Origin of the sequence: Mesorhizobium sp. M8A.F.Ca.ET.218.01.1.1 (genome assembly GCF_004791165.1) — a bacterium.
Lineage (GTDB): Bacteria > Pseudomonadota > Alphaproteobacteria > Rhizobiales > Rhizobiaceae > Mesorhizobium.
Genome location: NZ_SRUZ01000011.1, coordinates 1 through 111646 on the forward strand (window position 1 = coordinate 1; position 111646 = coordinate 111646).

Annotated in this window: 111 protein-coding genes (1 of these 111 cut by a window edge); 56 read left to right on the top strand and 55 right to left on the bottom strand. The window is 63.7% G+C overall.

Translation table 11 applies throughout. The annotated features are described in order from the left end of the window. Positions 1-357 precede the first annotated feature (357 nt). The gene (carB, locus tag EN861_RS30625; protein WP_127278035.1) at positions 358-3861 is read left to right on the top strand and encodes a carbamoyl-phosphate synthase large subunit; all 3504 of its coding nucleotides are present in this window, start codon (positions 358-360) and stop codon (positions 3859-3861) included. Between the two features lie 95 nt (positions 3862-3956). Here carB and EN861_RS30630 read toward each other — a convergent pair whose 3' ends face one another. The 6 genes from EN861_RS30630 to EN861_RS30660 form a co-directional block, all read right to left on the bottom strand. Continuing rightward, a complete protein-coding gene (locus EN861_RS30630) occupies positions 3957-4997 on the bottom strand; it encodes a branched-chain amino acid ABC transporter substrate-binding protein (RefSeq protein ID WP_189343779.1) in 1041 nt (346 codons plus the stop codon). A 223-nt stretch (positions 4998-5220) separates the two neighbouring features. Then, positions 5221-5613, bottom strand: a complete 393-nt coding sequence (locus tag EN861_RS30635) for a RidA family protein (protein ID WP_127278037.1) — start codon at positions 5611-5613, stop codon at positions 5221-5223. A gap of 287 nt (positions 5614-5900) precedes the next feature. Then, positions 5901-6362 (bottom strand): cupin domain-containing protein, encoded by a 462-nt coding sequence (locus EN861_RS30640; protein WP_127278038.1) that lies wholly within the window; start codon positions 6360-6362, stop codon positions 5901-5903. A gap of 352 nt (positions 6363-6714) precedes the next feature. Continuing rightward, positions 6715-7260 carry a DUF4142 domain-containing protein gene (locus tag EN861_RS30650; RefSeq protein ID WP_135867424.1) on the bottom strand — a complete coding sequence of 182 codons (546 nt, stop codon included), beginning with the start codon at positions 7258-7260 and terminating at the stop codon, positions 6715-6717. Positions 7261-7362: 102 nt separating this feature from the next. Continuing rightward, on the bottom strand, positions 7363-8361 hold the full coding sequence (locus tag EN861_RS30655; RefSeq protein WP_135867425.1) for a YihY/virulence factor BrkB family protein: 999 nt from the start codon (positions 8359-8361) through the stop codon (positions 7363-7365). 103 nt (positions 8362-8464) lie between these two features. Beyond that, on the bottom strand, positions 8465-9208 hold the full coding sequence (locus EN861_RS30660; RefSeq protein ID WP_135867426.1) for a DUF899 family protein: 744 nt from the start codon (positions 9206-9208) through the stop codon (positions 8465-8467). 155 nt (positions 9209-9363) lie between these two features. On the opposite strand from EN861_RS30660, the gene EN861_RS30665 reads away from it, so the two are divergent. Further along, positions 9364-9702, top strand: a complete 339-nt coding sequence (locus tag EN861_RS30665; RefSeq protein WP_135867427.1) for a hypothetical protein — start codon at positions 9364-9366, stop codon at positions 9700-9702. Between the two features lie 16 nt (positions 9703-9718). Here the strand turns inward: EN861_RS30665 and EN861_RS30670 are convergent, their stop codons facing one another. The 5 genes from EN861_RS30670 to EN861_RS30690 form a co-directional block, all read right to left on the bottom strand. Next, positions 9719-10543, bottom strand: coding sequence for a carbohydrate ABC transporter permease (locus EN861_RS30670; RefSeq protein ID WP_135867428.1), 825 nt, complete (start codon positions 10541-10543; stop codon positions 9719-9721). Position 10544: 1 nt separating this feature from the next. Then, a complete protein-coding gene (locus EN861_RS30675) occupies positions 10545-11459 on the bottom strand; it encodes a sugar ABC transporter permease (protein ID WP_135867505.1) in 915 nt (304 codons plus the stop codon). Between the two features lie 47 nt (positions 11460-11506). Beyond that, a complete protein-coding gene (locus EN861_RS30680; RefSeq protein WP_135867429.1) occupies positions 11507-12775 on the bottom strand; it encodes an ABC transporter substrate-binding protein in 1269 nt (422 codons plus the stop codon). A 154-nt stretch (positions 12776-12929) separates the two neighbouring features. After that, positions 12930-13418: a GNAT family N-acetyltransferase gene (locus EN861_RS30685; protein ID WP_135867430.1), complete on the bottom strand. Its 489-nt coding sequence runs from the start codon at positions 13416-13418 to the stop codon at positions 12930-12932. A gap of 5 nt (positions 13419-13423) precedes the next feature. Next, on the bottom strand, positions 13424-14362 hold the full coding sequence (locus EN861_RS30690) for a lytic transglycosylase domain-containing protein (RefSeq protein ID WP_135867431.1): 939 nt from the start codon (positions 14360-14362) through the stop codon (positions 13424-13426). A gap of 182 nt (positions 14363-14544) precedes the next feature. Between EN861_RS30690 and EN861_RS30695 the strand changes: the two genes are divergently transcribed. Beyond that, a complete protein-coding gene (locus EN861_RS30695; RefSeq protein ID WP_135867432.1) occupies positions 14545-15114 on the top strand; it encodes a methylated-DNA--[protein]-cysteine S-methyltransferase in 570 nt (189 codons plus the stop codon). Between the two features lie 11 nt (positions 15115-15125). Here the strand turns inward: EN861_RS30695 and EN861_RS30700 are convergent, their stop codons facing one another. Continuing rightward, complete coding sequence (locus EN861_RS30700) at positions 15126-15452, bottom strand: hypothetical protein (protein ID WP_135867433.1); 327 nt, start codon at positions 15450-15452, stop codon at positions 15126-15128. A 276-nt stretch (positions 15453-15728) separates the two neighbouring features. On the opposite strand from EN861_RS30700, the gene EN861_RS30705 reads away from it, so the two are divergent. Beyond that, entirely contained in the window at positions 15729-15941 is a 213-nt protein-coding gene (locus EN861_RS30705; RefSeq protein ID WP_015316174.1) for a cold-shock protein, read from the top strand. 224 nt (positions 15942-16165) lie between these two features. Here the strand turns inward: EN861_RS30705 and EN861_RS30710 are convergent, their stop codons facing one another. The 3 genes from EN861_RS30710 to EN861_RS30720 form a co-directional block, all read right to left on the bottom strand. Then, positions 16166-16774 (bottom strand): glutathione S-transferase family protein, encoded by a 609-nt coding sequence (locus tag EN861_RS30710; protein ID WP_135867434.1) that lies wholly within the window; start codon positions 16772-16774, stop codon positions 16166-16168. 83 nt (positions 16775-16857) lie between these two features. Next, a complete protein-coding gene (locus EN861_RS30715) occupies positions 16858-17712 on the bottom strand; it encodes an EAL domain-containing protein (protein ID WP_135867435.1) in 855 nt (284 codons plus the stop codon). After that, the gene (locus EN861_RS30720) at positions 17709-18605 is read right to left on the bottom strand and encodes an EAL domain-containing protein (RefSeq protein ID WP_135867436.1); all 897 of its coding nucleotides are present in this window, start codon (positions 18603-18605) and stop codon (positions 17709-17711) included. The genes EN861_RS30715 and EN861_RS30720 overlap by 4 nt, the downstream gene beginning before the upstream one ends. A gap of 216 nt (positions 18606-18821) precedes the next feature. On the opposite strand from EN861_RS30720, the gene EN861_RS30725 reads away from it, so the two are divergent. Next, complete coding sequence (locus EN861_RS30725) at positions 18822-20024, top strand: pyridoxal phosphate-dependent aminotransferase (RefSeq protein ID WP_127279114.1); 1203 nt, start codon at positions 18822-18824, stop codon at positions 20022-20024. A gap of 75 nt (positions 20025-20099) precedes the next feature. Here the strand turns inward: EN861_RS30725 and EN861_RS30730 are convergent, their stop codons facing one another. Beyond that, the gene (locus EN861_RS30730) at positions 20100-20495 is read right to left on the bottom strand and encodes a cupin domain-containing protein (RefSeq protein ID WP_127279112.1); all 396 of its coding nucleotides are present in this window, start codon (positions 20493-20495) and stop codon (positions 20100-20102) included. 396 nt (positions 20496-20891) lie between these two features. Between EN861_RS30730 and EN861_RS30735 the strand changes: the two genes are divergently transcribed. Further along, positions 20892-22943 carry an elongation factor G gene (locus tag EN861_RS30735; protein ID WP_135867438.1) on the top strand — a complete coding sequence of 684 codons (2052 nt, stop codon included), beginning with the start codon at positions 20892-20894 and terminating at the stop codon, positions 22941-22943. A gap of 727 nt (positions 22944-23670) precedes the next feature. Then, positions 23671-24168 carry an isoprenylcysteine carboxylmethyltransferase family protein gene (locus EN861_RS30740; RefSeq protein WP_135867439.1) on the top strand — a complete coding sequence of 166 codons (498 nt, stop codon included), beginning with the start codon at positions 23671-23673 and terminating at the stop codon, positions 24166-24168. A gap of 21 nt (positions 24169-24189) precedes the next feature. Here the strand turns inward: EN861_RS30740 and EN861_RS30745 are convergent, their stop codons facing one another. Next, positions 24190-25086 (bottom strand): LysR family transcriptional regulator, encoded by an 897-nt coding sequence (locus tag EN861_RS30745; RefSeq protein WP_127873461.1) that lies wholly within the window; start codon positions 25084-25086, stop codon positions 24190-24192. Positions 25087-25177: 91 nt separating this feature from the next. Beyond that, on the bottom strand, positions 25178-26152 hold the full coding sequence (trxB, locus tag EN861_RS30750) for a thioredoxin-disulfide reductase (RefSeq protein ID WP_135867440.1): 975 nt from the start codon (positions 26150-26152) through the stop codon (positions 25178-25180). 262 nt (positions 26153-26414) lie between these two features. On the opposite strand from trxB, the gene EN861_RS30755 reads away from it, so the two are divergent. Together EN861_RS30755 and EN861_RS30760 are read left to right on the top strand one after the other, a co-directional pair. Continuing rightward, positions 26415-26894, top strand: coding sequence for an Lrp/AsnC family transcriptional regulator (locus EN861_RS30755; RefSeq protein WP_127873463.1), 480 nt, complete (start codon positions 26415-26417; stop codon positions 26892-26894). A 245-nt stretch (positions 26895-27139) separates the two neighbouring features. After that, positions 27140-27934: a glycosyltransferase family 2 protein gene (locus EN861_RS30760; RefSeq protein ID WP_127278287.1), complete on the top strand. Its 795-nt coding sequence runs from the start codon at positions 27140-27142 to the stop codon at positions 27932-27934. Here the strand turns inward: EN861_RS30760 and gmhB are convergent. The 4 genes from gmhB to EN861_RS30780 form a co-directional block, all read right to left on the bottom strand. After that, positions 27931-28590 carry a D-glycero-beta-D-manno-heptose 1,7-bisphosphate 7-phosphatase gene (gmhB, locus tag EN861_RS30765; protein WP_135867441.1) on the bottom strand — a complete coding sequence of 220 codons (660 nt, stop codon included), beginning with the start codon at positions 28588-28590 and terminating at the stop codon, positions 27931-27933. The two genes, EN861_RS30760 and gmhB, sit on opposite strands and share 4 nt — an antisense overlap. Beyond that, positions 28583-29155, bottom strand: coding sequence for an SIS domain-containing protein (locus EN861_RS30770; RefSeq protein WP_127278285.1), 573 nt, complete (start codon positions 29153-29155; stop codon positions 28583-28585). Before EN861_RS30770 ends, gmhB begins: the two co-directional genes overlap by 8 nt. Positions 29156-29163: 8 nt before the next feature. Next, on the bottom strand, positions 29164-30657 hold the full coding sequence (gene rfaE1, locus EN861_RS30775) for a D-glycero-beta-D-manno-heptose-7-phosphate kinase (protein WP_135867442.1): 1494 nt from the start codon (positions 30655-30657) through the stop codon (positions 29164-29166). 135 nt (positions 30658-30792) lie between these two features. Continuing rightward, the gene (locus EN861_RS30780) at positions 30793-31425 is read right to left on the bottom strand and encodes a LysE family translocator (RefSeq protein ID WP_127278283.1); all 633 of its coding nucleotides are present in this window, start codon (positions 31423-31425) and stop codon (positions 30793-30795) included. 448 nt (positions 31426-31873) lie between these two features. Between EN861_RS30780 and rfaD the strand changes: the two genes are divergently transcribed. The 3 genes from rfaD to waaC are packed head-to-tail and all read left to right on the top strand — an operon-like array spanning position 31874 to position 34781. Next, positions 31874-32824 (top strand): ADP-glyceromanno-heptose 6-epimerase, encoded by a 951-nt coding sequence (gene rfaD, locus EN861_RS30790; protein ID WP_135867443.1) that lies wholly within the window; start codon positions 31874-31876, stop codon positions 32822-32824. Further along, positions 32797-33804, top strand: coding sequence for a lipopolysaccharide heptosyltransferase II (gene waaF, locus EN861_RS30795; RefSeq protein WP_135867444.1), 1008 nt, complete (start codon positions 32797-32799; stop codon positions 33802-33804). Before rfaD ends, waaF begins: the two co-directional genes overlap by 28 nt. Next, a complete protein-coding gene (waaC, locus tag EN861_RS30800; RefSeq protein WP_135867445.1) occupies positions 33801-34781 on the top strand; it encodes a lipopolysaccharide heptosyltransferase I in 981 nt (326 codons plus the stop codon). Before waaF ends, waaC begins: the two co-directional genes overlap by 4 nt. A gap of 250 nt (positions 34782-35031) precedes the next feature. Here the strand turns inward: waaC and greA are convergent, their stop codons facing one another. Together greA and EN861_RS30815 are read right to left on the bottom strand one after the other, a co-directional pair. Then, positions 35032-35505 carry a transcription elongation factor GreA gene (greA, locus tag EN861_RS30810; protein ID WP_023671981.1) on the bottom strand — a complete coding sequence of 158 codons (474 nt, stop codon included), beginning with the start codon at positions 35503-35505 and terminating at the stop codon, positions 35032-35034. 267 nt (positions 35506-35772) lie between these two features. Then, positions 35773-36309 carry a tetratricopeptide repeat protein gene (locus EN861_RS30815; RefSeq protein ID WP_127873473.1) on the bottom strand — a complete coding sequence of 179 codons (537 nt, stop codon included), beginning with the start codon at positions 36307-36309 and terminating at the stop codon, positions 35773-35775. A gap of 142 nt (positions 36310-36451) precedes the next feature. On the opposite strand from EN861_RS30815, the gene EN861_RS30820 reads away from it, so the two are divergent. From EN861_RS30820 to EN861_RS30835, 4 genes are all read left to right on the top strand, one after another. Next, a complete protein-coding gene (locus EN861_RS30820) occupies positions 36452-36877 on the top strand; it encodes a DUF3775 domain-containing protein (RefSeq protein WP_135867506.1) in 426 nt (141 codons plus the stop codon). A 199-nt stretch (positions 36878-37076) separates the two neighbouring features. Then, complete coding sequence (locus EN861_RS30825) at positions 37077-38102, top strand: extensin family protein (protein ID WP_245512154.1); 1026 nt, start codon at positions 37077-37079, stop codon at positions 38100-38102. A gap of 113 nt (positions 38103-38215) precedes the next feature. Then, complete coding sequence (locus EN861_RS30830; protein WP_135867447.1) at positions 38216-39022, top strand: extensin family protein; 807 nt, start codon at positions 38216-38218, stop codon at positions 39020-39022. 303 nt (positions 39023-39325) lie between these two features. Then, positions 39326-40033: an LssY C-terminal domain-containing protein gene (locus EN861_RS30835; RefSeq protein WP_135867448.1), complete on the top strand. Its 708-nt coding sequence runs from the start codon at positions 39326-39328 to the stop codon at positions 40031-40033. Between the two features lie 7 nt (positions 40034-40040). Here the strand turns inward: EN861_RS30835 and EN861_RS30840 are convergent, their stop codons facing one another. Continuing rightward, positions 40041-41063, bottom strand: a complete 1023-nt coding sequence (locus EN861_RS30840) for an NAD(P)-dependent alcohol dehydrogenase (RefSeq protein WP_135867449.1) — start codon at positions 41061-41063, stop codon at positions 40041-40043. 124 nt (positions 41064-41187) lie between these two features. On the opposite strand from EN861_RS30840, the gene EN861_RS30845 reads away from it, so the two are divergent. Next, the gene (locus EN861_RS30845; RefSeq protein WP_135867450.1) at positions 41188-42102 is read left to right on the top strand and encodes a LysR family transcriptional regulator; all 915 of its coding nucleotides are present in this window, start codon (positions 41188-41190) and stop codon (positions 42100-42102) included. 79 nt (positions 42103-42181) lie between these two features. Next, a complete protein-coding gene (locus EN861_RS30850) occupies positions 42182-43492 on the top strand; it encodes a hemolysin family protein (RefSeq protein ID WP_127873480.1) in 1311 nt (436 codons plus the stop codon). 165 nt (positions 43493-43657) lie between these two features. On the opposite strand, the gene EN861_RS30855 is transcribed toward EN861_RS30850, so the two are convergent. The 4 genes from EN861_RS30855 to EN861_RS30870 all read right to left on the bottom strand — a co-directional run bounded on the left by EN861_RS30855 (position 43658) and on the right by EN861_RS30870 (position 48914). After that, positions 43658-44977: an HlyD family type I secretion periplasmic adaptor subunit gene (locus EN861_RS30855; protein WP_127873481.1), complete on the bottom strand. Its 1320-nt coding sequence runs from the start codon at positions 44975-44977 to the stop codon at positions 43658-43660. Position 44978: 1 nt separating this feature from the next. After that, positions 44979-46715: a type I secretion system permease/ATPase gene (locus EN861_RS30860; RefSeq protein ID WP_135867451.1), complete on the bottom strand. Its 1737-nt coding sequence runs from the start codon at positions 46713-46715 to the stop codon at positions 44979-44981. Between the two features lie 34 nt (positions 46716-46749). Further along, complete coding sequence (locus EN861_RS30865; protein WP_127279449.1) at positions 46750-48231, bottom strand: family 16 glycosylhydrolase; 1482 nt, start codon at positions 48229-48231, stop codon at positions 46750-46752. A 392-nt stretch (positions 48232-48623) separates the two neighbouring features. Beyond that, on the bottom strand, positions 48624-48914 hold the full coding sequence (locus EN861_RS30870) for a hypothetical protein (RefSeq protein ID WP_127279450.1): 291 nt from the start codon (positions 48912-48914) through the stop codon (positions 48624-48626). Positions 48915-49285: 371 nt separating this feature from the next. Here EN861_RS30870 and EN861_RS30875 point away from each other — a divergent pair, with 371 nt between their 5' ends. Beyond that, positions 49286-53599, top strand: coding sequence for an autotransporter outer membrane beta-barrel domain-containing protein (locus EN861_RS30875; protein WP_135867452.1), 4314 nt, complete (start codon positions 49286-49288; stop codon positions 53597-53599). 70 nt (positions 53600-53669) lie between these two features. Here the strand turns inward: EN861_RS30875 and EN861_RS30880 are convergent, their stop codons facing one another. Further along, a complete protein-coding gene (locus EN861_RS30880; protein WP_127280568.1) occupies positions 53670-54596 on the bottom strand; it encodes a DMT family transporter in 927 nt (308 codons plus the stop codon). A 176-nt stretch (positions 54597-54772) separates the two neighbouring features. On the opposite strand from EN861_RS30880, the gene EN861_RS30885 reads away from it, so the two are divergent. Together EN861_RS30885 and EN861_RS30890 are read left to right on the top strand one after the other, a co-directional pair. After that, positions 54773-55177 (top strand): YciI family protein, encoded by a 405-nt coding sequence (locus EN861_RS30885; protein ID WP_127280567.1) that lies wholly within the window; start codon positions 54773-54775, stop codon positions 55175-55177. Continuing rightward, entirely contained in the window at positions 55174-56445 is a 1272-nt protein-coding gene (locus EN861_RS30890) for an RNA polymerase sigma factor (protein WP_135867453.1), read from the top strand. The genes EN861_RS30885 and EN861_RS30890 overlap by 4 nt, the downstream gene beginning before the upstream one ends. Here EN861_RS30890 and EN861_RS30895 read toward each other — a convergent pair. The 4 genes from EN861_RS30895 to EN861_RS30910 form a co-directional block, all read right to left on the bottom strand. Then, complete coding sequence (locus tag EN861_RS30895) at positions 56411-57973, bottom strand: DHA2 family efflux MFS transporter permease subunit (RefSeq protein WP_135867454.1); 1563 nt, start codon at positions 57971-57973, stop codon at positions 56411-56413. The genes EN861_RS30890 and EN861_RS30895 overlap by 35 nt on opposite strands. 7 nt (positions 57974-57980) lie before the next feature. Then, on the bottom strand, positions 57981-59084 hold the full coding sequence (locus EN861_RS30900) for an HlyD family secretion protein (protein ID WP_127873487.1): 1104 nt from the start codon (positions 59082-59084) through the stop codon (positions 57981-57983). Continuing rightward, positions 59081-59635 (bottom strand): helix-turn-helix domain-containing protein, encoded by a 555-nt coding sequence (locus EN861_RS30905; RefSeq protein WP_127873488.1) that lies wholly within the window; start codon positions 59633-59635, stop codon positions 59081-59083. Before EN861_RS30905 ends, EN861_RS30900 begins: the two co-directional genes overlap by 4 nt. Before the next feature lie 198 nt (positions 59636-59833). Beyond that, positions 59834-60439, bottom strand: coding sequence for an NADPH-dependent FMN reductase (locus tag EN861_RS30910; RefSeq protein ID WP_127873489.1), 606 nt, complete (start codon positions 60437-60439; stop codon positions 59834-59836). Positions 60440-60529: 90 nt separating this feature from the next. Between EN861_RS30910 and EN861_RS30915 the strand changes: the two genes are divergently transcribed. Beyond that, positions 60530-60898, top strand: a complete 369-nt coding sequence (locus tag EN861_RS30915) for a helix-turn-helix domain-containing protein (RefSeq protein ID WP_127281183.1) — start codon at positions 60530-60532, stop codon at positions 60896-60898. Positions 60899-61402: 504 nt separating this feature from the next. On the opposite strand, the gene EN861_RS30925 is transcribed toward EN861_RS30915, so the two are convergent. Further along, complete coding sequence (locus tag EN861_RS30925) at positions 61403-61798, bottom strand: acyl-CoA thioesterase (RefSeq protein WP_127279779.1); 396 nt, start codon at positions 61796-61798, stop codon at positions 61403-61405. A gap of 352 nt (positions 61799-62150) precedes the next feature. Beyond that, positions 62151-63092 (bottom strand): phosphoribosylaminoimidazolesuccinocarboxamide synthase, encoded by a 942-nt coding sequence (locus EN861_RS30930; protein ID WP_127279780.1) that lies wholly within the window; start codon positions 63090-63092, stop codon positions 62151-62153. Between the two features lie 205 nt (positions 63093-63297). On the opposite strand from EN861_RS30930, the gene EN861_RS30935 reads away from it, so the two are divergent. The 3 genes from EN861_RS30935 to EN861_RS30945 are packed head-to-tail and all read left to right on the top strand — an operon-like array spanning position 63298 to position 67039. Next, positions 63298-64914 carry a GMC family oxidoreductase N-terminal domain-containing protein gene (locus EN861_RS30935; protein WP_127279781.1) on the top strand — a complete coding sequence of 539 codons (1617 nt, stop codon included), beginning with the start codon at positions 63298-63300 and terminating at the stop codon, positions 64912-64914. Next, on the top strand, positions 64911-66125 hold the full coding sequence (locus EN861_RS30940; protein WP_135867455.1) for a mandelate racemase/muconate lactonizing enzyme family protein: 1215 nt from the start codon (positions 64911-64913) through the stop codon (positions 66123-66125). The genes EN861_RS30935 and EN861_RS30940 overlap by 4 nt, the downstream gene beginning before the upstream one ends. After that, positions 66122-67039 carry an NAD(P)-dependent oxidoreductase gene (locus EN861_RS30945; protein ID WP_135867456.1) on the top strand — a complete coding sequence of 306 codons (918 nt, stop codon included), beginning with the start codon at positions 66122-66124 and terminating at the stop codon, positions 67037-67039. Before EN861_RS30940 ends, EN861_RS30945 begins: the two co-directional genes overlap by 4 nt. Positions 67040-67392: 353 nt before the next feature. On the opposite strand, the gene EN861_RS30950 is transcribed toward EN861_RS30945, so the two are convergent. Next, complete coding sequence (locus tag EN861_RS30950) at positions 67393-68331, bottom strand: diacylglycerol kinase family protein (protein WP_135867457.1); 939 nt, start codon at positions 68329-68331, stop codon at positions 67393-67395. Positions 68332-69082: 751 nt separating this feature from the next. Here EN861_RS30950 and EN861_RS30955 point away from each other — a divergent pair. The 4 genes from EN861_RS30955 to EN861_RS30970 all read left to right on the top strand — a co-directional run bounded on the left by EN861_RS30955 (position 69083) and on the right by EN861_RS30970 (position 72326). Further along, on the top strand, positions 69083-69517 hold the full coding sequence (locus EN861_RS30955; protein ID WP_127278524.1) for a DUF4383 domain-containing protein: 435 nt from the start codon (positions 69083-69085) through the stop codon (positions 69515-69517). Between the two features lie 6 nt (positions 69518-69523). Further along, positions 69524-70654 carry a hypothetical protein gene (locus EN861_RS30960; protein WP_135867458.1) on the top strand — a complete coding sequence of 377 codons (1131 nt, stop codon included), beginning with the start codon at positions 69524-69526 and terminating at the stop codon, positions 70652-70654. Between the two features lie 15 nt (positions 70655-70669). Beyond that, a complete protein-coding gene (locus EN861_RS30965; RefSeq protein WP_135867459.1) occupies positions 70670-71668 on the top strand; it encodes an alpha/beta hydrolase in 999 nt (332 codons plus the stop codon). Positions 71669-71804: 136 nt separating this feature from the next. After that, positions 71805-72326: a hypothetical protein gene (locus EN861_RS30970; RefSeq protein ID WP_127873621.1), complete on the top strand. Its 522-nt coding sequence runs from the start codon at positions 71805-71807 to the stop codon at positions 72324-72326. Between the two features lie 7 nt (positions 72327-72333). On the opposite strand, the gene EN861_RS30975 is transcribed toward EN861_RS30970, so the two are convergent. The 3 genes from EN861_RS30975 to EN861_RS30985 form a co-directional block, all read right to left on the bottom strand. Next, a complete protein-coding gene (locus EN861_RS30975; RefSeq protein ID WP_127873622.1) occupies positions 72334-72957 on the bottom strand; it encodes a hypothetical protein in 624 nt (207 codons plus the stop codon). A 73-nt stretch (positions 72958-73030) separates the two neighbouring features. Beyond that, positions 73031-74653: an FAD-binding oxidoreductase gene (locus EN861_RS30980; protein ID WP_135867460.1), complete on the bottom strand. Its 1623-nt coding sequence runs from the start codon at positions 74651-74653 to the stop codon at positions 73031-73033. Positions 74654-74833: 180 nt separating this feature from the next. After that, on the bottom strand, positions 74834-75076 hold the full coding sequence (locus EN861_RS30985) for a DUF1344 domain-containing protein (protein WP_015316128.1): 243 nt from the start codon (positions 75074-75076) through the stop codon (positions 74834-74836). 438 nt (positions 75077-75514) lie between these two features. On the opposite strand from EN861_RS30985, the gene EN861_RS30990 reads away from it, so the two are divergent. Continuing rightward, positions 75515-76006, top strand: coding sequence for a DUF2314 domain-containing protein (locus EN861_RS30990; RefSeq protein ID WP_135867461.1), 492 nt, complete (start codon positions 75515-75517; stop codon positions 76004-76006). Positions 76007-76020: 14 nt separating this feature from the next. Here the strand turns inward: EN861_RS30990 and EN861_RS30995 are convergent, their stop codons facing one another. After that, a complete protein-coding gene (locus EN861_RS30995; RefSeq protein WP_135867462.1) occupies positions 76021-76989 on the bottom strand; it encodes a DUF3137 domain-containing protein in 969 nt (322 codons plus the stop codon). Positions 76990-77080: 91 nt separating this feature from the next. Next, complete coding sequence (locus tag EN861_RS31000) at positions 77081-78130, bottom strand: CapA family protein (protein ID WP_135867463.1); 1050 nt, start codon at positions 78128-78130, stop codon at positions 77081-77083. Between the two features lie 143 nt (positions 78131-78273). Between EN861_RS31000 and EN861_RS31005 the strand changes: the two genes are divergently transcribed. Beyond that, complete coding sequence (locus EN861_RS31005; protein WP_135867464.1) at positions 78274-79530, top strand: hypothetical protein; 1257 nt, start codon at positions 78274-78276, stop codon at positions 79528-79530. Between the two features lie 29 nt (positions 79531-79559). Here EN861_RS31005 and EN861_RS31010 read toward each other — a convergent pair whose 3' ends face one another. The 4 genes from EN861_RS31010 to EN861_RS31025 form a co-directional block, all read right to left on the bottom strand. After that, positions 79560-79838, bottom strand: coding sequence for a hypothetical protein (locus EN861_RS31010; RefSeq protein WP_135867465.1), 279 nt, complete (start codon positions 79836-79838; stop codon positions 79560-79562). 93 nt (positions 79839-79931) lie between these two features. Beyond that, positions 79932-80864: a hypothetical protein gene (locus tag EN861_RS31015; RefSeq protein ID WP_135867466.1), complete on the bottom strand. Its 933-nt coding sequence runs from the start codon at positions 80862-80864 to the stop codon at positions 79932-79934. Next, positions 80864-83542: a hypothetical protein gene (locus EN861_RS31020; RefSeq protein ID WP_135867467.1), complete on the bottom strand. Its 2679-nt coding sequence runs from the start codon at positions 83540-83542 to the stop codon at positions 80864-80866. Before EN861_RS31020 ends, EN861_RS31015 begins: the two co-directional genes overlap by 1 nt. 50 nt (positions 83543-83592) lie before the next feature. After that, positions 83593-84462 carry a protein-L-isoaspartate O-methyltransferase gene (locus tag EN861_RS31025; RefSeq protein WP_135867468.1) on the bottom strand — a complete coding sequence of 290 codons (870 nt, stop codon included), beginning with the start codon at positions 84460-84462 and terminating at the stop codon, positions 83593-83595. Positions 84463-84989: 527 nt separating this feature from the next. Between EN861_RS31025 and EN861_RS31030 the strand changes: the two genes are divergently transcribed. The 8 genes from EN861_RS31030 (at position 84990) to EN861_RS31065 (ending at position 94342) form a co-directional block, all read left to right on the top strand. Then, on the top strand, positions 84990-86585 hold the full coding sequence (locus EN861_RS31030) for a DUF2778 domain-containing protein (protein ID WP_127869742.1): 1596 nt from the start codon (positions 84990-84992) through the stop codon (positions 86583-86585). Positions 86586-86702: 117 nt separating this feature from the next. Continuing rightward, on the top strand, positions 86703-89780 hold the full coding sequence (gene uvrB, locus EN861_RS31035; protein WP_135867469.1) for an excinuclease ABC subunit UvrB: 3078 nt from the start codon (positions 86703-86705) through the stop codon (positions 89778-89780). A 276-nt stretch (positions 89781-90056) separates the two neighbouring features. After that, positions 90057-90962, top strand: a complete 906-nt coding sequence (locus tag EN861_RS31040; protein WP_127279688.1) for a DMT family transporter — start codon at positions 90057-90059, stop codon at positions 90960-90962. A gap of 251 nt (positions 90963-91213) precedes the next feature. Then, positions 91214-92740, top strand: a complete 1527-nt coding sequence (locus EN861_RS31045; RefSeq protein WP_135867470.1) for an ABC-F family ATP-binding cassette domain-containing protein — start codon at positions 91214-91216, stop codon at positions 92738-92740. A 134-nt stretch (positions 92741-92874) separates the two neighbouring features. Then, positions 92875-93156, top strand: coding sequence for a type II toxin-antitoxin system RelE/ParE family toxin (locus tag EN861_RS31050; RefSeq protein WP_127278413.1), 282 nt, complete (start codon positions 92875-92877; stop codon positions 93154-93156). Positions 93157-93169: 13 nt separating this feature from the next. After that, positions 93170-93469: a HigA family addiction module antitoxin gene (locus EN861_RS31055; protein ID WP_127278412.1), complete on the top strand. Its 300-nt coding sequence runs from the start codon at positions 93170-93172 to the stop codon at positions 93467-93469. A gap of 120 nt (positions 93470-93589) precedes the next feature. Further along, complete coding sequence (locus EN861_RS31060) at positions 93590-93772, top strand: hypothetical protein (protein WP_127278411.1); 183 nt, start codon at positions 93590-93592, stop codon at positions 93770-93772. A 153-nt stretch (positions 93773-93925) separates the two neighbouring features. Next, a complete protein-coding gene (locus tag EN861_RS31065) occupies positions 93926-94342 on the top strand; it encodes a glyoxalase/bleomycin resistance/extradiol dioxygenase family protein (protein ID WP_127278410.1) in 417 nt (138 codons plus the stop codon). A gap of 251 nt (positions 94343-94593) precedes the next feature. Here EN861_RS31065 and EN861_RS31070 read toward each other — a convergent pair whose 3' ends face one another. Both EN861_RS31070 and EN861_RS31075 read right to left on the bottom strand, forming a co-directional pair. Further along, complete coding sequence (locus EN861_RS31070) at positions 94594-96228, bottom strand: sulfotransferase (RefSeq protein WP_127278409.1); 1635 nt, start codon at positions 96226-96228, stop codon at positions 94594-94596. Positions 96229-96429: 201 nt separating this feature from the next. Continuing rightward, positions 96430-96648 carry a hypothetical protein gene (locus EN861_RS31075; RefSeq protein ID WP_127869747.1) on the bottom strand — a complete coding sequence of 73 codons (219 nt, stop codon included), beginning with the start codon at positions 96646-96648 and terminating at the stop codon, positions 96430-96432. A gap of 366 nt (positions 96649-97014) precedes the next feature. On the opposite strand from EN861_RS31075, the gene EN861_RS31080 reads away from it, so the two are divergent. The 5 genes from EN861_RS31080 to EN861_RS31095 all read left to right on the top strand — a co-directional run bounded on the left by EN861_RS31080 (position 97015) and on the right by EN861_RS31095 (position 98730). Next, entirely contained in the window at positions 97015-97284 is a 270-nt protein-coding gene (locus tag EN861_RS31080) for a hypothetical protein (protein ID WP_135867471.1), read from the top strand. Next, positions 97281-97529 (top strand): hypothetical protein, encoded by a 249-nt coding sequence (locus EN861_RS31085; RefSeq protein ID WP_127278406.1) that lies wholly within the window; start codon positions 97281-97283, stop codon positions 97527-97529. The genes EN861_RS31080 and EN861_RS31085 overlap by 4 nt, the downstream gene beginning before the upstream one ends. 47 nt (positions 97530-97576) lie before the next feature. Further along, entirely contained in the window at positions 97577-97714 is a 138-nt protein-coding gene (locus EN861_RS35635) for a hypothetical protein (protein WP_167498789.1), read from the top strand. 94 nt (positions 97715-97808) lie between these two features. After that, the gene (locus EN861_RS31090; RefSeq protein WP_127278405.1) at positions 97809-98027 is read left to right on the top strand and encodes a hypothetical protein; all 219 of its coding nucleotides are present in this window, start codon (positions 97809-97811) and stop codon (positions 98025-98027) included. An 85-nt stretch (positions 98028-98112) separates the two neighbouring features. Further along, positions 98113-98730 carry an NAD(P)H-dependent oxidoreductase gene (locus tag EN861_RS31095; RefSeq protein ID WP_135867472.1) on the top strand — a complete coding sequence of 206 codons (618 nt, stop codon included), beginning with the start codon at positions 98113-98115 and terminating at the stop codon, positions 98728-98730. Positions 98731-98771: 41 nt separating this feature from the next. On the opposite strand, the gene EN861_RS31100 is transcribed toward EN861_RS31095, so the two are convergent. Then, positions 98772-99170 (bottom strand): Kazal-type serine protease inhibitor, encoded by a 399-nt coding sequence (locus tag EN861_RS31100; RefSeq protein ID WP_127278403.1) that lies wholly within the window; start codon positions 99168-99170, stop codon positions 98772-98774. 582 nt (positions 99171-99752) lie between these two features. Here EN861_RS31100 and EN861_RS31105 point away from each other — a divergent pair. The 3 genes from EN861_RS31105 to EN861_RS31115 all read left to right on the top strand — a co-directional run bounded on the left by EN861_RS31105 (position 99753) and on the right by EN861_RS31115 (position 101125). Then, entirely contained in the window at positions 99753-99965 is a 213-nt protein-coding gene (locus EN861_RS31105) for a cold-shock protein (protein ID WP_006202520.1), read from the top strand. Between the two features lie 320 nt (positions 99966-100285). Next, the gene (locus EN861_RS31110) at positions 100286-100498 is read left to right on the top strand and encodes a cold-shock protein (RefSeq protein ID WP_008877668.1); all 213 of its coding nucleotides are present in this window, start codon (positions 100286-100288) and stop codon (positions 100496-100498) included. Between the two features lie 192 nt (positions 100499-100690). Beyond that, positions 100691-101125, top strand: coding sequence for a BA14K family protein (locus EN861_RS31115; protein ID WP_127869750.1), 435 nt, complete (start codon positions 100691-100693; stop codon positions 101123-101125). Positions 101126-101227: 102 nt separating this feature from the next. On the opposite strand, the gene EN861_RS31120 is transcribed toward EN861_RS31115, so the two are convergent. From EN861_RS31120 to EN861_RS31130, 3 genes are all read right to left on the bottom strand, one after another. After that, entirely contained in the window at positions 101228-101866 is a 639-nt protein-coding gene (locus EN861_RS31120) for an MBL fold metallo-hydrolase (RefSeq protein ID WP_135867473.1), read from the bottom strand. Positions 101867-102003: 137 nt separating this feature from the next. Then, positions 102004-102321 carry a hypothetical protein gene (locus tag EN861_RS31125; RefSeq protein ID WP_127278400.1) on the bottom strand — a complete coding sequence of 106 codons (318 nt, stop codon included), beginning with the start codon at positions 102319-102321 and terminating at the stop codon, positions 102004-102006. 145 nt (positions 102322-102466) lie between these two features. Next, positions 102467-103360, bottom strand: coding sequence for a branched-chain amino acid aminotransferase (locus EN861_RS31130; protein WP_127869751.1), 894 nt, complete (start codon positions 103358-103360; stop codon positions 102467-102469). A gap of 261 nt (positions 103361-103621) precedes the next feature. On the opposite strand from EN861_RS31130, the gene EN861_RS31135 reads away from it, so the two are divergent. From EN861_RS31135 to EN861_RS31155, 5 genes are all read left to right on the top strand, one after another. Continuing rightward, positions 103622-104155, top strand: coding sequence for a MarR family transcriptional regulator (locus tag EN861_RS31135; RefSeq protein WP_167531318.1), 534 nt, complete (start codon positions 103622-103624; stop codon positions 104153-104155). Next, complete coding sequence (locus EN861_RS31140) at positions 104142-104861, top strand: response regulator transcription factor (protein ID WP_127869752.1); 720 nt, start codon at positions 104142-104144, stop codon at positions 104859-104861. The genes EN861_RS31135 and EN861_RS31140 overlap by 14 nt, the downstream gene beginning before the upstream one ends. Before the next feature lie 100 nt (positions 104862-104961). Continuing rightward, positions 104962-106377, top strand: coding sequence for an ATP-binding protein (locus tag EN861_RS31145; RefSeq protein WP_135867474.1), 1416 nt, complete (start codon positions 104962-104964; stop codon positions 106375-106377). Positions 106378-106636: 259 nt separating this feature from the next. Continuing rightward, positions 106637-107659, top strand: a complete 1023-nt coding sequence (locus EN861_RS31150; RefSeq protein ID WP_135867475.1) for a glycosyltransferase family 1 protein — start codon at positions 106637-106639, stop codon at positions 107657-107659. A 173-nt stretch (positions 107660-107832) separates the two neighbouring features. After that, a complete protein-coding gene (locus EN861_RS31155) occupies positions 107833-108723 on the top strand; it encodes a hypothetical protein (RefSeq protein WP_245512155.1) in 891 nt (296 codons plus the stop codon). 24 nt (positions 108724-108747) lie between these two features. Here the strand turns inward: EN861_RS31155 and EN861_RS31160 are convergent, their stop codons facing one another. The 3 genes from EN861_RS31160 to EN861_RS31170 all read right to left on the bottom strand — a co-directional run bounded on the left by EN861_RS31160 (position 108748) and on the right by EN861_RS31170 (position 110245). Then, positions 108748-109107 carry a tRNA-binding protein gene (locus tag EN861_RS31160; RefSeq protein ID WP_135867477.1) on the bottom strand — a complete coding sequence of 120 codons (360 nt, stop codon included), beginning with the start codon at positions 109105-109107 and terminating at the stop codon, positions 108748-108750. 16 nt (positions 109108-109123) lie between these two features. Then, positions 109124-109624 carry a YbjN domain-containing protein gene (locus tag EN861_RS31165; RefSeq protein ID WP_027143347.1) on the bottom strand — a complete coding sequence of 167 codons (501 nt, stop codon included), beginning with the start codon at positions 109622-109624 and terminating at the stop codon, positions 109124-109126. Between the two features lie 318 nt (positions 109625-109942). Then, on the bottom strand, positions 109943-110245 hold the full coding sequence (locus EN861_RS31170) for an accessory factor UbiK family protein (RefSeq protein ID WP_127280606.1): 303 nt from the start codon (positions 110243-110245) through the stop codon (positions 109943-109945). Between the two features lie 160 nt (positions 110246-110405). Between EN861_RS31170 and EN861_RS31175 the strand changes: the two genes are divergently transcribed. The 4 genes from EN861_RS31175 to lgt all read left to right on the top strand — a co-directional run. Then, positions 110406-110663: a type II toxin-antitoxin system ParD family antitoxin gene (locus tag EN861_RS31175; RefSeq protein WP_135867478.1), complete on the top strand. Its 258-nt coding sequence runs from the start codon at positions 110406-110408 to the stop codon at positions 110661-110663. Next, positions 110660-110962, top strand: coding sequence for a type II toxin-antitoxin system RelE/ParE family toxin (locus tag EN861_RS31180; protein ID WP_210235202.1), 303 nt, complete (start codon positions 110660-110662; stop codon positions 110960-110962). The genes EN861_RS31175 and EN861_RS31180 overlap by 4 nt, the downstream gene beginning before the upstream one ends. A gap of 130 nt (positions 110963-111092) precedes the next feature. Then, positions 111093-111335, top strand: a complete 243-nt coding sequence (locus tag EN861_RS31185) for a BrnA antitoxin family protein (RefSeq protein ID WP_135867479.1) — start codon at positions 111093-111095, stop codon at positions 111333-111335. A 126-nt stretch (positions 111336-111461) separates the two neighbouring features. Beyond that, positions 111462-111646 carry the start of a prolipoprotein diacylglyceryl transferase gene (lgt, locus tag EN861_RS31190; protein WP_135867480.1) on the top strand. The gene runs 676 nt beyond the window's last position, so 185 of the gene's 861 nt are visible here — the first part of the coding sequence; its start codon is at positions 111462-111464; the stop codon falls past the right edge of the window.

Here is a 111646-nt window from a genome sequence, read left to right on the forward strand (position 1 = left end):
GACGTATGAAGCTCGTCCGCCGCAGCGCCGCGCCAACCAAACCGCTTGGCGCTGCGGCGGATGCATAGGGGGAGAACTGTTACCTATGTATCCGGTTCAATCTGTTACCCATCTATCGGCTGGACACCGGCAGGCAGGTGAGGGGCAGCGCAAACGCCCCGCAAGGTACCAATTCAAACCCAACGCCTTTGCCCCGGCCGTAAAACCCCACACAAACCCGCATTTTCGGGGTTACATCGGGCAAAACTCTTCCCTATAAGGCCCTCCTAGCCTGATACCAGAATCGCGAGCACAACCGGCCGGGTCTTCCCGTCCCGGTTTTTTGTGCAAGCCCGCTGCCGAACGGAATTCACAGACATGCCCAGACGCACCGACATCAAGTCGATCCTGATCATCGGGGCCGGCCCCATCGTCATCGGCCAGGCCTGCGAGTTCGATTATTCCGGCACCCAGGCCTGCAAGGCGCTGAAGGAAGAAGGCTTCCGCGTCATCCTGGTCAATTCCAATCCGGCCACCATCATGACCGACCCGGAACTGGCCGACGCCACCTATATCGAGCCGATCACCCCCGAGGTCGTGGCCAAGATCATCGCCAAGGAACGGCCCGACGCGCTGCTGCCGACCATGGGCGGCCAGACCGCGCTCAACACCGCGCTGTCGCTGCGCCGCATGGGCGTGCTCGAGCGCTACAATGTCGAGATGATCGGCGCCGACGCCCATGCCATCGACAAGGCCGAGGACCGCGCTCTGTTTCGCGAGGCGATGAAGACGATCGGGCTCGAAACGCCGAAGTCGATGCTGGCCAACGCCACCGACGTCAAGAACGCCGACCGCAAGACGCACGAAGCCGAGCGCGCCGCGCTGAAGGCCGAAAAGCCCGACAATCTCGACGCCGCGCTCGATGCGCTGGAAACCCGCTGGAACCTCGGCGAAGGCGACCGCAAGCAGCGCTACATCAGCCATGGCATGGCGATCGCCGCCCAGGCGCTCGACCATGTCGGCCTTCCCGCCATCATCCGCCCCTCCTTCACCATGGGCGGCACCGGCGGCGGCATCGCCTACAACAGGGCCGAATTCTACGACATCGTCCAGTCCGGCCTCGATGCCTCGCCGACCACCGAAGTGCTGATCGAGGAAAGCGTGCTCGGCTGGAAGGAGTATGAGATGGAGGTCGTCCGCGACAGAGCGGACAATTGCATCATCGTCTGCTCGATCGAGAACATCGACCCGATGGGCGTGCATACGGGCGATTCCATCACCGTCGCCCCTGCCCTCACGCTCACTGACAAAGAATACCAGATGATGCGCAACGCCTCGATCGCGGTGCTGCGCGAGATCGGCGTCGAGACCGGCGGCTCCAACGTGCAGTTCGCCGTCAACCCGGCCGATGGCCGCCTCGTCGTCATCGAGATGAACCCGCGCGTCTCGCGCTCGTCCGCGCTTGCCTCCAAGGCGACCGGTTTCCCGATCGCCAAGATCGCCGCCAAGCTCGCCGTCGGCTACACGCTGGACGAGTTGGAGAACGACATCACCGGCGGCGCGACGCCGGCTTCGTTCGAGCCGTCGATCGATTATGTCGTGACGAAGATCCCGCGCTTTGCCTTCGAAAAGTTCCCCGGCGCAGAGCCGGTGCTGACCACCGCCATGAAGTCGGTCGGCGAAGTCATGGCCATCGGCCGCACTTTCCAGGAATCGCTGCAGAAGGCGCTGCGCGGACTGGAAACCGGCCTCACCGGCCTCGACGAGATCGAGATCCCCGGCCTCGGCCACGGCGCCGTGGCGGCCAACCACGCCGACGACCGCAACGCCATCCGCGCCGCATTGGGCACCCCGACGCCGGACCGGCTGCGCATGGTGGCGCAGGCGATCCGCATGGGCACCTCGCTGGAAGACGTGCACGCCATGTGCAAGATCGACCCGTGGTTCCTCGAACAGATCGCCGGCATTCTCGCCATGGAGGCCCGCATCCGCGAGCACGGCATTCCTGAGGACGCCGTCAATCTGCGCATGCTGAAAGCCATGGGCTTCTCCGACGCCCGCCTCGCGTCGCTGACGAAGACCGACGCCGAAGTCGTTCAGAAGATTCGTGAAAAGCTCGACGTTCATCCGGTTTATAAGCGCATCGACACTTGCGCCGCCGAGTTCGCCTCGCCGACCGCCTACATGTATTCGACCTATGAAGTGCCTTTCGCCGGCGCGCTCGCCAACGAGGCGCAGGTCTCTGCGCGCAAGAAGGTCGTCATCCTCGGCGGCGGGCCGAACCGCATCGGCCAGGGCATCGAGTTCGACTATTGCTGCTGCCACGCGGCCTTCGCGCTGCGCGACGCCGGCTATGAAGCGATCATGATCAACTGCAACCCCGAAACCGTCTCGACCGACTACGACACTTCGGACCGGCTCTATTTCGAGCCGCTCACGGCGGAGGACGTGCTGGAGATCCTGCGCGCCGAGCAGGCCTCGGGCGAACTGATCGGCGTCATCGTCCAGTTCGGCGGCCAGACGCCGCTGAAGCTGGCGGATGCGCTGGAGAAGGCGGGCATCCCGATCCTCGGCACCTCGCCCGACATGATCGATCTGGCCGAAGACCGGGACCGTTTCCAGAAACTCCTGCACAAGCTCAACCTCAGTCAGCCGAAGAACGGCATCGCCTATTCGGTCGAGCAGGCCCGCACCGTCGCCGGCGAGCTCGGCTTCCCCCTGGTGGTGCGCCCCTCCTATGTGCTTGGCGGCCGCGCCATGCAGATCATCTACAACGAAGGCATGCTGCAGACCTATCTGCTCGACACCGTGCCCGGCCTGGTGCCGGAGGATATCAAGCAGAAATACCCCAACGACAAGACCGGCCAGATCAACACGCTGCTCGGCAAGAACCCGCTGCTGTTCGACACCTATCTCTCGGGTGCCATCGAGGTCGACGTCGACTGTCTCTGCGACGGCAAGGCGACCTTCGTGTCGGGCATTCTCGAACACATCGAGGAAGCCGGCATCCATTCCGGCGACTCGGCGTGCTCGCTCCCCGTTCACTCGCTGCCTTCGGAATTGGTTGACGAGCTGGAGCGCCAGACGGCGGCGCTCGCCCGCGCGCTCAATGTCGGCGGGCTGATGAACGTGCAGTACGCGATCAAGGACGGCACGGTCTATGTGCTGGAGGTCAACCCGCGGGCATCGCGCACCGTGCCCTTCGTCGCCAAGACCATCGGCCGGCCCATCGCCAAGATCGCCGCCCGCATCATGGCCGGCGAGACGCTGGAAGACGCCTTCTCCCATTACGGCGCCATGCCCGACCCCAGGAATCCCGGCCACATCGCGGTCAAGGAAGCCGTCTTCCCCTTCGCCCGCTTCCCCGGCGTCGACATATTGCTCGGCCCGGAAATGCGCTCGACCGGCGAGGTCATGGGCCTCGACCGCGACTTCGCGCTCGCCTTCGCCAAGAGCCAGCTCGGCGCCGGCGTCGACCTGCCGCGCTCCGGCACGCTGTTCGTCTCGGTGCGCGACGAGGACAAGAAAGGCATATTGCCGGCGGTCAAGCGCCTGGCCGGCCTCGGCTTCAAGGTGCTGGCCACCTCGGGCACCGCCCGCTTCCTCGCCGAAAACGGCGTGGTCGCCGAAAAGATCAACAAGGTGCTCGAAGGCCGCCCCCACATCGAGGACGCCATCCGCAACCGCCAGGTCCAGATCGTCTTCAACACCACGGACGGCCAGAAGGCGGTGTCGGACTCGAAGTCGCTACGCAGGGCAACGCTGATGCAGAAGGTGCCGTATTACACGACGCTGTCGGGCGCAGCGGCCGTGGCGGAGGCGATCGCGGCGTTGAAGGCTGGGAGCCTGGAGGTCAGGCCGCTGCAGGAGTATTTTGCTTAGGCGATTAGCTCTCTTCTCCCCGTTCACGGGGAGAAGGTGCCGGCAGGCGGATGAGGGGCAGCGCTCACATCTCAAGTTGGGACTGCCAAGCGGCCCTATTTCATCGGCTCCAACGACAGGCCACCGTTCGCCTGTTTCGTCCAGACATACATCGCCACATCAGGCTGGCGCCGATCGCCTTTCGCGTCGAACGTCAGATCGCCCAATACGGTCGAAATCGGCTTGCCTGATTTTATGGCGGCGGCGACGAGCCTCGGCGCTTGGACTCCTGCCATCTCGATACCTCCGGCGATGACCTGGACGGCGGCATAGGACTTCAACGTATAAGCCTCGGGCTCGAACCCCTGAGAGCGAAAACGCGCAACCACATCCTTTGCAGCTGGATTGGACCGGTCCTCGGGGGAAAACACGATCAGGGTCCCCTGAACAGCCGGCCCGGCCAAGCCAGTCAGACCCTTGACCATGGCTCCGTCACCGGAGATGAATTGCAGGTGCATATCAGCCTCGTCACTTTGACGAATAAGCCGACCCAACTGGTCCCCCAACCCGGCAAAGAACGCAACGTCGATCTTCGCGGCTTTCATTTTGCCGATCAGGTCTCCAAAATTGGTCTGATCATATCTAACCTTGATAGCCAGCTTTTCAGGATGCCCCTTTGCTCGCAGCGCCTTCCGGGCCTTGTTCGCCAAGCCGTCTCCATAGGGCGTACCATCACTTACGATGGCCAGATTCCGAGCTGCGAAATGATCCGCCATGTATTCGCCGGCAAACGTCCCTTGAACATCGTCACGCCCCGCTGTGCGAACAACATTCCAGAGCTTGAATTCGGTAAGCCCGGGATTTGTGGATGCTGGACTGACCATCAAAGTATTGTTCTTGGCGTAAATTTGCGAAGCTGGAATTGAAGACCCTGAATTGTAGTGGCCAACAACAAAGCGAACTCTGTCCCTAGCAAATGCCTTGGCAATGCCGATGGCGGTATCCGGGGTGCCCTGATCATCAAGGACGACAAGCGCTATCTTGCATCCCCCAATCCCACCTTTGGCATTGATGTCGTCTGCTGCGAGTTGAGCGCCACGGCGCATTTCCTCGCCGTAAACGGCCCAATCTCCCGTCATGGGGCCGGCCACGGCCATGGGAATATCAGGGCAAGCCGCGGCCGCTGATTGAGGAGCCGTTGACGCCGCCAACAGGCCCAAGGCCAATATTGTAAAAAGCCGAGGAAGCCCAAGCCAAAAACTACGCATTTCCGCCCCAGAAAGGTATTTAGAAAGTAGCCTTCCAAAAGAGAAAGATAACATGCGCTTTCAGCAAATTGAAGGTCTCCGCCGCAGCGAACGGAATCTTGTAGTGCGCCCCTCACCCCACCGCCACGCACTCAATCTCGATATCGAACTCCATCGGCCATGACGCCACCGGCACGAAACTCCGTGCCGGCGGGTTCTCGCTGAAATACCGGGCATACACCCTGTTTATCACGTTGTAGAAGCCGGAATTGACGGCGTAGATGCGCACCATCACGACATTCTCCAGCGAGGTGCCGGCCGCTTCCAGGCAGTGTTTCAGCGCTTTCAGCGACGCCTCGGTCTGGACCTCGATGTCGCCGCGCACCATCTCGCCGGTCACCATGTCCACCGGCGGCGTCGCCGAGATGAACACGAAGCCGTTGGCCTTCACCGCCGTCGAACAAGGCAGGCCGAGTGAGCGTACCTTGTCCGACATGACGGGTACTTCGATGACTTGTTTCTTCATGGGTGTGCTCCCTGGGGTTTCGCGGGGAGCTTAGCGCGGCGACGACGGAACGCCAGCGCCGTTCTTCCTTCTCCCCTTGTGGGAGAAGGTGGATCGGCGCGAAGCGCCGAGACGGATGAGGGGTGCGTGAAGGAACGAGACGTTGCTGGTTTCGTCCGTTTTCACCCTGCCCGGCATGAACGTGGCGCCAAGCCGGAACACCCCTCATCCGTCTTGCCGCTTCGCGGCAATCCACCTTCTCCCACAAGGGGAGAAGGAAGGCCCGCGTCGCGCGCCGCCCCCGGGGTTCACCCCTGCCCCGGATACGGCGTTCCATCATTGTGCAAAAACCGCCCATCGGAACTCGGGCTCATCATGTCGATGTCGCAGGTGATGACGTCGTCCGGATTGCGCGAGCCGACCTCGAGGTAAACAGCCGTCGTCGCCGAGCGGTTGATCATATGGTGGCCGTTGCCGCTGTTTTTGGCGAAGGCAGCACTGTCGCCGGCCCTGAGCAGCGTCTCGCCGCCATCCTCGACCAGCACCAGTTCGCCCTCCAGCACATAGACGAGCTCGTCCTCATGGCTGTGCCAGTGGCGCTGGCTCGACCGGCCGCCTGGCGGCAAGGTCATCAGGTTGACGCCGAAATCGGTGAGCCCGCCGGCATCGCCGAGGCGCCGGCGCGTGCAGGTCGCGCAAGGGGCGTCGAAGGGCGCGGGGTAGCCGGAGCCTTTGCGGACGGGCACGGATGCGAGATCGATCTTGGGCATGGGGTGCTCCCGAGGGTGATGCCGGGCAGTTTAATTCATGGCGGGTGGGGGCACAGGGCTAGGTTGGGTGTGGGGTTTGCCAGGGGCTAGAGCGCCTGACACCCCCACCTTCGTCATCCTAGGGCGAAGCAGCCGCGGAGCGGCGTCGCGGAGACCCTAGGATCCATGCCGCGACATCAATCGAGGACGCAGCGGAACAGAATCCCGCACTGTAGCAACGCTTTGAAGTCCCGGCATGGATCCTCGGGTCTGCGCCGCGTCGCTGCGCTCCTTGCTCCGCCCGTGGATGACGAAATGAAGGGGGCTCCACCAGCCGGAAGGATGGCCTGCACTCGAACAACTCGCCCAGCCGCTAATGCACCGCCGCCACATCCCTCAGATGCATCTCGTGCATCTTCAGCACCTCCAGCGTCTTCTTGGCGAATTCCTTCAACGCCGGGTCGTCGCCGGAGCGGGCGTAGGTGGAAAACAGCGCCACAGCCTGCTTGTGCGCTTCGGTCTGCAAGGCGATGTACCTGGCCTGGAAGGCCTCGCCATCCAGCGTCTTGAGCTGGTCGAGCATTGCCTGGTCTGCCGGCAACAGCGGCGGGCCTTCGGGCTTGATGGATGCCGTGGTCTGGCTCTTTTCCAGCGCCGCCTTGAAATCCTGGCCGGCCTTGGTGTGGTCCTTGACCATCAACGCGGCGAAATCGGCGACATCAGCCGCGACGCCCTTTTTCTGCGCCAGCTTGCTGCTTTCGATCTCGAAGCGGCTGGCGCTGACCACCGTCTTGGTGAAGGTGTCGGTGTCGACCTTGGTCTCCGACACCGCCGGCAAGGTGCTGGCCGCCTGCTGTGAAAAGGCTGAAGGCGTTCCGGCCAGAAGGGCCAGCATGACAATGGCGAGATGCGGTTTCATCGAAACGCTCCGTGAAGGTGTCCTCGCAGACCCAACGCGGCAGATGCGGTGAGGTTGCCAGCCGCGTCCCTTCTCCTCGCGCGAGGAGCAGCGGCTCTCTCCCTACGGGCGACGAGGCCCCAGCAGAAAGGCTGTCATCGTTGCGCTCACGCACGCCACCGCCAACAACGCAACGGCGCCCGAAGAGCTGGGCCTTCGGCGCATTGAAACAAGATTTTGCGGAGCGGGAGCATTTTGAACCCACCCGTCCAGGTCGGACCTGCTCCCATGGCGAACGGAATAGGCGCGGGTCAACTCCGCGCCGAGCAGAAAGATTTCCGATGAATAATAGACCCAGAGCAGTATGACGAGCAGCCCTCCGGCCGCACCGTATGACGATGCGATCGCACTCGTGCCGATATACCAACCGATAAGCGACTTCCCCAATGTGAACAGAGCGGCGGTCACGACAGCACCGATCGCGACATCCCGCCACTCCAAGGCACGGTCCGGCAGGACCTTGTAGATCGCCGCAAACATCACGGAGATCAGGGAAAAGGAAATCAACGTGTTGATCGCGCTCAGAACAAATTCGCCGAACGGCAAATGAGCGCTGATCACATTGCCCAGGGCGGAGATCGCCGCACTCGCCACCAAGGACACCAGCAACATAAAGCCGAGGGCGGCGACCAGGCCGAGACTTGCCGCACGCGCCCGCAAGAGACGCGACAGCGAACTCCCTTTCGCTTCAACCTTCCATATTGCATTGAGGGCCTGCTGCATCTCGCCAAACACCGCGGAGGCGGTGACGAGCAAAGTGGCCACGCCGATGATGGCCGCCAGGGTCCCCGATGATTTGCTGGATGCCCCTTCGAGCGCTGCCTGAAGGAGCGCCGCACTTTCCGAACCCATCAGCCCCGATATCTGGGCAGATAAAGCCAACTGCGCCGCGTCATGGCCAAATGCGATGCCAGCTATCGCGACGACAATTATCAGAACCGGCGCCAGCGACGTGGCGGCATAAAAGGCCATCGCCGCGCCATGACTAAGCGCATTGTCGTCGACAAAGCCAACCGCGCTTTCTCGCACCAGGTCCCATACGTTTTTGAGTGTGGGTCGCACTTCGAATCCGTGAAAGGGGTCGCAAACCGTCTCCTATCAATGCAGCGGGTCTTCCGATGTTCCGGCCGACTTTAGCGAGAGTTTCAGCGAGGGCGCGCCTGCCTCAGTGGCAGCACGCCTTGCCATATTGCAGCTGCTCGTTCCAGTCCGGCCGGCCTTGCGGGGTAAAGTCCATCAGGTTCCACAGGATCTCGCAGGTGCCGATGGCGCGCGGGTCCTGGCCGGGCTCGGTCGGTGCAAAACCAAGCTCCGACGACCAGAAATGCCTGATGCCGTCACCATCCCTGTGAAACACCGACAGCAGCGGGATCTGCGCACCGTCGGCCGACTCGGCGTTGTAATCGCGCTTGAAGCTGTTGTTGGCCGAAGACACCAGCCGCATGTTGCGCCAGCCGCGATCGCTGCCCAGCGTGACCAGGTTTTCCAGCGCCGTCTTGGCCACGACGGCGAAGTTGAAGCCGGCCGCTTCGAGATGGCCGACCGCGCCGTCGAACTGGTCGAGCAGCGCGGTGCAGGACGGGCACGGCTGGTCGGGCCGCGCGAGCTTCGCCGTGCCGCCGCTGGTCGCCACGTCGCGCGTCTCTTGCGGGTGGCGCGGAAACATCATCTGGTAGAGGATCAGCGTGTCCTTGCCGGGCGCGAACAGCTCCGACAGTTTTATCCGCGTCGGCTTGCCGGCGATATCCAGCCCCTCGAACACATAATCCTTCGGCACCAGCCCGCCCGGCGGCAAGGTGCGCCGCGCCTCGGCCACGGCTTCCATGGCGCGGCGCAGCTCGATTTCCTTCTTCAGCAGCTTTTCGCGCGCGGTGCGGTATTTGGCGGATTCGTTGGGAAAGGTGATCATGATCTGCTCCTTGGTTCCGCGTGCCGGCGTCCCGGCAGGGTGCTCTACCCCCTAAGGACGCGACACGCCGGCCGGTTCCGACATTTTGCATCGGAACCGCTCCGGCTTTGCGACATTGCCTTCATCGGCTACAGCTTCCAGCACAGGGGGACGAAATGAGCGAGACCGACGAGATCGACCTGCGCTGTCCGCAAGTGGTGGCCGACAACGCCGCCAAGGGCTTGCGGCTGGGCAAGCAATTCGGGCGCGGCGGCACCGAGATCGGCATCGCGCGGGCCACCGAACTGAAGAACCGCGAGAAGCTGGCGCCGTCCACCATCCGCCGCATGGTCAGCTACTTTGCCCGCCACGAGATCGACAAGCGCGGCAAGAACTACGGCAATGAGGACAACCCCTCCGCCGGATACATCGCCTGGCTGCTGTGGGGCGGCGACGAGGGCCGCGCCTGGGCGCTGGAGCTCAAGCAGAAGATCGGCAACGCGCCGGATATCTGAGCGCAAGGTCCGCGCTTCACCCTTTCACCCCGCCGGCGGTGAGGCCGGAGACGATCTTGCGCTGGAAGATCAGCACCAGCACCACCAGCGGCACCGTGACGATCACCGAGGCGGCCATGATGTTGCCCCACGGGATTTCGAACTGCGAATTGCCCGAGAGCAGCGCGATCGCCACCGGCACCGTCCGCCGTGCATCGTTGGAGGTGAAGGTCAGGGCAAACAGGAACTCGTTCCACGCGCCGATGAAGGCCAGCAGTCCGGTGGTCGCCAGCGCCGGCCACATCAGCGGCAGGAAGATGCGGGTGATGATGATCCATGGCGTCGCGCCATCGAGGATCGCCGCCTCCTCGACCTCGACCGGCAGGTCGCGGACAAAGGCGGTGAGCACCCAGACGGTGAACGGCAAGGTGAAGATCATGTAGGAGAAGATCAGCGCGAAGAGCGAATTGTAGAGGCCGAACATCCGCACCAGTTCGAACAGCCCGGCCAGCACCGCCACTTGCGGAAACATCGAGACCGACAGGATGGCGAACAGCAATGCCGAGCGGCCGCGAAAACGGACACGCGCCAGTGCGTAAGCCGCGGTGACGCCAAGGAACAGCGAGAGTGCCACCACCGCGCCCGAGACGACCAGCGAATTCAGGAGATTGAGCATGAAGGCACCCTCGGCCAGCACGTTGCGATAATTGTCGAGGCTGGGTGCCTTCGGCCACGGATCGGCCTGGAACAGTTCGGTCCCCGATTTCAGGCTGGTGACGATGGCATAGTAGAACGGGAACACCGCGATGAGCACGATTGCCCCGACCAGCAGATAGAAGCCCGTGCGCTTCAGGAGCCACATCTCAGCGGCCTCCTTCCAGGCTTATCCGGCCGACGCGGATGGTGAGGATGGTGAGCAAGGCGAGGACGAGGAAGAGCAGGGTCGAGGCGGCCGAGCCATAGGCGAACTTGTCGAACTCGAACAGGTTCTCGCGGGCGAATACCGACATCGACTTGGTGTGCGCATTGTTGGGCGTCAGCACATAGATCAGGTCGAAGATGCGCAGCGCATCGAGCGCCCGGAAGATCACCGCCACCATCACCGCCGGGCGGATCAGCGGCAAGGTCACCCGCCAGAAGATCTGCCAGGGATTGGCGCCGTCGAGCCTGGCGACCTCGATGATCTCGCGCGGCAGCATCTGCAGCGCGGCCAGGATCAGCAGCGCCATGAAGGGCGTCGTCTTCCAGATGTCGACGATCAGCACCGCCGCCATCGCGGTGTCGGCACTGGCTGTCCAGGCGATCTTGGTGTCGATCAGCCCCAGATTGATCAGCACGACATTGATGATGCCGAACTGGTCGTTCAGCATCCACTGCCACATCTTGGCCGACACGATGGTCGGGATCGCCCAGGGGATGAGGATCGCCGCCCTGACGATGCCACGGCCGGGAAATTCGGCGTTGAGCACCAGGGCGACGACCATGCCGAGGATCGTCTCGCAGGTCACCGAAACCACCGCGAACCGCACGGTGTTCCAGACGGCGCCCCACCAGACCGGGTCGAGAAGCAGCCCATCGTAGATGACCTTGCCGCTGGGCATGCGCAGAACCGAGACATAATTGGCGATGCCGACCCATTGGCGGGCGTCGAGATCGGACAGCGAGGCATCGGTGAAGCTGAAATAGACCGTGCGGGCAAGCGGCCAGCCGGCAGCGGCGGCGAGCACCAGAAGCATGGGCGCCAGGAACAGCCACGCCGAGCGCACACGCTGGCGCATCAGCCGCGAGCCCTGGCGCCGGTCGGCGGCATCAGACGGTCGCGCGCTCACCAGCCCTTGCCTTTCAGCCGGGTCAGCGTCGCCTCGAGGTCAGCCAGATTGTCGGCGGCGCTGCCTTCGCCGGACAAGGTCTTGTGGACGGCGTTCCAGAACTGGCTCGACGCCTCGTTGTACTTATTCCTGGTCACCGCCGAGGGCCGCGGCCCGGCATTGAGGAAGACATCCTTCCAGTGCGGAATGATCGGCTGCTGGCTGGCGATGTCGGCGTCGTCATAGAGCGCCTGGATGGTCGGCAGGTTGGCGGTCTTCAGCGTGCGGTATTTCTGCATTGCCGGCGAGGCAATGAACTTGACCAGTTCGATCGCCGCATCCGGGTGCTTGGAATATTTCGAGACCGCGAGGTTCCAGCCGCCGAGCGTCGCCGCCGGGCGGGCGCCCTCGCCCGTGCCCGCCGGCAGCGGCGCGACGTCGAACTTGCCCTTGATCGGCGATCCCTGGCTGTTGCCCAGCGCATAGGCATAGGGCCAGTTGCGCATGAAGACCGCATTGCCGGTCTGCCAGACGCCGCGCGCCTCCTCTTCCTGATAGGCGAGCACACCCGGCGGCGCGATGGTGCCGATCCAGCCCTTGGCCATGTCGAGCGCGGCCGCCGCCTGGGCGTTGTTGATGGAAATCGCGCCATCCGGCTCGACGATATGGCCGCCGCCGTTCGACACGACCCATTCGAACGCGTCGCAGGTCAGCCCCTCATAGGCGTTGCCCTGGAAGACGAAGCCCCAGATATCCCTGTTGCCCGAGGCCCGCTCATTGTCCATCACCAGCCTGGCGGTGTCGCCCAGTTCCTTCCAGGTCGCCGGCACCTTGGCGCCGTATTTGTCGAGCAGATCCTTCCGGTAATAGAGCGCCGGCGCATCGGTGAAGATCGGCAGCGCCACCAGCCTGCCGTCGACGGTCTGCGACTGGATGATCGACGGGAAATGACTGGCCACGACATCCCTGGTCGCTTCAGTCAGGTCGACGAACTGGCTGGCGAGCTGCGGCGCCCAGATGACATCGGTCTGGTAGACGTCGACGTCGCTGTTGCCGGCCGCGAGCCACAGCCTGTACTGGCCGAACTGGTCGGTCCCGGACGACGGCATGGCGACGATGGTGACCTTGTCGCCGCTTACTTTCTCATAGCGGTCGAGGATCTCGCGCAGCACCTTGAGGCCGTTGCCGGTGTCGCCCGACACGATCGACAGCTCGACGGCCCGCGCCGAACCCCCAGCGAGCACGGCAGCGACGCTCAACGCCAGCAATGCGTGGAAAACCTTCATCGGTGGATCTCCTTGGCAGCCGGCGGCGCATAACACCGGCAACCGGTCAGACCCCACCGTTCATTGAATGCGGAGCAGCGCTTTGGGTTCCGAACAGGCCATCACCGGTGGTCGAACAGGCCATGACCGGTGACGGGTGGGTTAACGCCCCCGGTCAGCCTTCCCAGGCGACCGGCCGCATGCCCAGCCGCTCGTAGAGCCGCACGGCGGCCGCGTTCTCGACCGTATTGGTCTTGAGATCGACATGGGCGGCCCCCCGGTCGCGAAAAATGGCGAAGGCGTGCCACATCAGCGCTTCGCCGACACCCTTGCCGCGTGCCTCCGGATGAACGGCAAGGTCCTTGACGAATGCCGAGCTCCAGCACAGTGCGGCCGCGGCCAGCCGGCCCTTGGCATCGATGACGAGGAAACACAGCGCCGGGTCGAATTCGGGATCTTCGGATATGCGTGGCCACCATTCGTCGAAGGGGCCGTCTGTGCCATCGTCGAACACTTCGCCCAGCAACGCATGCAGCGGCAGCGCGTCGCCGCGCTCGAAGCCGCGCATGGCAAAGCCGTCAGGCCAGTGCGGCGCAACCAGCGTCTCGTCGAGGATCTTGCGCAGCCGGATGTCGTTTGGAGCCGGCGGACGCGGTTCGGGCATCGCGCTCAGGCGTCGGGCTGCAGGCGCCCGCGCTTGCGGTCGACACCGAGGCCGGTGGCCTCGAGCAGGCCCTTGCGCTTGGCGTCGAAATAGTAGCCGGTCTGGTAGAGCCAGTCGGCCTTCTTGGCGTTGCCGTTCGACACCAGCCAGGCGCCGCGGAGATATTTGACCGCGTATTTGAGATTGGTCTCGGCGTCGAACAGGCCCTTGGCCGGCCCGTCATAGCCCATGCCGCGCGCCGTCGCGTGCTTGATCTGCATCAGTCCCCAATGGCCGTTATTGTAGGCCTTGGGATTGTAGGTGCTTTCGCGGTTGACGACATGGCGCACCAGATCCACCGGCACCTGGTAGAAGGCGGCGTATTTGACGATCAGCCGGTCGACGTCGCCGCGCATGCCGGTCGCATGCTGTTCTTCCGCCGGCTCGACCGGCGCCGACGGGAACTGCACCAGGGCAGCCGGGTTCTGCGGCACGACATAGGCCACCTGCTGCACGCCGGGCATTTTCTGGCCGCCCTTGGCAACCGCCGGCACGATGAGCCCCGCGGTCGTGTAGGTCCCGGCGACCCCGACCGGCTGGCCGGCCTTGGACGGCGGCGGCGCCTGCCAGGCATTGGCGGTCATCACGGCGGGGACTGCCGGCGTTGTAGGCGTTGCCCCGGCAAAGGCGGCGGTCGCCGCGGCCGGCTGGGCGGCGGGATCGAGTGCCGGGGTGGCCGGGCCGGGGGTCAACTCGGCCGTCTGAACCGGCGTGATTCCAGAGGATTGAGGCAGCACCGAAACCGTGTCCGGCAGCGGCACGGTGAAGCCGGCATCGCTGCCTGCCATGGTCGCGGTTTCGGTCAGGGACGGCGCGGCCTTCATCTGCGAGGTCGAGGTGCAGCCGCTCATGCCGGCTGCCGCGACGATCACACCGATGGCGATAAGGGTTTGTTTTGCTGGCAAGCCGCGCTCGGAGTCCGGTTTGTCGGGTCGTTAAGATTTCCCTTACACCAGCGATTCTTGGGTAGCAATCGGGGCCATCTGGTGGTTTTCGGGTGGCGGGATGCAGGCGGCGATGCCATATTGTTCGTGATATGTACCGGCAGGAATCCCGGATTCCGCCGCTTTGCGGAAAGGAGCGCAGCATGGAAACGACCTCTTCGATCACAGCTGGCCACGCAGTGTTAGAAACAGTGATCGGTTTCATGGGCATCGCCTGGAGCGAAAAGGGCCTGATCCGGCTCTGCCTGCCCGAACGCAGCAGCGAAGCGGTGGAGCGGCGGCTGATGCGCCACGCCGGCGTTTCCGCCTCCACGGCCCAGCCGTCATGGGTGGTCGAGCTGATTGCCTCGATCAAGGCCTATGCCGCGGGCGAGGACGTCGATTTCACCGGCTTTCCCGTCGATCTCGACGGCATCGACGATTTCCGCCTCGCCATCTACGACGCGGCACGAAAACTCGGCTATGGCGAAACCACCACCTATGGCGAACTCGCCAAGCGCGCCGGCCATGCCGGCCTGCCGCGTGAAACCGGTGCCGCCCTTGGCGCCAATCCGGTGCCGCTGGTCATCCCGTGCCACCGCATCCTGGCCGCCGGCGGCAAGATCGGCGGCTTCTCGGCGCCCGGCGGCTCCGTCACCAAGGAAAAGATGCTGGCCATGGAAGGCGTGCGCGTCGGCCCGCCGCCGCCGGCGCAGGTGTCCTTCGGGTTTTGATGTCAGCCGCGCTAATGGCGGCGTATGAAGCGATGCCTGAAACGCTCATTGTCCGGCCGCTTGCAGATATAGACCGGGCAGGACTTGGTGTCGGCGCTGGGCACATAGGCCCGCGTCCTCACCTCGCTCGTGGTGCAGAACTGCTGGCTCTGCACGTAGCGGTCGTAGAGCGGCAGCCCCGGCACCCGTTTCGACTGATAGCGCAGGATGACCGCGCCTTGGCGCGCGATCGTCGACTGGACCTTGCCGCAGCTCATGCGCGTCGGGTCGTAGCGCGAGATCGCCTGCGCCTGGGCGGCCACCAGCGTGAGGCAGGCGGCAAGCAGGATGGTTTTCATGGTCCTCTCCCCCTCGATCCGCCGCCCGGGGACGGCGCGATCTTGCGCCACGGTTTCACCAGATTGGGGCGGCCGTTGGGCGGCCCCCGATCACGGCTTTTTCACGCAGTCTTGTTTTTTGTGCGAAAGCAGCCTATATCAGCCCCATTGATATTTCGGCCGATCGATCCGGGCCTCGCGATCTTCGCGTTTGCTGACGTCTATCTCCAAAATCTCGATGCACACCGGCTGGATTTCGGTCCGGTCATACCAAAGCAAATGTGAAGGACTATTTTTATGGCAACTGGAACGGTCAAGTGGTTCAACGCCACCAAGGGTTTCGGCTTCATCCAGCCTGACAGCGGCGGCGCGGACGTTTTCGTCCACATCTCGGCTGTCGAGCGCGCTGGCCTGTCGACCCTGGTCGAAGGCCAGAAGATCAACTTCGAGATCGAGCAGGACCGCCGCACTGGCAAGTCGTCCGCTGGTTCTCTGAGCAAGGCAGCCTGATTTTGAAAATGGCGCGCGCCGGACGAGAGTTCGGGGCGCGCGGCAAGTCACGGATGTACTGACGGTCGCGCGAGAAGCGCGCCGGAGTGGAAAGACCCGACAAGCTGGAACAGCAGATAGCTGCCAGCCCGGACCGGACGCTCCCGATCAGGCTACCGAAATGGGAAGGCGGGATTTATCCCGCCTTTTTATTTGCCTGGATTTTGAATACTTTCGCCAGTCGCCTACCCCACCCACTCGACCGGCACATGCCCCGGATCCGCCTCCACGCGGCCGAGCCAGGCCACCACCTCGGGATAGGCGTCGAGCTGGAAGCCGCCCTGCTCCGCCGTGTGCGTGTAGGCATAAAGCGCGATGTCGGCGATGCTGAAGGCGCCACCGGCGAAGAAAGCGTTGTTTTCGAGATATGTGTTCATGACGCCGAGCGCCTTGTTGCCGCGCTCCAGCGTCGCCGCCAGCCGCTCGGGCGTCGCGTCCGCGGCCCGTTCGGGAAAAGTCAGCAGCGCCTTGCGCACGGCTATGTAAGGCTCGTGGCTGTACTGCTCGAAGAACAGCCACTGATAGGCGAGCCCGCGCTCGTATCTGTCCGTCGGCAGCAAGCGCGTGCCTTCCGCGAGATAGAGCAGGATGGCGTTGGATTCGGCCAGCCGCCGGCCATCGTCCAGTTCCAGCAGCGGCACCATGGCGTTCGGATTCTTGGCGACGAAATCGGCTTTGCGCGTGTCGCCGGTATGCGAACTCACCTCGACGGTGGTGAACGCGAGGCCGAGCTTGGCCATCAGCAGCCTGGGCTTGTAGCAATTGCCGCTGTCGATCATGCTGTAAAGTATCATTGCCGGTCCCCGGAGCGCTGCTTCTGCGGGCCGATTATCGCAACGGCGGCATCCTCAACCAATGATTTGTTTTGGCGCGACCATCAGCGCCGCTTATGCAACGGCACGACCTTGTTGTCGAAGCCCAGCAGCGCATCGACCGCAAGCGGCTCTTCGTTGAAAATGGTGCCGGCAAGCGCCGGACGCCCGAGAAGAAAACCCTGCAGCAAATCGACCCCACCTTCGAGCGCGACGCGCAGGTGGGTGGGCTGCTCGATTCCCTCGACCAGCACCTTGGCGCCACGGTCGTGCAGGCTGGACACCAGCGGGCGGAAGAAGCGTTCCGCGGCGGCGTGGCGGCAGAATTCCGCGAACCAGCCGCCATCGATCTTGACGATGTCGGGCTGAAGCAGGCTCACCCGCTCCTCGGTCGAATGGCCGGTCCCGAAATCATCGATGGCGATGCGGATGCCGTCGCGCCGCATTTCACGCACCAGCCTGGCCAGCAGCGCATCGTCCGCCGCCTGTTCGGTGATTTCACAGACCAGCATGGCGGGCGCCAGGCCGAGTTCGTCGAGATGCCGGCTCATCAGCCGGATCTCGGCCAGCGCCCGGCCAGCATGGTCGTTGACCAGTGGATTGTAGTTGAAGAACAGGTCGAGCCTATCGACGCCGATATTGTGGAAATTCCTGAGATGCAGCATCCGGCACATGGTTTCGACGAACAGGCGGTCCGAGGCCGCGACGCTGTCGAAGAACATCCGCGGCGACCCCGGGCGGCCGGCCCGGTGCGGCTCGATCAGGCCTTCCACGGCCACCGGGTGCAAGCTGCCGCCGTGCGGGGCGTAGATCGGCTGGTAGGCGCTGCGCAGGCGGAAGTCGCCATGGATGCCATATTCGATGCCGATCTCATCGACGAAGATCGCATCGCCAATGGTGCGCCGGCGCTCGACACTCATGGCACGATCCTGCGCCCGAAAGCCTTTGCCCGCCGCCCCGTGCGCGGCGCAACCGCGGCGGGAGCGGTCGTATGGCTTGCGGCGGGGACAGGTTCGGGACTGCTCATCGCGAAAACACGGAAACTTGTCGGCGCGAGTTCTGGACGGGCCAGCACGTAGCCCTGGACCATCGAGGCGCCCGATCGCTCGGCCAGCTCCAGTTGCCAGCCTTCCTCGATGCCCTCGAACACGGTGCGGATGCCCTGGTCCTCGAAGCTCCTGACCATGGATGTCAGCAGCGCGAAACCAGCGCCCGATTCCATCAGTTGCGTGATCCAGTGCGCATCGAACTTGACGATGTCGGGGCGCAACTCCTTGACGCGGGTGATGTCGGAATCGTCGGCGCCATAGTCGTCGACGGCGATCCGGAAGCCGTTGGCTCTGAGCGCGGTGACGAAGCTGTGCAGGGTCTCCTGCGATTCCGATCTCTGCTCCGTCACCTCGCACACGACGCGGCCCGGATCGATACCGGCTTCGTGCAGGACCAGCCTCATGTCACGCAAGGCGTTGTCGACGATCGATCGCTCGGTGAACACCGAGGGATCGAAATTCACGAAGATCGATGCCTCCTGCGGCAGGCAGGCGCCGGCATTGAGCAGATGCAGTGTCCTGGTCAGCGCTTCGACATGCAGGCGGTCGGCCGCCGGACATGTCGAGAAGAAGGTCATCGGCGATTGCGGCTCGCCGTCGCGAAACGGGCGGATCAGCCCTTCGAACGCGGCGACCGACAGCTTGCCCTCGCTGAAGGCAAAGATCGGCTGGAAGGCGCTTTGCAGCGTATAAATGCCCCAGACACCGCTCGAGGTGCCGTCATCATGACGGATGATATGGGCAAGTCCGATGCTGCGTGACAAGGGTTCCTCGCTCCGCGACCTGGCGGAATTGAACCGCGATCCTGCCATGCAAGCCTCTACCGCCCGTTAATGAACTTTCTTTTGCCGATCACGCCTCATTGACCGCGCCACGCCACCTGGCCCAGCCGACAAGGCTTGCGCTGGGGGGAATGATGCGACATGAGAAGCGCCGCGGCCGCTCCTGGCCGCGCCTATCCTTTGGAGAGACAGAAGGTCATGGCCTTTCTTGCCGACACCCTTTCCCGCGTTAAGCCTTCCGCCACCATCGCGGTGACGCAGAAAGCCCGCGAGCTGAAAAATGCCGGCCGGGATATCATTGGCCTTGGCGCCGGCGAGCCCGATTTCGATACGCCCGACAACATCAAGAATGCGGCGATCGAAGCCATTCGCCGTGGCGAGACCAAGTATCCGCCGGTTTCGGGCATCGTGCCGCTGCGCGAGGCGATCGCGAAAAAGTTCAAGCGCGAGAACAATCTCGACTACAAGCCCGAGCAGACCATCGTCGGCACCGGCGGCAAGCAGATCCTGTTCAACGCCTTCATGGCGACACTGAACCCCGGCGACGAGGTCATCATCCCCCGCCCCTACTGGGTCAGCTATCCCGAAATGGTGGCGATCTGTGGCGGCACGTCGGTGTTTGCCGACACTTCGATCGACAACGGCTTCAAGCTGACCCCGGCGGTGCTGGAAAAGGCGATCACGCCGAAGACCAAATGGCTCTTGATGAACTCGCCGTCCAACCCGTCGGGCGCGGCCTATACCCACGCCGAACTGCGCGCGCTGGCCGATGTCCTCCTGAAGCATCCGCATGTCTGGACGCTGACCGACGACATGTACGAGCACCTGACCTATGGCGACTTCGTCTTCAAGACCATCGCCGAGGTCGAGCCGAAGCTCTACGACCGCACCCTGACCATGAACGGCGTCTCGAAAGCCTATGCCATGACCGGCTGGCGCATCGGCTACGCGGCCGGTCCGGTTCAGCTGATCAAGGCGATGGACATGATCCAGGGCCAGCAGACGTCGGGGGCCTGCACCATCGCGCAATGGGCTTCGGTCGAGGCGTTGAACGGCCCTCAGGACTTCATCGCCAAGAACAAGGCGATCTTTCAAGGCAGGCGCGACCTCGTCGTCTCGATGCTCAACCAGGCGCGCGGTATCACCTGCCCGTCGCCGGAAGGCGCCTTCTATGTCTATCCGTCCTGCGCCCAGCTGATTGGCAGGAAGACCAAGGCCGGCAAGGTGATCGACACCGACGAGACCTTCTGCTCGGAACTGCTCGAGGCCGAGGGCGTCGCGGTGGTGTTCGGCTCGGCCTTCGGCCTCGGCCCCAACTTCCGCATCTCCTACGCCACCTCGGAGACGCTGCTGGAGGAAGCCTGCACCCGCATCCAGCGCTTCACGGCATCCCTGACCTGATCTGGTAAGTCCAAAACAAAACCCGGCGTCAACGCTCAGGCGTTACCGCCGGGTTCGTCAATCCAGGCTCAGCACTCAGCCGCCATATTGCGCCGGCGTCACTGCTTCCAGCCAGTCGGCATGGATGCCGTCGAGCGCCTCCTGCATGGCGATATGCGTCATCGCCGATTTCGGCGCCGCGCCATGCCAATGCTTTTCGCCGGGCGCGAAGGAGATGACGTCACCGGCCCTGATCTCCCGGATTGGCCCGTCCCATGTCTGGGCCAGGCCGGCGCCCGCGGTGACATAAAGCGTCTGCCCAAGCGGATGCGTGTGCCAGTGGGTGCGCGCGCCGGGTTCGAAACTGACCAGCGTGGCCCTGAGCCGCGCCGGCGCCTCGGTCTCGATGATCGGCGTCTGCAGAACCCGGCCGGTGAAGTATTTGTCCGGCGCTATGATGGTCGGCACGCTGCCGCAAGCAATTATTTTCATCGTCTGTTCCTGGAACTGGTCGGAGCTGGCGAGGCGCCGGCCCCTTGAAGTCAAATGCATTCTCGGCCCGGATTGGCCCGGACGCAACCGGCCGGGTCGCCCGCTCGGCCTGATTTTTCTTGACTACGAACCTTGCCCGCATGGGACGGCCGCGCTGTTTGCCGGGCGCTCGGTCGAACCGCTCGCGCTCAGCGCCTGAGCCGGCCAGCCGCGCCGGCTTCCTATTTTTCTTGCCCTGCCGGCAAACAAGTGGGACGATGCATCAGGGCAGGTGGACATGAAAAGAACCCCGCCCGCGACGGTCGAACAGGCCGGCCGCCGCTCAGGACCGATTGACCACGCCTGAACCATGCATGCCAGTCGGTCCTACGGGAAACGCCTGAGTGGAGGTCAGCCATGGGTACTCGCGCCGGAGGACGACGCACGGGACCGAAATGCATTGCCATAGTCGGTCCCTTCGCAAGCGGTAAGACGACACTTCTCGAAGCCATATTGGCCCGTACGGGCGCCATCCCCCGCCAGAATCCGGTTTCATCGGGCAACACCGTTTCAGATCATTCGCTCGAGGCCCGCGCCCACGCCATGAGCGTCGAGGCGTCGATCGCCACCACAGAATTCATGGGCGAGCAATTCACCTTCGTCGACTGCCCCGGGTCGATCGAATTCTCCTTCGAGGCCGAACCGGTACTGGCGGCCTGCGATGTCGCGGTGGTCGTGGCCGAGGCCGACGAAAAAAAGATTCCAGCCCTGCAGCTCATCATGCGCAAGCTTGACGATCTCGGCGTGCCACGCATCCTGTTCCTCAACAAGGTCGACAAGGCGATCGCGGGCGTGCGCGACACGCTGAAGATGCTGCAGCCGACAAGCGCGGCGCCGCTGCTTCTGCGCCAGATTCCGCTGCGCAAGGACGGCGTCGTCATCGGCTCGATCGATCTGGCGCTGGAGCGCGCCTACATCTACCGCGAGTACGCCGAGAGCGAGGTGGCCGAGATACCCGGCGACGACAAGGCGCGCGAACTGGAGGCGCGCTTCTCCATGCTGGAGACGCTGGCCGACCATGACGACCAGCTGATGGAGCAGTTGCTCGAGGAGATCGAGCCGCCCAGGGACGCGATCTTCGACGATCTCGCCGCCGATCTGCGCGACGGCGCGGTGACACCGGTGCTGATCGGCACCGCCGAGAAAGGCAATGGCGTGCTGCGCCTGTTGAAGACGATCCGCCACGACGCGCCCGACATCGAGGCGACCCGCAAGCGGCTCGGTGCCCCGGACGGCAACGCGACGGTGGTCCAGGTGATGAAGACCATCCACACGCCGCATGGCGGCAAGCTGTCGGTGTCGCGCATTCTGTCGGGCCAGGTCGCCGACGGCTTGGAACTGTGGCTGCCCGGCGGCGACACCGCCAAGGTTTCCGGCATCTACAGGATGCTGGGCAAGGACCAGGTCAAGCTGACCGCCGCCAGAACCGGCGACACCGTGGCGCTCGGCAAGCTGGACGCGGTCAAGACGGGCCAGACGCTCAGCTCCGCCAAGGGAGGCATCAAACAGCTCTTCGATGTCGAGCCGCCGCAGCCGGTCTTCGCCTTCGCGCTGCGCCCCAAGGAGCGCAAGGACGAGGTCAAGATGTCGGCGGCCATCCAGCGCCTGGCCGAGGAAGACCCCTCGCTCAGCCTGCGCCAAAACCAGGACTCGGCCGAGACCGTGCTGTCGGGTCACGGAGAGATGCATCTGCGCGTGGTGCGCGAGCGGCTGGAGGGCAAGAACCAGATACCGGTCGAAGGCCATGCGCCGGCGGTGCCCTATCGCGAGACGATCCGCAAACCGGTGCAGCAGCGCGGCCGTCACAAGAAACAGTCGGGCGGCCACGGCCAGTTCGGCGATGTGGTGATCGAGATCAAGCCGCTGCCGCGCGGCTCCGGCTTCCAGTTCACCGACACCATCACCGGCGGCGTCGTGCCCAAGACCTACATCCAGTCGGTCGAGACCGGCATACGCGACTATCTGAAGACCGGCCCGCTCGGCTTCCCCGTGGTTGACGTCGCGGTCAACCTGTCGGACGGCTCCTACCATGCGGTCGATTCCTCCGACATGGCGTTCCAGATGGCGGCAAAGCTCGCCATGAAGGAAGGCATGGCCGCCTGCTCGCCGGTGCTTCTGGAGCCGGTGATGAAGATCGAGATCGTCACGCCGTCGGACGCGACATCGAAGATCATCGCGCTGATCCCGCAGCGGCGCGGCCAGATCCTCGGCTATGACGCGCGGCCCGATTGGCCCGGATGGGATGTCGTCGAGGCGACCATGCCGCAGGCCGAGATCGGTGATCTGATCATCGAGTTGCGGTCGGCCACTTCAGGCGTTGCCAGCTACCGCGCCGCCTTCGACCATATGGCCGAGCTGACTGGCCGTCTCGCCGACGAGGCGATGAACGCCAACGGCAAGGCCGCCTGATTTCACTCGTTTCATGAGAAGCCCCCTCGAAGGATCGAGGGGGCAAAAACCAAAAACGGCGCCCGGGGGGCCGGACGCCGTTTTGTTGTGCGGACCGTTTTCTTGGGAGGAGAAACGGCAGGTCCGCCGCATGTAGGTCGCCGAACTTCGGCGGAAAAGGTTCGGACGCGGTAGCCGCCTGAGCCCGGGCCGTACGAGTGATGCCCCCATCTCCCGTCCGAACCACACCGCGTCCTAGCATCTACATAGCAGCGGAAGGCATCGTTGTCATGTTACCAGAGGTTACATGACACTGTTACGTGGCAATTCTGATGAAATTTTCGCTCGTCCCGCCCGGGTCCGGGCAACAAAAAAGCCGGATCAACGAAGATCCGGCTGAGTTTGATTGGAAGTGCCTGTTAAGGCTAACCTCCAGAGGGGAACACTCGAGGGCGCTAATGGGAGGAGAACGCGCCCAGGAGATGACCTATATATGTGCTCATCATGCCCAAGAAACAAGCATCTATTTTGCAACACACGCATGCAAAAAGGCACAGGCTGTGGTCCAACCCATTTGGGGAGCCAATAGGACCAGCAGAATCGTGAAAATGAAGCGTACTTTCGGGTCATTCTCGTCTCGAAAACGCCAATCCCAACCGATTTTGTTCCCAAAATGCCGAAAAACACTGATGATGTGGAATGAGGCACCGGCGGTTCAATTCCAAGGCAGTCAAGCGGAGATCAACCAATGCGTAGGTTTTCGGCGATTGCCGGCAGCGGCATTTTCCTGATTGCTGCCCCCGGCGTGGTCGCCGGGCTGATTCCCTGGCTGCTCAGCGAGCGCTGGAGCCTGCCATGGTCGCCCCTGCCCGGCCTTGTCGTCGCCGGCGGCGTCCTCATTGTCGCCGCGGCCGCCGTGCTGCTACATGCCTTCGCCCGCTTCGCACTGGAGGGGCTGGGCACGCCGGCCCCCGTCGCACCAACCGAAAGACTGGTGATCGGCGGCATCTACCGCCATGTCCGCAATCCCATGTATGTCGCCGTGCTGTCGATCATTATCGGCCAGGCGCTGTTGTTCTCGAGCTGGTCGATCGCCACCTACGCGGCGATCGCGGCGGCTGAAATGGTGACCTTCGTCAAGCTCTATGAGGAGCCGACGCTCGCCGGCCGCCATGGCGCCGAATACAAAGCCTACCGCCACAACGTACCGGGGTGGCTGCCGCGGATTACGCCCTGGAAAGGATAGGCTCGCGGAGCTGACCCTGGATCAGAAGGACCAGCTTCTGGCCTTGGCGATGATGAAGTCGCGGAACACGTGCAGCTTGGCCTGGTTCTTCATCGCGTCGGGATAGGCGAAATAGGTGTCGAAGGACGGCACCTCGGTTTCCGGCAAAAGCTGCACCAGGCCGGAATCCTTGCTGATCACATAGTCCGGCAGCATGGCGATGCCGGCGCCGCCCTGCACGGCGCGCTTGATCGACAGGATGTCGTTGATCTGCAGTGTCGGCACGCGCCGGCCGCTCTCGAAATCACCGACCGTCTCCAGCCAGTTCAACTCCGACAGATGCGACGGCACAGGCAGGCCGAAGGTGACGATGCGATGGCTTCTCAACTCTGCGATCGAGCCCGGCTTGCCGTATTTGGCGACATAGGACGGTGCCGCGTAGAGATGGAAATGCACGGTGAACAGGCGGCGCTGGATCAGGTCCGGCTGTTGCGGCTGGCGCAGCCGGATGGCGCAATCGGCCTGGCGCATGGTGAGGTCGAGCTCCTCGTTGGCGAGGATCAGCTGCAGGCTGATTTCGGGGTAGAGTTCGATGAACTCCTGCACCCGCTCGGTCAGCCAGCCGGCGCCGAGGCCGACGGTCGTCGTCACCCTGAGCACACCGGACGGGCGGTCCTTGGTCTCGGTCAGCCGCGACTTGATGGTTTCCAGCTTCATCAGCACGTCATGCGCCGTGCGGAACAGCATCTCGCCCTGTTCGGTCAGCACAAGGCCGCGTGCATGACGATTGAACAGCGGCACGCCGACATCATGTTCGAGCGCGCTCACCTGTCTCGATATCGCCGATTGCGACAGATGCAGCGTCTCGGCCGCATGCGTAAACGACCCCGCTTCCGCCGCAGCGTGAAACACGCGTAGCTTGTCCCAGTCCAACGCCATGATTTCCCCTCGTTCCGGTTGGCGTTTGAATGAAAAATCAGGCTTTTACACGGCGCTTCTAAGCCGTTTTTTTAACAGTTTTGCGAGCCGCCTATTCCGCTGCCTCGCGATGCACCTCGATGCCGGCCAGATACTTTTCCGCTTCGAGCGCGGCCATGCAGCCGAGCCCCGCCGCCGTCACTGCCTGACGGTAGATATCGTCGGTCACGTCGCCGGCCGCGAACACGCCAGGCACGTCGGTGCGCGTCGAATCCGGCGCTGTCCACAGATAGCCGTTCGGCTTCTGCTTCAGCTTGCCGGCGAACAGCTCGACCGCGGGCGCATGGCCGATGGCCACGAAGACGCCGTCGACCTTGAGGTGGCTCTCGGCACCGGTCACGGCATGCCTGAGCTTCAGCCCCTCCACCGAAGGCGGCAGCGGTGCCTTGCCGGGGCGGCCGGTGATCTCGTCGACGATCGTGTCCCAGATGACGCGGACATTGTCCTTCTTCAACAGCCGCTCGCGCAGGATGCGCTCGGCACGGAAGTCCGAGCGCCTGTGAATGACGGTGACGCTCTTGGCGAGGTTGGACAGATAGAGCGCCTCTTCCACCGCCGAATTGCCGCCGCCGACCACCGCGACATCCTTGCCGCGATAGAAGAAGCCGTCGCAGGTGGCGCAGGCCGAAACGCCGAAGCCCATGAAGTCCTGCTCGGTGGGAATGCCCAGCCACTTGGCTTGTGCGCCGGTGGCGATGATCAACGCGTCGGCCGTGTAGGTCGTGCCGGAATCGCCCTTGGCGCGGAACGGCCGCACATTGAGGTCGACCTCGGTGATGATGTCGTTGATGATGTCAGTGCCGACATGCTCGGCCTGCTTGAGCATCTGCTCCATCAGCCACGGCCCCTGGATCGGGTCGGCGAAGCCGGGATAGTTTTCGACGTCCGTGGTGATCATCAGCTGACCGCCCTGCTGCAGGCCGGCGACGAGCATCGGCTTCAGCATGGCGCGCGCGGCATAGACCGCCGCCGTATAGCCGGCCGGACCGGAACCGATGATGAGAACGGGCGCATGCTTGGTGGTCATTTGGAGCCTCTGCGGGGCGGACACGAGTGTGCCTTGGAAAAAGACGTGGAATGTAGCGCTTAATGTAAGGGCTGCCAGCCACGCCAGCAAGACGAGCGAACCGTCGTCCCCGGAAAGCTTCGGCCCGTGTGGATATTCGCGCGATCAGCGCTTTTCGTTACCTGTCCAAAATCGCGTCGACGAGGGCTGGCTTCGACACAAAAGTCGTTTAATTACAAAATCGCGAAAGATTCTTGCGCCACACTGATCATCGAGAACCCTAATGCCCCTCAAGGCCGATCTTGACGCCATCGACTGGAAGATCCTGCGCGAGCTTCAGTCGGACGGGCGCATGACCAATGTCGAGCTCTCGAACCGCGTCGGCATTTCGGCCCCGCCCTGCCTGCGCCGGGTCAAGCGGCTAGAGGAAGCCGGTATCATCCGTGGCTATCGCGCGCTGCTCAACGCCCCGGCGCTCGGCCTCGATGTCGTCGCCTTTTGCCTGGTCGGGCTGCATCACCAGGCCGATGCCGAACTGCGCATCTTCGCCGACCGCACGCGCGGCTGGCCGATCGTGCGCGATGCCTGGATGGTGTCGGGCGAGTCCGATTTCCTGCTGCATTGCGTGGCAAGCGACCTCGGCAGCTTCCAGACCTTCGTCATCGAGGAACTGACCTCGACGCCGAACGTCGACACGGTGCGCACCGCGCTCACCATTCGTCGCGTCAAGGATGAGGGTTTGGTGTCGTTCGAACGACCCTGAGGCCAGCCGACGCCCGCGCGATAGGCGAATTCCTGACCTTCGCCACACCGGCGCCGCGTTGGTATTCGAAAGACGTTGATATACAAGGCTGAACGGCTCTGCCGGACTTCACTGCTTGACTGGGCGCTTGACTGGTTTCTCAAGCCATTCCAGAAAAAATGTGTAACGGTTTTCCGCCCGGAATTGCTTGAGAACAGATGGCGCGAGCACGTGAAATCCGGAAGAATCCGCATGAGAAGGGGACCATGACCCGTTTTGCAAGCCCGGTCTCGGCGCTCATCATCTGCGTGAACGAGGCCGATATGATCGGCCCGTGCCTGGAAAGCATCGATTTCTGCGCCGAGATCATCATCGTCGATTCCGGCTCGACGGACGGCACCGTCGAATGCGTGAAAAGCTATATCGCCAAGGGCTATCCGATAACGCTGCTGCACAATGACTGGCCGGGGTTCCCCCGCCAGCGGCAATTCGCGCTCGACCATGCCAACCAGCCCTGGTGCCTTTCGATCGACCCGGACGAGCGCGTCGACGGCCGGCTGCGGCAGTCGATCGTGGCCATCACCCAGGCGGCCGGCGGCAAGGCCAGCGGATGGTACATGCGCCGCCGCGACTGGCTGAAGGGCTACGGCTATGCCCATCGCTGGGTCCTGCACAACAGGCTGCTCAGGCTTTTCCGCAGGGAAGGCGCCACCATGGATCTCACCGCGCGGGTGCATGAATCCGTTCGCGTGCCGGGCGAGACCGACACGATCGAGGACGGTGTCTTGCTGCATCGCCGTGAAATATCGGTCGAGGAGGATCTTGCCCGGGCCAACGCCTATTCCAGCCTCAAGGCGGTCACGCTGGTCGAGAAAGGCAAGAAGCCCGGCCTGGTGCGGCTGGTGCTGTCACCGTTCGGCAACTTCCTGAAATTCTACCTGGCCAAGCGCTACTTCCTGTGCGGCCGCCACGGCTTCGTCTACTCGATGTCGGTGATGATCTATTCCTTCGCCACCGAGGCCAAGCTCTACGAAGCCTCGCAGCGCGACGATAAGGCCTAGGCCGGCAGGCCGCGGTCCCGACCGAGCGTCTCCACGGCCGCGAGCAGGCCGCCGAGATCGCGGTCGTCATGCAAGCGCCTGATGGCGAAGCCAGGCTGAAGTGCCCCCTCACCGTCGACCAGCCAGCCCTGCGCCAGGCCCGCGCGTTGGCCCGCCTGCATGTCGGCCAGCTTGTCGCCGACCATCAGGGAGCGCTGGAGATCGAGATCAAGGCGCCTGCCCGCCTCGATCAGCATGCCCGGATTGGGCTTGCGCATCGGATGATCGGCAACAGCGAGAAGCCCGACGCCAGCCTCGTGATAGGCGCAGGCCAGCACCATGTCGACGAACACACCCTGCCCGTTCAGCAACTCGACCACGCGGGCGTTCACCTTGGCGAAAACGTCCCAGCCGAAATAGCCGCGCGCGATGCCGGACTGGTTGGTGACGACGATCACCGGTATCCCCCTCCGGTTGGCGGCGGCGATCGCCGGCAGCATCCGTCGCCTGAGCTCGATCTCGGCCGGATCGCTGGGATAGTCGGTGTCGACATTGATGGTGCCGTCGCGGTCGAGGAACAGCGCCGGCGAGCGTACCGGGAAAACCCGGCCGCCGATCCGCTCCACCCAGAGCCCCGGTTCGGTCAGCGGGTGCGGCGTCCCGATCCCGTCAGCCATTCGACAGGCGCGCTTCGACCACCTCGCACAGATAGTGATAGAGGCACAAATGGCCTTGCTGGATGATCGGCGTCGAGGTCGAAGGTACGTTGAGCAGGATGTCGGTGAGCGGCTTCAGCTTGCCACCGGTGTCGCCGGTCAGGCTGATCACCGTCATGTCCATCATGCGCGCCTGTTCGGCGGCGGCAAGGATGCTCGGCGAATTGCCGCTGGTCGAGATCGCCAGAAGCACGCCGCCTGCGGCCCCATGCGCTTCGACCTGGCGTGAAAACACCGTGTCGAATCCGTAATCATTGCCCCAGGCGGTCAGCATCCCGGCATTGGCCGGCAGCGCAATCACATTGTAGGCCTTGCGCTCCTTCAGGAAGCGGCCGACCAGTTCGGTGGCGATATGGATGGCGTCGCTGGCCGAGCCGCCATTGCCGCAGACCAGCAAGGCCTTTCCGGAGGAAAGCGCCGACACGACGGCACTCGCCGCACGCTCCATCTCGCTGGTCAGATCTCGCTCGACCGTGGCAGTGATGGCGGCCGCCGAGCGGACCAGATAGTCGTTCAATTCGGACATGAGATCCCTCAGTTGGTGGCGCCGCCGGCGCGCAGTTTGCCGATCGTGCCGGTGGTGCTCTTGCCGGCGACGAGGTCGACCAGCACGACGCGGCCGCCCGCCTTCTGCACCACATCGGCGCCGACCACGGTGTCGATCGTGTAGTCGGCGCCCTTGACCAGTATGTCGGGCAGAAGCGCTTCGATCAGCGCCAGCGGCGTATCCTCCTCGAACACCACCACGGCATCGACGGAAGCGAGCGCGGCGAGCACGCAGGCGCGGTCATGCTGGTCGTTGACCGGGCGGCCCGGCCCTTTCAGCCGGCGCACGGAAGCATCGCTGTTGAGGCCGAGCACCAGCCGGTCGCACTGGCTGCGCGCCGCGTGCAGCAGGCTGACATGGCCGGCATGCAGGATGTCGAAGCAGCCATTGGTGAAGCCGACGCTCAGCCCCTCCGCCTTCCATGCCGTCACCATGCGCGCGGCCGAGGCGGCGTCGAGGATAGCGTCCTTGTGGGCGGTCGGACCATGCGAGCGGAACAGGGCGCCGGTGAGTTCCTCGACGCTCAGCCGCGCGGTGCCGCGCTTGCCGACCACGACGCCGCCGGCGGCGTTGGCGATGGAGGCCGCGGCGACAGGATCGGCGCCGGCTGCAAGCGCCAGCGCGAAGGTCGCGATCACCGTATCGCCGGCGCCCGAGACGTCGAACACCTCGCGCGCCTGGGTGGCGATGTGGCGCGCCTCCTCGGGGCCGACCACGCTCATGCCCTTTTCGCTGCGGGTGGCGACGACGAAGTCGAAGCCGTGCGCCGAAATCAGTTCCCGCGCAGCCGCCACGATCTCGTCATCGGCGAACACCGCATGGCCGACGGCCTCGCCGAGTTCCTTGCGGTTGGGGGTGACGGCGGTCGCGCCGGCATAGCGCGCATAGTCGCGGCCCTTCGGGTCGACAAGCACCGGCTTGCCCGCCTCCCGGCAGATGGCGATCAGTTCGGCGGCGACGCCGTCCAGCAAGATGCCCTTGCCGTAATCGGACAGGATGACGATGTCCGCCTGTTGCAGCGCGTCCCGGAAACGGCGGATCAGCTCAGCCCGTTCCGCCTCGCCGAGCGGCCTGATCTCTTCTTCGTCGAAGCGCAGCACCTGCTGGTTGAGCGCGCTGAAGCGGCTCTTCGACGAGGTCATGCGGCCGCGCTGCTGTGAAAGGCCAGCTGTCTCTGCGCCAAGCTCGCCCAGCATCCGCGCCAGGCTGTCGCCGGCGGGATCAGTGCCGATCACCGAGACCGGAATGGCGCGCGCGCCAAGCGAGACGATGTTGGCCACGACATTGCCGGCGCCACCCATGGCCGAGCTTTCGCCGCGCCCGTGCAGCACTGGGATCGGCGCTTCCGGCGAAATCCGCTCGATGACGCCATTGACGAAGCGGTCGAGGATGAAGTCGCCGACCACCAGCACGGCGATGTCGCCGAAGCGCGCGATGGCGCGGTGCAGGGGCTCGGGAGAAGGCGGATTGTGCTTGATCATGTCATCTGCCACGCGCGGGAAACGCCGATCTCAGATAGGTCGAAACACCAGATTTGCGAGGCCGGTCGGTCATGCCTGCCGATATACCGCAATTCGGCGCAGCGCAACGCCGGGGCGGAGGCAAACCCGGACCGGTCAGGTTTTCTGCAGGGCGACGTGGACGCCGAGCCCGACCAGCACCGCGCCGCCGGCCCGCTGCATCAGCCGCTGCGCCCGGCTCGAACGGCGCAGCCGGCCGATCACCAGGCCGGCCAGGAACACGCACACGACATCGGCCGAGGAGAACATCAGGTTGACGATGGTGCCCAGCACGACGAACTGCAGCCACACCGGCAAGGCCGCGGAGGCATCGATGAACTGCGGCAGGAACGCCATGAAGAATATCGCGGTCTTGGGATTGAGCACCTCGACGGCGATGCTCTCGAAGAACGCTCGGCATGCCGATTTGCGCTCGATCGCCGGCAGCGCCACGTCGCCCTCCACGCGCTTGCGAAACAGCGAGATGCCGAGCCAGATCAGGTACAGCGCGCCGACCAGCTTGACCGCCATGTAGAGCGGCGGAACGGCATGGAACAGCACCGACAGGCCGGCGGCGGCGGCAAAGACATGCACATAGCCGCCGAGGTGAATGCCGAGTGCCGCCGTCAGCCCCGACCAGCGTCCGCGCGCCATGGTCTGCGCGGCGGCGTAGAGCATGGCCGGACCCGGAATATAGGCGAAGATCGCCGTGGTGGCGAAAAACGCGATCAGCAGTTCGGTCGACGGCATTTTTTGTTCCTTTGTCGTTGGGTCTATGACAGGCAGCGCTTACTAACTTCAGCCCTTCGTCTCGTTTTGGCGATACCACAAATGTTGGGTGTCTTCGAATTCGACCTATGACCTTTTTCTGGCGTTGGCGCTGCCCCTCACCTGCCTGCCGGCATCCTCTCCCCGTATAGAGACGGGGAGAGGGACGCTGTCATCGATGGTTTCGCCAATTTTCAACGTTGCAAGAGAAGGCGGCGAGGTTGCGTCCAGTTTCTTCTCCCCGTCACTATACGGGGAGAAGGTGCCGGCAGGCGGATGAGGGGCGGCGCTGCCCTGACGTGATTGTCAGCAAGAATCCTATGGCGACTCGCTAGACAGCAGCTTTGGGCCTAATCACGGATCCTGCTTTGTCGACAGCCCGGCCAGCCTCCCTTATAAGGACCGGAATCGCACGCAACCAGAGGCCTTCATGATCATCGTCACGGGCGGCGCCGGCATGATCGGCTCCAACATCGTCGCCGCGCTCAATGCGGAAGGTCATGACGACATCCTGGTCGTCGACGACCTCACCGACGGCCACAAGATCGCCAACTTGGCCGATCTCAGCATTGCCGACTATCTCGACAAGGACGACCTCCTGGCCCACATGGAAGCCGGCTCGCTCGGCCGCATCGAGGCAGTCTTTCATCAGGGGGCTTGCTCGACCACCACCGAATGGAACGGCAAGTTCATGATGGACGTGAACTACGCCTATTCGAAACAGCTGCTGCATGCCTGCCAGGCGCTGCGCGTGCCCTTTCTCTACGCTTCCTCGGCTTCGGTCTATGGCGGCGGATCCGAATTTCGTGAGGAGCCGGCGTTTGAACGGCCACTCAACGTCTATGCCTATTCCAAGAAACTCTTCGACGACTATGTCAGGCGCACGGTGTTCGACAGCGATCATTCGCAGGTCGCGGGGCTGCGCTACTTCAATGTCTATGGCCCGCGCGAGGCGCATAAGGGCGCCATGGCCTCGGTCGCCTTCCATCTGTTCAACCAGGTCGAGCGCGGCGAAAATCCGAAGCTGTTCGGCGCCCATGACGGCTTCGGACCGGGCGAGCAAAGCCGCGATTTCATCCATGTCGGCGATGTCGCCGACGTCAATCTGTGGCTATGGAAGCGTGGCGCGAGCGGCATCTTCAACTGCGGCACCGGCCGCGCCCAGCCGTTCCGCGCCATCGCCGAAACGGTCATCGACGCGCTGGGCAAGGGCGAGATCGAGTTCATAGAATTCCCCGACCATCTCAAGGGCAGCTACCAGAGTTTTACCCAGGCTGATATGTCCCGCTTGCGCGCGGCCGGCTATAACGGGCAATTCCGCACAGTGGAAACCGGCGTCAGAGACTATGTCGAATGGCTGAAAGCCCAACGATCCTCGTGATCGGCCCACGCTGGGTGGGCGATATGGTGATGGCGCAGTGCCTGTTCTCGGCGCTGAAGGAGCTCCATCCCAACGCCGCGATCGATGTGCTGGCGCCCGCCTGGGCGGCACCTCTGGTCAAGCGCATGCCGGAGATCCGCCAGCAGATCGACTTTCCGCTGAAGCCCGGCACGCTCGAATTCAGCCATCGCCGCCGCTTCGGCCGCCTGCTGCGCGGCCGCTACGACTTGGCCTATGTGCTGCCAGGCAGCTGGAAGTCGGCGCTGATCCCGTTCTTTGCCCGCATTCCGCGCCGTTTCGGCAATCTGCGCGAAATGCGCTATGGCCTTTTGACCGACATCGTACCATTGCCCGACGCCGTGAAACGGCGCACCGCGCAGGCCTATTTCGGCCTCGCCCAGGGCGGCAGTTTCCGCGCACCCCGGCTGACCGTGGACGCGAAAAACCAGGCCGCCCTGCTCGACCGCTTCGGTCTGGCGCCGCAAAAATTCGTGGCCCTGATGCCCGGTGCCGAGTTCGGCCCGGCCAAGCGCTGGCCAAGCGAAAGCTATGCCGGCCTTGCCCGCGAATTCATGGGCAAGGGACTGAAGGTCGCCCTGTTCGGCTCGAAGAACGACCGCGACGTGACGGCCGAAATCGCCGCATTGGCCCCCGGCGTCGTCGACCTCGCCGGCCAGACGCGGCTGGAGGACGCCATCGACCTGATCGCGGCCGCCCGGCTCGCGGTCTCCAACGACAGCGGGCTCATGCATGTCGCGGCCGCCGTCGGCACGCCGATCGTTGCCGTCTACGGCTCGACCTCGCCTGAAAATACGCCGCCACTGGCGGAACGGCGCGAACTGGTCTGGCTCGGCCTGTCCTGCTCGCCTTGCCACCAGAAAATCTGTCCGCTCGGCCACCTTAACTGCCTCAAGACATTGGAAGTCGGGCGGGTCGCCGCGGCGGCGGACCGGCTGCTGGAAGTTCCGGCCGCGGCATGAAGGTGCTGATCGTCAAGACATCGTCGATGGGCGATGTCATCCACACCTTTCCGGCACTCGAGGATGCCTGCCGCGCGCGGCCTGATATCGCTTTCGACTGGTGCGTGGAGGAGGCGTTTGCCGGCATCGTCGCGCTGCATCCGGCGATCGGCACCATCCACACGGTGGCGATAAGGCGCTGGCGAAAGAGCCTCTTCGACACGAACACCTGGCGCCAGGCGGCGGCCCTGCGCCGTGCCTTGCGCGCCTGCCGATATGATCTCGTCGTCGATGCGCAAGGCCTGCTGAAATCGGCCCTGGTGGCACGCCAGGCGCGTGCGCCGATCGCCGGCTTCGACCGGTCGAGCGCGCGCGAACCCTCGGCGACGCTGTTCTACGACGTCCCCTACGCCGTGCCGCGCGACCTGCACGCCATCGAGCGGACAAGGCGGCTGTTCGGGTTGGCGCTCGGCTACCGGCCCGATCTTTCGACGCTCGACTCCGGCATCGTCGCACCGATGGGCACGATCGCCGGCATCGACGGAAAAGCGGCCTTCCTGCTGCACGGCACCAGCCGCGAGGACAAGAAATGGCCTGCCGAGGACTGGATCGGAACCGCCCGCCTGCTGGTCGAGCGCGGCATGACGCCGGTCACCACCTGGTCGAACGAACGGGAGAAGGCCGTGGCCGAAGCGATCGCCAAGGCCGTGCCATCCACGGTCGTGCTGCCCAAATCGCCGCTGGCCGACATCGCAGCCATTCTCGGCCGCTCGACGCTCGTCATCGGCGCCGATACGGGATTGACCCACCTCGCCAGCGCCTTCGGCCTGCCGACGGTGGCGGTATTTTTGGCAACTGAACCGGGTTTGACCGGGCCGCGTGGGCAATATGCATCGACGCTGCTGGCAGCGTCCGGCGCGCGCGTGACGCCGGCGCAGGTGGTGGCGGAAGCGGAACGACTTTTAGAGCTTAGCCGGGCAAATACCCGGAAATACTGACTTTTCGACCGAACGATTGGAAAGGCCAGCGCCGCCCCTCATCTGCCTGCCGGCATCTTCTCCCCGTATAGTGACGGGGAGAAGGGGCTGAAATACGCGGTCGGTGCCAGCCACTTGGCGAAATCATCGATGACAGCGTCTTTCTCCCCGTCACTATACGGGGAGAAATGCCCGGCAGGGCAATGAGGGGCGGCGCAAACCTTCGCGCGGATAGCGCCTGTCAGCGCGGAGCCTCACCCAGCCGACGCCCTCAGATAAACTGCACCTGGACGATTTCGTACCCGCGTGCGCCACCAGGCGCATTGACCTCGATGGCGTCGCCGACTTCCTTGCCGATCAGCGCGCGCGCGATGGGCGAAGAGATCGAGATGCGGCCGGACTTCACGTCGGCTTCCTGGTCGCCGACGATCTGGTAGGTCTTCTTCTCCTCGGTGTCCTCGTCGACCAGCACCACGGTGGCGCCGAACTTGACCTTGTCGCCGCTGAGCTTGGTGACGTCGATCACCTCGGCGCGCGCGATATAATCCTCGAGCTCGTTGACGCGGCCCTCATTGAGGCTCTGCGCCTCTTTCGCGGCATGGTATTCGGCATTTTCGGACAGGTCGCCATGCGAGCGCGCCTCGGAGATCGCCTCGATGATGCGCGGCCGCTCTTCCTGCTGGCGCCAACGCAGTTCTTCCTTCAATGACGCGAACCCCTCGCCTGTCATCGGGACCTTGTTCATAGTGCCTGACCTTTCCTGCCGCCGCCCCCGCGTTTCGGGGGAAGCCTTGTCGTTGGGTACAAAAAGAAAACGGTCCGGCAGCCTCGGGCTAACGGAACCGTTTCACCGCAATTTCCCTGAATATAGCAATCTTTGCGGGCTTTTCACGCTCAAAAATCGGTTTTGCAAAAATCATCCCTTCTTTTGTCAGCGAAGGTGGCTATGGAATGGAGCGAACAAAAACGGCCGCGATCGCTCGCGGCCGCTTCGAGAAACCATGGTGCCCGATCAGCTCCTCATGAAATGTTCGATCTGCTCGGACAGCATGCCGTATTCGCGCGAACCCTTGCCGGTGCGCTTTTCGATCTCCGTCAGCTGCTGCTGGGCGCCGGCCAGGTCACCGATCTGCAGATGCGCCTCGCCGAGATATTCGCGCACCAGCGTGTAATTCGGGTCGATGCGCAGCGCTTCCTCGTAGTAGCCGAGGCCGACGGTAACGCGGCCGGAATGGCGGTGCGAATAGCCGAGATAGTTGAGGATGCGCGGATCCTGCTTGTTGGCGGCCAGAACGAGAACCGAGATCGCCTCGTCGTAGCGGCCGGCCATCGCCAGTGCATGGCCCGCATCATAAATGCTGTCGTCGTCCAGCATGCCTTCCTTGGGCGGCACGCATTTCTGCTTCTTCTTATCCCAGACCTCGCCCTTTTTGCATTGGGTGACAGTCTGGTCGCTGCCACCGCTGCTGCCGGCGGCAAACGCCGGAACGGCGAGGAACTGCAGAGCGACAAGCGCGCTCGCCGCCTGGATAAGCACTCTTTTATGCATGGAAACCTCCTGAGGCTGTGACAATGCCACACTAACGCCGAGCAGTCCGCGTTTCATCCCGGAAAAAAGCCCGCCTGGAGAACATGAGGTGACGGATGCCGCAAATCCGGTATCATCCGGCAAACGACTGACGGAGAGGCCCGTGCAGCGGCGGCGTGAAAAGACCTGGGATCTGACGATCGGACCCGACACCGTGCGGCTGTTCATTCTCAAGGCCAAGGCGCTGAGCGCGGCCGTCAACGAGGACTATGCCGACGGCGCCGAACACGAGGTCGAGTTCGACGGCGACAGGCATGACAACCATCACCACGACGGCCTTGCCGAGGAAAGCTCGGAAAACCTCACCGAGGAAGAGCTGCGCGAGCTGATCAACGACCTCAATATCGACGAGGCGGCCGAGCTGATCGCGCTGGCCTGGGTCGGCCGCGGCGACTACGACGCCTCGGAATGGGCCGAAGCGGTGGCGGCGGCGCGGGAGCGCGCCAACAAACGCACGGCGAAATACCTGCTCGGCATGCCGCTGCTCGCCGACTTGCTGGAAGAGGGGCTGGAAGCAATCGGCGCGTAACGCGGAGGTAACCGATTGTGATCGGGTCGAAGCGCCTGTCCAGGCAACTTCAGCCGACCGGCGCCGTTTCCGAGCGATGGCAACGCTGAGCTTTTCCCGATTCTGCACTCTGGCGCTGCTTTTGGCGGCGGCGGTTCTGCTGGTGACGCCGGCCGACGCCAGACATCGTCACAGACACCACGGGCCGCTAAGCCCGCGCGTGGATCAGCCGCTGACGCAGCGGGCCGACCAGCCGCTGCGGCCAAGAGGCAAGCGACAGTCGAGAGCGCGGGTCAGGCAGCATATCGCGCCAAAACCCGCACCGCAAAAAACGCAGGATGCCCAGCCGTCCGCCGATGTTCCGGTGCCCGAGCCACGTCCGGCGGACGCCCCAAAGGCAGACGCTCCAAAGACGCAGGACCGGAACACCGAAGGTCCGAAGAGCGGCGGAGCGCCCGATCTGCTCAAGGACGAAAAGTCCCATCGGAAAAGCCAGACACCGCCCGAACCACCAGCCGAAACGGAAAGCGAGCCGGAGCCGCCAGCCGTGGTGCCAACACCGACGCCTAAGCCCGACACCACGACGCCCGAGCCTCAGCCGCCGGCCGTCGCCCCCCAGCCGACGCCAAAACCGGCGGATGCGGGCGACGAGGAGAAGATGCTGCCCGATCCGCGCTCGGCCGATCTCCCCGCCGACAAGATGCCGGCTGAGGAAGTCGCCTGCCGCGAGCGCCTGAAGACGCTCGGCGTCGAATTCGAGGACCACAAAGCCGAGAGCAATCCCGAAATCGGCTGCTCGATCCCCTACCCGATCGTGCTGAAGTCGCTCGGCAAGTCGATCGCGATTGCCCCCGGCACCGAACTCAACTGCCCGATGGCGGAGGCGGCAGTGCGTTTTGCCGCCGACGTCATCCAGCCGGCCGCGAAAGCCGAATTCGGCGCGGACCTGAAATCGATCAGCCAGGCATCCGCCTTCGTCTGCCGGCCGCGCCACGGCACGCGCAAACTGTCGGAACATGCTTTCGGCAACGCGCTCGACATCGCCAGCTTTACGCTGTCCGACGGCAAGACGATCGAGGTCGGCCCGACACCGCCGGAAAAGGACGGCAAATTCCTCGACGCCGTGCGCAAGGCCGCCTGCGGACCATTCAAGACCGTGCTCGGCCCCGGCGCCGACGCCGACCACGCGCTGCACTTCCATCTCGATCTCGAACCGCGCCGGCATGGCGGCACGTTCTGCCAATAAATGCGGCTGTTACAGGCTCGCTGCCGCATTTCAGCCGCAGGCGTGAACGCGGGCGCTGAGTTTTCCTTTACCCTTGATCGTTAAAATGCCGGATATCCAACAGGATTCCGCCAATGGCCGGCACATTTCGCGCCGTTTTCCGCGCCGCCGCGCGGCAACTGAAACCTGCATCGCTGCTGGCCGCCGGTCTGGGGATGGCCGCGGTTTCGGCCTGCAACACCGGCAGCGTGCTGTCGTTGCAGCCCGCCGTCGATGTCGGCTCGCAGACCGCGGCCGTGCCTCAATATACGGGCATGCAGAGGCTTGTCCCGTCCAATCCCTACATGACGCAGGCCGCCTATCCACGCATGGATGAACCGATGTCGCCGGTGGAGCAAATCCCAGCCAGCGAAACCGATTGCCGCCAGCAGCTGAAGCGCCTCGATGTCGCCTACACCGACCTGGCGCCGATCCATGAAGGCCAGTGCGGCATCGACTATCCGGTCAAGGTCACCGCAATCGGCGGCATCCAGATGAAACCCGCCGCGACGCTGACCTGCGACATGGCCGCCACCTTCGCCGCCTGGACGAAGAACGAACTCGTTCCCTCCGCCCGCTGGCGCTATTTCTCCGGCGTCAGGACCATCCACCAGGGCTCGAGCTATTCCTGCCGCAACATTGCCGGTGAGGGCGTGCTGTCCGAGCACGGCAAGGGCAACGCGCTCGACGTCATGAGCATCGAACTCAACAATGGCGATGACATCGACGTGCGCAAGCCCGGCCTGTTCGCCTTCCGCACCCGGGGCTTCCTCAACAATGTGCGCGCCGACGGTTGCCAGTATTTCACCACCGTGCTCGGCCCCGGCTACAATTACGACCACCGCAACCATTTCCACTTCGACATCAAGAACCGCAAGAACGGTTATCGCGCCTGCCGGTAGAGCACCGCAATCAAGGACGATGGAATTTAGCCGGAGCCGGTACTTCGTCATCCTAGGGTGGAGCAGTCGCGAAGCGACGTCGCGGAGACCCTAGGATCCATGCCGTGACCCCTGAGCAGGTGCGACGGTGAGATGCTATCAGAAGAACGTGTGTCCACTCTCAGGCAGTTCCGCTCATTCTGAACCGCTGTATTCTTCGGCCGTTGTCGTGGCATGGATCCTAGGGTCTGCGCTGCGTCGCTTCGCTCCTTGCTCCGCCCTAGGATGACGAAGGCATGGTGGCAGCAACGAGACAGTGAGTAGATGATCCACGGAAGCCTTCGACGACGCGTAACGATCTGGCTGGTGGCAGGTCTGGCCGCCTATGTGGCGCTCGCCTATGTCGTCGCGCCGGAATTCTGGACATTCCGCGATCGCGGCTTTCGCAACCAGCGCTTCGAGATGGTCACCCACACGCCGCAAGGCATTCCCGGCGACCCGATCAATGTCGGCCTGGTCGGTACGGAGAAGGAGTTGGTGCACGCTTTCGCCGTCGCCGGCTGGGACACCGCCGACGCCGTCACCTTGAGGACCGCCATCGATATCGGCGAGAGTGTTCTGTTTTCCCGCCCCTATCCCGATGCCCCGGTGAGCCGCCTGCTGTTCGAGGGCCGCGCCCAGGAACTCGCTTTCGAAAAGCCGGTCGGCGACAGTGCTGACCGGCGCCACCACATCCGTTTTTGGCGGACGGATACGGTCGGCGACGATGGCAGGCCGCTCTGGCTGGGCGCCGCCAGCTTCGATCGCGGTGTCGGCTTGAGCCACGACACGGGCGCCATCACCCATCATATCGGTCCCGACATCGATGCCGAACGCGACTTTGTGATCGGCGATCTCAATGCCGCCGGCCTGTTGTCCTCGACCAGCGACCTGGCGGGCATCGGCGCCACCAAAACCGGCCGCAACGGTGGCGGCGACCCCTATTTCACCGATGGCAGGGCGATCGTCGGCGTGCTGAAGCAGTTGCGGTGATCACAGGTCAGGCCGTGGCGATGACGATCTTGCCGAACGGCCCCTTCTCCAGATGCTCGAAGGCCCGCGGCACCTCGTCGAAACCAAAGACCTTGTCGATGACCGGCTTGATCGCCAGCGCCTCGATCGCCTCGTTCATCCGTTCGAAGGCGCGGCGATGGCCGATCGAAATGCCTTGCACGACAATACGGTTGCGCAGGAAGGGCACGATCGGGAAGCTGAGTTCCATGCTGCCCAGCAGGCCGATGATCGACAGCCGCCCATCGGCGGCCAACGCGTCGAGCGATCGCCGCGCATTGTCGCCGCCGACCATTTCGAGGATATGGTTGACGCCGGCGCCACCCGTCAACTCACGCGCCACCTCGTCCCATGCCGGTTTGGCGCGATAGTTGATCACCTGCCAGGCGCCGAGCGTCTTTGCCCGCTCGAGCTTGCCGTCGCTGCTTGACGTGACGATGGCGCGCAGGCCGAAGGCGTGGGCGAATTGCAGCGCAAACAGGGAGACACCGCCGGTGCCCTGGATCAGGACGGTCTGGCCGGGCACCGGTCGTGTCGCCTCGGCCATGGCGAACCAGGCCGTCAGCGCCGCGATCGGCAGCGTCGAGGCCTCCGCGTCGTTGAGCGAGGGCGGCGCCAGCACGGCGGCGTCCTCATTCAGGAGCAGATAGTCGCTCAACGTGCCGGGCAGCGACGATCCCAGCGTGTGCTGGTGCAGCACCGGCGGCGCATCGCCATCCGGCCAGTCGGCGATCACCTGCCCCAGCACGCGCTGGCCGGTCCGGAAACGGCTGACACCGCCGCCGACCGCCACCACTTCGCCAACGGCATCGGAGGTCGGCACGAATGGAAAGGCAAGGTCGGGGATCAGCACGCCATCGACGATCATCCTGTCCTTGTAGTTCAGCGATATGGCCTTGATCCGCACCAGCAGTTCATGCGGCCCGGGCTCGGGAATCCTCCCTTCGGCCAATTCCAGCCTGGGCAGGCCGAAGCCGGTCATCCGCCAGGATCTGTTGATGTCGCTCTTCATTGCGTCTGCTCCCGATTGCATGGCTGGCGGGATATTTACGCCGTTTCACTGTGGAAAAAAGCGCTTCCATGATCCATAATCGGAAACGAGTTGGTGATCAGATTTCTACAATGGGAATAGATCGATGGAATCCGCGGATCTGCAAGGCATCGTCGCCTTTGTTCAAACGATCGAGGCCGGAAGCTTCACCGGCGCAGGCGAGCGGCTGCGCGTGACGAAATCGGCGGTCGGCAAATCGGTCGCGCAACTGGAACAGCGGCTTGGCATCCGCTTGCTCAACCGCACCACGCGCAGCCTCAGCCCGACCAGCGAAGGCCTGTGCTATTATGAAGCCTGCGTCAGGGCGCTGTCCGAGATCGAAGCCGCCCAGGCGCTGCTGGCCTCGCGCCGGCAGGTGCCCTCGGGCCGCCTTCGGGTCGACCTGCCCTCGGCCTTCGGCCACCGCTGCGTGGCGCCTGTGCTGTTCGACATTTCCAGGCGATTTCCCGATCTGGCCATGGAGATTTCCTTCAACGACCGCCGCGTCGACCTCATCGAGGAAGGCATCGACCTCGCGGTCCGCATGGGCGACCTCGACGACAGCCTGTCGCTCGCCGCACGCCGGCTCTATACCCAGCGCTCGGCCATATGCGCCGCCCCCGCCTATCTCGACAGAAACGGCAGGCCACGGACGATCGAGGACCTCGCCGGCCATGACCTGATCGGCTACACCCGCAACGGCGTCGCCCACGCCTGGAGCATCAGGCAAGCCGATGGCCATGTCGCGAAATTCACGCCGCGGGCAAGGCTGGTGCTCGACAATGGCGAGCCGATGCTGGGCGCTGTCCTTGCCGGCTGCGGCATCACCTTCCTGCCGACCTGGCTGGTGGCGGACAGCCTCAGGAGCGGCGCGCTGGAAATGGTGCTGGTGGACACGCTGGTCGAAAACATTTCCGTCCATGCCATCTGGCCGGCGACACGAGCCTTGACGCCCAAGGTGCGGGTCGTCGTCGACGCGCTGGTCGCGCACTTCTCGTCGCCACCCTGGGATGCCGCCTGATCGGCCCGTATCGCCGTCATCTTTTTAAAATGGTCGCCGACTATTTTCGAAAGCCGTGCGGCAATGCTATTGACCCCTCATGTTATACGTTGAAATCGCCACCGTGGTCGTCCTCATCTGCGTGAACGGCCTTCTGTCGATGTCCGAACTCGCCATCGTCTCGTCGCGGCCGGCTCGCCTGAAGGCGATGATCGACCGCAACGTCAAGGGTGCCGGCCGCGCTCTGGCGCTTGGCTCCAATCCGGGCAAATTCCTGTCCTCCGTGCAGATCGGCATCACGCTGGTCGGCGTGCTGTCGGGCGCCTTTTCCGGTGCCACGCTCGGCCAGAGGCTGGCGCAATATCTGGCCTCGACAGGCATCCGCGAGACCATCGCCGACCCGCTCGGCGTCGGCATCGTCGTGGCCATCATCACCTACGCCTCGCTGATCATCGGCGAACTCGTGCCCAAGCAGATCGCGCTGCGCGATCCCGAGCGCGTTGCCGTGAGAGCCGCGCCGGCGATGACCATCCTCGCCACCATCTCGGCGCCTCTGGTCTTCCTGCTCGATATTTCGGGCCGTGCCGTGCTCTGGCTGCTCGGCCAGCGCGGCGAAAGCGAGGAAAAGGTCACCGACGAGGAGATCAAGATGCTGGTCGCCGAGGCCGAGCATCACGGCACCATCGAATCCGACGAGCGGCGCATGATCGCCGGTGTCATGCGGCTCGGCGACCGCGCCGTGCGCGCCGTCATGTCGCCGCGCACCGATGTCGACTGGATCAACCTGCAGTCCGATGAACCCACCATCCGCAAGCTGCTGATGGACACCCAGCATTCGCGCCTGCCCGCCGGCGACGGCGGGGTGGACGCCATGATCGGCGTCATCCAGACGCGCGACGTGCTGGCAGCACTGCTCGGCGGCCGCGCGCTCGACCCCCGCAAATACGTGCGCGCGGCACCCATCGTGCACGACCAGGCCGACGCCCTTGACGTGCTGCAGAAGCTGAAGGAGAGCGACGTGCCGATGGCGCTTGTGCATGACGAATACGGCCACTTCGAAGGCATCGTCACGCCCGCCGACATTCTGGAAGCCATCACCGGCGTCTTCCGCTCGGACCTCGAGGCCGGCGAGGAAGAAAGCGCCGTCCAGCGCGACGACGGCTCATGGCTGCTCGCCGGTTATATGCAGGCCGACGAGATGGCCGAAGTGCTGGGCATCGACCTGCCGGAGAACCGCGATTACGAAACCGTCGCCGGCTATGTGCTGTCGCACATGCACCATCTGCCGGCGACCGGCGAATGCGTCGACGCCCAGGGCTGGCGCTTTGAGGTGGTCGATCTCGACGGCCGCCGCATCGACAAGCTGATCGCCACCCGCCTGCCCAGCGGCCACCGCGAAGTGGCGCGCTGACCGTTCAAATGTCCAAGGCCGACGGCGGTTATTAGAGCAATTCCAGGAAAAGAGTGAAACGGCTTCCGTTCGGAATTGCGTAAAAACAAAGAGTTGGAGCCGTTCGCGATTCCGTGAAACGCGGAACGGCTCTAGCGGCGCGCCGGTTCACTGCCGGTCGGCGGTCTACTGCTCAGCGAAAGCCCGCGCGAATGAATCGAGCAGCGGCCGCGCGAGATACTCCAGGAAAGTGCGATCGCCGGTGCTGATGAACGCCTCGACCGGCGTCCCGGGGTAAAGCTGCTCGCGCCTCACGCCGGGCGGCAGGTCGGCGGCAATCGTCAGCTTGGCGCGGAAATAGGGTTCACGCGTGGCTGGATCGATGAGCCGATCCGCCGAAATCTGTGTCACGGTGGCTGAGACCTCTGGCGTGAGCCGCGCGTTCAAGGCGGATAGTCGCAGTTTCGCCGGCTGGCCGACACGGACCTGATCGATGTCCTTCGGCCGCAGCTTCGCATCGACGACCAGGCCAGACGCGGTGGGCAGGATTTCCATGATCTTTTCGCCCGGAGCAATCACGCTGCCCTTGGAATTGTAGGTCGACGACACCACGATGCCTGCCGCCGGCGCCTTGATCGTCGTTCGCCGCAGCACCGCCTCCGCCGTCCTGATCTGTTCCTCGACATCGGCCAGGTTGGAGCGAACGTCGTCGAGTTTCGTCAGCGCCTCCTCGACGCGTTGCGTGGTCAGGCGCTCGGTCTGCTCCTGGGCCTCCACGATCTGGGTATTGGCCGTCGCCAGATTGGCCTCCAGCATCCCGGCTTGCCCGACGAGATCGGCCTCGCTGCGCAAAAGCTGGGAGTATTCGGTACGGTTGGTGAGGCCCCTGTCGAGCAGGCTGGTCTTGATGCCGAGTTCTTTCTTGACGACTTCGGCTTGTTGCTGAATGGCCTGTTTCTGGGCCTGCAATCCCACCACCGACTGCCGGTGCATGGCGACCCGTTGTGCCAGGATCGATTGTTCCGACCGGAACCGGGCGAGCCTGGCGTCGAATTCCTTTTGCTGTTCTCGAATCAGGATCTCGAAATCCGGCTGGAAAGGTTCCGGCGCCGCTTTGGCGATTGGCGCCAGCCTGTCCAACCCGTCGCGTTCCGCCTCCAGCCGCGCCGCACTTGCCCTGAGCGCGATCGACTGTCGCGTCAGCCGGTTGAGCTCGGCCTGCGCGGCCGTTGGATCCAGCACGACCAGATCCTGGGCCAGTTGCACGCGATCGCCTTCATGGACCAGCAGTGCCTGGACGATACCGCCCTCGCGATGCTGGATCTGGATGTTTCCGCCGGTTGCCGAGATCGTGCCTTGGGTGATCACCGCGCCCGACAAGGGGGCGCTGACGGCCCAGTAGCCGAAGCCGCCCGCCAGCAGCGCCATGGCTGCATAACCGGTAAGCGCCACGCGTCTTATGTCGGTGCGTGGCTGGCCGTCCAAGGCGATGCTCTGTGTCGTCATCTCACGATCCGGAACTGCCACCCGCGCGGATCGTCGGGACGAACGACCCGGTCACCACCGTGCTCTGCTGGACGCCCTTGCCGATGACCGAGCGCCGCAGCATCTCGCTGCTTGGGCCGAAGGCTTCGATCATGCCGCCGCGCAAAAGCATCACGCGATCGCAAGCAGCCGCGATCGAAGGCTGATGGGTGATCACGATGACCGTGACGCCCGCCGTCCGCGCGGCCGAAAGCGCCGCCTCTAGCGCGGCCTCGCCGCTACCATCGAGATGGGAACTGGGCTCGTCGAGCACCAGGAGCCGCGGATTGCCGTAGAAGGCGCGCGCCAACCCGATCCGCTGGCGCTCGCCGCCCGACAACGCCCTGTCCGACGGGCCGATCATGGTCTGGTAGCCGTCGCGCTGCGCCAGGATCAGCTCATGCACCTGGGCGCGCCTTGCCGCGTCCACGATGGCGGCATCGTGCGCCTCCGGGTCGAAGCGGGCGACGTTCTGCGCGATCGATCCCGGAAAGAGCTCGACCTCCTGCGCGAGGTAGCCGACATGCTTTCCGAGCTGGCTTTCGTCCCAGGTCCCGAGGTCGGCGCCGTCGATCCTGATTGAGCCGCCGGTCGGCCAGGCGGCACCCACGAGCAGCCGCGCCAGCGTCGATTTGCCGGCGCCGCTTGGGCCGACGATGGCCAACGCCTCGCCCGCGCCGATCGCGAAATTCAGCCGCTTGAGGATGGGCTCGGTGCCGGGCCGGGCATTCGGCGCCATGAAGAAAACATCCTGCGCGGAAATCGCGCCTGCCGGATCGGGCAGGATCAGTTTTCGCGGCTCGGCCGGACGCGCCGCAAGCGCCTTCTCCAGCCGCGTCCACGCGCGCCGGGCGTCGGCGATCTGCCGCCAGGCGCCGATCAGCTGGTCGAGCGGCTGCAGCGCGCGCGACGAGACCAGCGACGAGGCGAAGATCATGCCGGCCGTCATCTGCCCTTGAAGCACCAGCCATGCGCCGGCGCCGAGGATCGCCAGTTGCAGCATCATGCGCAACGCCCGCGAGGCGCCGCTGAAGATTGCATTGGCGCTCGAGGAGCGGTCATGGAAGGCGAGCGCCGCCGCTACGTGCCGTCCCCAGACCCGCGAGGCATTTTCCACCATGCCCATGGCGCGCAGCGTCTCGGCATTGCGGGCAAAGGCCTGTTCCGCCTGGCTGGCCAGAGCCGAGCGCTCCGTGGACAAGGCGTCGTTGCGGCCGATGGCGAGCTGGTTGGCCACGACCAGGAAAATCAGAAGCACCGCGCCGGCGACCGTCACCCAGAACAGCACCGGATGGATGAGATAGAGCAACGCAAGGAAGACAGGGGCAAAGGGCAGGTCGAACAGCACCGCCACGCCGCGCGACCTGATGAAGGCGCAGACCGAGGCGAGGTCGCGCAGCGGCGAAAGAACGCCGGCATATTTTGCGCCAAGCGAAACGGCGAAGGTGCTGGCACCCAGCTTGCGGTCGACGGTCGCCGCGACGCGCTGCGTGTAAACCGCCCGGATCGCGTCCAGCAGCCCGAGGAAGGCGAGCGCGAGAACCGCGATGCCCGAAAGATAGACAAGCGTCTCGACGCTGGAGGACGGCAGCACGCGGTCATAAACCTGCAGCAGGTAGAGTGGAATCACCAGCAGCAGGATGTTGATCAACAGCGAGAAGACGCCGACATCGGCGATGGCACGTATGAACACTGGGCGCAGGCCGGACGGTCCGGTCATTTGCGCATTTCCCGCCGCTGCATGACCCGGGACCTTACACGTGGCCCCCGAATTCGGAACCGCCGTGCAGCGTGCTGCTGGCGATGCTGTGCGTGGCGGTGCTGCTGGTGAGGTGCAGGGCGCTCGCCGGCGCATTGTCCAGCGTATAGGCGCGGATGTAGTCGATCTTCATCTCTGCAGGCGTCGCCAGATGATCGGGAGGCGCGCCGGCAAAGCCGCCGACCGCGAGATCGGCCAGCATGTACATGGGCTTGTTCATGTCGGACGGCGTCGCCGCTTCCGCAACCTGCACACCGTCATAGGTCCAGACGAGCTTGTCCGGTGTCCAGAGCAGGCCATAGGTGTGGAAGCCGGCGGTATCCATGGTATTCACCGTCGACGAGACCTTGGTGTGCGTTCCCGTTTCATTCGAGTGCGCCGTCATGATCAACGAGTTCGGGTCCTGCCCGCGCGTTTCCACGACATCCAGCTCCGGCGGCCACGAACCGTCTTCCGGCAGCAGCCAGAAGGCTGGCCAGGCGCCGGCGTTCTCGGGCAGGTCGGCCCGCATTTCGAAATAGCCGTAGGTTTGGGAGAAGGTGTCATGCGTGGTGATGATGCCTGACGTGTATTCGTAGTTGTTGATCAGCGGCTTGATGTCGGCCGGCGCCTGCGCGGCGGTGATGGTCAGCACGCCGTTGTTCACGCTGAACGGGTGGACGGAGCTCGTCGGCGCGTAATTGGCGTCGATGTACCATTGCAACTCGCCATTGTTGGTCAACGTGCTGCCGTTGGGCGCTCCCCACGAGAAATTGGTATCCCATGTGCCGCCCTGGTCGTTGTGAAGATTGAGCGAGTTGAACTCGTCGCTGAACGACAGCTTCATTGCCGACATGTCGATCGGCAGTTCGAACTGGCCGGGCTGCATCTTGTCGATGGTCGTGTCCTTGAACTCGAGAATCTCACCGGATCCCAAATTCAACAGCACGTTCGATCCCGCCTGGATCATGTTGGAATGGATGGCGTCGAACGACGTGAACCCATAGCCATTGAGGCGGACCGTGTCGGTGGCGGCAAAATTCGCGATCAGGTCGCTTCCATTGCCCTTCGAGACGATGAACGTGTCGTAACCGCCGCCGCCGTCGATCAGCACATCGTTTCCCGCGCCGCCGTCCAGGGTCTGGTGTCCGACCGTGGCGGTGATGATGTTGTCCAACCCATTTCCGAAGGCATAGTTGTTGGCGTGTGTGACGATGAGGTTCTCGACATTGTCGGGGAGCTTGTAGCTCATCCATGTGCTGATCGTGTCGATGCCTGCGCCAGCCGCCTCCGCCACCTTGTTGCCGGCCCCATAGAGGTAATAGATGTCGTCACCCGTGCCACCATGCATGGTGACGTTGACATTGCCTGCGCCATAGAAGGAGTCATTTCCGGTGCTGCCGTACAAGTCCGGCCCGGATCCCGCCGCCGAGTACCAATGGTTGGAAGCGCCGCTATAGGGAAGAGGAACGCCCACGGCGTTGACGAAGAAGCTCATCGGATAAACCCTTCTCGTGATGCCTGGCCAGTTCGCATCGTTCGATTCCCGCAGGCCGCATCCGGACCAACGTTGCCTTGCACGATATCGTTCCAGGAATTTGCCACATAGTCTGTCATAGCATCGACCATTCGGTGACATTTTCTGAGCGGACAGCACAACAGACCAACATAAAGTCTATGGACCGTAATCACGCGGGCGAAATATTTAATAAAAATTTCATGATGTGCAGAAGTCTACTTGCGGCCCGCCTGATTCAGGTCCGCGGATGAAGCTCTGCTTTTTGGCGAGCCCATACAATTGCCGCTCCGGGAACGAGGTCGAGCAAGGCTGGCGCTTCCACGTCGCCGATCTCGGCGACCGCCGCATCGATGGCGAACCACGCTTTTTGATTACCCGACTATCTCGGCATACTCGTCGATGACGAGAAACGCCTTGTGGACCCTCTCGGGATCCAGGCGCTCATCGACGACCAGATAATGGAAATCCCTGAAGATGCCGATGATGCTTTGCGCGCCGCGAATCTGGCGGCGTGCCTCGAAGGCCGCGCCGCCCGTGCTGGCATATCCCGCCGACCAGTCGACCTGGCCCTCGCCGACGATGAGGCCGACGGCGACGTGGCCACGCGTCGGGGACTGATCGTCCCATCCGCTCCAAGCTATCAACGCTTCATGCGCCTTCATGTCATCGCCTCGCGGCATAAGCATAGGACGCTGGCTTGATGGCTTCAAACGCAAATGAGGGATTTGCAAATTTCAGGCTGAGCACTGCCGGGAGCGGTCCACCGCCGGTCCTGGAAACCATGCCGCGCCCGTTGCGCCCGGCAGTTTCGCCGCCATCCAGCCACACAAGGAATTACTTATATATACTGCTTATATGCAGAAAATCTAATGTTGCGTTGAAGTAACGGCAGAAAAAAATCAGTAACGAACGCATCAACTGCGAGACAGGAATCAAACCCGGAGTTAACCTATTGCCGGTTTGGTTCGGCGCGAGCCACCCGAACCGCGACATTCGGCATGGCAGGCAGCAGAGTTTCGAGCGGGGCAGACTGATGAAGGCGAACGGCGGCGCGCTTCGGCGCATTTGGGACGGCACGCTCCTTGCGGGTGTGAACGGCGCGGCGGTCGCCTGCCTGTTTCCAGGGATGGCATCGGCGGCGCAATACGACGTCGCCAGCCTGGGCGAACTCAACAATGCCCTGGCCACGATCACTTCGACGGGTGACCCAACGCCCGTTATCGTCCTGAGGTCCGACATCACGACCAGCATCAACGTCCTGACTTCGACCAGCCCGCTGACGATCGACACGAATGGATACACGCTGACGGCTCCTCAATTCAGCGGTGGACAAGCGGTGATCGTGACCGGAACCGGCAATGTTGTCGGACTGAGTAACGTGGCCGGGCTTGTGGTTAATAATGGGGCTAACGTCACCAATGAGGTATCGGTTGAAGGCGCCTCATTCAGCACTCCGGGCACCACCGGACAAATTGGCGCGAGCGTCATGAACAATTCGACGCTTGCCAACAGCGGCAGCATCGTAGGCGGCAACGGCACCACGGCTGGCGGTCCAGGTGTGCAAGTGAGCTCCGGTGGCCAGTTGATAAACAACGCGGGCGGCACCATTCAGGGAGGTAGCGGTAGCCAAGGACCGGGAGGCATCGGCGTTGCGATTGGGAGTCCCGCCGGCGCGCAGACAAAGCTCACCAACAACGGTACCATCCTGGGTGGCGAGGGTACGACCAGCGGTGGCATCGGCGTAGTGGTGCGCACCAGTAATGTCGGGACGATTATCAACACCGGCAAAATCCAGGGCGGCACCGGGGCGGCCGCAATCATGACCAACAGCGTCGCGGGGTCGCTCAGCATCGTCAACAGCGGCACCGTTAGCGGCGGCGCGGGCGCCAATGCCATTTCTCTTATCGCAGGCTCGACAGGGAGCCTTAAGCTTGAACTTCAGGCCGGTTCGGTGATCGTCGGCAATGTCGTGGGCGGAAGTGGAGCCAATGACGTCCTCACCCTCGGCGGCGACAACTCCGCGGTCCTCGACGGCATGATCGGCGATACCGGCCAGTACCGGAACTTCGACGTACTCGAAAAGACCGGCGCCGGCACCTGGGCGCTGACCGCAGACAACACCGCCACGCAAGCCTGGACGATCTCGCAGGGAATGCTTCAGATCGGCAATGGCGGTACGACCGGCAGCATTCTTGGCAATGTCACCAACAACGGCACGCTGGCCTTCGACCGCTCCGACACCTACACCTATGCCGGCGTCATCTCCGGCAGCGGCGCGGTGAGCCAGATCGGCACCGGCACGACGGTGCTCACCGGTGCCAACACCTATAGCGGTGGAACCACGATCTCCGCCGGCCCGCTCTCGGTCTCCGCCGACAACAATCTCGGCGATGCTTCCGGCGGCCTGACCTTCAATGGCGGCGTGCTGCAGGTGACCGGAACCGCCTTCACCGGCACCGACCGCACCATCACCTTGGGGTTGCTGGGCGGCAGCTTCGACATCGCCGACGCCGGTAACGCTTTCACCGCCAGCCAGGCGGTCACCGGCAGCGGCGCGCTGACCAAGCTTGGCGCCGGCACGCTGATCCTGACCGGCGACAGCAACTACGGCGGCGGCACGACGATCTCGGCCGGCACGCTGCAGCTCGGCAATGGCGGCACATCAGGTTCAATCACCGGCAACGTCGCCAACAATGGAACCTTGGCCTTCGACCGCTCGGACACCTATACCTTTGCCGGCACGATTTCAGGCAACGGCGCAGCGATCCAGCAGGGTTCGGGCACAACGATCCTGACGGCCGACAGCAACTACACCGGCGGCACGACGATCTCCGCCGGCACGCTGCAGCTCGGCAATGGCGGCCTGTCGGGTTCGATAACTGGCAACATCACCAACAACGGCACCCTCGTCTTCGACCGCTCCAACGGCTTGGTTCTTGCCGGCGTCATCTCGGGCAGCGGCGGCGTGATCCAACAGGGTTCGAGCACCACCGCCCTGACCGGCGACAACACGTACAACGGCGGCACGACGATCTCGGCCGGCACCTTGCAACTCGGCAATCGCGGCACATCCGGTTCGATAACAGGCGACGTCACCAACAACGGCACGCTCGTCTTCTACCGCACGGATAGCTATACCTTTGCCGGCACCATTTCCGGCAGCGGAGCGGTGAACCAGTTGGGGTCCGGCACCACGATCCTGACCGCCGACAACACCTATGCCGGCGTCACGACGATCTCGGCCGGCACGCTGCAGCTCGGCAATGGCGGCACGTCAGGCTCGATAGCAGGTAATGTCATCGACAACGGGACGCTTGCCTTCGATCGTTCCGATGCAGTGACCTTTGCCGGCGTCATCTCCGGCAGCGGCGCGGTGAGCCAGATCGGCACCGGCACCACGATCCTGACCGCCGACAACACCTATGCCGGCGTGACGACGATCGCGGCCGGCACGCTGCAGCTTGGCAATGGCGGCACGTCAGGCTCGATAGCAGGCAACGTGACCAACAACGGCACCCTCATCATCGACCGCTCCAACGGCGTGACCCTCGCCGGCGCGATATCCGGCAGCGGCTCAGTTGTGCAGCAGGGCGCCGGCAGCACGACGCTCGCCGGTACGAACAGCTACGGCGGCGGCACGACGATCTCCGCCGGCACGCTGATCGGCCAGGCAACGAGCTTCGGCACCGGCAACATCCTGAACGACGCCGCGCTCGTCTTCGACCAGCCGGCGAACGCCACCTTTGCCTCCATCATCGAAGGCAGCGGCACGCTCACCAAGCGGGGCGCCGGCAATCTCGATCTCACCGGCATCAATACGCTGAACGGCGCGACCACGATCGAGGCCGGCAAGCTCTCGGTCAATGGCTCCCTTGCCAACTCGGCCGTCACCATTCTCGGGGGCGGAGCGCTTGGCGGTAACGGCACCGTGGGATCGACGACACTCCAGGCCGGCGGCGTCATCGCGCCCGGCAATTCCATCGGCCTGCTGACCATCCAGGGCAATTTCGTCGGCGCGGGCGGCACGGTCGAGATCGAGGCTATTCTCGATGGCGACGCCTCTTCCACCGACAAGCTCGTCATCACCGGCAACACCTCGGGCACCGCCAACGTCAAGGTGATTGGCCTCGGCGGTGGTGGCGCGCAGACCGTCGACGGCATCAAGATCATCGATGTCGGCGGCACGTCGGCCGGTACCTTCAACCTTTTGGGCGATTACGTCTTCCAGGGCGACCAGGCCGTGGTGGCCGGCGCCTATGCCTACCGCATGTATCAGAACGGCATTTCCACGCCGGCCGACGGCGACTGGTACCTGCGCTCCGCGCTGATCAATCCCGTCGATCCCGGCGGCCCGACGTCGCCGCTCTACGCTCCCAGCGTGCCGGTCTACGAGGCCTATGCCGGCGTGCTGCAGAGTTTCAACCAGCTCGGAACGCTGCAGCAGCGCGCAGGCAACCGCTCATGGACCGGAGCGGCGCAACCCGATGCGGACGACCGCGTCGAGGGTGGCAGTCCGATCTGGGGCCGCATCGAAGCCGCCCACAAAAAGTTCGACCCCGGCACGTCCACGACCGGCACCGACTACGACGCGGATCTGTGGAGAGTGCAGGCGGGCCTCGACGGCCAGCTCGCGCAAATGGCCTCCGGCGTCCTGATCGGTGGCGTGACCGTTCATTACGGTACGGTGAAGTCGGATATCTCCTCGGCTTTCGGCCTCGGCTCGATCGACACGACAGGCTACGGCTTCGGCGGCACGCTGACTTGGTACGGCAACAGCGGCTTCTATGTCGACGCGCAGGCCGAACTGACCTGGTTCGACAGCGACCTGTCCTCCGCCACGCTCGGCAAAAGGCTGGTCAAGGGTAATAACGGCTTCGGCTATGGCCTCGGTATCGAAGCCGGGCAGAAGATCGGTCTCCAGGGCAACTGGTCGCTGACGCCGCAGGCGCAGCTCAGCTATTCCTCGGTCGATTTCGACAGCTTTACCGACCCCTACGGCGCCGTCGTCGCCAATGGCGGCAGCGACAGCCTGATCGGCAGGCTCGGCCTGTCGGCGGACTATGAAAGCCGATGGAAGGACAAGACGGGCAAAACGAGCCGCTCGCATGTCTACGGCATCGGCAATCTTTATTACGACTTCCTCGACGGCTCCGATGTCGATGTCTCGGGCACCGTGTTCAGCAGCAAGTCGCGGCAGCTGTCGGGCGGGCTCGGTCTCGGCGGCTCGCTGAGCTGGGCCGATGACCGTTATTCCGTCAATGGCGAGGTCTTGGCACGCACCAGCCTGGAAGACTTCGGCGACAGCCGCTCCATCGGCGGCACGGTCGGCTTCAAGGTCAAGTGGTAAGTCGAGCCAGGCGCGCTTTCCCCGGGAGACGGGCAGCGCGCCTGGTGTGAGCCCGGCGGCAAACCTGCCCTCAGACCGCGGCTTCGATCGGCTCGGCAAGCCTTGGATTGGAACGCGCCGCGATCAGGCAACTGGCCACGATGAGGCCCGCTCCCGCCAGCGTGGTCCAGGTCACCGCCTCGTCGAAGAAGAACCAGCCAAGCGCGATCGCCCAGATGAAGGCCGAGTACTCCGTCGGGATCAGATATTGCGCTTCGGCACGCGCGTAGGCCCAGCTCATCAGGAACTGGCCGGCGAGCGACAGCGCCGTCACCCCGGCGAGCGGAAGCCAGAGCTCGCCCGGCAGGGCAATGGCGAGCCAGGGCGCCGCGAGACCGAGCATGACCGCCACGCACAGGTTCTGGAACAGCATGATCTCGATCGGCTTGGCCACCAGCGCCTGCTGCCGCGCAAGGATCAGATTGTAGGCGTAGAACACCGTCGATACCAGCACCGCCGCCGTGCCGAGCAAGGCATCCCTGGCATGGTTCGCCTGCCCGAACTGGCCGCTCACGATGATCGCGACGCCCGCTATGCCGGCCAGCGAGGCCCAGATCGCCTGCCGCTGTATGCGCTCGCCGAGCAGCAAGGCGGCAAGCAGCAAGGCAAACAGCGGCGCGACGAAACTGAGCCCGATCGCCTCCGCCAGTGGCAGGCGGGCGAGCCCCCAGAAGAAGGAGAGCAAGACAAAGCCGACGACCGCGGCACGCAGCGCATGCAGCCTGAGCACGGGAAGCGCGGGCAGCCTGCGTGGCCCCATCGACCAGCCTGTGCCCGCAACCACGGTTGCCAGCATGCTGCGCCACAGCACCGTGTTGTAGACGCCTACCGCGATGACCAGGACCTTCATGGCCGCGTCCATCCCCGACAGCAGGAAGATGCCTAGAGCGCAGACAAGCACCGGGACCATGGGAGAAACGGCGCCTGCCAGGCTAGATGACTTCACGAGGCCCCTCATGTGATGGATCGCAGCCGGATATATCAGGGCGGACCGGCGGGGCCAGATGGCAGCCTCGCCGATATGGCGGTCCAACACGCGTTCGAGATCCGGGATTCGAAGTTTCTCCCGCGCCTGTCGATTTCACCATGGCCCGTTCGTCATATGATTGAACCAACCCAACCAAGGAGAAGACCATGCGGTTCATGATGCTGATGATCCCCGGCGGCTACGCGGAGGCGGCGCCCGATGTCATGCCCAGCGCCGAGGCGGTGGAAGGGATGATGAAGTACAATCACGAGCTGAAGAAAGCCGGCGTGCTTCTGACGCTCGACGGCCTGCATCCGCCGTCCGCCGGGGCGCGGGTCAGCTACAAGGGTGGCAAGCCTCTGGTCGTCGACGGCCCCTTCGCCGAGGTCAAGGAAGTGCTGGGCGGCTATTGGGTGATCGACGTGCGCTCACGCGACGAGGCCATCGAATGGGCCCGCCGCTGCCCCGCTGGAGAAAATGACGTGATCGAAATCCGCCAGGTCTTTGAAATGAGCGAATTTCCCGAGGACGTCCAGAAGGTGGCGGATCGTCTCGGCAGGATCAAGGATTGATCGCCAACAGAACCATCGAGGCCGTCTGGCGGATCGAGCAGCCGAAGCTCACCGGCAGATTGGCACGCACCCTCAGGGATGTCGGGCTGGCCGAGGAAATCGCGCAGGACGCCTTCGTGCTGGCGCTGGAGCGCTGGCCTCGCGACGGCATCCCGCGCAATCCGGCCGCCTGGTTGACGCAGGTCGCCAGGAACCGGGCGCTCGACCGGCTGCGCCGCACCACCATGATCGACGGCAAGCATCGCACGCTCGCCATCGACCTCGCCGAGCTGGAGCGCGAGATGCCCGACATCGAGACGGCGCTCGACGAGGATATCGACGACGACCTCTTGCGGCTGATATTCACCGCTTGCCATCCCGTCCTGCCCGCCGAGCAGCGCGCCGCGCTGGCGCTGCGACTCCTTGGCGGGCTGTCGACGCCGGAGATCGCCCGCGCCTTCCTGGTGCCCGAAGCCACCGCTGCCCAGCGCATCGTGCGCGCCAAGCGAACCCTTCGCGATGCCGCCATCCCGTTCGAGACGCCGCGCGCGGAAGAGCGCCGCGAGCGCCTCGCCGCAGTGCTGGAGGTGGTCTATCTCATCTTCAACGAGGGCTATGTGGCGACCGCCGGACCGGACTGGCTGCGCGCCGATCTCTGCGCCGAGGCGCTGCGCCTCGGCCGCTCGCTGGCGGCGCTGATGCCCGACGAGCCCGAGGTGCGGGGGCTGGTGTCGCTGATGGAGCTCAACGCCTCCCGCTTCGCGGCCCGCACCGGCAAAGCGGGCGATCCGATCCTGCTGCTCGACCAGGACCGCGGCCGCTGGGACTGGTCGCTCATCCGGAGCGGCCTCGACGGCCTGAATCGCGCCATGGTCCTGACCTCGGCGCCCGGCCCCTATCTGCTGCAGGCGATGATCGCGGCCTGCCACGCCCGCGCGGTCACCGCCGCCGACACCGACTGGATCGCGATATCGGCCTATTACCAGGCGCTTGCCTTGGCGGCCCCCTCGCCCATCGTCGAGATCAACCGGGCCGTGGCCGTCGGCATGGCGTTCGGTCCGGCGCAAGGCCTCGCCATCGTCGAGGCGCTGAAGGACGAGCCGCGCCTGAAGGACTCGCATCTCCTGCCCACGGTGCGCGGCGATTTCCTGGAGAAGCTCGGCCATCGGGCGGAAGCCAGCGCCGCGTTCCGCCACGCCGCCCAATTGACCGGCAATGACAGAGAGCGCGCGCTGTTGCTGGCCCGTGCCACCCTCAATGAGCGTCCGGCGGCGGCGCCTTCGGCGTGACATTGCGCAGGAACGGAACCAGCGCCGTCGCGATGACGAAGGCGGCCATGATCGCCAGGAAGGCGTCGGCGTAGGCCATGGTGGATGCCTCGCGATAGGCGAGCGCCCATAGCTGCTTCAGCGAAGCGGTGTGACCGTCGGCGACGGCACCGGGCAACTGCCCGTAACGCAGCGCGACGTTGTCGACCAGACGCATCGCGGCTTCGTTCTGCGGCGTCAGATGCGAAGCGATCGTCAGGAAATGGAAATTGGTGCGGTCGTTGAGGATCGCGCCGCAAATGGCGATGCCGACCGCGCCGCCGAGATTGCGCATCGTGTTGAACAGGCCGCTGGCATATTTCAGCCGTTCGGGCGGCAGGCTGCCAAGGCCGAGATTGACGCTCGGCGCGACGGCGAACACCTGCGGGAAACCGCGAAACAGTTGCGGAATGAGCAGCTCGGCCGCACCCCACTGGCTGGTGATGGCGCTGAAACTCCACATCGAGGCGCCGAAGGAGGCCAGCCCGAACATCATCAGCCAGCGCGTGTCGAAGCGCTTGGCGAGGAAGATGTAGACGGGAACGCCGACCATCGAGGCGACGCCGGTGGAGAACACAGCGAGCCCGGTCTGCAAGGCGTCGTAGCCCCTGACATAGCCGAGGAACAGCGGCGTCAGATAGATCGTGGCGAAGATGCCGATACCGGTGACGAAGGAGAGAAAACAGCCGATGGCGAAATTGCGGTTGCCGAAGGCACGGAAATCGACCACCGGCTGCGCAAAGGTCAGGCTGCGGATGACGAACAGAACCATGGTGATCCCGGCGACGATGGCGCCATTGCGGATCGTGGCATCGTCGAACCAGTTCCAGCGCGAGCCTTCCTCAAGGACGTATTCCGCCGTGCCCAGGCTGACCGCCATCAGCACCATCCCGATATAGTCGGCCCCCCTGAGCAGCGACGGATCGGCCTTGTCGATCTTGACCAGCAGCGCAACGAGGATGGTGATGATGGTGCCCGGAATGACGTTGACATAGAACAGCCAGTGCCAGTTCAGCGTGTCGGTGATCCAGCCGCCGATGACAGGCCCGAGCGTCGGCGCAATCGAGGCGATGCTGCCGACCACCGCTGCGGCATAGACCCGCCTTGGCCCCTGGAAATAATGGAACGACGAGGTGAACACCGTCGGGATCATCGACGCGCCGAGCAGCCCCTGCAGCGCGCGGAACACGATCATGCTTTCGATGCTCCAGGCGAAGCCGCACAGCATGCTGGCGAGCGTGAAACCGGCCGCCGAAATGGTGAACAGCCAGCGTGTCGAGAACACCCGCGTGAGCCAGCCCGACAGCGGGATGACGATAATTTCCGCCACCAGATAGGATGTCTGCACCCAACCGATCTGGTCCTGCGCGGCCGACAGGCCGCCGCCGATGTCCTGCAGCGACGACGCCACGATCTGGATGTCGAGAAGCGCGATGAACATCCCGACGCACATCACCATGAATGGCAGAATGCTGGCGATGAAGGATTGCGGGACGGCGCGCTCAGACATGGCGTCCTCAGTGCGCGCCAGTATCGACCATGACCGTGGTCGACAAGCCTGGCCGCAACGCGACCTTTTGCGCCTGGTCCTGGTCGATGGCGATGCGAACGGGCACGCGCTGGACGATCTTGGTGAAATTGCCGGTCGCGTTCTGTGGCGGGATCACGCTGAAGATCGCTCCCGTCGCCGGCCCAAGGCTGGTGACATGACCCTTGAGCGGCGCGTCCGGCGCGATGTCGGTATAGACCGTCGCCGCCTGCCCGTCGGTCATGTCGCGCAACTGGTCTTCCTTGAAATTGGCATCGACCCACAGGCCTGAAGCCGGAACGATGGTCAGGAGATAACTGCCCGGCGACACATAGGTGCCGACCTGCGCCAGCCTGTTGCCGACGATACCGTCGATGGGCGAGCGGACCTCGGTAAAGCCGAGATCGAGCTGCGCTGTATCGACATCGGCCCTGGCGGCCGCGAGCGCGGCGGTCGCTTCCGAGATCTGGGTGTTGAGCACATCGAGCCGTTGCGTGGCGGCCGCGAGCCCGGCGCGGGAGGCGGTCACCGACGCCCTGGCCTGGCCATCGGCGGCAAGGCTTCTCTGCGCGTCCTGCTGCGTGCCGGCTTTGGTGCTGGCCAGCGCCTCATAGCGTTTGGCGTCCTGGGCGGTGAAGACGGCCGCCACGTTCTTGGCCTCGAGATCGGCTTGCGCCTGCTCGATCAGCGAATTCTGCAGCGAGACCTGGGCGCGAAGATTATCGAGGGCCGATTGCTGCTGCTGGACGGCGGCCCGCGCACGGTCCAACGCCGCCATGAACGGCCGGTCGTCGATGCGGATGACGAGCTGGCCCGCCGTGACATGCTGGTTGTCCTCGACGAGGATCTCGTCGATGTGCCCGGCAACGCGTGGCGCCAGCGGCGTGACGTTGCCGCCGACATAGGCATCGTCGGTCGAGACGAGGAAACGGCCTGCCTGCCACCATTGGAGGCCATACCATCCGGCGACGCTGACAGCGACCAGGGCGCCCAATACCAGCAACGGCTTGCGGCGCTTCCTTGCCGGCGCGGGAATTTCAACGGTCGAGGGCTGCACTGGCTGCAACTCGGCAGCGGAGAGAACCTTGTTCATTTGCTCCGCGCCTCTTCACGGCTTTGATCAACCAGCGCGTTGTCGACAAGCGGCAGGCCGGAGCCGTTGCTGGTGAAGCGATATCGCTGGCGCATGCGGTCGGTGGCCATCGGCCCCGTGGCCATGGTGAAATCATCGCTGTCGAGCTGCCTGCCGCTCTGGCGATCCACCAGAACCGGCTCGGCCCAGCGACCATCAGTCTTGTCCACGACCACCAGGCTCGGGCCCTCGGGCGCCAGATGCTTGTTTCCCCAGGCGAGCAAGGAAAGCAGGACCGGGCGGAAATCGCGCGCCTTGGCGGTCAGCACATATTCGTGACGAAGCGGCCGTTCGCAATAGACGCGCTTTTCGAACAGCCCGCGCTCGACCAGGCTGTTCAGCCGCCGCGTCAGGATGTTGGGCGCGATCGCCAGGCTCTTTTGAAACTGGTCGAAGCGCGTCAGCCCCTGGAATGCGTCCCGCAGAAGCAGGATGCTCCACCACTCGCCGACATCGTCGAGGCTGCGCGCGATCGGGCACGGGCGTGTTTCGAAGCTTGTTTTCGCAACCATGATCGACAGCCTCTTTCAAGATGAAAGTGACTTGTAGCCAAGTTAGTTGCATTATGCAAGTCACTCGGTCGTGATCATGCGAGTGGGCGCGAGAGACGCAATTGACTGCGGGCGCAGCCGCAACTTCTTTGCAAGAACCCCAATGAAAAAGGGCGGCGCAAGCGCCGCCCTTCGGGAGGATGATGATCTGCTACGAGATCAGGCCGCCTGGGCTTCCCCAACGACGGCATCGGCGGCACGAGCGGCTTTCAGTACCTTGGCCCACCAGGCGACGTCGTTGACCAGCGCGGTGGCGGCCTGGTTCAGGTGCTCGAGATCTTCGAGCTTCTTCTCGCCCTGGCGCACGGCAAGGAAATCGCCCCAGGCGATATGGACGGCGGACTTGACCGGCGCCATCTGCAATTCGACGGCGTGCAGACGAAGCTGCTCGACGGCGCGCGAGCCGCCGACACTGCCATAGCCGACAAAGCCTGCCGGCTTCTTGTTCCACTCGTTGGCGGCGTAGTCGATGGCGTTCTTCAGCACGGCCGTCGGGCCGTGATTATATTCGGCGGCGGTGAAGATGAAGCCGTCGAATCCGGCGACCTTCTTCTGCCAGCGCTGTGCGACTTCGTTCTGCGACGGCGCCCAGGCCGAAGACGCTACCTCATCGAAGAAGGGCAGCGGAAAGTCGCGCAGATCGACAATTTCGACATCGATATCGGCATGTGCCTTGGCGATCTTGGCGATCCACTGCGTCGGCACGTCGGCGAAGCGGGCGGCGCGCGTCGAACCGATGACAATGGCGATTTTGGGCTTGGACATAAGGGGCTCTCCTTGCGGGAATTTTTGGTATCGTTTGGATACCGGCGCTATATGTGATACTGACAAACAGGCGCGCAAGGAGGCACGTTTTTGTTACTGAGGCACCCGCATAACACCGAGGACTGCCGGGCCGTGTCGGAGATCCTGCAGCGCGTCGGCGACAAATGGACCGTGCTCGTGGTCGGCAAACTGGGCGGCGGACCGCTGCGTTTCAACGAGCTGCGCGCGGCCGTCGGCGGCATCTCGCAGAAGATGCTGACGACCACCTTGCGCGGCCTGGAGCGCGACGGCTTCGTCACGCGCAAGGTGTTTCCGACCATTCCGCCGCGCGTCGATTACGAGCTGACCGAACTCGGCCATGAGTTGCTGGTACCGGTCGGCGCGCTTGGCGAATGGGCGCGCAAGAACACCCAGCGCGTTCAGTCGGCGCGCGCCAGATTCGACGAGATGCAAGCCTGAAACCCTTGCACGGCAAGGGCTCCGGAATTCGCACCGAGCGACGCTGCGTGTTTGCAGGGAAGTCATGGTTCCCTGAAATAGACGCCTTGGTCCGCTGAAAAAGACCTGGGAGTTTGTCTGTGGCGCTCGAGGCTCGGCCTCACGCATGCTCGCGCCCCGCGACGGTGACCGCATTCCAAAGGCAGCCAATCAGGCTCTTGGCGCCATGGCCCCGCAAGGCATCGGGCTGCAGATCGCGCACGTCGCTCTCCGCTCCTTCACACCAGTCGTGTCATGCAAACAGGCGGTGCGCCCGAGGTCCTGTTTGACTTCGGCATAAGCAGTTATGCCGAGCAGGCAGGCCAGGGCGGCGAGAGCCGCCGCAAGCCAGCCGTTCAATAGGTGTTGACGCATTGTCTTCCTCCGACGCCAGCAGAATTGGCCGTGGAGGCAACGGCAGGATGTCGCTGAGCGCATCGCTCCGCTCGGGCGATGTTACAAATGTCGCGCGGTGGCGGTATCGAATCAATTCTCGGCTGGAACGGCTTTCGGCTTGCCCTCGCCGTCGAGCGCCACCATGACGAAATCGGCGTGGGTGACCTTTTCCATCAGGTCGGAGAGATAGCGCTGCGCCCAGGCCTCGACCTTGAGCGTCATCGAGGTGCGGCCGACGCGTTCGACATGAGTGTAGATGCACAGCGTGTCGCCGATCTTCATCGGCTTGGCGAAGGACATCTCCTTGACCGCCGCCGTCACCACGCGGCCCCTGGCGCGCTCGGCGGCGCGAATGCCGCAGGCAAGGTCCATCTGCGCCATCACCCAGCCGCCAAAAATGTCGCCGGCCGCATTGGCGTCCGAAGGCATGGCCAGCGTGCGCAGCGTCAGGTCTCCGATCGGCCGTCCATCCGCGTACTGCACCATGCGAGAAATCCCTCGATATAATGATCATCGGTATCGCCACGGCAGGAATAGGTCAACGCAAGGCAGCCCCCGCTTCCTCGCCTCCATGGGATCACAGGCTCGCCGGTGGTGCGGTTTTGGAGAGGGCTTCCCCCACTCCGTCGCTGCTTCGCAGCGCCACCTCTCCCCCCTCCGGAGGGAGAGGAAGGGAGCCCGGCCGGGCAAGCTCGCGCCTTTCCTCTCCCCGTCGATCGGGGGGTCCGAAGGACGGGCGAGACCCGCGGCTCGCCCCGGCAAGGTGTCGAGCGAAGCTCGACGGAGTGGGGGTCGACTGCGCGGCGTAAGACCAGGCGCTAGCTGAGAGACGCACCTCTCAAAAATAATCTGCAAGGTTAGCTCGGATACGATCGAGAACCGTATCCCCGGAAAGGTCGGGAACGAATGCCTTGCCCGTAATCGCCTCGAAGGCCTGGGCATAGACACGCGAAGCCTGTTCGACGACCTCGTCCGGGATCCTCGGGATCGGATCCTTGTAAGGATCGCAGCGCGCCGCCACCCACGAGCGGATGAAATCCTTGTCGAAGCTCTCCGGCCGCGTGCCATCAGCCAGCGCCTGTTCGTAGCTCGCCGCGATCCAGTAGCGGCTGCTGTCGGGCGTGTGGATTTCGTCGGCGAGAATGATCGTCCCGTCCTTGTCGGTGCCGAATTCGTATTTTGTGTCGGCCAGGATCAGGCCGCGCTCGGCGGCGCGCGCCTGGCCGCGGGCGAACAGCTGCAAGGCGTAGCTCGAAACGGTCTCCCACTGCGCCGGCATGAGCAGGCCCTGCCCCAGGATCTCGGCCCTGGACAGCGGCTCGTCATGGCCGCCATCGGCGGCCTTGCTCGTCGGCGTGATGACCGGTTCGGCCAGCTTCTCATAGTCGCGCAGGCCGTCCGGCAGGCGCATTCCGTACATCTCCCGTTCGCCGCGCTTGTACCGGGTCAGGATGGAGGTGCTGGTGGTCCCGGCCAGATAGCCGCGCACGACGATCTCGACCGGCAGGATCTCGAGCCTTGTGCCGACGACGACGTTGGGGTCGGGATATTCCAGCACATGGTTCGGACAGATGTCGGCGGTTTCCTCGAACCAGTAGCGCGCCGTCTGCGTCAGGATCTCTCCCTTGAACGGGATCGAGGTCAGGATGATGTCGAAGGCGCTGAGACGGTCGGTGGCGATGATGATGCGCCTGCCGTCGGTCAGGTCGTAATTTTCGCGGACCTTGCCCCGGTAATAGCCCGGCAGTTCGGGAATGAAAGCATCCGACAGGACACGCATGGGTTCTCCTGCCTTGTGCAGAGTGGCCGATGTCCCCGCATAGTCCGTCGACCCCATGCATATCAAGCGCGATTGTCGGTATTCCCCACAACCCGGCCGGATAGACCAGTCGCTTTTTTCACAACCGATGCCGGAAGGCGCGGCGACGCGGCGAACTCGTGGCGTCTAGGCTGCGCCCTGTTTTCAGGAGCCGCCCATTTCCATCATGCAGACCTATGATTTCATCATCGTCGGCTCCGGCTCGGCCGGCTCGGTGCTCGCCGACAAGCTCTCGGCCTCGGGCCGTTTCTCCGTGCTGGTGCTGGAGGCCGGCGGCAGCGACCGTCGCTTCTACGTGCAGATGCCGCTCGGCTACGGCAAGACCTTCTTCGATCCCACGGTGAACTGGAACTACAAGACCGAGCCGGATCCCGGCCTTGGCGGCAATGTCGACCACTGGCCGCGCGGCAAGCTGCTCGGCGGGTCGAGTTCGATCAACGCCATGGTCTGGATCCGCGGCGCGCGCGAGGATTTCGACGACTGGCGCGCCGCCGGCAATCCCGGCTGGGGCTATGACGATCTGTTGCCGGCCTTCAAGGCGCTCGAGGACAATGAGGCCGGCGCCGACCAATGGCGCGGCACCGGCGGCCCGCTTCACATCAGCGACACCACGAACGCCGTCCACCCGCTGACGAAGCGTTATCTCGCCGCCGGCCAGCAGGCCGGCCTGCCGCTCAACCCCGATTTCAACGGTGCTGCCCAGGAAGGCGTCGGCATCTACCAGATCTCGACCAAGAACGGCCGCCGCATGTCGGCCGCCCGCGCCTTCCTGCGCCCGGCGATGAAGCGCGCCAATGTCCGCGTCGAGACCAACGCGCTGGCGAGCCGCATCCTGTTCGAAGGCAAGCGCGCCGTCGGCGTCGAATATCTGCGCAACGGTGAGACCAGGACGGCACGAGCCGGCCGCGAAGTGATCCTCTCCGCCGGCTCGATCAACTCGCCGCAGCTCATGCAACTCTCCGGCATCGGCCCCGCGGCATTGCTCAAAGGCTTGGGCATCCCGGTCGTGCAAGCCAACGAGAATGTCGGCGCCAATCTGCAGGACCATGTCGGCATCAACTACACCTTCAAGGGCAAGCTGCCGACGCTCAACCAGATCCTGCGGCCCTGGTGGGGCAAGCTTCTGGTCGGCATGCAGTACATCCTGACGCGCTCCGGCCCACTGTCTTTGTCGATGAACCATGGCGGCGGCTTCTTCCGCACCGACCCGGCCTTCTCGCGGCCCAACATGCAGCTTTATTTCCAGGCCTTCTCGACCCTCATCCCGAAAAACGGCGAGCGGCCGATCCTGACGCCCGACCCATGGCCGGGCTTCTCCATCGGCCTGTCCAACTGCCGCCCCTCGAGCCGGGGCGAGATCATGATCCGCTCCAGGAACCCGCTCGATTATCCCAAGATCGTCGCCAACGCCTATTCCACCAATGCCGATGTCGACGAGATGCTGGCGGCGGTGAAATTCGTGCGCAAGATCGCCTCGATGCCGGCCATGGCCGAGATCATCGCCGAGGAGGTGTTGCCCGGCCCGTCGATCCAGTCCGACGCCGACCTGCTCTCCGATTTCAGGAAGCGCTCCGGGACCGTCTATCACCCGGTTTCGACCTGCCGCATGGGGCCCGACCCCTCGCGCTCCGTCGTCGATCCGCGCCTGAAAGTTCATGGCCTTGAAGGCCTGCGCGTCATCGACGCTTCGATCTTTCCCGACAACATCACCGGCAACACCAACGCCGCCTCGGTCATGACCGGGTGGAAGGGCGCCGAACTGGTTCTGGAGGACCACACATGAAGATCACCGACGTCAAGACCTGGGTTGTCGGCAACCCGCCGCCCGGCATCGGCGGCAAATATTTCATCTTCGTCAAGCTCACGACCGACGGCGGCGTGGTCGGCTATGGCGAAGCCTACAATGCCACCTTCTCCGCCCATGTCACGGCCAGGATGATCGAGGACATGGCCGAGCGCTATCTGATCGGCCGCGATCCGCACGACATCGAAAACTTCTTCCGCCGTGCCTATTCCTCGGGCTTCACCCAGCGTCCCGACGTCTCCGGCATGGGCTGCTTCTCGGCACTCGAAATGGCCTGCTGGGACATCGTCGGCAAGGAAGCGAACAAGCCGGTCTACAAGCTGCTCGGCGGCCAGGTGCACGAGACGCTGCGCTCCTACACCTATCTCTACCCGCACACGGGCAGCGTCCATTCCGAGGACGCGCCCGATGGCAGGAACGTCTACAACGACCCTGAGATGGCCGCAGCCTGCGCGCTCGAATATGTCGAGCAGGGATTTAATGCCGTCAAGCTCGACCCGGCCGGTCCCTACACCGCCTTCGACGGTCATCAGCCGCGCCTCGTCGACATCGATGTCTCCACCAGCATGATCAAGGCGATCCGCGAGGCGGTCGGCACCCGCGCCGACATATTGTTCGGCACGCACGGCCAGTTCACCGCATCGGGCGCGCTGCGCATGGCGCGCGCCATCGAACCCTACGACCCCCTGTGGTTCGAGGAGCCGGTGCCCCCGGACATGCCCGAAGTGATGGCGCAGGTGGCGCGTGCGACTTCGATCCCGATCGCCACCGGCGAGCGGCTGACGACCAAGTCCGAATTCGCCCGCGTCATCGAGAACCGCGCCGCGACCATCCTGCAGCCGGACCTCGGCCGCTCCGGCGGCATTCTCGAAACCAAGAAGATCGCCGCCATGGCCGAGGCCTACCACATCCAGGTCGCGCCGCATTGCTATTGCGGGCCGATCGTCGGTGCCGCCAACATCCAGCTCGCGGTGACACTGCCGAACTTCCTGATCCTGGAATCGCTGAAGCAGTGGGACGGCTTCCACGCGACGCTGCTGAAGAAGAAGATCGAATGGCAGGACGGCAACGTCATCCCCTCGAAGGAGCCTGGCCTCGGCGTCGAGCTCAACGAGGCGGTCTGCGACGCGCATCCTTACACCGGCAAGGACCTGCATCTGCAGATGATGCAGATGCCGCTGGTGCCGTGAGCGAAAGCTACGCCTTCATCGGCCTTGGCCATCTCGGCGGCAACCTTGCCGCCAGCCTGATCCGCAACGGCTTTGCCGTTACCGTTGTCGACCGCGACCCCACCGCCGTCGAGCGCCTTGTCGCGCTCGGCGCCACGGCTGCCGGCAGTCCCGCCGAGGCCGCCGCCCGCGCCGGCAATGCCATAAGCTGCCTGCCTTCACCAAAAGTCAGCGAGGCAGTGCTGGCCGGCCCGGGCGGATTGCTGGAAGGCCTGCCCAAGGGCGGCACCTGGATCGAGATGTCGACCAACGGCCGCGACGAGATTTTGCGGCTTGCCGCCCTCGCCTCGGCCAAGGGCGTCGAGACAATGGAATGCCCGGTCACCGGCGGCGTGCATCTGGCGGCGGTGGGCAAGATCACCGCGCTGGTCGGCGGCAATGCGGCCCTCTACAAGCGCCACCGCCCAGCCATCGAAGCGATGTGCGCCAAGTCGTTCCTGATGGGGCCGATCGGCTCGGCGGCGGTGATCAAGGTCATCACCAACATGCTGGCCTTCATCCATCTGGTCGCCGCCGGCGAGGCGCTGATGCTGGCCAAGCGGGGCGGGCTCGACCTCGCGCAATCCTACCACGCCATCGTTGCTTCTTCCGGCAACAGCTTCGTCCACGAGACCGAAAGCCAGCTCGTGCTGAACGGCTCCTACGACATCGGCTTCACCATGGACCTGGCGCTGAAAGACCTCGGCTTCGCGCTCGCCATGGGCGAACAATCGGGCGTGCCGCTCGAACTGGCATCGCGGGTCAACGCGATTTTCGAGCAGGGCAAGGCAGCCTATGGCGGCGGAGCGTGGTCGACGCAGATCGTCAAATTGCTGGAAGATGCTGTCGGTACCGACCTGCGCGCGCCTGGTTTTCCGGCCAGATTGGAGATGTGATCCCGGCAGACCAGCCAATGAAATCAAGGCGTTGGGCAAGCATCTGGAATCATTGCCGCCACGGCCTGAATCAAAACTGCAGCATCTCGACTGCTTTCTTGGGCGAAGGTTTCAATCGGACTGCATGCCTCCGCGATTGGCGGAAACACCCCTTCCCTTCGTCATCCTCGGGCTTGACCCGAGGATCCATGCCGTGACGTCAAGACGCTGCAACGGTGCTGATTTCTGCTTCGTCGTATTCTTTGGCCAAGGTCACGGCATGGATCCTATGGTCTGCGCCGCGTCGCTACGCTCCTTGCTTCGCCATAGAATGACGACGCTATGGGAACGCTCCACCCCGCTCAACGCCCTGCTCAATATCTCAGCGTCAGCGCGCCGGGCAGGATCTCGAAGGTTGCCGGTATGCGCCCGGGCGACTCGCCGTCTATATCGACCAGCGCGCCATTCTTTTCGGCGTCGCCGAGCGGTTCGACCACCACTTTCCGGCCGCGCAGGATAGTGATGGCGGGGTGGTTGCGGTGCCTGCCGCCATAGAGCAGCCTGATATCCCAGATCAGCTTCAGCTTGCCCGCCGCGCGCAGGATGACGATGTCGAACTGTCCGTCGGCCAGCTCCGCATCCGGCGCGATCATCATGCCGCCGCCGAAGAATTTGCCGTTGGCCACCGCCACCAGCGCCATGCGCGCCTCGACCGGGTCGCCGTCATCGACGGTGATCCTTACGTCCTGGAAGCGGTAACGGACGAACTCGACCACGGTGCGCCACAGGAACAGCGTCTTGGCCGACATCCTGCCCTTGCGCTTGTCGGCATTGACGGCGCGGTCGGTGGCGCCCGACAGGCCAAGGCTGGCGATGTTGATGAAGTGGCGGCTGGCCAGCGCGCCATGCTCGTCGATGTAGCAGATACGGCCGGCATCGACCGCCCTTGCCTTGGCTTCGGCAATCCGCTTCAGCGTCGCGTCGATCTCCGTCGGCAGGCCGAGGCCGCGCGCGAAATCGATGCCTGTGCCGCACGGCAGGAGGCCGAGTTCGGTGGTCCTGCCGCCCTCCTCGCGGGCCTGCAGCAACCCGTCGGCCACTTCGCTCGCGGTGCCGTCGCCACCGGCCGCGATCACCAGGTCGAAGCCGTTTGCGGCGAGATCGAGCGCAAGCCGCTCGGCATCGCCCTCGGCCTGGGTCTCGCGCAATTCGAAATCGCCGAAGTGCTTTTTCAGCGCGGCGGCGACATCGGGCCAATGCCGTTTCAGCCGGCCGCCGCCGGCAATCGGATTGAGCACCACCCCGACCTTCAATGCTTTTCCTCCCCCGGAAGGCGCCGGCCCGATCCTGCCGGCCCCGATCCTTTGCCAGCATTGAAACCCGCGCCTGTCGGCAGGGCAAGGGGCACCATCGGTTCGTTCGCCGAAAAAGCGGGGCAGGCTGTCTAAGGTGTTCGCGCTTGAATTTCCCTGGCTTCTGGCATCGGTCCCCGATAATCCCGCTATCCACAGGGGCAAGCCCATTCCCCACAACCCTTACCCGGCGTAAGTTCAACCCATCTCAGGCGGCTACCGATCGCCAAGCCGAAAGGCGAAGTGAAAGGCGGATTTCCTGAGGCCCGTACGGCCCGGATCGAGACCAGGCTTGCCTGTTCGAGGGATGGTAGCCGAGACCTACGGGGCCGCGGAAAGCGTGCCAACGCCGACGGCGGACCGATGCTGCCATGAAGGACGGCAAAAACCTTCGATGGCACGCAGGGCAAAGCCCGCAAGGGCCAAGACCAGCGTGGTCTGGAACGGATGCTGCCTTCGGGTGGCTTCTGGCAGGACCGTCAAAATCAAGGCCGGCATGGCGCGACGACTTTACGGAAGTTGCTGCCGCGACCGTGTCCTGATCTGACAGGGAGGCGCTGGGAGAAATCCCGGCGCCGACTGTCTTTCTTAACCCTCGCAAAGTCCTTTCCCGGCGAAGTTGCGGGCGCCGCTTCACCGCGCGTCAAAATCGGTTAGTATCGCTGCGTCGTCAGAGTCCGTCTGCAACGGGCTTTTCGGAGGGGGATACTTCATGACGCTGATCCAGAAGCTTGCCATCGCCTACGCGTTCCTGTTCTTCGCGGTCGTGGCCATCGGCTACATTCCGGCCTTCAACGATGCCGACGGCAATCTGTTCGGCCTGTTCTCCCTGCAATGGTATGACGACCTGCTGCATGCCTTTTCAGGCGTCTGGGCGCTGGCCGCCGCCTTCATCTCGCACCGCCAGGCGGTGTTCTATTTCAAGCTGTTCGGCTCGGTCTATCTGTTCGACGGCGTGCTCGGACTGGTCACCGGCTCCGGCTGCCTCGATGCCGGCATCTTTATCAACGGCTTCCGCTCCCTCAACGACATCGAATTCCCCACCCGCTTCTTCGCCAACCTGCCGCACATCGTCATCGGCGGGATCGCCGTCTATATCGGCTTCTGGCTGTCGAAGCGCATCTACGACCACTTCGCCACGGCCTGATCGGCCATGTTCCTGTTCCGCTTGATAAAGCGCATCGTCAAGACGATCCTCTGGCTGATCGTCATCGTCATCCTGATCCCCATCGCCGGGCTTGCCTATGGCTTCCTGACCACGCCGTCACTCGACAGGACGCCGCTGCCCGGCATTGCCGACGGGGCGCCGCCCAAGGCGCTGGCCGACAAGGTGCGCGCCGAAATTCCCGGCTACCAGCGGCCGGAGGAATCGACCTTCCTCACTTATCCGGAATGGGCGATCGTCTACGCCGCGCGCGAATATGCCGGTTTCGTCGCCAAGGACCAGCCGAGCGGCTTTCCCTACTGGTCGTATGTCGGCCGCTTCTGGCAGGATTACGCGACGGTGATCCGCGCCAGTTCCCCCTACAAGTTCAACTACGCCAACCACCAGATGCTGGTCATCATCGGCACCAGCCATTCGATCGAGCATATCCTGCAATGGGCCTATGAGAACACGGTCGGCCGTATCACCGAGGCGGCATCGACCAAGCGTACCGCCGCCGACATCTACCAGGCCAAGGTGGCGGCGGATTATGCAGCTTTTCTCGACCAGGTGCCGTGGTACCAGTTCCCCTACGCGCAAAAGCGCGCCGGGCTGTTTGCCGTGCAGCCGGCGCCTGGTGACAGTTCCATCCGCACCAGCGAACGCAAGCTCGCCTTCGGTCTCGCCGACACCATCAAGCAAGGCTATGCCGATCTGATCAAGCAGGCGCTGGCGGCGACCTCCGACCCGGCCTTCCTCAATGTCCATGTCTGGGCCAAGGGGCCGGTCGGCGAGGCCACCCGCAACGAGCCCGACACCTTGCTGGAACGGGACATGGGCCAGGACGGCACCGTCTTCGTCACCAAGCGCTATCAGGTCTTCACCGACATGATCCCGCGGCTGATCGACAAGGGTGTCTCCTTCGTCGAGATCGGCGGCAATGACGAGATCATGGTCACGGTGCTGTCGACCGACGCGATCGCCATTCCCGAAGGCATGCGCATCCTGTTCAGCTATCCGCTCCCGGCGGATCCCGCGACGCGCCGCACCGGCATGGTCGTGGCCGTGCGCAAGCTGCATCTGGTGCTGCCGTCGCTGATCAAGGCCGGCGCCAGGCTCGAACACGTCTACGACTACTAAGGTGACAGCCCTGCCATGCGTCGACTGATCCGGATTGTCGGCTGGCTCGCGTTCACGCTGCTTGTGCTGATCATGGTGGTGCTCGTCGGCTTTCGCGGCGCGGCGGCCTGGCGCGAGACGCTGTCGCCACAGGAGGCTGCGCCGGCGGGAGCCCTGTTCGCGACGGTCGGCGGGCTGAAGATGCACTACCAGGTCTGGGGACCGCCGGACCGGCCGCCGCTGCTTTTGTTCCACGGTACGGCGTCGTGGGCCGAAACCTACCGCGATATCGCAGCACCGCTGGGTGAACAGGGCTTTCGCGTGATCGCCGTCGACATGCCGCCCTTCGGTTATTCGGAAAGACCGGCCGACCAGGATTATTCGCGCGCCGCTCACGCCAGGCGTGTCCTTGGCTTTGCCGACGCGCTCGGCCTTCGCCATTTCAGCGTCGGCGTCCACTCTTATGGTGGCGGAGGCGTGATCGAAGCCGCCTTCTCGGCCCCGGACCGCATCGATGCGCTGATCCTGCTCGACGTGGCGATTGGCCTTGGCCAGACCGAGGCACCCGCGCCACCGTTCGCATCTCTCCTGAAAAGGGATTGGCCACGCCAGCTCCTGACCGCCTCGACCTTCACCAATCCGCTCATGACCGGGATCGGTTTGCGCCGGTTCATCGAGAACGACGATCTGGTCACGGCAGAGCGCATCGCCATCTACACGCGCCCGCTGAACGTCACGGGCACCACCAATGCCGTTGGTCACTGGCTGTTCAGCGGCCTCTACAATGACGAGCGGAAATCGCTTGCCGCCAACAAGGCGAATTATCGCGCCTTCACACCGCCGGTCCTCGTCATCTGGGGACGAGAGGATTCGACCACGCCGCTGGCCCAGGGCGAAGAGATCGCCTCGCTGTTTCCACACGCCGAACTGGCCGTCCTCGATGGCGTCAACCACATCCCGCAGGTCGAGCGCCCGCACGACGTGGTGCGGCTGATCGCCAATTTCCTCAGACGGATCTTCCCGGGCAGCGGGTAGGCACGCGCCGCCACGCACATTCGACGGTCGAAGCCAAAATCCCGCCTTGTTCGCGCGCAATGGAGAATTGCATGTCGCCTGGAACGCGGCACGCACCTGACTGGGCTGCCGGGGGGCATCTCGAAGGGACGAGACCGTGATCAAGACCGCCCTTGTCGCCATGACCATCGTCGGCTGCGACTGCGACGCCAAGCTGTGCGAATATATCGGCGAGACGCCGGCCAAGTGGTCGACCATCGCCGATTGCGAAGCCGCGATGAAGAGCCAGATCCTGCACGAGCGCAATTTCAATTATCCGCTGGTGTCCGGCATCTGCCGCACCAAGGGGTCGGCGTCCTCATCGCACCTGGCCGCGATCGCGTCAGGCCCGGAACTGAAGCCCGCCAGCCGAACCGTCAGAACGGAGAGCCCGCTGCCGCCGGAGCTCAGCCATCGGCCGAGCGTGCCCGTCGGATCGCCGACGACGGCCCTGGACGCGGCCGCTGCCCGGCCCGTCGCTTATGAACAGGTAGTCGATGGCGGAACCGGCGTGCTCTATCGCACGAAGAACGGCTACGCCGTGGTCAAGACCGATCTCGGCCGCGCCGCCTCGGCAACCGCCGACGCGGCAAAGCGCTCGGTGAACTGGCTGGCCGGCCTGGTGCCGAGCAAGCTCTAGGCACAGCCTACATCTTCAGCTTCAGGCTCTGCCAGAACTTGTCGATCAGCGGCTTCTCGGTCGCCGCATCCTCGCCGGCGACGCGCGTGATGAACAAAAGCCCCTGGTCGGCGCGACCGTAGCCGACGATTTCGAAATAAGCGGTGTCGGTGCGGGTCTTCACCTCGGCGGTGATGCCGGTCAATTCCTTGCCGTCGGCAAGCTTGCGCGTCGTCGGCTGCTGCGTCAGCGCGGCACCTGCCTGCACCGATTCCTTGGTCATCTCCTGCAGCATCAGCTGGTTGAGCGACACCGGGTTCATCTCGCCGTATTCCTGCACCACGACGATCGTGCCCAGCGCCGAGGCCATCAGATATTGCGTGATGTTCTCGCCGAGATCGCTCTTGGTCACCGAAATGCCGCTCGGATGGTTGAAGGAGAAACTGCCGCCGGAAAAGGTGGCGAAATCGTTCTTGTCGAGCTTCACTTCGACCTGTCTGCCGTCCGGCAGCGTCACATGGGTGCTCTCGCCGGCGTCGATATCAACCGCCTTGCCGTCGATCGTCACCTTGAAGGCCTTGAGGTCCTCGGCTCCGGCGGATCCAGCGCACAGCGCGATAAGAGTGAGGGCTGCCGCCGATACCATGCGCATTGACTGTTCTCCTGCTCTATTCCTGAGCAGTTCCGGACGGAAAACCGCTTCACACTTTTCCTGGAACTGCTTCTTATACCACCCCGCTCAGCGCCTTGATGGCACGGTAGAAGGTCGAGGAAAACAGTTCCGTCGGGTCATGGCGCCGCTTTGCCGCCAGGAAGGCCGGCAGTTCGGGATAGGACGCCAGCAGCTCCTTGCCCGTATAGTGCAGCTGGTAGGGCAGGAAGAACCGACCGCCATGCTTGATCGTCACGTCGATCAGCGCCCGCGTCAGCGCCCGCATCCTGGCATTGCCATCGGCATCGGCCGGCTGGTTGATATAGAGCACCAGCGAATAGGCCGGCTCCGGCGCGTAGGTCAGCGCCACATCCTCCTTGTGGACGACGCGCACCGAGGCGTTGAGGACAGGCAGATCCTGGTTGCGCAGGATTTCGCGCGCTTCCGCGATGAACTCGACATAGGCGGCGCGAGGAATAAAATATTCGTGCAGTATGTCGGTCTCGTTCATGAGGTCGTTGAACAGATACGGCACCGAATCGTGCATCGGGTTGTTGCGGGTGACGAGACAGGCCTCGCCCTGGGCAAGCGCCGAGCTGCGCGGCACCGTGCAGCTCTCGAATTTCGGCTCCAGCGTCTTTTCGGTGAACCATTTCAGTTCCTGGAACGCGCTGCCCCACTTGGCCATGTTCATGATCACCCGCTTCAGGCCGACGCCATCGGGTTCACCGAGCGCCGGCTGGTCCGCCGGCGGCTGCTCCGCCACCTTGTCGTAGCGGTAGACGATCATGTCCTCGAGGAAATTGCCCGGCGCCGTCGACAGATGGCCGTAGAACAGGCCGATGTTCTTGTTCGGCTCCAGCACCTCGGCGAAGAATTTCGGAAAGTCGTCGGATTTGATGATCTCGCGCGAGGTGCGGTAGACGGCATTGTCGACGATATCGAGCGTCGCCTCCAGCACCACGCCGAACAGGCCGTAGCCGCCGACAACATGGCGGAACAGCTCGCTGTTGTCGGCTGGCGAGCAGGTGGTCACCGACCCGTCGGCCAGCATCATCCGCATCGAGCGGATCGAGCCGGCCACCGAGCCCGCCTGATGGTCCATGCCGTGCGCGTTCACCGACAGCGAACCGCCGACCGAAAAAATATCGGTCGACTGCATCGCCTTCACCGCGAAGCGCGGATGCAGCATGGTCTGGATGTCGTGCCAGCGCGCGCCCGGCTGCAAGGTCATTGTCCTGGCCGCGGCGTCCACCGTGAACTTGTTGAACGGTCTGAGGTCGAGAACCAGCGCATTGTCGTCGAAGGCATGCCCGCCCATCGAATGGCGGATGGCCGCCAGCGACACTTTCAGCCCGTTGGCGCGCGCGAAGGCCAGCGCCTTGGCGATATGCTCTTCCTCGCTGACCTCGACCACGCCATAGACCGGCGTCCTCGACAGGCCGCTGGCATCGTTTATGTCGCCGCCTTTTGCCAGCCAGGGCAGCGACGGATCGAAGGCCGGCGCGTTGTCGATCGGCTTCAGCGGCAGCGCGATGCCGTCGATATCGGCGATGCGTCCGGTGTTCTTCGGCCCTGACGGGCCTCGCGCCAGCCGCGCCACGGTGGTGCCGCCCCACAGGACGGCGCCGCCAAGGACAGCCGCGCCCAGAAGCAGCCGCCGCGACAGGCGAAATCCCTTTTGTTCCTCGGCCATGCAGATCCCCCGCAGCCAAGGAATAGCGCGGCCTCTGGGCAAAAACCATAGCAGCGCTGCCGGAACGGCGTTTCGCCACCGTCGACGCCCGGCGGTGCGTGTCCAAGGTCATGAAAATGGCCGATCCCCGAAGGAACCGGCCAGATTGGAGCAGGGTCTCAAAAGTCCGATCAGGAGTCTCTATGAAGCCTTCTTGATCGACGTCACCATGCCGGTCTTGTCGTCGACGGTCACCGCCACCTTGGCGCCGACCTTCAATTTCCCGACCGACGCATCGGGCGACAGCTGGTAGATCTTGCCGTCGTCGAGGGTGACCGACTTGGTTGTCGGATCGACCGCCTGGATAGTGCCCTGAACGGTCGCGGCATAGGCCGTGCCGAGAAAGGCGAGCAGAGCGGCGGTGGTTGCGAGGGTCTTCTTCATGGATAGCACTCCGTGCTGTTTCGGTTTTCCGGCACCGCTTGGGAGAGGCAGCACCGAACGGCCCGAGACTGGAGCGGAAAGCGCGCCATCGGCAAATCACGTTGAATGAATTTTCGCAAAGGAAATCATTGGCTTAATTCCGACACAATAGCCTCCAAGCCCTTCGATGCCGACAGCTTTCCCGCCCAGAGGGAAGCCTCTTCTCCGCACGAAAAGAGTCGTTTGACGGATTGTGGCTCGCGCCGCCGGCGATCACGCGGCCGCCGCAATCCCTTCCCGGCCGCATCACGAAACAGGACTTCGATTTGTCATCGGTACACATTTTATGTCGCGGGGCCGGCTCGATCCTCCCATTCGGCGGAGAGCAATTTCGCGCTCAGGTTGCAAACTCGAAGCGAATGCGGGATGGTGTCGCGCTTGTGATAAGGGGGGACTTCCATGAAAATCGCCGTCCGGACCACGCTATCCCTGATGCTGGCGATTTTGCCGGGCCTGGCTGGCGCGCAAGGCGCCGATCCGGGTGACAGCACGATCATCTTTGCTCCTGATGATCCCGACATGGCGTCGGCGACCGCGCGAGCCCTCGCCGGCCTGGATGAATTCCTGGCCTTGTCCGAAACACCTCCGTCCGGCACCGACAGGTTCAAACTGAAGGTCAAAGTGCGTGACGGCAATGTCACCGAACACTTCTGGGTCATGCCGTTTCGCCGCACGGAGACCGGATTTGTCGGCATATTGGCGAACGAACCGGAAGAAGTGCATAACGTCGTGCTCGGTCAGAATATAGAATTCACGCGCGACGACATTTCCGACTGGGGATACACCAGGGACGGCCATCAGGTCGGCAGCTTCACCGTCTGTGTGATGTTCAAGAGAATGTCCAAGGAAGAGGCGGACTATATGCGCGGCAAATACGGCTTCGACTGCTGAGCTGCTTCGGCCGATCAGATCGCCCCGTCCCTCACACCGATCTTCCTCACCAAGGCCGCCGTCGCCAGCATGGCGCCCATGTCGGAGATCATCGGCGCGACATGGGTCTGGTAATCCAGCGGCACCGAAATGGTGGGCAGTTCGAAGAAGTTCTTCGCTTGCGGCAACAACAGAAAACCGTCGCCGCCATTGAGCGCGACACGCGCCGGCTCGTCCGGCCAGGTTTCGCCGAGCCATTTCAGCGCCTGCGCCAGCCGCCCGGTCACCAGCGGCCGCGCCGCCTCGACATTGTCGGTGCGGAATTCATAGGCGGCGTCGAGAAAAGGCTCGCCCGACGACAGGTCCTGCAGCTTGGACCCAAACACCCCACGGAAAAAGCCGACGACCGCATTGGTTCGCCGCGTCGCCACCAGGATTCCCGGGAACGGCTCGACGGCCTCGAAGGCGACGATGACACCCTTGAATGCAGTCGACGAACCCTTGCCGTTCCCTTCCCGCAATTCCGTCTCGTAAAGCTCGAACGGAAACTCTTCGTAGCGTCCGGAAACGACATCGTCGAAGGACTGCCGGTTGAAAGGCCCGACCGTCTCGCGCGGCAGCCGGTCGAAGGAGTTCGGCCTTCCGCCGTGCTGGTAGTGCACATCGCGGATAAAACCGAAAATGATGGGCAGCAGCGTGTCGCGGAACGATTGCTGCAGCCGCGTCGCCGGTTTCATGGCCTGGAAATAGAGCAGGACCGAAGCGGCGAAGCCTATGACATAGAGAAACACATGCGGCGTCGAGAACCATTGCTCGTGGGGATCGGCGACCTTGTTGAACAGCCAGGCAATGAGCGCGACGAAAACGACCACCAGGCCAACGAACAATGGGACGCGCCACTTGACCCTGCGGGCGACCGAGGCCCTTGTCGCTTCGTATGTCCCGATGTCCTTCTTGATGGCCGCGATAGCTGCCGCGCCCGGCATGAAATCCGCTGTTTCCATCGCCATCCCCCGCTGCCGAAGCCCGCTTTGCGCCATTATGATAGCTGCTTTTGCAGGAACGACGCCAGCCGGATAGAGCGATCTTCCCTTCTCACCTTGTGGGAGAAGAGAAGATCGCCCTCAGCCGACCCTCGACCTTTTGCCGCATTCCACCTTCCAATCCGTCCACCGACACCAGCCGCTCATGGTCGCCCACGCGTAGCCGCATGAATGGAAGCAGCCGATAGGCGGCGACCCTGCCGCGCGTCTGCGCTTCAGCACTGACGTCGACGATGAAAATCCCGCCGATACGCCCTGGCCATGGCTGGCGGGCAAAAGCGGTGCCGAGGAAGTCGCCGAGCCCATAGGCGACGATCGCCTCGCCGATCCGCTGCACCGGCTGCACGACATGGGCATGATGGCCGGCGATCAGCCCGACGCCGTGCCCGGCCAGCCGCCGCGCCAGCGCCCGCGTTCCGGCACGCGGAAAATGCCGGAATTCCCAGTCCCAGTGCGGCACCGCACAGAGGAGATCGATCCCCGCGCTCGCCTCGCGCGGCCAGCGCGCCGGATCGCCTTCCATCAAGACGCGGCCGGCAAACAGGCTTTCGTCGGCGTTGCGCCAGAGCGTGAAAGCGGCGAAGCCGAGAGCGATCGGCCCGACCGCGAAGCGTTCGACCGGGCCAGTGGCGGCCAGGCCGATGGTGCGGATATCGAGCCGCTTCAACGTGGCCAACGTCGCGTCGAAACCGGCGACACCCTGGTCGAACACATGATTGTTGGCCAGCGACAGCACGAGTTTTTCGCGCTCGATCCCGACCGCCGCCAATGCCTCCACCAGAAAGCGTTCGCTCATCGCATGATGCGTGCCGAGCTTGGTCCCCAGCACGGCACTTGGCTTGTCCACGATCGGGCTTTCGCAATTGCCGATCACCAGGTCGGCAGTGCCGAGCAGCTCCTTGATCGCCGGATCGCACGCCGGCGCGCTGCGGTTGGCCACGGCCGAGATGTCGCCGACGAAGGCAAGCCGCACCATCTGCTTCGGCGGCGGATCCATCGGCATCCCCGCCGCCGGGGCAAACCCGTTGGCGTCGCCGCCAAGCGACGGCTTCAGGAACCGCGGCAGCCAGGACAGTTTGTAGGAAAGCGGATAGTTCGACACGCGATGCCCAATTTGCTTGCCCTGTGTAGACCGTCCGTCCGGCGTGTTGAAGCCATCCGGCGACAATCATGCGGCGTGACCGGCAGGCGGCGGACGGCAAATTCGTGTATGATCGCCGGCGCGAAACGCGCCTGGAGGGGAACATGAAACGAGTTGCGAGCCTGCTGGCCTCAGCCTTTATTCTGCTTGTACCGTTGTCTTCGGCTAGCGCCGCCATGCCCGAAGCGGCAACCGCATTGTTCGAAGCAAAGACCGTGGCCGCGCGCGACGGCGCCCTGTCGACACTGGAAGCGGCTGCGCCGAAAGATCCGGCTTCGGCCTATGCCGCCGGCGCCGGCGAGTTCTTCACCGCACTGGAATTGCTGGCGAGCGGCCTGCACCGCCATGGCTTCGAGAGCCCGCAATCCTTCATGCTGCCGCTGATGCAGCTGCCGGTGCCGACAAACCCCAACCCCGAGCCGCTGACCTACGAAGAGTTCCGCTCCATCCTGGTCGCCTTCCGCGACCGGCTGGCAAAGTCCGCCGCGACGCTGGGTTCGGTGCCGGCCGACGCCGATATCGGCATGGTCATCGACCTCACCCATGTCGGCATCGACCTCAATGAGGACGGCACGATCGCACCGGATGAAAGCATGGCGGCGATCATGGCGGCGCTGTCGCACGGCGGCATGGCGCCAGACGGCGCCGCGCCTGCGCTCACCTTCCGCTTCGACCGCGCCGACGGTTACTGGCTGCAGGGCTACGCCGAGTTCCTGATGGCGCAGGCCGATTTCTGGCTGGCGCATGATTTCAGGGGCACGTTCGACGGCTCGTTCCACATGCTGTTCCCGCGCGCCAAGCTGCCATTGCAGGACATTCTGGTGCCGCCGCCCAGCGAGATGGGCGGCAACATGTTCTCCTCGGAATGGCGCATCGCCGATTTCATCTCGATGGTGCACATGATCAACTGGCCGGTGATCGAGCCGGAGCGCCGCAAGGCGGCGCGCCAGGAGCTGCTCGAAATGATCCGGCTGTCGCGCGAGGACTGGAAAGCGATCCGCGCCGAGACCGACAATGACCGCGAATGGCTGCCGGGCCCGCAGCAGAAGGGCGAAAACCAGCTCACCGGCCTCGAAGTCGGCGAGGAGCAGCTCCAGGCCTGGCTCGCCACCTTGACCATGGCCGAGGACTTGCTCGAAGGCCGGGCGCTGCTGCCGCATTTCCGCATCACCGGCAAGGGCATCAACATGAAGCGCTTCTTCGACGAGCCGAAGCCCTTCGACCTCGTACTGTCGATCACCGGCCCCGGCATCGCACCCTATCTGGAGACCGGCAAGATCCTGACCAGCGACGATTTCGACCTGATCCAGCGCGAATTCGGCGGCGGCGGGTTTCTGACGTTCGCGCTGTGGTTCAATTGAGGACTAAGCGCCTCGAACCGCACTGACGATCAGAAGAAACGGCGTTGGAGACGCAGGAGCCCGGCCACGACCGCCGCTATCAGCGCGTTCGATATCACGCCGACCGCGCCGCTCATCCAGGCGATATCGCCGGATTGACCAAGAATTACGAAGGGATAGCCGATGGCGATGATGACAATCGCCGCCACCAGTCCAAGCCAGCCCACGCTTGGCTGCTTGACCCTGAGGCTGAGGAAATAGGCGATAGCGATCAGCACGATCCTGAGCGGGTCCAGTATGTGGGCAATGACGATAGCGGTCAGAAGCATGGCCGGGCACTAAGCTTCAAAACCAAACCTTTCAAATGCCAGGTTTCAAGTGGCAGGGCTCATGGAATTCAGCCGGCCTGATGTCGACAGGTCTTATCGCGCGAACCCGTGCAGCCGCGCCAGCAGCCATTGCAGCGGATTGTTGACGAATGCCTTGGTGACGAAGCTGTCATGGGCGGCTTCCGAGGCGAGCAGAGCGATGGTGCCGGCTTCCAGCCGCCGCGGCGGATCGGCGCTTGCATTGATGCCCTTGCCTGCCAGCGCCTGCCTGATCTCGGCATTGCCCGAGGCCGAGGATTTGCCGTAGGCGCTGACGAAGAAACTCTTCCTGTGATGCGCGATCCAGTCGGCGAAGACGTCGGCTTCGTCGAACACGGCGTCGAGCAGGATGACGCCGAGCAGGCGGCCGCCAATGTCACCATTCCCAAGCACGGAAGCGGCCGGATTGTAGCCGCCGCTATAGGCGACCAGCACCACCGGCATGGCCTCGAATTTTGCCGCCTTGGCGCCGGTCAGCCTGGCCAGGCCTTGCGCCGCCTCGGCCATGAACCCGGAAAAATAGCCCGGTGTCCAGAAATTGCCGGCGCTGGAATCCTGCGCGTCGCGGGCAAATTGCGGCGCCACTAGCACGGCGTTGAGGCCCGAAGCCTCGACCTGCGCGGCCACGCGCTGGCGCCCGACCACGTCTCGCTGCAAGGTCGCGCCGTTGCCGTGGAAGAACACGACGATGACAGCAGGCTTGGCGGCATCAAAACCTTTGGGAATCCCGAGTAGCGTCGAGCGGTCCGAATAGGTCTCGTCTTCCCAGTAGATTCCCCCACGCGGCGAGGTGTGGCCGTGGCGGCTGTTCGCATCGACGTCGAGAAACGGCGCGGAGCCGTCGGGCAGCTTGCCCCGGTACGGAAACGGCGACGCCTTGAACGGCACGATGGTCGAGATCGCCTTGTGCAAGCGCGCCCCCTGGCTTGCCACCGGAAACGCCGCCGTGGCCAGCAGTCCGGCGACGATGGCGCGCCGGTCCGGCATCAAGCGGGCACCACCCGGAGAGCCGGCGCCCTTGATGGCAACAGCACCGCGAAGAAGGCCGGAATGGCGACGAGATAGGCAATCCCAGCCCATTGCAGCACGGCGCTGAGGCCGAAGCTGGTGGCGACGATCGGCACCGCGGCCGAGCCGATCACCGAGAAGCAGCCATTGATGCCCCAGGCCCAGACGAACAGATGCTCCTTGCCGAGCCGCGCCAGCCAGGTCATGGCGGTGGCCATCGGCATGCCCATCAGGAAGGCCGGCGGCGACACCAAGAGGAAGCAGAGCAGCAACCGCACCGCATAGGGATAGGCGCCGATCCAGTCGAGCACCGGCGACAGATAGAAGCCGTAAATCAGCAGCAGCGCGCAGATGGCCAGCAGCACCACCGGCAGCAGCGTCCTGGCACGGTCGAAGATGCGTTCGGCGAACAGGCTGCCGAGACCGGAAAACACCAGCATCGAGGAGATCAGCACCGAGGCCGAAACGGTCGGATTGGCCAGCGCCACGGTGAAGCGGCTGATCAGCCCGACCTCGACCATGATGTAGCCGAGGCCGAGGCACGCGAAATAGAGGATGGTGCCGAGCTTGCCGCGCGAGCGCGAGAACACGATGCGCCAGCCGAAGAGCACCGGCAACAACACCAGCGACGCCGCCGTGATGCAGGCAATGCCGAGCGTCGCCCAGATCAGCAGATAGCCCCAATCGTCCTGGAACAGGTCGAGCCGGTCGAGCGTGCGCGGCAGGTCGGCGACCTTCACATAGGCCGCAAAATAAGGTTGATCGTTGCTCAGCGCACGCGCGTCGAAGACATAGTCGCTCGCGAGCTTTTCCCAGCCGCCGGTCAGAAGTGCGTGCCAGGTCATGCGCTGCAGTTCCGTCGCCGGCAACACCTGCGGACCGGCATCGGCATCCGCGCAGGCATCGAGCGTCGGATCGGCGGGTGCGGTCGGATCGCAGTCAGGATTTGCAGGCGTGGTCGGGTCGGCGGGTTGGGTGAGCGTCGCGTCCTGTCCGCTGCCGAAGATCGACGCGCGGTAATCATCGAGTACCTTCTGCGCCCCCGAGCCGTCATAAACCATTCCTGGATAATAGACTTCCTCCCAGGACATCGATTTGGTGTAGTCGCGCAGCGTCTTGATTTCGGTTTCCGTGAAGCCGCCACGCTTGAACAGCACCGTCGTGGTGGAGAGATAGCTCGACACGGCGAAGACATCGTTGGCGGCACCTTGGCGGTCGAAAATCTCCGCCGCTTCGGCGACGGTAGAATAAAGCTTGAGCACCGATTTTGGCGGCTCTTCCTTGTTCCACAAGGTGATCGACAGCACGCCGCCTTCGGCAAGCGCGTGCATGTAGCTCAGCATCGCCTCGCGGGTATAGGCGTATTTCTCCGAAATGGCGAAGCCGCCGGGATTGGACAGGCCGACGCTGTCGGCCAGGCTGAGGTCGATGACGTCGTAGCGCTCGGCCGTATTGGCGAGGAACAGGCGCCCGTCATAGTCGATCACCTTGAGCCGCGGTTCCGCCAGTATATTGCCGGTGACATCCCTGAGGATCGGATCGCGGAAGGCCCGCAACGTCATCGGGTTGCTCTCGGCGAGGGTCACCGAGGTCGAACCGGCATTGAGCGCGGCCTGTGTGGAAATGCCGCCGCCGAACTGCACAACGAATGTCTTGGGTTTCTCCTTGATGACATAGGGATAGTGCATCGGCAGATAGCGGAAATAGACTTGCTCGGCCGGCGCCAGGTTGCGCATGATGCCTTCCGGCCCGTCGCCGTCGCGATACATGCCGACATAGGTGTTGGCCGGAACCTCGGGCATGCCGAAGGCGGCGTTGTCGCTCAGGCCCGGCGCGAAATGCATGTAGGAGCTGGCATAGACCTGCAAATCGCCGAACGGCGAGACGCTGCGGTAGATGCGCTTGCCGTCCGGGAAGTTGCGGGCATAGGCGACACCCTTGTATTGCGAGACAGTGATGTCGGGTATGCCTGTAAGCCCGGGCAGCACGAGGTAGCCTGATATCGACAGCGCCGCGACCACCAGGCCCGCGACAACGCTCTTCCAGGCGCCGAACGCGGCGAACCACAGCAGCGAACCGGCGGCCCACAAAAGCAGCGGCACGACGATGATGGTTTCAGGCGCGAACAGATACAGCGACACCAGCACGACGAGGCCGGCAAGCCCCGAGCCGGTCAGGTCGGCGAAATAGACGCGGCCGAAGGCGGTGCGGCTTTTCAGGAAGACGATGCCGAGGAAGAAGGCGCCGGCCAGGAACGGCAGGAGGTAGAGCAGGAAATTGGCGAGCAGCCGCCATTTCTGCTGGGGATCGGACACCAGGAAGATGGCATTGAACGGCACCGTCTGGGCGATGAGGTTGGAGCCGACGGCGAGCGGGCCGATCAGCAACAGGGCCACCGTTGCGGCGCCTTGCCAGTGGCGATCGAACCAACCCTTGCCGGCGAAGATGACGACACTGGACAAGGAGAAACCAAGCATGGCGAGGCTGACCACCAGCGAGCCGAAATGCGACCAGCTGCCCACGGCAAACACCCGCATGACGGCGATCTGCAGGGCGATGATGGCGCCGGCGATCAGCCCGACCGCGAGGTAATGCGCAAGCCGTGGCGCCTCCAGCGAGGCGATGCCTGGTCGAGAGATCGATGCGACGGCTGCCATTCAGGCCCCTCGATGCGAATTCAGCAAGGCCGGTGCCGCCGCGCGGCGACTCAGCCGTTATGCGTGCCGACGATCTGGTCGCCTTCCAGCTTGGTGAAGGGCACGAAAGGCACCACCTTGCCGTTATAGATGTCCGAGCGGACGATGTTGAACGTGCCGTCGGCAAGCTGCTGCTTGATCACCTTGAGCACATGCTGGGCGCCCGGCGGACCGACGGGAATGACCATGACGCCATTGGGCTTGAGCTGCTGCAGCAGCGATGGCGGAATATGGTCGATGCCGCAGGTGACGATGATCTTGTCGAACGGACCGACGCTCTCCCAGCCATAATAGCCATCGGCATTGCGGCTGGTGACCGCGCCGAATTCGCTGTAGCCGCGCTCGATCAGCCCGTCATAGATACGGCGGGTGCGCTGCGCCAGCGGATTGATGATCTCGATCGTGTGCACCTTGTCGGTGAGGTTGGCCAGATAGGCCGACTGGTAGCCCGAGCCGGTGCCGATCTCGAGCACGGCTTCGCCGAACTGCACGTCGATGGCCGTCGTCATGCGCCCGACCAGGTGCGGGCCTGAAATCGTCACGCCATAGCCGATATCGAGGAAGGCATGATCATAGGCGCGGCCCAGGTTCTGCGGCAGCACGAACTCCTCGCGCGGGGTCAGCAGGAAGGCGCGCTTGTTGCGATCGTCCAGCACGTCCTTGTTGTAGACCATGATCTGGAAGCGATCGAATCGCTCAGCCAGCAACTTCGGATCCTCGCCGCGATTGGCCACCATCCAGTCGATGAAGGACTTCTTATCCTTGAACGGCACCTCCGCATTGCGGTCATAGGGAACCGGCACGGCAGCCTTGACGGCGGCCGGAAGAATGGAAAACGCCGCGGCTCCCGCCGACAGCGCCAAGAAGTCCCGACGCTTCATGGAAAAGCCTCCAAAGGTGCCCTTTGCCACCTTGAAACCAAGCACTTGACCGGATTGCACCGCCTCCCAAAACGAGTCAATCGGCCGCCGGAAGTCGATCCGCCAGGCCGAAAAATTGTGGCAGGACGGCAACAGTAGTCGCGGGCACCCGGTGGCGTTCGCGGCGGCGCGGCCGATGCCTGTCGGCGCGCCTCATTGCCGCGGGAAGCGCTCGATCGTGTTTTTGCAAGGATTAGCAAGGGCTGTTTTGCTTGACTCGACAGGCAAAAACAGGCAGCAAAACAGCCTTGGAAGGGCTGCAATACCGCGTGCATGGTCGTGGACGAGCCTTTTTCGGCACAAAGTCCACGTCTCTCGATTGGTTTTGAGAGGGATTGGTTAACCAACTTTGTCCATATTTTGAAGCAATCGGCAACTAACGACAGGCGCGGCAAACGCGTCGGGGACCACCTGGGATCACTCACAGAATGGTCGTCGCGGCTATCACAGCCGCGGACGTGGGAGCCGATTGGAGCAAGATTGGTTGCATGGCGTTCTTGAGTCGTAAAATTGTCGGGGACAGGCGTTGGGGCGGCGAGACCGCTGTCGAAGCGTCACGTGCCTCATCCTTCACCCCTGAACGGGTTGTCCCCTGGGTCGCTGTGCCAGGCGTCGGCGTTGCCGTCGGCCTATGGCTGATCGGCACCATGGCCGGCCTCAGCTCCGTCGGCGCCTCGCTCTCGGCGACGTCGGCAGGCCTGCCGCAGACGCTGTCCATGCCGGGCGTTCTCGCTCTCGCCGATCCGCTGAAACAGCATTTCCTCAGCTCTTCGGCGCCGTTCGTGATGGCCAATGCCCATGGCGGCGCGCAGGCGCTGCACGACCATGCCGTACAGTGCGGCGCCAGCTGCTTCAAGCTGGCCGCGGTAACCTCCAAGGCGGAGAAATCCGCGCGTCTGGTGGCACAGGTCAAACCAACGCCGGCGAAGTCGAAATCGCAGCAACGCTTCGAGCTGATGGAAGCGTCGCTGTCGCCGACAAAGCTTGCCGCCGCCTTCGCCGGTGCGGGAAAGCCGGCGGCCCCAGCCAGCACCCATCCCCTTATTTCCACCGCCGCCCAGCAAGTCACCGAGGCGTCTCTCGTGCCGTCCGTCCAGGTCATGGCCAGCCTGTCCAACGACATGCCGGCTCCGGCGGCGGAACGCTTCGCCCGCGCCGATACGGGTTCCGTCGTGCAGACCGCGCCGGCGCCGACGGGCTTTGCCCAGTCGGAAACGCCCGACAACGCGCAGCTGGCGCTTGCCCTCGTCGAGTCGATGCCGGTCGAGGACGAAGCCTTCGCCTCGCCGCTGCCGATGACAGAATCCTCACCCGATGTCGCGGTTGCGCCGGTGGAGACCCAGCAGGAACAGCCCGGCGACGCCGCCTCGCTGCCGGATGCGCTTACCGACGGCGTCCCGCTGCCGACCCGCCGCCCGCAATATGAGGCTCCGCAGCCCAAGGTCGTGGAGCAGGACAAGCCGGCTCCGCAGCCCAAGGCACTGCCACAGAAGCCTGCACCTCAGGCAAAGCCGGTCGAGGTGGCCAGGCAGCCTGCCCGCCAGGGCCGCTCCGGCGAAAACGGCGACGTGCTGGCCTATGCCAAGCCGGATACCCCTGCGGGCGGCCTCGGCCAGGCGTTCAGGAACCTGTTCAACGGCCCCAGTGCCGGAAGCGGCGCTGGCCATGGCGTGGCCGTCTATGACATCAGCGCCAAGACCGTCTACATGCCGGACGGCCAGCGGCTCGAAGCGCATTCCGGCCTCGGCGCCATGGTTGACCAGCCGCGCTATGTCCACGTGAAGGACCGTGGTCCGACGCCGCCCGACACCTACAATCTGTCGCTGCGCGAATCCCGCTTCCACGGCGTCGAGGCGATCCGCCTGACACCGACGAGCGGCGGCAACAAATACAACCGCAACGGCCTCCTCGCGCATACCTACATGCTGCGCGGCGGCCGCGCCGAATCCAATGGCTGCGTCGTCTTCCGGGACTATGCCCGCTTCCTCGCCGCCTTCAAGAAGGGCAGGGTTACACGCCTCGTCGTAGTGGATCGCCTGAAGGGATCGGCGACCCGGGTCGCGTCGAACGGAAGCGGCGCTTGAGATAAGGCGGAACCCACCGACACCTCCTGACAGCCTTCTGTCAGGAGCATGACGCGCCCGCCGGCCAGCCTTCATCGCGCTCTTTCCATTTTCGCCAAGACCTCCCATATTCGGGACATGGCCAAATCCCCCGATAAAAGAACGCCGCCGACGGCGGATGACGACCGCGCCGCGCCGAAGCGGCGCAGCCCGCTGACCGATTTCCTCGACGCGTCCGAGCCGCTGCACAAGGGCGGCTTCGCCGAGATGCCGCAGGCTGAGCTGACGGGCACGCCGCTAACCGGTTCGATCGCGGATTGGGCCGAGCAGATCGAACAGGAGGCTGAACGGGAAGGCCGCGCCGCGGGCAAAGGCGGCGGCGCCAAGTCGCCGAAGAAGATTCCAGAGCGCTCCGCGGCGCCGGGCCGCACCGCGCGCGGCACCTCGATGGGCGGCGCCGCGTCGGCCCGCGAACGCACGGCGGCCGGCCTCAATCCGGTCGCCGGGCTCGACATCTCGCTGGAAGAAGCCGAGACGATGTCGTCCAGTGGCGTCACCGCCACCGTGGCAGCGCTCTCGGCTCTGATCGAATCCGGCAATCCGCTGCACAAGGACGGCGTGCTGTGGACGCCGCACCGCCCTGCCCGGCCGGAGAAATCCGAAGGCGGCATCGCCATCAAGATGGTGTCGGACTTCGAACCGGCGGGCGACCAGCCGACCGCCATCAAGGATCTTGTCGAAGGCGTCGACAACAGCGACCGCACGCAGGTGCTGCTCGGCGTTACCGGATCCGGCAAAACCTTCACCATGGCCAAGGTGATCGAGGAGACGCAGCGCCCTGCCTTGATCCTGGCCCCCAACAAGACGCTGGCCGCGCAGCTCTATTCCGAGTTCAAGAAATTCTTCCCCGACAATGCGGTGGAGTATTTCGTCTCCTACTACGACTATTACCAGCCGGAAGCCTACGTTCCGCGCACCGACACCTTCATCGAGAAGGAATCCTCGATCAACGAGCAGATCGACCGCATGCGCCATTCGGCGACGCGTTCGCTGCTCGAGCGCGACGACGTCATCATCGTCGCCTCGGTGTCCTGCATCTACGGTATCGGGTCGGTCGAGACCTATACGGCGATGACCTTCCAGATGCAGATCGGCGACCGGCTCGACCAGCGCGCCCTGCTCGCCGACCTCGTCGCCCAGCAGTACAAGCGCCAGGACATCAATTTCGTGCGCGGCTCGTTCCGCGTGCGCGGCGACACGATCGAAATCTTCCCCGCCCACCTGGAAGACCGCGCCTGGCGCATCTCGATGTTCGGCGACGAGATCGAGGCGATCACCGAATTCGACCCGCTGACCGGCCAGAAGACCGGCGAGCTGAAGAGCGTCAAGATCTACGCCAATTCGCACTATGTGACGCCGCGCCCGACGCTCAACCAGGCGATCAAGTCGATCAAGGAAGAGCTCAAGCACCGGCTGGTGGAACTCGAGCGCGCCGGCCGGCTGCTTGAAGCGCAGCGGCTGGAACAGCGCTGCCGCTTCGACCTCGAAATGCTGGAAGCCACCGGCTCCTGCGCCGGCATCGAGAACTATTCGCGCTATCTCACAGGCCGCCAGCCTGGCGATCCGCCGCCGACTTTGTTCGAATACATTCCCGACAACGCGCTGGTCTTCATCGACGAAAGCCACGTCACCGTGCCGCAGATCGGCGGCATGTATCGCGGCGACTTCAGGCGCAAGGCGACACTGGCCGAATACGGCTTCCGCTTGCCCTCCTGCATGGACAACCGGCCGCTGCGCTTCGAGGAATGGGACGCCATGCGGCCGCTTTCGGTTGCCGTTTCGGCGACGCCGGGCGCCTGGGAAATGGAGCAGGCCGGCGGCGTCTTCGCCGAGCAGGTCATCCGCCCGACCGGCCTGATCGATCCGCCGGTCGAAGTGCGCCCGGCCAAGAGCCAGGTCGACGACGTCGTCGGCGAAATCCGCGAGACGACGGCCGCCGGCTACCGCACGCTGGTCACCGTGCTGACCAAGCGCATGGCCGAGGACCTGACCGAATACCTGCACGAGCAGGGCGTGCGCGTTCGTTACATGCATTCCGACATCGACACGCTGGAGCGCATCGAGATCCTGCGCGACCTGCGCCTCGGCGCCTTCGACGTGCTGGTCGGCATCAACCTGCTGCGCGAAGGTCTCGACATTCCCGAATGCGGCTTTGTCGCCATCCTCGATGCCGACAAGGAAGGTTTTTTGCGTTCGGAGACATCGCTGATCCAGACCATCGGGCGCGCTGCCCGCAATGTCGACGGCAAGGTCATCCTCTACGCCGACCAGGTCACCGGCTCGATGGAACGGGCGATGGCCGAGACAAACCGTCGCCGCGAAAAGCAGATGGAGTGGAACGCCGCCAACGGCATCACGCCGGAATCGGTCAAGTCTCGGATCTCCGACATTCTCGACTCGGTCTACGAGAAGGACCATGTCCGCGCCGATATCTCGCAGTTCACCGACGGCGCCGGCGCCATGATGGGCAACAATTTCAAAGCCCATCTCGACGCGCTGGACAAGCAGATGCGCGACGCCGCCGCCAATCTCGACTTCGAGAAGGCGGCCCGCATCCGCGACGAGATCAAGCGGCTGCGCGAGATGGAACTGTCGATCTCCGACGATCCGCTGGCGCGCGAGGTGGAAGGCCAAAGTCCGGCCTCGGGCCGCGAAAAAGGCAAGCACAACAAGGGCGTGGCCAAGCATCGTACGGCTGAGGAACAGGAGCGGTTCCGCAAGCTCGACCAGGCACGTGCCGCCGAAGAGGCGGCCAAGGCCGCCCGGCCCAACCTCTTCCGCAAGCCCGATCTCGACGAGATGGGCGCCGGCGGCGCCGTACCGGTGAAGAAGCCGCTGTTCGCCAAGCCGTCGCTGGACGATATGGGCCCCGGTACCGACATGCCGACCCCGTCAGGCGCGGTGTCGCGCTCGCTGTTCAAGAAGCAGTCGGCCGAAGAGGCGCACGGCTCCGATTTCGGCATCCCGGGCGACGCGACCAAACCGCTGTTCAAGAAGAACTCACTCGACGAAATGACCGTGCGGCGCACGGAGACGCCGATCGAAGGCGAGAAGCCGGTCAAGCGCGAGCGCACCGGCATCGGCTCCTACGAGGACCCAGGCGACGCCCGCCGCGAAAAGCGCCGGCCTGGCAAGACAGGCAGACCGGGAAAGTAGCGATCCTTCGCGCCCCCTCTGTCCTGCCGGACATCTCCCCCACGAGGAGATCGGATATCATCTTTGCTTTCGCCAATCTCCAACGTCGCGGAATGAGCGAGGCGCACAAGCTGCCAATCTCCCTCCTTGTGGGGGAGATGTCCGGCAGGAGGGGGGCGCTGTCCCTCCATCATAGATCAGCTCTTCTTGGCACCTTGCCAGTCATGGGACGAACCTATACGGGCCTTGGCATTGGCTCCTCCGCTCGGAAACCAAACTCCCGCACGGCCCACCCCCATGAAACCCAGAGACATCGCCGCCTACATCTTCCTGGCCGTCACGTGGGGCCTGTCCTTTCTGGTCCTGCTCAAGGTGGTGCACGCATTCGGCTGGGTCGGCGCGGTCACCTTGCGCGCGCTGATTGCCGGCAGCACGCTCTTTCTGCTTGCCGCCGCGACGCGGCGACGGCTGGATTTCAGCGCCGGCTGGCGGCACTTCGCGGTGGTCGGCGCGACGACCGTCGCCGCTCAGCTGATCGGCCTTTCCTATGCCACGCCGCGCATCGGCACGGCCATGGCGGCCATTCTGGTTGCCGCGATCCCGCTGTTCTCGATGATCATCGGCCAGCTCTGGGGGCTTGAGCGCATCACTGTTCGTGGCCTGGGCGGGCTGCTGCTCGGCGCTGCCGGCATTGTCGTCCTGGTCGGCTTCCCCGCCGTTCCGGTCACCGCATCCTTTGCGACCGGCTGCGCCGCCTCGCTGTTCAGCTCGTTCTCGGCCGCCTTCGGCAGCAATTACGCCAATCGCCATCTGCGCTCGGCCGGCTCGCTGGAACTCACCAGCGCCGCCTTCCTGTTCGGTGGGCTGATGACGCTGCCGCTGCTGCTCGTCGTGCCGGTGCCGGCCATTCCGCGCCCCGTCGACTTCCTTTACCTGGCGATCCTGGCCTGCGTCATGAGCGCATTGACCTATGTCGTCTATTTCCGGCTGGTGGCCTCAATCGGTGCAACCAGGACGATCAGCGTCGAATTCGCCGTGACCACGATCGCCGTGCTGACCGGAACGATCCTGCTCGGCGAGTCGCTGACCGTCATCCAAGGCTTCGGCGCGGTGGCGATCATCTGCGGCTGCATCCTGGTGCTGGACCCCTTCCCGCGCCGCGCGAAAGCGGTGGCCTTGCCATCAGCCCCGCCTTTGGTGTAGCCAGTCGTCACACTCGAACGTCTCGAAAGGAGGGCTCACGTGTTTACGTTTTTTCGTCACCATCGTCAGCGTGGCCCGATTTCTGCCCTGCGAGCTAGCTTGCAGGGCTGACCAGGGACGGTCCGGGTTTTTTTCCCGCTTCGATTTTTTGGTCTGCCCTTCGTGGTGTGCAACGCCTAGCCTGATAGCCGGCACGCGCACCGTCAAAGTGCATTGACCCGGACTTTCCGGACAGACCAGAGAAATCGAAAATGGCCCTGATCAGCCTCAAATCCCTCGGCGTCACCATGAGTGCGCCGCTCTTCTCCAATCTCGACCTCAGCATCGGCACTGGCGACCGGCTCGGCATCGTTGCCGCCAACGGCCGCGGCAAGTCGACCTTGTTGAAATGCCTGGCCGGCGAGCTGGAGCCGACAACGGGCGACATCACCCGCACGCGCGGCCTGCGCGTCGGCCATGTCGAACAGTCCGTTGCCCCTGCCCTGCTCGGCAGTACTTTTTACCAGGTGGTGGCGGATGCCTTGCCACCGGAGCAGACCGACAGCGAGATGTGGCGCGTCGACGTGGTCCTCGATTCGCTCGACGTGCCCGAGCCAATGCGCGAGCGGGAGATGCGGGCGCTGAGCGGCGGCTGGCAGCGGCTGGCGCTGATCGCCCGCGTTTGGGTCACCGATCCCGACGTGCTGCTGCTCGACGAGCCGACCAACCATCTCGACCTCGCCCGCATCAGCCAGTTGGAAACCTGGCTCAACGCGCTGCCGCGCGACGTGCCCGTCATCATCGCCAGCCATGACCGCGCCTTCCTCGACGCCACCACCAACCGCACGCTGTTCCTGCGTCCGGAACAGTCGCCGGTGTTTTCGCTACCCTACTCACGGGCCCGGGAAGCGCTGGACGAGGTCGACGCCTCGACCGAGCGAAAATTCCAGCGCGACATGAAAGTGGCGCAGCAATTGCGCCGGCAGGCGGCCAAGCTCAACAATATCGGCATCAATTCGGGCAGCGACCTGCTGACGGTCAAGACCAAGCAGCTCAACCAGCGCGCGGAAAAGCTCGAAGAGGCAGCCAATCCGGCGCATCGCGAAAAATCGGCGGGCGCGATCAAACTCGCCAATCGCGGCACGCACGCCAAGGTGCTGATCACGCTCGACGACGCGGCGGTGGAAACGCCCGACGGCACGCTGCTGTTTCGGACCGGCAAGCGTCACATCTGCCAGGGCGACCGCATCGTGCTGCTCGGCCGCAACGGCGTCGGCAAGTCGCGCTTCGTCACCTTGATCCGCAACGCCATCCTCGATCAGGATGCGGTGCGCAATGTGAAGGTGACGCCGTCGACAGTGCTCGGCTACAGCGACCAAGCGCTGTCCGGCATCAGCGGCGACGACACGCCGCTGGCCATGGTCTCGCGCCGCTACGATGTCGGCGAACAGCGCGCCCGCTCGCTGCTCGCCGGCGCCGGCGTGGTCATCGAGATGCAGGAGAAAAGGATCGGTGTGCTGTCGGGCGGCCAGAAGGCGCGGCTGATGATGCTGGCGCTCAGGCTCGCCAATCCCAACTTCTACCTGCTCGACGAGCCGACCAACCATCTCGACATAGACGGCCAGGAAGCGCTGGAGGAGGAGTTGCTGAAGCACCAGGCAAGCTGCCTGCTCGCCTCGCACGACCGCTCCTTCATCCGTGCCGTCGGCAACCGCTTCTGGCTGGTCGAGAAGCGGAAGCTGACCGAGGTCGAAGACCCGGAGCGTTTCTTCCGTGAAGTGGCTGAAGGAACCGGCTGAGCGGCGAGGAAGATGCATTGCCGATGAAGTTTCGGCCTGTCATTGACAGGGCGCACCTTTGGTATCATTTCATGAGACGTACTCTTGATTCCTGAAACGTATCATGTCATGGTACGTCCGTCGGAACCCCACGGATGATACGCTCGTTCAAGGACAAGACCAGCCAAGCCGTTTCGAACGGCAAGGCTCCAAAGGGCTTCCCTTCGGATCTTGTCCGACCGGCCCAACGGAAGCTGTACATGATCGACAACGCCGCCGAACTGTCAGATCTCAAGACGCCTCCCGGCAACAGGCTTGAGCCGTTGAAAGGCAACCGTGCCGGTCAGCATTCGATCCGCATCAACGATCAGTTTCGCATCTGCTTTCACTGGGTGGATGGGCAGGCAGAAGATGTTGAAATAACCGACTACCATTGAAGGCAGGTCCCAAATGCTTGATATCAACCCGCCCATCCATCCCGGAGAAATTCTCCGCGAAGAGTATCTCATACCGCTTGGTCTGAAGCCTTACACGCTGGCCAAAAAGCTGCATGTGCCGCGCACGCGCATCGAGCGCCTAGCCAGCGAGACGACACCGGTAACGCCCGATACCGCACTGCGCCTTGCGAAGTTTTTTGGGACCACGCCGCAGTTTTGGATGAACATGCAGGCAAGCTATGACCTCGCCGTCGAGGGGAAGGCCAAGAGAGCCGACCTTGAAACGATCGAACGATTGGAGACTGCTGCCTGACGTAAGGGCGCCGCGCCGGTAACAGAGAAAAAATTCGACAATCTGTCGGATCGCCCGTTGCTGCCTCGTCCTTGGGATGCCGACACGATGATGCCGGCGCCAACCCAGGGAGAAGTCATCATGTCCGTCCTGTCACCCATCGGCCGCATCGCAACCCGGTATGCCGCGGCGCGCGCCCGTCACCGCAGCGAACGCATCCTTTTGTCGCTGCCGGCCGAACTGCGCAAGGATATCGGCTTTCCGGAAATCTTCGATGCCCGCGACAGCCGTCGCGCGGCCACGTCCTCGGCCAAGGTCATATGACCATGGCCAGCCGCAGCATGCACCGGCCTCAAAAGCCGGCCGGTGCCCGATGATCCGGCCGCGGCGAAAAATTTTCGGGCCCTGTAGGATTGGCGTCACCTCATCCGTCCTATGATCCGCAAGGCCATGCCAAACGTGAAGAGGAACACGAGAATGACCGACCAGACCCCGCCCCGCGCCAAGGTTCTTGGCGGATTGACCCCCTATCTGCAGGTCAACGGCGCCATCAAGGCCGCCGAATTCTACAAGAAGGCTTTCGGGGCCGAGGAAGTCTTTGCCTATCCGGCGGATGAAAAAGGCCGCACCATGCATATCCACCTCTACATCAACGGCTCGACGCTGATGCTCGGCGACGCCTATCCGGAACACGGCCATCCGCACCAGGCGGCGCAGGGCTATACGCTGCAGCTCCATCTCGGCAAGGATGACATCGACGCCTGGTGGAAACGCGCCGTCGACGCCGGCTGCGAGATCGTCACGCCGCTGCAGGTGATGTTCTGGGGCGACCGCTGGGGCCAGGTGAAGGATCCCTTCGGCGTCGCCTGGGCAATGAACGCACCGACTGAATAAGCTTAGCGTGCGCGCCCTCGCCGAGGGGGATGCGCCCAAACAATCCTATGGCGGAGCAAGGAGCGAAGCGACGCGGCGTAGACCATAGGATCCATGCCGTAACGTCAAAATATCGGAAACGGCGAAGACTTCTGCCCCGCGGCATTCTTCGATCGAGGTCGCGGCATGGATCCTAGGGTCTTCGCGACGGAGCTTCGCTCCTGCTTCGCCCTAGGATGACGAAGCTGATGGGCATCTCCGCGACCCGCTCGCTAATCCAGCTTGTCGAGCAGCGGCTTCAGCCGGTCGCCGTAGCGCTTCCACAAATCGACCGAGCCCTGGTACATCGGCTGGCGCACCTGCGCGGCGGATGCCGTGCGCACCGGCCGGTCGGTCGCGTGGAACGACAGCACGGCATCGTCCCATGGCAGGCCGAGATAGTCGATCAGCGCCCGGCTCTGGCCTTCCTGGTCGGCGACGAAGTCCTCGTAGCGCACATCGTGCACGACGCCGGGCAGCACCTTGTGCCAATGCGCCATGATGTCGGTATAGAGATTGTGGAAATCGGCGAGTTCGCCGAGGTCATAGCCATAGCGGTGGCTGTCGCCGCGGAAATGCACCTTGTAGATCGACAGGCATGTCGCCGCCGCATCGCGGGCGCAGTGGATGATCCTGGCCTTCGGCAGCATCATGCGGATGAAGCCGACGAGCAGGAAGTTGCCCGGCATCTTGTCGGTGACGTGGCGCATATGCGGATAGCGGGCATGCAGCATGTCGAGATAGGCCTGCCCCGCCTCGGCGAAATCGGTATCGTCGGTGTCGGCCACGCCCCAGGGGAAGCCGCCCGGCATGTCCGACGGAAACTGCCTGCCGACCGCCGTCTTCAGGATGCTGAGCTCGCCCGCGCCATAAACCTGGGGGTGGCTGGCGATGATCTGTTCGACCAGCGTCGTGCCCGAACGCGGCATGCCGACGATGAAGATCGGCGCATCGTCGGTGATCGGGCTCGGCCTGTGCTTCTCGAAGAAGCCGGCATCGAACACGGTCTTCATCGCCTCGAATTCGGCACGCGTCTTCACCGGATCATAGTCGATGCCCTTGCGGCGGATGGCATTGCCCTCGGCGAAGTAGTCGAAGGCCTTGCCGTAATCCTTGAGATCGTCATTGGCCTTGCCGAGGCCAAACGACAGCTGCATGCGTGCCAGGCTGTCCTGGGGCGCCTTGGCGTGCTGCGCCTCCATGCCGGCCAATTCGGCATCGCGCTCCTTCTGGCGCTTGACCTGCGTCAGCATCAGCCATGCGCGGGCCATGCCGGGCTGGATCGCCACCGCTTGCCGGAACAGGTCTGTCGCCTCGCCGAGCTTGCCCTTCTCCATCAGCCCGACGCCCAGCCCGTGCAACAGGTCGGCATCCTTGGGGCGAATGGTCAGGGCCTCCTGGAAGACAGCCAGTGCCTCGTCGAGGCGTCCGGCTTCCTGCAGGGTTTCGGCAAGCCCGATGCGCGCGCGCACGTGGAATGGATTGCGCTGCACTGTGCCGCGATAGATGTCCTCGGCCTCCTCGAACCGGCCGATCTGCTTCAGCGACGAACCGAGATTGTCGCGCGCCGCGAGCTGCTCCGGCCGCAGGTCCACCGCGCCGCGGAAGAAATCGATCGCCGCCGTGACGCGGCCGAGATCGCGCATCACCGTGCCGAGATTGTTGAGGAAGTCGGGGTTCGTCGGCTGCAGCTGAACCGACTGCTCCAGGAAATCCATGCCTTCTTCGCTGCGCCCGGTCTGGTGCAGCAGCAAGCCGAGGAAATGCGCCGCGGCCGCGTGTTTGGGCTGACGCGCCAGCACCTGCCGGTAGATCGCCTCGGCCTCCTGCCGGCGCCCGGCCTGATGCAGTTGCAGCGCCTGCTGCACATACTGGTCGAGGCCCAGCGGCGGCCGTCCTCCGGCGCCAGACTTGGCCGCGCCAGACGTAGCTCCCGCACCCGCCGCTCTTCTCTGATCTCTGTTGATGGGACACCTGCCGTGTTTTCGCGCCTGCCCGCGATCTAGGCCATCGGCGCGGCACGTTCAAGGCTTTGCTTGGTTCTGTGCCCTACATCGCCGCGAAAGCGGTCAGATCAGGCGGTTGGTCTCGGCAACCTGCCTGGCCCGCCTAACGGTGCCGTCGGTGTCGGAGATCGTACGCCTTGCCGCCTCGTCGCTTCTGATGGTCAGCCGCGCCGACTGGACGGCCATCGGCTTTCCAGCGGCGCCATTGGCGTATGTGGCGATTGGCTTGACGATCGGATTGATCGCCACCGTCTTCCCTTTCGAGGTTCTGACTGAAACCATGATTTTATCCTTTTCAGAAAAAATAAAAAGTACGGGCGTCAAGGAAAAACTCGGCATGTTTCCAAGAAACTTTTAGAAATATCTTGAACCATAACGGAATTGTTCGAAAGTTTATAGAGGCCTATTTTTCTATCCGAGGCGGGTAATTCAACAATTCTTCTTGAAGAGAGCGCAAAGTTGAGCTATATGGGAGATATCGTTTGGGCCAGAATTGGCATCTCGCGGCGTCGGAGGTTTTCGACCCGCCAATCTCATTCCAAATTGCCGGTACTGGACGCGCGGCACATTCGTCGTGTCCCCGCTTTTTTGCTCTCACACCGCTGTTTACGTGACGCCACGAGGCGGGGAAATATCAAGGCCAGGACAATGCCGGACCGCACCACCCGCTCCATCGCCCATTTCACCGCACCGTTCGTGCTCGGTGGCCTGGAAGGACAACTGCCGGCTGGCGACTACGACATCGATCACGACGAAGAGTTGATCGATGGCATGTCGCGGCTTGCCTGGCGCCGCGTCGCCACCTTCATCCATCTGCTGGCAAGGGCGATGAACAACCCGCCCACCAGCCAGCTTGTCGCCAGCGACTACATGGACCTCGAAACCGCGCTGATGCGCGACCGGGAGAATGCAGCATGATCCGTTTCCAACAGAATGCGCGTCCGCGCACCGACACGCCCTCGCATCTCTTCGCCATCGGCCAGACCGTGCGCATGAAAAGCCGGACCGGCCTGCTCAGCAAGACCGCGGAACTGTTCGAGATCAAGAGCAGGCTGCCGGTCAAGGACGGTTCCCCGCAATACCGTATCCGCAGCGAGCAGGAGACCCACGAACGGGTCACCACGGAAGACAATCTCGAACTGGCCGACAATCCGGTCACCTGAGCGGAAAGCCAGCCGACACGCCCAGCCAACGCGCATCAGGAGCAGTCATGTCCAAGGGTCAGCAGCGAAGCAATCGCGAGGTGCGCAAGCCGAAGAAGGACAAGGTGGTGGCCAAGCCTGCCTCCCCGTTCGGCTCGTCGGTCAAGCAGGCGGAGAGCGGCTTGAAGCCGAAGTCCAAGGGTTGATAGCCCGAGCGGCGCTGAGTGCGCACACCCGCTGCCGTGAGCAGACAATGGACTGACGCAACATGCTCACGCAATATTCCGCTCGGAGGCTTGCTTGAACTTTGTAATCGAATTCTACCGGTCGCGCGACACCGAGGAAGCGACGCTCGACAAGGTGTCGCTGGAGGCGCCGACCCTGCGTGCGGCGCTGCAATGCGCCACCGCGCTGTTCCACAGCCTGTCCATGCCGCAAACCCCCGACCGCCTGCGCATTTCCGACGAGCACGGCAGCGAGTTTTATGCAGGACCCGCCGATGGGGCGTATCCTGCCTAGGCAGCCATGTTTGGATCTCGCCCGCCGCGCAACCGCAAGCGCCTTGTGACGTTGAGCGTGCACAACCCTATGCAGGAGTTCCGCAATGCCCCTTGCCGCCTTTGCCATCAATTGTTCGCTGAAAGCTTCCGGCGACAAGGAAAAATCGTCCACGGACAAGATCATCGCCGATCTGCTCGCAGCGCTCAAACCGCATGGCGTGAAGGGCGAGGTCGTGCGGGCTGTCGATCACGACATCAAGCCCGGCGTGCTCTCCGACATGGGCAAGGGCGACGACTGGCCTGGCCTGCGAGAAAAGATTGTCGCCGCCGATATCTTCATCCTCGGTCTGCCGATCTGGTTGGGCCAGCCGTCAAGCATCGCCAAGCGCGTCATGGAACGCATGGACGCCTTTCTCGACGAAACCGACGACAAGGGCCGCATGCCGGCCGCCGGCAAGCTGGCGCTGGTGGCGATCGTCGGCAACGAGGACGGCGCGCATCACTGCCACGCGGAATGCTTCCAGGCGCTGAACGACGTCGGCTTCACAATCCCCGCCAATGGCGGCGTCTACTGGGTCGGTGAAGCCATGGGCGACGTCAACTATGTCGACCTGCCGAAGACTCCCGACAAGGTCGCCGAAGCCATCGAAATGGCGGCTTCAAACGCCGCTCATCTGGCCGGCCTGCTCAGGACGAAGGCTTATGTCGGCGTGGAAGAATAACTGCAATTTCCGCTTCTTCGACAAGGAGGGAAGGTAAGTTCTCAGCACGGCCCTTCGCCGACGATGCGATAGTCCGAGGCGCGGGCCTCGCAGGCGTTGGGGAAGGTGCGCATCTCGCCATGCCGGCGGCCGCACACCGGCGCGTATTCGCGGGTGCAGAAGGCCTGCTGGCCGCCACCACCACCACCATCGCGGCAGGGGCCATCGCGCACAATGCGGTAACCCGCCCTGCCGGCAAGGCAGGCATTGGCGAAGGTCTGGCGATCGTCGCCGCGCCGGGCGCAGACCGGCTCGTACTGCTTGGTGCAGAATTGCGGTTCGGGGCGCGGCGGACGCGGGCGCGGTCCGTCATCGACGACGACCGTACAGGCGGCAAGAATTGCCGACAGGAACAGGACGCTAAAACCCTGCCGTGAAAAGATTGCCGCAAGCAACCTCATGATCGTCTCTCCCTCGATCCCCGTCCCGGTGCATACCGCCCAAGACTGCCTGGCGGTTCGCTGACAATGATATCGCTCAAAACAAGATTTAGATCAGTCGCCAATGGCATGATCCTCGCCATTCCACTGCCGATTGCAACCCCGCCCGCGGCCTCTATCGGGAAATGACAGCGGGATCGGTCGGGTCCCGCCGCGTCGCCGGCAATCATCGCTTCTGGCCCATGCATGACCGGGGCTGTGGGCCGATGACCCCTCGGCCAACGAAGCCTATCTGCGGCCGGTCGACGCTTTGATCGGTCGATTTATGCGTCGGGATGCGCCCATGGCGGCGGCCCGCGGCGCTATCTTGCAACCTTCACGTTTCCGTGCGATAAATTCTGTGTTCGGGCATTTGCGACCCGGAGAGCGGAACGTTTTGGACGACCTTTCCCCGATACTGTGAATCTCTGACGGCCCCGTTTTTCGGCGGGGGGTTTGACCATGCGCCAATGCATGACTGCCGAAAGCAACCACCAGGAACTGCCCTCGACGCCAGGTGGCGGGCAGGACCACCAAGACTGAACGGGTGAAGGAGTTTCCCCAATGGCCCAGACCGGCACCGTTAAATTCTTCAATGCAACCAAAGGCTTCGGTTTCATCACGCCCGACGGCGGCGCCAAGGACGTGTTCGTCCACATTTCAGCGATCGAGGCCTCGGGCCTGCGCACGCTCGTCGACGGCCAGAAGGTCACCTTCGACGTCGAGCCGGACCGCATGGGCAAGGGCCCGAAGGCGGTCAACCTGCGCGCAGCCTGAGCGATCGGCGCACCGCACGTCCCAGGCGGATGAGCGAACGAGGAGCTTGACCAGCACCTGGGCAGGCAGACAGATTTTTGAAAGGCGCGGCGGTTTTCGCCGCGCCTTTTTCATGTCAGCAGTGCAGCATGAACGCATGTTACCGGCAAGTTCATCCGGGTCCCGGCCAATGACGCGCATCATAACAAGCACTTAAAGCGCGGCGGGCTTTAAGTGCCCGCAAAACTTTCTCTTGCCGATGACGCTAAAATAAAGGACAAATTTCCTCTCGGGCATTTGCCGGCCCGAGACTGGAGTTTATGGGATCAAAGGAGCTTCCCATGCCGCAGACCGGCACCGTCAAATTCTTCAACCATGCCAAGGGCTTCGGCTTCATCACACCGGATGATGGCGCGAAGGATGTCTTCGTGCATATTTCGGCCGTGCAGGCGTCGGGTCTTCCCGGTCTCGAGGATGGGCAGAAAGTGACATTCGACACCGAGCCGGACAAGCGCGGCAAGGGACCCAAGGCCGTCAACCTGTCGGTCGGCTGAGCCGGCTTCGGACGACGCCGGCTCCGGCAGGTCAGGTCCGCGCCCCGAGGGTGCGGCTGTTGATGCCGTGAAAGAATGCGCGTGGTCAAAATTTCGTTCAGCCCCCGTTCAGCCACGGTCTCATATTAGTCACTGGTAAAGCCGGACCGTATCCCCTGCAGACCTGCACGGCCCGGTACGAAGGAGACCAAGATGAACCGCATTTTCAAGACAGCCGTGCTGTCCGCCGCCGTGGTCGCCACCACGCTGGGGACCTTTTCGGCAGCCAATGCCGATGACTGGCGCCGTTGGCACCATCACGGCCATGGCAATGGCGACGCTGTGGCAGCCGGCGTTCTCGGCCTTGCCGCCGGCGCGCTGATTGGTGGCGCATTGGCCAATGACCGGCCGCCGCCCGATTCCGACCGTTATTACGATGACGGTTACTATGATCGTCAGGTGCTCGTGCGCCCGGCTCCGGTCCGCCGCTACTATGTGGAACCGCAGGTGGTCTATGCCGACCGCTACGCCGAACCCTGGACGCGCGGCTGGTACGAGTATTGCTCGGATCGCTACCGCACCTTCAATTCCCGCACCGGCACCTTCACCGGCAGCGACGGCGAACAGCATTTCTGCACCGCCAACTGAGGCTTCCCTGCCCCAGACAAAAAGCGCTGACCGCAAGGCCGGCGCTTTTTTTGTTGTCGGCTTGTTGGGCTTTCGAACCCAGGGCGGTCCAGACCTCATCATTCAGGTCAAAAATGGATTGGTCCGCCGTTCCTCGCCGAAGCGCCCGCCGGGGCCATGGCCGCAAATGAAGCCGATGTCGTCGCCGAGCGGCAACAGCTTGTCCTTGATCGAGGCGATGAGTGCCGCATGGTCGCCGCCCGGCAGGTCGGTGCGGCCGACCGAGCCGCGAAACAGCACGTCGCCGACATGGGCGAATTTGGCGGCGCGGTTGTAGTAGACGACATGGCCGGGCGCGTGGCCGGGGCAATGCAGCACCTCGAACACATGGCCGCCAAACGACACAGTTTCCCCTTCTGCAAGGAACCGGTCGGGCACGCAATTGCGCACGCCGTCGATGCCGTAGCGCCTGCCCTGGTTTTCCAGATTGTCGAGCAGCATCTTGTCGGCTTCATGCGGGCCGATGATCTCGATGCCGAGCGCCTCCTTCAACTCCATCGCGCCGCCGGCATGGTCGATATGGCCATGCGTGATCCATATCGCTTCGGCGGTGATCGCATTGTCCTTCAACACCGCCAGCACCTTGTCGATGTCGCCGCCGGGATCGACCACCACGCCGTGCTTGTCGTCCATGTCGAACAGCATGGTGCAGTTCTGCTGGAACGGAGTGACCGGCACGATACCGGCATTGAGCTGACCCATGATCGTCCTTTCGCTGTGTCAGCGATCATGTAGAGGCATCGGCCAAGACCGTCCACGTCCGGAAGGTCAAACAGTGCGTGTCCAAAAAGAAATGGGCGGCCGAAGCCGCCCATTCTGCCAGCCCGAGATTGGCAGGCTTACTTTTTCATGGCGCCCATGACCGCGCCGAGAATGCCGGTCAGGATCGCGCCGCCGCCTGCGCCACCGACGATGTTCTGCAGGTTGAGCGCGCTGCCCAGGCCGCTGGTGGCCGCCGCGGCTGCGTCAGGAGTGATCGCGCCACCGCCGAGCAGGCTGCCGAGGATCGCCGCGCCGCCAACGCCGCCGATGGCTCCGCCCAGGATTTTGGGAAGCTGACCCATCGCCGCCGTCTTGATCGCCGCGCCGACCGCCTGACCACCGATAATGCCTGTAATGATCTGAATGATGATCGGAAGAAGCGTGTTCATGTCCATATGATTAGTCCCTCCATAGCTGCCAGCCTCCCGGGCCGACACCATCATGAGACGCCGAATTGGACGAAAGTCAAATGCACAAACGCTTAAATAAAAGGGGCGGCCTGAAAACCGCCCCTGCTTGCGAGAAAAGCTGTGACTATCGTTATTCTGCGGCAATCGCATGCTTGGGTTGAACGGCCATAGAATAGTCGTTCATGAGATTCTTGGCGATCTCGCCGACCTCGAATCGGTAAGGGCCGATCTCCGAAACCGGGGTTACTTCCGCTGCCGTTCCGGTCAGGAAGCATTGCTCGAAGCCTTCCAGTTCTTCCGGCAGGATGGCGCGCTCGATGACCTCCAGGCCGCGATCCCTGGCCAGGCCAATGACCGTGCGGCGGGTGATGCCGTCGAGGAAGCAGTCGGGCTTAGGCGTGTGGATCTTGCCGTCCTTGACGAAGAAGATGTTGGCGCCGGTCGCTTCCGCGACCTGGCCCCGCCAGTCGAGCATCATGGCGTCGGCGTAGCCCTTGGCCTCGGCGGCATGCTTGGACATGGTGCAGATCATGTAGAGGCCCGCGGCCTTCGACCGCGACGGCGCCGTGCGCGGGTCGGGCCGGCGCCATTCCGCCACATCGAGACGGATGCCCTTCAGCTTCTGCGCCGGATCGAAATAGCTCGGCCACTGCCAGATGGCGATGGCGACGTTGATGCGGTTGTTTTGCGCCGAAACGCCCATCTGCTCGCTGCCGCGCCAGGCGATCGGCCTGACATAGGCGTCCTGGAAGCCCTGCTTCTTCAGGAGCGTGGTCGAGGCGTCGTTGAGTTCGGCCACCGAATAGGGAATCTTGAAGCCGAGCAGGCGCGCTGATTCATGCAGCCGCTCGGTATGCTCGTTGAGCTTGAAGATCTCGCCGCCATAGGCGCGCTCGCCCTCGAAGACCGCGCTGGCGTAGTGCAGGCCATGGGTCAGCACGTGGATCTTGGCGTCTCCCCACGGTACGAACTCGCCATTCATCCAGATGAAGCCGTCCAGTTGATCGAAAGGAACGGATGCCATGGTAACCTCCCGCGGACAACGGCCCGCATATCTCAGTGTCGTTGCGTGTTCTTTTTTGGCCGCGCCAGGTGATTGGAGACGCCGGCCGGTGTCTCGAAGCGTAAGCGGATAATCGCGCCCTGGCAAACTCAGGAAGTTCCGGAAAAACCGGCCTGCCTTGCCTTTTCGTTCGCAATCCGCCCAAAAGCTTGTCAAAAATTACCATTGCAGGGAAATTACGTCAATAGTACTGACATAATCTCCCGTTCCCATGGAGAAATGATGACGGATAAAAGCCCAGCTGCCGGAAAACCGATCAGGACCGCGATCACCAGCGAGGACGGCATCGACTTCGCCATCATCGAACTCTTCTTCTTCGCCTATCGCGACTTCACCTCCGATCCCGATCAGATCCTGGCCGATTACGGCTTCGGCCGCGCCCACCACCGCGTGCTGCATTTCGTCAACCGCCGGCCGGGCCTGACCGTCGCCGAACTGCTCGACGTGCTGAAGATAACCAAGCAGAGCCTGGCGCGTGTGCTCAAGCAATTGATCGACACCGATCACGTCGTGCAGTTGCAAGGCCCGCGCGACCGCCGCCAGCGCGAACTTTATCCAACGGCCAAGGGCCGCGCGCTGGCGCTGGCGCTGGCGCGGCCACAGTCGCGCCGCATCCATGCTGCATTGGAAGATTCCGGCGCCGCCGAACGGACCTTGGTGGAACGCTTCCTCGAAGCGATGGTCAATCCGGAACTGAGAGCTCAGATCGACGTTGGGTCCGCAAAAATGTCAGGAAAAAGCCATGGAGAGCACTGAGAGGATCGACCAGGCGGCCGCACCGGACGACGACGCACCGCATCTGCTCGTGGTCGACGACGACACCCGTATCCGCAATCTTCTCAAGCAGTATCTGACCGAAAACGGCTTTCGCGTCACCGTCGCCGGCAATGCCGGCGAGGCCCGCCGCAAGCTCGCCGGTCTCGACTTCGACCTGCTTGTGCTCGATGTCATGATGCCGGGTGAAACCGGCGTCGACCTGACAAAGTCGTTGCGCGCCGAAAAGAATGTGCCGATCCTGATGCTGACGGCCCTGTCGGAGACCGACAGCCGCATTTCCGGGCTCGAGGCCGGCGCCGACGACTATTTGCCAAAGCCCTTCGACCCGCGCGAGTTGATCCTGCGCATTAACAACATCTTGCGCCGGGGCGGCCCGGCGGCGACGCCCAAGGTCGAACAGTTGGTGTTCGGTCCCTACACCTTCCAGATCGCCAGGCGCGAACTGAAGCGCGGCGGCGAAGCGCTTAAGCTGACCGACCGCGAACAGGAGATCCTGGCGATCTTCGCCGCCCGCGCCGGCGAAACCATCCCCCGCCACGAGCTGGTCGGTGACGATTCGGAAGTCGGCGAGCGCACCATCGACGTCCAGATCAACCGGCTGCGCCGCAAGATCGAGCGCGATCCGTCCAACCCGGTCTGGCTGCAGACCGTGCGCGGTATTGGGTATCGGCTCAGCGTGGAATAGAATGCCGGCGGCGGCTCACGTGCATGATCCCGAAAACTGGGAACCGGTTTGCGGAAAGATTATGCTCCAACAAAGAGTTAGCCGCGGATGAAAAGAGCCAATGGCGACCACGGAACTGGAACAGCCGGACAATGACGGCCTGAGCGCACGCGCCACGCGGACGTTCAAGGCGGTGCCGCGCATCTGGAACCGGTTCTGGCGTCTCGTTTCGCTTTACATGCCCAAGCGCCTCTATGCGCGCTCGTTGATCATCGTCATCGCGCCGATGATCCTTTTGCAGTCGGTCGTCGCCTTCGATTTCATGGAACGTCACTGGGCAACCGTGACGCAACGCCTGTCGCAGGCCACCGTGCGCGACATCGCCGCCATCATCGACCTGATCGAGACCTATCCGCACGACGCCGACTACGCCAACATCATCCGCATCGCGCAGGACCGCATGCAGCTCAAGGTCGACCTCCTGCCGCCCGATCCGTTGCCGCCGCCCGGTCCAAAACCGTTCTTCTCGATCCTCGACGATGTTCTCTCCGCCGAAATTACCCGCCAGATCAACCGCCCATTCTGGATCGACACGGTCGGCAATTCCAACATCGTCGAGGTCCGCGTCCAGCTCGAAAACAAGGTGCTGCGCGTCTTCGTGCGGCGCAGCCAGGCCTATGCCTCCAACACCCATATCTTCCTGATCTGGATGGTCGGTACCTCGCTGGTGCTTCTGATGATCGCCATCCCCTTCCTGCGCAACCAGATCCGGCCGATCTTGGCGCTTGCCGAGGCCGCCGAGAGCTTCGGCAAGGGCCGGCCGATGCCGCGCGATTTCCGCCCGCGCGGGGCCGAGGAGGTGCGCCGCGCCGGCTTTGCCTTCATCCAGATGCGCGAGCGCATCGAGCGCCAGATCGAGCAGCGCACGGCCATGCTGACCGGTGTGAGCCATGATCTCAGAACCATCCTCACCCGCTTCAAGCTGCAGCTGGCGCTGGCCGGCGGCAAGGCCGAGACCAAGGCGGCGCTGGACCAGGATATCGAGGACATGCAGTCGATGCTGGAAGGCTATCTCGCCTTTGCCCGCGGCGAGGCCTCGGAGGATCCGGGACGGTTCGATCTCGAAGCCTATTTCCAGAAGCTCGGCGAGGAAGCGGGTTTGCGCAAATGCAAGCTGTCGACGACGCTTTCCGGCGATCCGACCGTGCATGTGCGGCCGAACGCCTTCGCGCGGCTCTTGTCCAACGTCATCGGCAATGCCTTCCGCTATGCCAAGACGGTGGAGGTCACCGCCAATCATGGCCGCGGCTCGCTTCTGGTCACCATCGACGACGACGGCCCGGGCATCCCTCCTGACAGGCGGGAAGACGTCTTCAAGCCCTTCGTGCGGCTCGACGAGGCCCGCAACCTCGACGCCAGCGGTACCGGGCTCGGCCTGTCGATCGCCCGCGACATCGCCCGCAGCCATGGCGGCGACATCACGCTCGACGACAGCCCGCTCGGCGGATTGCGCGCCGTGATCAAGGTTCCGGCCTGATTTCTATTTGACTAACTGAGCATGATCTTGCCTGAAAAACGGTTTCGACTTTCCGGGGGCGCGGTCTGCTTCATCCGCCCGTCATGAAACCATGGTCAAGAGCGCGCATGAAGCGCGCGACCGCACTTGATTCGTCCTTGCCGCCTCACTTCGACCCCGTGCCCGCCAGGGTGCGCTGGAGCGAAGCGAGGGCGGCCGCATGGTCGCCGTTCCGGTATCGTTTCAAGGCAACCGCAGACCTCCGAAGCAAAGGGCCGCCATGCGCATATTGATGGTCACCGACGCCTGGCGCCCGCAAGTCAACGGCGTCGTCCACACGCTGGAGCGGCTCACCGAGACTCTGAAGTCCTTCGACGTCGCGGTCGAGTTCCTGACCCCGAACATCTTCCGCACCCTGCCCTTGCCGACCTACCCCGACATCCGCCTGGCGCTGACCACGCCCGGCCATGTCGCGCGCCTGATCGACGGCTACAAGGCCGACCATATCCACATCGTCACCGAAGGGCCGCTGGGCATCATGGCGCGGCGCTATTGCCGCAATGCCGGCCGGCCGTTCACCACCAGCTATCACACCCGCTTCCCCGAATATCTCAGTGCCCGCCTGCCGGTGCCGGAGAGCTGGGCCTATCGCTGGCTGCGCGATTTCCACAATTCAGGCCAGGGCACGCTGGTCGCCACCCAGTCGCTCGCCGACGATCTTGCCGCGCGTGGCTTCAACAGGTTGAGGCCGTGGACGCGCGGCGTCGACACCGATCATTTCCGGCCAGACAAAAGGAAGGACCTCGGTTTCCCCGGACCGGTTTTCCTGTGCGTCGGCCGAGTCGCCATCGAAAAGAACCTCTCCGCCTTCCTCGATCTCGACCTGCCCGGCAGCAAGGTGATCGTCGGCGAAGGTCCCGAGCTTGCCAAGCTCAAGGCGAAATATCCGAAGGCGCATTTCCTCGGCCATCGTCCCAATGACGAACTGGCCGAAATCTATGCCTCGGCCGACGTCTTCGTCTTCCCCAGCCGCACCGACACCTTCGGCAACGTCATCATCGAGGCGCTGGCCAGCGGCACGCCGGTCGCCGCCTATCCGGTGACCGGGCCGATCGACATCGTCGGCGACGGTTTTGGTGGCGCGGTGTCGAACGATTTGCGCGAGGCGGCGCTTACCGCACTCAACGTCAGCCGCGACCAGGCCCGCGAGCGCGCCATGCGCTACAGCTGGAAGGCCTGCGCGGAAATGTTCCTCGACGCGGTTGAGGAAGCATTGGGAACGACACGCAAGCTGGCGGCCTGATAGAGCCGGCGCATAGGATGCGGTGAAGTTCAGGTCTGGTCAAACACGCTCCTTGCGAGAGCTTGTGCGACAGTTGCTTGCGGTGCATTATTCGGTGTGTGTAGTTCGTTGCGGGATTGACGCCGATTTCTACGCTGGACGACGTGCCTGCAGTATCATCGAAGCGTCGCGTCTTGCGCATCGGCAAGACCGTTGCGAGGGTGTTCGGCTATTGCCGCGCGAATGCCTGGCCGCTCTTCGTGGCCGCCTGGTTTCCCTGCTTTCTGACAACGCTTTGTCTGGCGGTGCTTGCTCTTGTTCTTTTTGCCGATCCGGGGAAGGCGCCAACCTGGCTTCTATCGCGGGGCTTTGACCCCAGGACTTGGCTTTCCGCGATTGTCGCCGCGCCGTTCTCGGCGATGGTCCTTGCGTTCGTTCTGGACCGTATGGGAAATGCGCCCGAGGATGGCCGGGTCGTCGTTCGGCGCGGCATTGAGAGTGTCAAGCGCTTCGCTATCCCGGGCGTGCGCTTTGAGCTCGACCGGCGGATTCTTTTGGCCGCCCTGCTTCTCGCAGCCATCCAGCTGTTTTGCGGCTTTGCGGTCGCCGGCGAGCACAGACTGCTTTTTGCCGGCCTGATGGCCACACATGACCTGCCGCTCCGCCCCGAGGACGTCGCGCCTTGGGTGTCGGCGATGGGCGCCTTCAACCTCCTCGCGGGTGGTTTCGTCCTTGGCTGGACATATCTGTTTGTCGGCGATTTTCTGTGGACGGGATCGTTTGATCCAACCGGCTGCTGGCGTGCGCTGGATGGCAATCTTCTGCGTTTCACCGCCATAATGTTCATCGTTTTGGCAATAGTTGCCATACTCAAATATGGACTGGCCCTGGCCGGAGCTTTGATCCTGATTCCCGCGGATGGCGCGTCGCCTTCCTTCTTGACCCTTATGATGATCCATTTCGGACTGGCCTGGCCGTTCGACGTCCTGCATCTCGTGCTCTCAGCCGCAACGGTCGGAACCATTCTCGGCGCGTTCCGGCCTCGAGCTGTCGCTTCAATCCAGCCGGCTGCAGCACCACCATGATGACGCTTGCCGGGGCTTCCTGATCTAGAATAGCCGCCCGCCGTCCGGCACCTTGCGTTCGATAGCGCCCAACACCACGGCGTCCTCTTCATCGGGAAAACCGAGCGTCAGCACTTCCGACATGAACGGGCCGATCTGGCGCGGCGGGAAATTGACCACCGCGAACACCTGGCGGCCGATCAACGTTTCCGGCGTATAGTATTTGGTGATCTGCGCCGACGACTTCTTGACGCCGATGGCGGCGCCGAAATCGATCTTCAGCTTGAAGGCAGGCTTGCGCGCCTCCGGAAACGGTACGGCCTCGATGATCGTGCCGGCACGGATGTCGACACGATCGAAATCGGCGAAGCTGATTTCGGGCTTGCGCTCGTTGCTTGAACTCATCTCGAACGCGTCTTGCTCAGGCGTTGCCGAAGGTCTCGAACAGCACGCCGGCGAGCGCGTCCTTGGCCGAGGTTCCCGACCAGACGACGAACTGGAAAGCCTGGAAGTAGCACTCGCAGGCTTCCAGTGCCGAGGACAAAAGCACCTCGACCTGCTGGCTCGAGGGTTCGACCCCGCCGGCAAGCAGCAGCGACTGTCGGAACATGATGGCGCCTTCCTGTTCCCAGAGGTCGAAATGGCCGAACAGCATCTGTTCGTTGATCAGCGACAACAAACGCATCACTTCCAGCGTGCGGGTTTCCGGCACCTTGATGTCGAAGGCGCAGGCCAGATGCAGCGCCTCGAAATCCTCCATCCACGAGAAGGAGACGTGATAGTCGGTCCAGCTGCCGGCAACCGAGATCGAGATTTCGTCGTCGCCGGCCCGTTCGAAGGACCAGTCATTGTTGTGGGCCACCTGCTCGATCACATCCACGGGATGGATTTCGCGGGAAAATTCGAGTTCGAGAAGTTCCATGGAATGTTTCCTGTGTTCAGGGGAGCGCCACACGCTCCGCGGGGCACACACGACGAACAATCTTGTCTAGAACTCGGACGGCCGGGACTTCTCAACGCAAAGACCCCAGACCGGACCCCACCGCCCGGCGGCATGACCCTGCTCCGAATCATGCAACAAATTCAGTCTATTGATCGGGAGTCGCGTGAACAGCCCAATTTTTCGCACTGCGTCATTCGCATGTGGAAAGGTGCCTGTCACAAAGAGTCACGCAATGCCGGTAAGCGATTCACGGCAAAGCGATTTTCAGGCTGGTGCTTTGTGGAAAAGTTTAACGAATTATTTTTTCGGCTTGGGCTTCGCCGGAGCCGCAGGTGTGGCCTGACCGGTCAGTTCGGCGATCCTGGCCTCGAGCGCCTCGATGCGCTCGGCAAGCCTGCCGTTCTCTTCTCTCGCCTTGGCGGCCATCTCGCGCGCCGCCTCGAACTCCTCGCGCTGCACGACATCCATGGAGTTGAGGATACGCTCCGCCTGGCCCTTGAAGGCCGTCTCCACCTCGCGCCGCACACCTTGAGCGGCACCGGCGGCATCGGTCATCAGCTTGGCGAATTCATCGAGAATGCGGTTCGGTCCGGTCGACATGGCAAATCCTCGCTTGCTTGATTTGAGTTAGTGGTGCCGCGCGCCGAATGCAAGAACGTTGAGGCCGGTGCGGCATCACGTCGGAGCCAACCGGCCAAACGACTGGTAAGCCGCGCCAATAACTATTATTGTTTTGGAGGGAATATGCAGGAGCAACCCCATGGCCATTAGCGCGGATTTGGGCACCCGGCTCGAAGACATCGTCAACCAGCTTGTCGAAACAGGGCGATACAACTCGAAGAGCGAAGTGCTGCGCGAAGGCGTTCGCCTCGTCGAAGAACGCGAGAAACGCCTTGCGGCTCTCGATGCAGCTCTCGCCAAAGGCCTTTCAGACGCTGATGCTGGGCGCGTAAAGGCGGTTGACGAAGTGTTTGACCGCTTGGAGGCCAAGTACAAGGCAATGGCAGCCAAAAAGTGAAGCGGCTGGTCTTAACCGATCAGGCGGAGGCGGACCTTGAAGCCATTGGCGATTATATCGCGATGGACAACCCATTTCATGCCGCGACATTCGTGCAGGAATTGCGCCACGATTGTATGGAATTGCGCACCATGCCGGAGCGATATCCACTCTTTGAACACCATCGATCTTCCGGCATTCGGCGGCGTCCTCACGGCAACTATCTGATTTTCTATCGCGTTGGCGTAGAAACCGTTGAGATATTGCACATCCTGCACGGCTCAATGGACCTTAGAGCAATTCCGTTCCCGGATAACTGACGGATCGATACCCGAGCATGGACCGGCTTTCGAACGGCTCCTTCTGTACGGCATGGCGTCAATTCGCGTAGTGTGCTGTTTTTCTCACGACCTGCATCGAGCATGAGTCGCTTCCAATCAGGGTCACCCAATGGCAACGCCCCCGCGCCGACCGACAAATGCGATGGAAGCCGCCGAAGCTGTCTTCAAGCCGGTCAAGAAGCCGGCCGCGGCCCCGCCTCGCGAACCCTTCACCGCTCCCAATGTCCGCGAGCTTGTCTCGATCAGGATCGACCGGGCCGTGCTCGATCATTTCCAGGAAGATGGTCCCGGCTGGCAGGATAGGATCAACGACGCCTTGCGTGAACTGGTGTCCGCCAAGCCCAGGGGTTGAGCACGCCCACCCGGCGACGGAGCTGGGAGCGATCCTGTTCACGGACCATGGACGGCCGTGACCTTGCCTTGACCCTGCCAAAACCCTGCCGCATGGTCCGCGCCGATCGCAACCGAGAGCTACCCGTTGAACGAATATTTCCTGCTGCCGCTGGCGTCGCTGCCTTTCCCGAACATCAACCCGATCCTCGTCCAGATCGGGCCGCTGGCGGTGCACTGGTACGGCATCGGTTACATCGTCGGCATCCTGTTTGCCTGGTGGTATGCCAAGCGGCTCGCGGCAAATCCGAAACTCTGGCCCGACGGCGTCCT

What these genes read in the sequence shown, in the direction of transcription:
- EN861_RS31175 (WP_135867478.1), top strand. Translation starts at nt 110,406, where the DNA reads ATGGCCATTAGCGCGGATTTGGGCACCCGGCTCGAAGACATCGTCAAC.
- EN861_RS35635 (WP_167498789.1), top strand. Translation starts at nt 97,577, where the DNA reads ATGTCCAAGGGTCAGCAGCGAAGCAATCGCGAGGTGCGCAAGCCGAAG.
- EN861_RS30735 (WP_135867438.1), top strand. Translation starts at nt 20,892, where the DNA reads ATGGGTACTCGCGCCGGAGGACGACGCACGGGACCGAAATGCATTGCC.
- EN861_RS31025 (WP_135867468.1), bottom strand. Translation starts at nt 84,462, where the DNA reads ATGAAGCGTCGGGACTTCTTGGCGCTGTCGGCGGGAGCCGCGGCGTTT.
- waaF (WP_135867444.1), top strand. Translation starts at nt 32,797, where the DNA reads ATGGCTGAAAGCCCAACGATCCTCGTGATCGGCCCACGCTGGGTGGGC.
- EN861_RS31030 (WP_127869742.1), top strand. Translation starts at nt 84,990, where the DNA reads ATGGCGTTCTTGAGTCGTAAAATTGTCGGGGACAGGCGTTGGGGCGGC.
- EN861_RS30975 (WP_127873622.1), bottom strand. Translation starts at nt 72,957, where the DNA reads ATGCGCATGGTATCGGCGGCAGCCCTCACTCTTATCGCGCTGTGCGCT.
- EN861_RS30630 (WP_189343779.1), bottom strand. Translation starts at nt 4,997, where the DNA reads ATGGCCGTGGCCGGCCCCATGACGGGAGATTGGGCCGTTTACGGCGAG.
- EN861_RS30705 (WP_015316174.1), top strand. Translation starts at nt 15,729, where the DNA reads ATGGCAACTGGAACGGTCAAGTGGTTCAACGCCACCAAGGGTTTCGGC.
- EN861_RS31100 (WP_127278403.1), bottom strand. Translation starts at nt 99,170, where the DNA reads ATGAGGTTGCTTGCGGCAATCTTTTCACGGCAGGGTTTTAGCGTCCTG.
- EN861_RS31165 (WP_027143347.1), bottom strand. Translation starts at nt 109,624, where the DNA reads ATGGAACTTCTCGAACTCGAATTTTCCCGCGAAATCCATCCCGTGGAT.
- EN861_RS30740 (WP_135867439.1), top strand. Translation starts at nt 23,671, where the DNA reads ATGCGTAGGTTTTCGGCGATTGCCGGCAGCGGCATTTTCCTGATTGCT.
- EN861_RS30965 (WP_135867459.1), top strand. Translation starts at nt 70,670, where the DNA reads ATGCGTCGACTGATCCGGATTGTCGGCTGGCTCGCGTTCACGCTGCTT.
- EN861_RS31045 (WP_135867470.1), top strand. Translation starts at nt 91,214, where the DNA reads ATGGCCCTGATCAGCCTCAAATCCCTCGGCGTCACCATGAGTGCGCCG.
- EN861_RS30780 (WP_127278283.1), bottom strand. Translation starts at nt 31,425, where the DNA reads ATGCCGTCGACCGAACTGCTGATCGCGTTTTTCGCCACCACGGCGATC.
- EN861_RS30755 (WP_127873463.1), top strand. Translation starts at nt 26,415, where the DNA reads ATGCCCCTCAAGGCCGATCTTGACGCCATCGACTGGAAGATCCTGCGC.
- EN861_RS31085 (WP_127278406.1), top strand. Translation starts at nt 97,281, where the DNA reads ATGATCCGTTTCCAACAGAATGCGCGTCCGCGCACCGACACGCCCTCG.
- EN861_RS30675 (WP_135867505.1), bottom strand. Translation starts at nt 11,459, where the DNA reads ATGCGCCAGCGTGTGCGCTCGGCGTGGCTGTTCCTGGCGCCCATGCTT.
- EN861_RS30695 (WP_135867432.1), top strand. Translation starts at nt 14,545, where the DNA reads ATGGAAACGACCTCTTCGATCACAGCTGGCCACGCAGTGTTAGAAACA.
- EN861_RS30880 (WP_127280568.1), bottom strand. Translation starts at nt 54,596, where the DNA reads ATGAGGGGCCTCGTGAAGTCATCTAGCCTGGCAGGCGCCGTTTCTCCC.
- EN861_RS31015 (WP_135867466.1), bottom strand. Translation starts at nt 80,864, where the DNA reads ATGCCGGACCGGCGCGCCATCGTCGCCGGACTGCTGGCCACGGCGGCG.
- EN861_RS30840 (WP_135867449.1), bottom strand. Translation starts at nt 41,063, where the DNA reads ATGAAGAGCGACATCAACAGATCCTGGCGGATGACCGGCTTCGGCCTG.
- EN861_RS31040 (WP_127279688.1), top strand. Translation starts at nt 90,057, where the DNA reads ATGAAACCCAGAGACATCGCCGCCTACATCTTCCTGGCCGTCACGTGG.
- EN861_RS30905 (WP_127873488.1), bottom strand. Translation starts at nt 59,635, where the DNA reads ATGGTTGCGAAAACAAGCTTCGAAACACGCCCGTGCCCGATCGCGCGC.
- waaC (WP_135867445.1), top strand. Translation starts at nt 33,801, where the DNA reads ATGAAGGTGCTGATCGTCAAGACATCGTCGATGGGCGATGTCATCCAC.
- EN861_RS31130 (WP_127869751.1), bottom strand. Translation starts at nt 103,360, where the DNA reads ATGGCATCCGTTCCTTTCGATCAACTGGACGGCTTCATCTGGATGAAT.
- EN861_RS30830 (WP_135867447.1), top strand. Translation starts at nt 38,216, where the DNA reads ATGGCCGGCACATTTCGCGCCGTTTTCCGCGCCGCCGCGCGGCAACTG.
- EN861_RS30935 (WP_127279781.1), top strand. Translation starts at nt 63,298, where the DNA reads ATGCAGACCTATGATTTCATCATCGTCGGCTCCGGCTCGGCCGGCTCG.
- EN861_RS30640 (WP_127278038.1), bottom strand. Translation starts at nt 6,362, where the DNA reads ATGCCCAAGATCGATCTCGCATCCGTGCCCGTCCGCAAAGGCTCCGGC.
- carB (WP_127278035.1), top strand. Translation starts at nt 358, where the DNA reads ATGCCCAGACGCACCGACATCAAGTCGATCCTGATCATCGGGGCCGGC.
- EN861_RS31050 (WP_127278413.1), top strand. Translation starts at nt 92,875, where the DNA reads ATGATACGCTCGTTCAAGGACAAGACCAGCCAAGCCGTTTCGAACGGC.
- EN861_RS31115 (WP_127869750.1), top strand. Translation starts at nt 100,691, where the DNA reads ATGAACCGCATTTTCAAGACAGCCGTGCTGTCCGCCGCCGTGGTCGCC.
- EN861_RS31075 (WP_127869747.1), bottom strand. Translation starts at nt 96,648, where the DNA reads ATGGTTTCAGTCAGAACCTCGAAAGGGAAGACGGTGGCGATCAATCCG.
- EN861_RS30895 (WP_135867454.1), bottom strand. Translation starts at nt 57,973, where the DNA reads ATGTCTGAGCGCGCCGTCCCGCAATCCTTCATCGCCAGCATTCTGCCA.
- EN861_RS30725 (WP_127279114.1), top strand. Translation starts at nt 18,822, where the DNA reads ATGGCCTTTCTTGCCGACACCCTTTCCCGCGTTAAGCCTTCCGCCACC.
- EN861_RS31140 (WP_127869752.1), top strand. Translation starts at nt 104,142, where the DNA reads ATGGAGAGCACTGAGAGGATCGACCAGGCGGCCGCACCGGACGACGAC.
- EN861_RS30985 (WP_015316128.1), bottom strand. Translation starts at nt 75,076, where the DNA reads ATGAAGAAGACCCTCGCAACCACCGCCGCTCTGCTCGCCTTTCTCGGC.
- EN861_RS30865 (WP_127279449.1), bottom strand. Translation starts at nt 48,231, where the DNA reads ATGAGCTTCTTCGTCAACGCCGTGGGCGTTCCTCTTCCCTATAGCGGC.
- EN861_RS30745 (WP_127873461.1), bottom strand. Translation starts at nt 25,086, where the DNA reads ATGGCGTTGGACTGGGACAAGCTACGCGTGTTTCACGCTGCGGCGGAA.
- EN861_RS30715 (WP_135867435.1), bottom strand. Translation starts at nt 17,712, where the DNA reads ATGAGTGTCGAGCGCCGGCGCACCATTGGCGATGCGATCTTCGTCGAT.
- EN861_RS31095 (WP_135867472.1), top strand. Translation starts at nt 98,113, where the DNA reads ATGCCCCTTGCCGCCTTTGCCATCAATTGTTCGCTGAAAGCTTCCGGC.
- EN861_RS30930 (WP_127279780.1), bottom strand. Translation starts at nt 63,092, where the DNA reads ATGCGTGTCCTGTCGGATGCTTTCATTCCCGAACTGCCGGGCTATTAC.
- EN861_RS31170 (WP_127280606.1), bottom strand. Translation starts at nt 110,245, where the DNA reads ATGTCGACCGGACCGAACCGCATTCTCGATGAATTCGCCAAGCTGATG.
- EN861_RS30670 (WP_135867428.1), bottom strand. Translation starts at nt 10,543, where the DNA reads ATGTGGCTCCTGAAGCGCACGGGCTTCTATCTGCTGGTCGGGGCAATC.
- EN861_RS31160 (WP_135867477.1), bottom strand. Translation starts at nt 109,107, where the DNA reads ATGAGTTCAAGCAACGAGCGCAAGCCCGAAATCAGCTTCGCCGATTTC.
- EN861_RS31145 (WP_135867474.1), top strand. Translation starts at nt 104,962, where the DNA reads ATGGCGACCACGGAACTGGAACAGCCGGACAATGACGGCCTGAGCGCA.
- EN861_RS30665 (WP_135867427.1), top strand. Translation starts at nt 9,364, where the DNA reads ATGAGCGAGACCGACGAGATCGACCTGCGCTGTCCGCAAGTGGTGGCC.
- EN861_RS30940 (WP_135867455.1), top strand. Translation starts at nt 64,911, where the DNA reads ATGAAGATCACCGACGTCAAGACCTGGGTTGTCGGCAACCCGCCGCCC.
- EN861_RS30960 (WP_135867458.1), top strand. Translation starts at nt 69,524, where the DNA reads ATGTTCCTGTTCCGCTTGATAAAGCGCATCGTCAAGACGATCCTCTGG.
- EN861_RS31055 (WP_127278412.1), top strand. Translation starts at nt 93,170, where the DNA reads ATGCTTGATATCAACCCGCCCATCCATCCCGGAGAAATTCTCCGCGAA.
- greA (WP_023671981.1), bottom strand. Translation starts at nt 35,505, where the DNA reads ATGAACAAGGTCCCGATGACAGGCGAGGGGTTCGCGTCATTGAAGGAA.
- EN861_RS31005 (WP_135867464.1), top strand. Translation starts at nt 78,274, where the DNA reads ATGAAACGAGTTGCGAGCCTGCTGGCCTCAGCCTTTATTCTGCTTGTA.
- EN861_RS30875 (WP_135867452.1), top strand. Translation starts at nt 49,286, where the DNA reads ATGAAGGCGAACGGCGGCGCGCTTCGGCGCATTTGGGACGGCACGCTC.
- EN861_RS31105 (WP_006202520.1), top strand. Translation starts at nt 99,753, where the DNA reads ATGGCCCAGACCGGCACCGTTAAATTCTTCAATGCAACCAAAGGCTTC.
- EN861_RS30925 (WP_127279779.1), bottom strand. Translation starts at nt 61,798, where the DNA reads ATGGTGCAGTACGCGGATGGACGGCCGATCGGAGACCTGACGCTGCGC.
- EN861_RS31065 (WP_127278410.1), top strand. Translation starts at nt 93,926, where the DNA reads ATGACCGACCAGACCCCGCCCCGCGCCAAGGTTCTTGGCGGATTGACC.
- EN861_RS31110 (WP_008877668.1), top strand. Translation starts at nt 100,286, where the DNA reads ATGCCGCAGACCGGCACCGTCAAATTCTTCAACCATGCCAAGGGCTTC.
- EN861_RS30845 (WP_135867450.1), top strand. Translation starts at nt 41,188, where the DNA reads ATGGAATCCGCGGATCTGCAAGGCATCGTCGCCTTTGTTCAAACGATC.
- EN861_RS31185 (WP_135867479.1), top strand. Translation starts at nt 111,093, where the DNA reads ATGGCAACGCCCCCGCGCCGACCGACAAATGCGATGGAAGCCGCCGAA.
- rfaD (WP_135867443.1), top strand. Translation starts at nt 31,874, where the DNA reads ATGATCATCGTCACGGGCGGCGCCGGCATGATCGGCTCCAACATCGTC.
- EN861_RS30660 (WP_135867426.1), bottom strand. Translation starts at nt 9,208, where the DNA reads ATGATCACCTTTCCCAACGAATCCGCCAAATACCGCACCGCGCGCGAA.
- EN861_RS30710 (WP_135867434.1), bottom strand. Translation starts at nt 16,774, where the DNA reads ATGATACTTTACAGCATGATCGACAGCGGCAATTGCTACAAGCCCAGG.
- EN861_RS30685 (WP_135867430.1), bottom strand. Translation starts at nt 13,418, where the DNA reads ATGCCCGAACCGCGTCCGCCGGCTCCAAACGACATCCGGCTGCGCAAG.
- EN861_RS30990 (WP_135867461.1), top strand. Translation starts at nt 75,515, where the DNA reads ATGAAAATCGCCGTCCGGACCACGCTATCCCTGATGCTGGCGATTTTG.
- uvrB (WP_135867469.1), top strand. Translation starts at nt 86,703, where the DNA reads ATGGCCAAATCCCCCGATAAAAGAACGCCGCCGACGGCGGATGACGAC.
- EN861_RS30995 (WP_135867462.1), bottom strand. Translation starts at nt 76,989, where the DNA reads ATGGAAACAGCGGATTTCATGCCGGGCGCGGCAGCTATCGCGGCCATC.
- EN861_RS31020 (WP_135867467.1), bottom strand. Translation starts at nt 83,542, where the DNA reads ATGGCAGCCGTCGCATCGATCTCTCGACCAGGCATCGCCTCGCTGGAG.
- EN861_RS30635 (WP_127278037.1), bottom strand. Translation starts at nt 5,613, where the DNA reads ATGAAGAAACAAGTCATCGAAGTACCCGTCATGTCGGACAAGGTACGC.
- EN861_RS30700 (WP_135867433.1), bottom strand. Translation starts at nt 15,452, where the DNA reads ATGAAAACCATCCTGCTTGCCGCCTGCCTCACGCTGGTGGCCGCCCAG.
- EN861_RS31135 (WP_167531318.1), top strand. Translation starts at nt 103,622, where the DNA reads ATGACGGATAAAAGCCCAGCTGCCGGAAAACCGATCAGGACCGCGATC.
- EN861_RS31120 (WP_135867473.1), bottom strand. Translation starts at nt 101,866, where the DNA reads ATGGGTCAGCTCAATGCCGGTATCGTGCCGGTCACTCCGTTCCAGCAG.
- EN861_RS31060 (WP_127278411.1), top strand. Translation starts at nt 93,590, where the DNA reads ATGTCCGTCCTGTCACCCATCGGCCGCATCGCAACCCGGTATGCCGCG.
- EN861_RS30760 (WP_127278287.1), top strand. Translation starts at nt 27,140, where the DNA reads ATGACCCGTTTTGCAAGCCCGGTCTCGGCGCTCATCATCTGCGTGAAC.
- EN861_RS30885 (WP_127280567.1), top strand. Translation starts at nt 54,773, where the DNA reads ATGCGGTTCATGATGCTGATGATCCCCGGCGGCTACGCGGAGGCGGCG.
- EN861_RS30730 (WP_127279112.1), bottom strand. Translation starts at nt 20,495, where the DNA reads ATGAAAATAATTGCTTGCGGCAGCGTGCCGACCATCATAGCGCCGGAC.
- trxB (WP_135867440.1), bottom strand. Translation starts at nt 26,152, where the DNA reads ATGACCACCAAGCATGCGCCCGTTCTCATCATCGGTTCCGGTCCGGCC.
- EN861_RS31080 (WP_135867471.1), top strand. Translation starts at nt 97,015, where the DNA reads ATGCCGGACCGCACCACCCGCTCCATCGCCCATTTCACCGCACCGTTC.
- EN861_RS30870 (WP_127279450.1), bottom strand. Translation starts at nt 48,914, where the DNA reads ATGAAGGCGCATGAAGCGTTGATAGCTTGGAGCGGATGGGACGATCAG.
- EN861_RS30650 (WP_135867424.1), bottom strand. Translation starts at nt 7,260, where the DNA reads ATGAAACCGCATCTCGCCATTGTCATGCTGGCCCTTCTGGCCGGAACG.
- gmhB (WP_135867441.1), bottom strand. Translation starts at nt 28,590, where the DNA reads ATGGCTGACGGGATCGGGACGCCGCACCCGCTGACCGAACCGGGGCTC.
- EN861_RS30910 (WP_127873489.1), bottom strand. Translation starts at nt 60,439, where the DNA reads ATGTCCAAGCCCAAAATCGCCATTGTCATCGGTTCGACGCGCGCCGCC.
- rfaE1 (WP_135867442.1), bottom strand. Translation starts at nt 30,657, where the DNA reads ATGATCAAGCACAATCCGCCTTCTCCCGAGCCCCTGCACCGCGCCATC.
- EN861_RS30860 (WP_135867451.1), bottom strand. Translation starts at nt 46,715, where the DNA reads ATGACCGGACCGTCCGGCCTGCGCCCAGTGTTCATACGTGCCATCGCC.
- EN861_RS31125 (WP_127278400.1), bottom strand. Translation starts at nt 102,321, where the DNA reads ATGGACATGAACACGCTTCTTCCGATCATCATTCAGATCATTACAGGC.
- EN861_RS30815 (WP_127873473.1), bottom strand. Translation starts at nt 36,309, where the DNA reads ATGCATAAAAGAGTGCTTATCCAGGCGGCGAGCGCGCTTGTCGCTCTG.
- EN861_RS30835 (WP_135867448.1), top strand. Translation starts at nt 39,326, where the DNA reads ATGATCCACGGAAGCCTTCGACGACGCGTAACGATCTGGCTGGTGGCA.
- EN861_RS30955 (WP_127278524.1), top strand. Translation starts at nt 69,083, where the DNA reads ATGACGCTGATCCAGAAGCTTGCCATCGCCTACGCGTTCCTGTTCTTC.
- EN861_RS30980 (WP_135867460.1), bottom strand. Translation starts at nt 74,653, where the DNA reads ATGGCCGAGGAACAAAAGGGATTTCGCCTGTCGCGGCGGCTGCTTCTG.
- EN861_RS30680 (WP_135867429.1), bottom strand. Translation starts at nt 12,775, where the DNA reads ATGAAGGTTTTCCACGCATTGCTGGCGTTGAGCGTCGCTGCCGTGCTC.
- EN861_RS30855 (WP_127873481.1), bottom strand. Translation starts at nt 44,977, where the DNA reads ATGACGACACAGAGCATCGCCTTGGACGGCCAGCCACGCACCGACATA.
- EN861_RS30770 (WP_127278285.1), bottom strand. Translation starts at nt 29,155, where the DNA reads ATGTCCGAATTGAACGACTATCTGGTCCGCTCGGCGGCCGCCATCACT.
- EN861_RS30850 (WP_127873480.1), top strand. Translation starts at nt 42,182, where the DNA reads ATGTTATACGTTGAAATCGCCACCGTGGTCGTCCTCATCTGCGTGAAC.
- EN861_RS31010 (WP_135867465.1), bottom strand. Translation starts at nt 79,838, where the DNA reads ATGCTTCTGACCGCTATCGTCATTGCCCACATACTGGACCCGCTCAGG.
- EN861_RS30900 (WP_127873487.1), bottom strand. Translation starts at nt 59,084, where the DNA reads ATGAACAAGGTTCTCTCCGCTGCCGAGTTGCAGCCAGTGCAGCCCTCG.
- EN861_RS31150 (WP_135867475.1), top strand. Translation starts at nt 106,637, where the DNA reads ATGCGCATATTGATGGTCACCGACGCCTGGCGCCCGCAAGTCAACGGC.